At 57.3% G+C, this 115343-nt stretch carries 109 protein-coding genes, 1 pseudogene and 1 riboswitch (1 of these 111 running past the window's edge); of the genes and pseudogenes, 65 read left to right on the top strand and 45 right to left on the bottom strand.

The genetic code is table 11. From position 1 onward, the window contains the following. Positions 1 to 259 (bottom strand): helix-turn-helix domain-containing protein (locus JN12_RS10095; RefSeq protein WP_170241892.1); only part of this gene is annotated, 259 nt, incomplete at its 3' end. Between the two features lie 185 nt (positions 260 to 444). Between JN12_RS10095 and JN12_RS10100 the strand changes: the two genes are divergently transcribed. The 17 genes from JN12_RS10100 to JN12_RS10180 all read left to right on the top strand — a co-directional run bounded on the left by JN12_RS10100 (position 445) and on the right by JN12_RS10180 (position 20943). Then, positions 445 to 1635 (top strand): glycosyltransferase, encoded by a 1191-nt coding sequence (locus JN12_RS10100; RefSeq protein WP_145022073.1) that lies wholly within the window; start codon positions 445 to 447, stop codon positions 1633 to 1635. After that, the gene (locus JN12_RS10105; protein WP_145022075.1) at positions 1626 to 2987 is read left to right on the top strand and encodes a lipopolysaccharide biosynthesis protein; all 1362 of its coding nucleotides are present in this window, start codon (positions 1626 to 1628) and stop codon (positions 2985 to 2987) included. Before JN12_RS10100 ends, JN12_RS10105 begins: the two co-directional genes overlap by 10 nt. A gap of 2 nt (positions 2988 to 2989) precedes the next feature. Continuing rightward, complete coding sequence (locus JN12_RS10110) at positions 2990 to 4423, top strand: O-antigen ligase family protein (protein WP_145022078.1); 1434 nt, start codon at positions 2990 to 2992, stop codon at positions 4421 to 4423. Between the two features lie 56 nt (positions 4424 to 4479). Next, positions 4480 to 6441 (top strand): NHL repeat-containing protein, encoded by a 1962-nt coding sequence (locus JN12_RS10115; protein ID WP_145022080.1) that lies wholly within the window; start codon positions 4480 to 4482, stop codon positions 6439 to 6441. 4 nt (positions 6442 to 6445) lie between these two features. Then, positions 6446 to 7393 (top strand): glycosyltransferase, encoded by a 948-nt coding sequence (locus JN12_RS10120; RefSeq protein ID WP_170241893.1) that lies wholly within the window; start codon positions 6446 to 6448, stop codon positions 7391 to 7393. A gap of 242 nt (positions 7394 to 7635) precedes the next feature. Further along, on the top strand, positions 7636 to 8391 hold the full coding sequence (locus JN12_RS10125) for a WecB/TagA/CpsF family glycosyltransferase (RefSeq protein WP_145022084.1): 756 nt from the start codon (positions 7636 to 7638) through the stop codon (positions 8389 to 8391). 120 nt (positions 8392 to 8511) lie between these two features. Then, complete coding sequence (wecB, locus tag JN12_RS10130) at positions 8512 to 9591, top strand: non-hydrolyzing UDP-N-acetylglucosamine 2-epimerase (protein ID WP_145022087.1); 1080 nt, start codon at positions 8512 to 8514, stop codon at positions 9589 to 9591. 35 nt (positions 9592 to 9626) lie between these two features. After that, complete coding sequence (locus JN12_RS10135; RefSeq protein WP_145022089.1) at positions 9627 to 9998, top strand: hypothetical protein; 372 nt, start codon at positions 9627 to 9629, stop codon at positions 9996 to 9998. Between the two features lie 186 nt (positions 9999 to 10184). Beyond that, a complete protein-coding gene (xrtD, locus tag JN12_RS10140; RefSeq protein ID WP_145022091.1) occupies positions 10185 to 11789 on the top strand; it encodes a VPLPA-CTERM-specific exosortase XrtD in 1605 nt (534 codons plus the stop codon). Continuing rightward, positions 11786 to 13414, top strand: coding sequence for an MraY family glycosyltransferase (locus JN12_RS10145; RefSeq protein WP_145022093.1), 1629 nt, complete (start codon positions 11786 to 11788; stop codon positions 13412 to 13414). Before xrtD ends, JN12_RS10145 begins: the two co-directional genes overlap by 4 nt. 30 nt (positions 13415 to 13444) lie before the next feature. Further along, complete coding sequence (locus tag JN12_RS10150; RefSeq protein WP_145022095.1) at positions 13445 to 15430, top strand: tetratricopeptide repeat protein; 1986 nt, start codon at positions 13445 to 13447, stop codon at positions 15428 to 15430. A 185-nt stretch (positions 15431 to 15615) separates the two neighbouring features. Next, positions 15616 to 16434 carry a polysaccharide biosynthesis/export family protein gene (locus JN12_RS10155; RefSeq protein ID WP_145022097.1) on the top strand — a complete coding sequence of 273 codons (819 nt, stop codon included), beginning with the start codon at positions 15616 to 15618 and terminating at the stop codon, positions 16432 to 16434. A 10-nt stretch (positions 16435 to 16444) separates the two neighbouring features. Continuing rightward, the gene (locus tag JN12_RS10160) at positions 16445 to 17695 is read left to right on the top strand and encodes an outer membrane beta-barrel protein (protein ID WP_170241894.1); all 1251 of its coding nucleotides are present in this window, start codon (positions 16445 to 16447) and stop codon (positions 17693 to 17695) included. Positions 17696 to 17704: 9 nt separating this feature from the next. After that, complete coding sequence (locus JN12_RS10165) at positions 17705 to 19267, top strand: Wzz/FepE/Etk N-terminal domain-containing protein (protein WP_145022101.1); 1563 nt, start codon at positions 17705 to 17707, stop codon at positions 19265 to 19267. A 48-nt stretch (positions 19268 to 19315) separates the two neighbouring features. Continuing rightward, positions 19316 to 20182: an AAA family ATPase gene (locus JN12_RS10170; protein WP_145022103.1), complete on the top strand. Its 867-nt coding sequence runs from the start codon at positions 19316 to 19318 to the stop codon at positions 20180 to 20182. Between the two features lie 235 nt (positions 20183 to 20417). Next, the gene (locus tag JN12_RS10175; RefSeq protein WP_145022106.1) at positions 20418 to 20600 is read left to right on the top strand and encodes a hypothetical protein; all 183 of its coding nucleotides are present in this window, start codon (positions 20418 to 20420) and stop codon (positions 20598 to 20600) included. A gap of 49 nt (positions 20601 to 20649) precedes the next feature. Beyond that, entirely contained in the window at positions 20650 to 20943 is a 294-nt protein-coding gene (locus JN12_RS10180; RefSeq protein ID WP_145022108.1) for a hypothetical protein, read from the top strand. A 129-nt stretch (positions 20944 to 21072) separates the two neighbouring features. Here the strand turns inward: JN12_RS10180 and JN12_RS10185 are convergent, their stop codons facing one another. The 6 genes from JN12_RS10185 to JN12_RS10205 form a co-directional block, all read right to left on the bottom strand. Beyond that, a complete protein-coding gene (locus JN12_RS10185; protein WP_145022110.1) occupies positions 21073 to 23274 on the bottom strand; it encodes a S8 family serine peptidase in 2202 nt (733 codons plus the stop codon). A gap of 231 nt (positions 23275 to 23505) precedes the next feature. Beyond that, positions 23506 to 25368 (bottom strand): GGDEF domain-containing protein, encoded by a 1863-nt coding sequence (locus JN12_RS10190; protein WP_170241895.1) that lies wholly within the window; start codon positions 25366 to 25368, stop codon positions 23506 to 23508. Positions 25369 to 25372: 4 nt separating this feature from the next. Beyond that, entirely contained in the window at positions 25373 to 25528 is a 156-nt protein-coding gene (locus tag JN12_RS20475) for a hypothetical protein (protein ID WP_170241896.1), read from the bottom strand. Continuing rightward, positions 25525 to 25848 carry an STAS domain-containing protein gene (locus JN12_RS10195; RefSeq protein ID WP_145022114.1) on the bottom strand — a complete coding sequence of 108 codons (324 nt, stop codon included), beginning with the start codon at positions 25846 to 25848 and terminating at the stop codon, positions 25525 to 25527. Before JN12_RS10195 ends, JN12_RS20475 begins: the two co-directional genes overlap by 4 nt. A 67-nt stretch (positions 25849 to 25915) precedes the next feature. Continuing rightward, complete coding sequence (locus JN12_RS10200; RefSeq protein ID WP_145022117.1) at positions 25916 to 26854, bottom strand: ATP-binding protein; 939 nt, start codon at positions 26852 to 26854, stop codon at positions 25916 to 25918. Continuing rightward, a complete protein-coding gene (locus tag JN12_RS10205; protein ID WP_145022119.1) occupies positions 26851 to 28080 on the bottom strand; it encodes a PP2C family protein-serine/threonine phosphatase in 1230 nt (409 codons plus the stop codon). Before JN12_RS10205 ends, JN12_RS10200 begins: the two co-directional genes overlap by 4 nt. 212 nt (positions 28081 to 28292) lie before the next feature. On the opposite strand from JN12_RS10205, the gene JN12_RS10210 reads away from it, so the two are divergent. Beyond that, the gene (locus JN12_RS10210; RefSeq protein ID WP_145022121.1) at positions 28293 to 28808 is read left to right on the top strand and encodes an OmpH family outer membrane protein; all 516 of its coding nucleotides are present in this window, start codon (positions 28293 to 28295) and stop codon (positions 28806 to 28808) included. 14 nt (positions 28809 to 28822) lie between these two features. On the opposite strand, the gene JN12_RS10215 is transcribed toward JN12_RS10210, so the two are convergent. Further along, positions 28823 to 29779 (bottom strand): transposase, encoded by a 957-nt coding sequence (locus tag JN12_RS10215; protein ID WP_246125830.1) that lies wholly within the window; start codon positions 29777 to 29779, stop codon positions 28823 to 28825. Positions 29780 to 29899: 120 nt separating this feature from the next. On the opposite strand from JN12_RS10215, the gene JN12_RS10220 reads away from it, so the two are divergent. The 3 genes from JN12_RS10220 to JN12_RS10230 all read left to right on the top strand — a co-directional run bounded on the left by JN12_RS10220 (position 29900) and on the right by JN12_RS10230 (position 31898). Beyond that, positions 29900 to 30034 (top strand): OmpH family outer membrane protein, encoded by a 135-nt coding sequence (locus JN12_RS10220; protein WP_145022127.1) that lies wholly within the window; start codon positions 29900 to 29902, stop codon positions 30032 to 30034. Positions 30035 to 30456: 422 nt separating this feature from the next. Then, positions 30457 to 30696, top strand: a complete 240-nt coding sequence (locus tag JN12_RS10225) for a helix-turn-helix domain-containing protein (RefSeq protein WP_145022130.1) — start codon at positions 30457 to 30459, stop codon at positions 30694 to 30696. Further along, a complete protein-coding gene (locus tag JN12_RS10230) occupies positions 30693 to 31898 on the top strand; it encodes a type II toxin-antitoxin system HipA family toxin (RefSeq protein WP_145022132.1) in 1206 nt (401 codons plus the stop codon). The genes JN12_RS10225 and JN12_RS10230 overlap by 4 nt, the downstream gene beginning before the upstream one ends. A 217-nt stretch (positions 31899 to 32115) precedes the next feature. Here JN12_RS10230 and JN12_RS21205 read toward each other — a convergent pair whose 3' ends face one another. The 13 genes from JN12_RS21205 to JN12_RS10300 all read right to left on the bottom strand — a co-directional run bounded on the left by JN12_RS21205 (position 32116) and on the right by JN12_RS10300 (position 43502). Continuing rightward, entirely contained in the window at positions 32116 to 32232 is a 117-nt protein-coding gene (locus JN12_RS21205) for a transposase (RefSeq protein ID WP_407925383.1), read from the bottom strand. 461 nt (positions 32233 to 32693) lie between these two features. Continuing rightward, a complete protein-coding gene (locus JN12_RS10245) occupies positions 32694 to 34256 on the bottom strand; it encodes a sulfate adenylyltransferase subunit 1 (protein WP_145022135.1) in 1563 nt (520 codons plus the stop codon). 12 nt (positions 34257 to 34268) lie between these two features. After that, positions 34269 to 35375 (bottom strand): tRNA 2-thiouridine(34) synthase MnmA, encoded by a 1107-nt coding sequence (mnmA, locus tag JN12_RS10250; protein WP_145022138.1) that lies wholly within the window; start codon positions 35373 to 35375, stop codon positions 34269 to 34271. 62 nt (positions 35376 to 35437) lie between these two features. Then, positions 35438 to 36241, bottom strand: a complete 804-nt coding sequence (gene cysD, locus JN12_RS10255; RefSeq protein WP_145022141.1) for a sulfate adenylyltransferase subunit CysD — start codon at positions 36239 to 36241, stop codon at positions 35438 to 35440. Between the two features lie 66 nt (positions 36242 to 36307). Beyond that, positions 36308 to 37003 (bottom strand): phosphoadenylyl-sulfate reductase, encoded by a 696-nt coding sequence (locus tag JN12_RS10260; protein ID WP_145022144.1) that lies wholly within the window; start codon positions 37001 to 37003, stop codon positions 36308 to 36310. Between the two features lie 43 nt (positions 37004 to 37046). After that, positions 37047 to 38447 carry a DASS family sodium-coupled anion symporter gene (locus JN12_RS10265; RefSeq protein ID WP_145022414.1) on the bottom strand — a complete coding sequence of 467 codons (1401 nt, stop codon included), beginning with the start codon at positions 38445 to 38447 and terminating at the stop codon, positions 37047 to 37049. Positions 38448 to 38537: 90 nt separating this feature from the next. Then, positions 38538 to 39344, bottom strand: coding sequence for a hypothetical protein (locus tag JN12_RS10270; protein ID WP_145022147.1), 807 nt, complete (start codon positions 39342 to 39344; stop codon positions 38538 to 38540). 11 nt (positions 39345 to 39355) lie between these two features. Further along, positions 39356 to 39583: a sulfurtransferase TusA family protein gene (locus tag JN12_RS10275; RefSeq protein ID WP_145022150.1), complete on the bottom strand. Its 228-nt coding sequence runs from the start codon at positions 39581 to 39583 to the stop codon at positions 39356 to 39358. 47 nt (positions 39584 to 39630) lie between these two features. Further along, positions 39631 to 40581, bottom strand: a complete 951-nt coding sequence (locus JN12_RS10280) for a 4Fe-4S dicluster domain-containing protein (protein ID WP_145022153.1) — start codon at positions 40579 to 40581, stop codon at positions 39631 to 39633. A gap of 23 nt (positions 40582 to 40604) precedes the next feature. Continuing rightward, positions 40605 to 41000: a M67 family metallopeptidase gene (locus JN12_RS10285; protein WP_145022156.1), complete on the bottom strand. Its 396-nt coding sequence runs from the start codon at positions 40998 to 41000 to the stop codon at positions 40605 to 40607. After that, complete coding sequence (locus tag JN12_RS10290) at positions 41001 to 41810, bottom strand: HesA/MoeB/ThiF family protein (RefSeq protein ID WP_145022159.1); 810 nt, start codon at positions 41808 to 41810, stop codon at positions 41001 to 41003. It lies immediately after the preceding gene. Further along, entirely contained in the window at positions 41811 to 42026 is a 216-nt protein-coding gene (gene thiS, locus JN12_RS10295; RefSeq protein WP_145022162.1) for a sulfur carrier protein ThiS, read from the bottom strand. 222 nt (positions 42027 to 42248) lie between these two features. After that, positions 42249 to 43502 (bottom strand): O-acetylhomoserine aminocarboxypropyltransferase/cysteine synthase family protein, encoded by a 1254-nt coding sequence (locus tag JN12_RS10300; protein WP_145022165.1) that lies wholly within the window; start codon positions 43500 to 43502, stop codon positions 42249 to 42251. A gap of 381 nt (positions 43503 to 43883) precedes the next feature. Between JN12_RS10300 and JN12_RS10305 the strand changes: the two genes are divergently transcribed. From JN12_RS10305 to JN12_RS10375, 15 genes are all read left to right on the top strand, one after another. After that, positions 43884 to 44312: a heavy-metal-associated domain-containing protein gene (locus tag JN12_RS10305; RefSeq protein ID WP_145022168.1), complete on the top strand. Its 429-nt coding sequence runs from the start codon at positions 43884 to 43886 to the stop codon at positions 44310 to 44312. A gap of 14 nt (positions 44313 to 44326) precedes the next feature. After that, positions 44327 to 44800 (top strand): DUF2318 domain-containing protein, encoded by a 474-nt coding sequence (locus JN12_RS10310; protein WP_145022171.1) that lies wholly within the window; start codon positions 44327 to 44329, stop codon positions 44798 to 44800. A gap of 15 nt (positions 44801 to 44815) precedes the next feature. After that, positions 44816 to 45976: an ABC transporter permease gene (locus JN12_RS10315; protein WP_145022174.1), complete on the top strand. Its 1161-nt coding sequence runs from the start codon at positions 44816 to 44818 to the stop codon at positions 45974 to 45976. A gap of 12 nt (positions 45977 to 45988) precedes the next feature. Continuing rightward, positions 45989 to 46660, top strand: a complete 672-nt coding sequence (locus JN12_RS10320; protein ID WP_145022177.1) for an ABC transporter ATP-binding protein — start codon at positions 45989 to 45991, stop codon at positions 46658 to 46660. A gap of 84 nt (positions 46661 to 46744) precedes the next feature. Further along, positions 46745 to 47149, top strand: coding sequence for a flagellar basal body rod protein FlgC (flgC, locus tag JN12_RS10325; RefSeq protein WP_145022180.1), 405 nt, complete (start codon positions 46745 to 46747; stop codon positions 47147 to 47149). Positions 47150 to 47320: 171 nt separating this feature from the next. Beyond that, positions 47321 to 47674, top strand: coding sequence for a PilZ domain-containing protein (locus JN12_RS10330; RefSeq protein WP_145022183.1), 354 nt, complete (start codon positions 47321 to 47323; stop codon positions 47672 to 47674). A 140-nt stretch (positions 47675 to 47814) separates the two neighbouring features. Next, positions 47815 to 48906 carry a sensor histidine kinase gene (locus JN12_RS10335; RefSeq protein ID WP_145022186.1) on the top strand — a complete coding sequence of 364 codons (1092 nt, stop codon included), beginning with the start codon at positions 47815 to 47817 and terminating at the stop codon, positions 48904 to 48906. Between the two features lie 116 nt (positions 48907 to 49022). Further along, a complete protein-coding gene (locus JN12_RS10340) occupies positions 49023 to 50393 on the top strand; it encodes a sigma-54-dependent transcriptional regulator (protein WP_145022189.1) in 1371 nt (456 codons plus the stop codon). Between the two features lie 151 nt (positions 50394 to 50544). Beyond that, positions 50545 to 51924 (top strand): TolC family protein, encoded by a 1380-nt coding sequence (locus JN12_RS10345; RefSeq protein WP_145022193.1) that lies wholly within the window; start codon positions 50545 to 50547, stop codon positions 51922 to 51924. A 24-nt stretch (positions 51925 to 51948) separates the two neighbouring features. Continuing rightward, a complete protein-coding gene (locus JN12_RS10350; protein WP_145022196.1) occupies positions 51949 to 53373 on the top strand; it encodes an efflux RND transporter periplasmic adaptor subunit in 1425 nt (474 codons plus the stop codon). A 38-nt stretch (positions 53374 to 53411) separates the two neighbouring features. Next, positions 53412 to 56549 (top strand): efflux RND transporter permease subunit, encoded by a 3138-nt coding sequence (locus JN12_RS10355; RefSeq protein WP_145022199.1) that lies wholly within the window; start codon positions 53412 to 53414, stop codon positions 56547 to 56549. 330 nt (positions 56550 to 56879) lie between these two features. After that, on the top strand, positions 56880 to 57341 hold the full coding sequence (locus JN12_RS10360) for a hypothetical protein (protein ID WP_145022202.1): 462 nt from the start codon (positions 56880 to 56882) through the stop codon (positions 57339 to 57341). Positions 57342 to 57359: 18 nt separating this feature from the next. Then, complete coding sequence (locus JN12_RS10365) at positions 57360 to 57665, top strand: hypothetical protein (RefSeq protein WP_145022205.1); 306 nt, start codon at positions 57360 to 57362, stop codon at positions 57663 to 57665. 166 nt (positions 57666 to 57831) lie between these two features. After that, on the top strand, positions 57832 to 58599 hold the full coding sequence (locus tag JN12_RS10370; protein WP_246125832.1) for a GerMN domain-containing protein: 768 nt from the start codon (positions 57832 to 57834) through the stop codon (positions 58597 to 58599). Between the two features lie 22 nt (positions 58600 to 58621). Further along, on the top strand, positions 58622 to 59059 hold the full coding sequence (locus JN12_RS10375; RefSeq protein ID WP_145022210.1) for a cytochrome c: 438 nt from the start codon (positions 58622 to 58624) through the stop codon (positions 59057 to 59059). A 1-nt stretch (position 59060) separates the two neighbouring features. Here JN12_RS10375 and JN12_RS10380 read toward each other — a convergent pair whose 3' ends face one another. The 13 genes from JN12_RS10380 to JN12_RS10440 all read right to left on the bottom strand — a co-directional run bounded on the left by JN12_RS10380 (position 59061) and on the right by JN12_RS10440 (position 71987). Then, positions 59061 to 59285 carry a MoaD/ThiS family protein gene (locus JN12_RS10380; protein WP_145022213.1) on the bottom strand — a complete coding sequence of 75 codons (225 nt, stop codon included), beginning with the start codon at positions 59283 to 59285 and terminating at the stop codon, positions 59061 to 59063. Beyond that, on the bottom strand, positions 59282 to 59944 hold the full coding sequence (locus JN12_RS10385) for a hypothetical protein (protein WP_145022216.1): 663 nt from the start codon (positions 59942 to 59944) through the stop codon (positions 59282 to 59284). The genes JN12_RS10380 and JN12_RS10385 overlap by 4 nt, the downstream gene beginning before the upstream one ends. A 55-nt stretch (positions 59945 to 59999) precedes the next feature. Further along, a complete protein-coding gene (locus tag JN12_RS10390; protein ID WP_145022219.1) occupies positions 60000 to 61736 on the bottom strand; it encodes an aldehyde ferredoxin oxidoreductase C-terminal domain-containing protein in 1737 nt (578 codons plus the stop codon). 20 nt (positions 61737 to 61756) lie between these two features. After that, a riboswitch (molybdenum cofactor riboswitch) is annotated at positions 61757 to 61873 on the bottom strand. A gap of 17 nt (positions 61874 to 61890) precedes the next feature. Continuing rightward, entirely contained in the window at positions 61891 to 63324 is a 1434-nt protein-coding gene (gene mftF, locus JN12_RS10395; protein WP_145022222.1) for a mycofactocin biosynthesis glycosyltransferase MftF, read from the bottom strand. Then, positions 63321 to 64220 carry an electron transfer flavoprotein subunit beta/FixA family protein gene (locus JN12_RS10400; RefSeq protein WP_145022224.1) on the bottom strand — a complete coding sequence of 300 codons (900 nt, stop codon included), beginning with the start codon at positions 64218 to 64220 and terminating at the stop codon, positions 63321 to 63323. Before JN12_RS10400 ends, mftF begins: the two co-directional genes overlap by 4 nt. Before the next feature lie 106 nt (positions 64221 to 64326). Next, entirely contained in the window at positions 64327 to 64605 is a 279-nt protein-coding gene (locus JN12_RS10405; RefSeq protein WP_145022227.1) for a ferredoxin family protein, read from the bottom strand. Continuing rightward, positions 64602 to 65897: an FAD-dependent oxidoreductase gene (locus tag JN12_RS10410; RefSeq protein ID WP_145022230.1), complete on the bottom strand. Its 1296-nt coding sequence runs from the start codon at positions 65895 to 65897 to the stop codon at positions 64602 to 64604. The genes JN12_RS10405 and JN12_RS10410 overlap by 4 nt, the downstream gene beginning before the upstream one ends. Beyond that, complete coding sequence (locus tag JN12_RS10415; RefSeq protein ID WP_145022233.1) at positions 65894 to 66898, bottom strand: electron transfer flavoprotein subunit alpha/FixB family protein; 1005 nt, start codon at positions 66896 to 66898, stop codon at positions 65894 to 65896. Before JN12_RS10415 ends, JN12_RS10410 begins: the two co-directional genes overlap by 4 nt. Beyond that, complete coding sequence (locus JN12_RS10420) at positions 66898 to 68859, bottom strand: mycofactocin system FadH/OYE family oxidoreductase 2 (RefSeq protein ID WP_145022236.1); 1962 nt, start codon at positions 68857 to 68859, stop codon at positions 66898 to 66900. Before JN12_RS10420 ends, JN12_RS10415 begins: the two co-directional genes overlap by 1 nt. Positions 68860 to 68961: 102 nt before the next feature. Next, positions 68962 to 70005, bottom strand: coding sequence for a mycofactocin radical SAM maturase (mftC, locus tag JN12_RS10425; protein WP_145022239.1), 1044 nt, complete (start codon positions 70003 to 70005; stop codon positions 68962 to 68964). Continuing rightward, positions 69986 to 70249: a mycofactocin biosynthesis chaperone MftB gene (mftB, locus tag JN12_RS10430; protein WP_145022242.1), complete on the bottom strand. Its 264-nt coding sequence runs from the start codon at positions 70247 to 70249 to the stop codon at positions 69986 to 69988. Before mftB ends, mftC begins: the two co-directional genes overlap by 20 nt. Position 70250: 1 nt before the next feature. Beyond that, positions 70251 to 70358, bottom strand: a complete 108-nt coding sequence (gene mftA, locus JN12_RS10435) for a variant-type mycofactocin precursor (RefSeq protein ID WP_145022245.1) — start codon at positions 70356 to 70358, stop codon at positions 70251 to 70253. A gap of 414 nt (positions 70359 to 70772) precedes the next feature. Continuing rightward, on the bottom strand, positions 70773 to 71987 hold the full coding sequence (locus JN12_RS10440) for an iron-containing alcohol dehydrogenase (protein ID WP_170241897.1): 1215 nt from the start codon (positions 71985 to 71987) through the stop codon (positions 70773 to 70775). A 239-nt stretch (positions 71988 to 72226) separates the two neighbouring features. Here JN12_RS10440 and JN12_RS10445 point away from each other — a divergent pair, with 239 nt between their 5' ends. After that, the gene (locus tag JN12_RS10445; protein WP_145022251.1) at positions 72227 to 73180 is read left to right on the top strand and encodes a LysR family transcriptional regulator; all 954 of its coding nucleotides are present in this window, start codon (positions 72227 to 72229) and stop codon (positions 73178 to 73180) included. A gap of 49 nt (positions 73181 to 73229) precedes the next feature. Here JN12_RS10445 and JN12_RS10450 read toward each other — a convergent pair whose 3' ends face one another. From JN12_RS10450 to JN12_RS10485, 8 genes are all read right to left on the bottom strand, one after another. Next, entirely contained in the window at positions 73230 to 75131 is a 1902-nt protein-coding gene (locus tag JN12_RS10450) for a PAS domain-containing sensor histidine kinase (RefSeq protein ID WP_246125833.1), read from the bottom strand. 10 nt (positions 75132 to 75141) lie between these two features. Next, positions 75142 to 76584 (bottom strand): VWA domain-containing protein, encoded by a 1443-nt coding sequence (locus JN12_RS10455; RefSeq protein WP_145022257.1) that lies wholly within the window; start codon positions 76582 to 76584, stop codon positions 75142 to 75144. A gap of 2 nt (positions 76585 to 76586) precedes the next feature. Next, positions 76587 to 77489 carry an AAA family ATPase gene (locus JN12_RS10460; protein WP_145022260.1) on the bottom strand — a complete coding sequence of 301 codons (903 nt, stop codon included), beginning with the start codon at positions 77487 to 77489 and terminating at the stop codon, positions 76587 to 76589. 103 nt (positions 77490 to 77592) lie between these two features. Continuing rightward, on the bottom strand, positions 77593 to 78798 hold the full coding sequence (locus JN12_RS10465) for an iron-containing alcohol dehydrogenase family protein (protein ID WP_145022263.1): 1206 nt from the start codon (positions 78796 to 78798) through the stop codon (positions 77593 to 77595). Positions 78799 to 79264: 466 nt separating this feature from the next. Continuing rightward, positions 79265 to 80365 (bottom strand): radical SAM/SPASM domain-containing protein, encoded by a 1101-nt coding sequence (locus tag JN12_RS10470; protein WP_145022266.1) that lies wholly within the window; start codon positions 80363 to 80365, stop codon positions 79265 to 79267. A 231-nt stretch (positions 80366 to 80596) separates the two neighbouring features. Further along, positions 80597 to 81979: a sigma-54-dependent transcriptional regulator gene (locus JN12_RS10475; RefSeq protein ID WP_145022269.1), complete on the bottom strand. Its 1383-nt coding sequence runs from the start codon at positions 81977 to 81979 to the stop codon at positions 80597 to 80599. Further along, positions 81970 to 83181 carry a two-component system sensor histidine kinase NtrB gene (locus JN12_RS10480; protein ID WP_145022272.1) on the bottom strand — a complete coding sequence of 404 codons (1212 nt, stop codon included), beginning with the start codon at positions 83179 to 83181 and terminating at the stop codon, positions 81970 to 81972. The genes JN12_RS10475 and JN12_RS10480 overlap by 10 nt, the downstream gene beginning before the upstream one ends. After that, positions 83181 to 84353 carry an iron-containing alcohol dehydrogenase gene (locus tag JN12_RS10485; protein WP_145022275.1) on the bottom strand — a complete coding sequence of 391 codons (1173 nt, stop codon included), beginning with the start codon at positions 84351 to 84353 and terminating at the stop codon, positions 83181 to 83183. Before JN12_RS10485 ends, JN12_RS10480 begins: the two co-directional genes overlap by 1 nt. 700 nt (positions 84354 to 85053) lie before the next feature. On the opposite strand from JN12_RS10485, the gene JN12_RS10490 reads away from it, so the two are divergent. The 5 genes from JN12_RS10490 (at position 85054) to JN12_RS10510 (ending at position 88559) form a co-directional block, all read left to right on the top strand. After that, positions 85054 to 86295 carry a porin family protein gene (locus tag JN12_RS10490; protein ID WP_145022278.1) on the top strand — a complete coding sequence of 414 codons (1242 nt, stop codon included), beginning with the start codon at positions 85054 to 85056 and terminating at the stop codon, positions 86293 to 86295. A 59-nt stretch (positions 86296 to 86354) separates the two neighbouring features. After that, a complete protein-coding gene (locus JN12_RS10495) occupies positions 86355 to 86627 on the top strand; it encodes a DUF4242 domain-containing protein (RefSeq protein ID WP_145022281.1) in 273 nt (90 codons plus the stop codon). Positions 86628 to 86706: 79 nt separating this feature from the next. After that, positions 86707 to 87237 (top strand): hypothetical protein, encoded by a 531-nt coding sequence (locus JN12_RS10500; protein WP_145022284.1) that lies wholly within the window; start codon positions 86707 to 86709, stop codon positions 87235 to 87237. Between the two features lie 45 nt (positions 87238 to 87282). After that, positions 87283 to 87564 (top strand): hypothetical protein, encoded by a 282-nt coding sequence (locus JN12_RS10505; protein WP_145022287.1) that lies wholly within the window; start codon positions 87283 to 87285, stop codon positions 87562 to 87564. A gap of 125 nt (positions 87565 to 87689) precedes the next feature. Beyond that, positions 87690 to 88559, top strand: a complete 870-nt coding sequence (locus JN12_RS10510) for an SHOCT domain-containing protein (RefSeq protein ID WP_145022290.1) — start codon at positions 87690 to 87692, stop codon at positions 88557 to 88559. Positions 88560 to 88650: 91 nt separating this feature from the next. On the opposite strand, the gene JN12_RS10515 is transcribed toward JN12_RS10510, so the two are convergent. Further along, complete coding sequence (locus tag JN12_RS10515; protein ID WP_145022293.1) at positions 88651 to 90591, bottom strand: sigma-54-dependent Fis family transcriptional regulator; 1941 nt, start codon at positions 90589 to 90591, stop codon at positions 88651 to 88653. A 371-nt stretch (positions 90592 to 90962) separates the two neighbouring features. On the opposite strand from JN12_RS10515, the gene JN12_RS10520 reads away from it, so the two are divergent. The 17 genes from JN12_RS10520 to ftsX all read left to right on the top strand — a co-directional run bounded on the left by JN12_RS10520 (position 90963) and on the right by ftsX (position 108929). Next, on the top strand, positions 90963 to 92438 hold the full coding sequence (locus tag JN12_RS10520) for an aldehyde dehydrogenase family protein (protein WP_145022296.1): 1476 nt from the start codon (positions 90963 to 90965) through the stop codon (positions 92436 to 92438). A 240-nt stretch (positions 92439 to 92678) separates the two neighbouring features. Then, a complete protein-coding gene (locus JN12_RS10525) occupies positions 92679 to 92900 on the top strand; it encodes a ribbon-helix-helix domain-containing protein (protein WP_246125834.1) in 222 nt (73 codons plus the stop codon). Between the two features lie 2 nt (positions 92901 to 92902). Continuing rightward, entirely contained in the window at positions 92903 to 94219 is a 1317-nt protein-coding gene (locus JN12_RS10530; protein WP_246125835.1) for a radical SAM/SPASM family putative metalloenzyme maturase, read from the top strand. Between the two features lie 110 nt (positions 94220 to 94329). After that, the gene (locus JN12_RS10535; protein WP_145022302.1) at positions 94330 to 95061 is read left to right on the top strand and encodes a polyprenol monophosphomannose synthase; all 732 of its coding nucleotides are present in this window, start codon (positions 94330 to 94332) and stop codon (positions 95059 to 95061) included. 183 nt (positions 95062 to 95244) lie between these two features. Continuing rightward, positions 95245 to 96288, top strand: coding sequence for a 6-bladed beta-propeller (locus JN12_RS10540; RefSeq protein ID WP_145022305.1), 1044 nt, complete (start codon positions 95245 to 95247; stop codon positions 96286 to 96288). Positions 96289 to 97035: 747 nt separating this feature from the next. Beyond that, positions 97036 to 98124 (top strand): cytochrome c3 family protein, encoded by a 1089-nt coding sequence (locus JN12_RS10545; protein ID WP_145022308.1) that lies wholly within the window; start codon positions 97036 to 97038, stop codon positions 98122 to 98124. Between the two features lie 118 nt (positions 98125 to 98242). After that, a complete protein-coding gene (locus tag JN12_RS10550; RefSeq protein ID WP_145022311.1) occupies positions 98243 to 99451 on the top strand; it encodes a type II secretion system F family protein in 1209 nt (402 codons plus the stop codon). Between the two features lie 4 nt (positions 99452 to 99455). Further along, the gene (locus tag JN12_RS10555; RefSeq protein WP_145022314.1) at positions 99456 to 101183 is read left to right on the top strand and encodes a GspE/PulE family protein; all 1728 of its coding nucleotides are present in this window, start codon (positions 99456 to 99458) and stop codon (positions 101181 to 101183) included. 6 nt (positions 101184 to 101189) lie between these two features. Next, a complete protein-coding gene (pilM, locus tag JN12_RS10560) occupies positions 101190 to 102110 on the top strand; it encodes a type IV pilus biogenesis protein PilM (RefSeq protein WP_145022317.1) in 921 nt (306 codons plus the stop codon). Further along, a complete protein-coding gene (locus JN12_RS10565; RefSeq protein WP_145022320.1) occupies positions 102110 to 102646 on the top strand; it encodes a PilN domain-containing protein in 537 nt (178 codons plus the stop codon). Before pilM ends, JN12_RS10565 begins: the two co-directional genes overlap by 1 nt. Then, positions 102647 to 103198, top strand: a complete 552-nt coding sequence (gene pilO, locus JN12_RS10570; RefSeq protein ID WP_145022323.1) for a type 4a pilus biogenesis protein PilO — start codon at positions 102647 to 102649, stop codon at positions 103196 to 103198. It abuts the gene before it with no gap. Further along, the gene (locus tag JN12_RS10575; protein ID WP_145022326.1) at positions 103195 to 103803 is read left to right on the top strand and encodes a hypothetical protein; all 609 of its coding nucleotides are present in this window, start codon (positions 103195 to 103197) and stop codon (positions 103801 to 103803) included. The genes pilO and JN12_RS10575 overlap by 4 nt, the downstream gene beginning before the upstream one ends. Positions 103804 to 103877: 74 nt before the next feature. Further along, a complete protein-coding gene (locus JN12_RS10580) occupies positions 103878 to 106379 on the top strand; it encodes a cohesin domain-containing protein (protein ID WP_145022329.1) in 2502 nt (833 codons plus the stop codon). 17 nt (positions 106380 to 106396) lie between these two features. Next, positions 106397 to 106897, top strand: a complete 501-nt coding sequence (locus JN12_RS10585) for a type II secretion system protein (RefSeq protein ID WP_145022417.1) — start codon at positions 106397 to 106399, stop codon at positions 106895 to 106897. Further along, complete coding sequence (locus JN12_RS10590; RefSeq protein ID WP_246125836.1) at positions 106898 to 107320, top strand: type IV pilin protein; 423 nt, start codon at positions 106898 to 106900, stop codon at positions 107318 to 107320. 9 nt (positions 107321 to 107329) lie between these two features. After that, on the top strand, positions 107330 to 107998 hold the full coding sequence (gene ftsE, locus JN12_RS10595) for a cell division ATP-binding protein FtsE (RefSeq protein WP_145022333.1): 669 nt from the start codon (positions 107330 to 107332) through the stop codon (positions 107996 to 107998). Continuing rightward, on the top strand, positions 107970 to 108929 hold the full coding sequence (gene ftsX / locus JN12_RS10600) for a permease-like cell division protein FtsX (RefSeq protein WP_342795411.1): 960 nt from the start codon (positions 107970 to 107972) through the stop codon (positions 108927 to 108929). Before ftsE ends, ftsX begins: the two co-directional genes overlap by 29 nt. Here ftsX and JN12_RS20795 read toward each other — a convergent pair. After that, positions 108926 to 109249 (bottom strand): hypothetical protein, encoded by a 324-nt coding sequence (locus tag JN12_RS20795; RefSeq protein WP_246125837.1) that lies wholly within the window; start codon positions 109247 to 109249, stop codon positions 108926 to 108928. The genes ftsX and JN12_RS20795 overlap by 4 nt on opposite strands. A gap of 45 nt (positions 109250 to 109294) precedes the next feature. Between JN12_RS20795 and JN12_RS10605 the strand changes: the two genes are divergently transcribed. From JN12_RS10605 to JN12_RS20805, 5 genes and pseudogenes are all read left to right on the top strand, one after another. Continuing rightward, on the top strand, positions 109295 to 110116 hold the full coding sequence (locus tag JN12_RS10605; RefSeq protein ID WP_246125838.1) for a murein hydrolase activator EnvC family protein: 822 nt from the start codon (positions 109295 to 109297) through the stop codon (positions 110114 to 110116). A 47-nt stretch (positions 110117 to 110163) separates the two neighbouring features. Continuing rightward, positions 110164 to 111504 carry a S41 family peptidase gene (locus tag JN12_RS10610; protein WP_145022338.1) on the top strand — a complete coding sequence of 447 codons (1341 nt, stop codon included), beginning with the start codon at positions 110164 to 110166 and terminating at the stop codon, positions 111502 to 111504. A 181-nt stretch (positions 111505 to 111685) separates the two neighbouring features. Further along, positions 111686 to 112024 (top strand): annotated as a pseudogene (locus JN12_RS21210) (cohesin domain-containing protein); the annotation flags it as partial. 82 nt (positions 112025 to 112106) lie between these two features. Then, on the top strand, positions 112107 to 112304 hold the full coding sequence (locus JN12_RS20800; RefSeq protein ID WP_246125839.1) for a hypothetical protein: 198 nt from the start codon (positions 112107 to 112109) through the stop codon (positions 112302 to 112304). Positions 112305 to 112327: 23 nt separating this feature from the next. Then, positions 112328 to 113176 carry a hypothetical protein gene (locus JN12_RS20805; RefSeq protein WP_246125840.1) on the top strand — a complete coding sequence of 283 codons (849 nt, stop codon included), beginning with the start codon at positions 112328 to 112330 and terminating at the stop codon, positions 113174 to 113176. A gap of 74 nt (positions 113177 to 113250) precedes the next feature. Here JN12_RS20805 and yhbY read toward each other — a convergent pair whose 3' ends face one another. After that, positions 113251 to 113553: a ribosome assembly RNA-binding protein YhbY gene (yhbY, locus tag JN12_RS10620; protein ID WP_145022344.1), complete on the bottom strand. Its 303-nt coding sequence runs from the start codon at positions 113551 to 113553 to the stop codon at positions 113251 to 113253. 181 nt (positions 113554 to 113734) lie between these two features. Here yhbY and lepA point away from each other — a divergent pair, with 181 nt between their 5' ends. Then, on the top strand, positions 113735 to 115343 hold the 5' portion of the coding sequence (gene lepA / locus JN12_RS10625; protein WP_145022347.1) for a translation elongation factor 4. 194 nt of this gene lie beyond the right edge of the window; 1609 of the gene's 1803 nt are visible here — the first part of the coding sequence; the start codon lies at positions 113735 to 113737; its stop codon lies beyond the right edge, outside the window.

Consider the following 115343-nt stretch of genomic DNA (forward strand, 5'->3'; position numbering starts at 1 on the left):
CCCGCTGTTTCCGCTCAAGTGCAGCTTCGAGGCCATCTTCTACAAAACGCTTCTTCAGGTGTTCAATTGTCCGACTACTCACACCAAGTGCCTCTGCAGTATCAGCAACACTCCAGCCTGGACCATTATCACCGGCATCAGAAAGCAACAAGGCACGGGCGTGGACAAACCGCCTTGCGTGGGTCTTTCCACGCTTGGTTAAGGCTTCAAGATCTTTACGCTCCTGCTCGGTAAGTGTTACTCGGTATCTTGGCGACATGGTGGCCTCCTTGAATGAGTTACGCCAGTATGCCATATACCGCAATTAAACGAAATATTAAATGTTAAGTGGTACTAGCGTCGCGTCACATTTGATCTGTCGTCAGTAAAAACGGTTGAAGTGAAAATATGGCATTTTCAATGCCCTGTTAAACAAATCGATGCACGCGATCATAGGGCTAAACAGTGACCAAAAAAATCAATCTTGTCTTCATGGGAGGATTCACCTATCCCCGCGGCATGGCAGGAACAAAGCGCATCCAGAATATCATCGGCGCACTGAAACAATATCCCGGCATAACGGCCCGCGTCATTCTGCAGCGCCAGTCAAGTGAACTCAACATCCTCTCGGGTGTGCACGAGGGCACCCCCTATGAGACGGTCATGGGGGATCTCCTCCGGGCCAAAATGGTGGCGGCGCTGCCACTGCTTTATTGCCGGACCATTGCCGCATTGAAAAGGGCATACAGGCCGGAACAGAGGAACGTGATCTATTTTTACGGGCCGTTGTTTCTCGAGAGCGTCGTACCTTTGAGCTATGCGCAACGACTCGGCTACAAGATCGTTTTTGATGTCAATGAGGACCACGGTCTGGCAAAGGCTGTTTCCCGCTCTTTCCTCCAATACGTGAGGAGCACCATTGCGAGCCGGATTTCATCCCGGATCAAAGAGCTATCCGCGGGGATCGTCGTCATCAGTTCGTATCTGGAAGAGAAGTGCAGGCTGCTTACGCAGGGAAGGGTGCCGATTCACTACATGCCCATTTCTGTGGACCTGGAGCGTTTTCCCGTGAAACCGGGCAGGATGAATCCAACCGTATCGCTTTTGTATGCGGGCAGCTTTGGCAGGAAGGACGGAGTCCCGATACTGCTCGACGCATTCGACAGACTGGCAGGGGACTATGGGGATGTTCGCCTGATGCTTACCGGCCGGGGGGACAGCGAGGCAATGAAAGAATTTCTGGCCCGCGTGGAGATATCTCCGCACAAGGACCGGATAGAGTACAAAGGGTATCTGGACGAGAAGGAGTATTATTCCCTGCTGAATGAAGCTGACATACCGTGCATGACCCGGGTGGACCTTGCGTTTGCAAACGCCGGTTTTCCGTTCAAGCTGGGTGAGTTCCTTGCAACCGGCAAGCCTGTCATTGCGTCCCGGGTTTCCGACGTCGACAGGTTCCTTGTGCACGGAGAGAACGCGATGCTTGTCCAGGCCGGTTCCAGTACTGACGTATGCGAGGCGGTGGAGTTCCTGATCAACAATCCGGACACCGCAGCGGCCATAGGCGCCCGGGGGCGTAAGGTGGCCGAGTCGTTTTTCGACTGTAACCGGCAGGGAAAGGCGCTACTCGCCTTTTTTGAGATCGTATGCTCATGAGAGTCGATCAGGCGGTCGCACCTTCTCCGACGTCAGGAACCGGTTCGGTTTTCAAAAACAAGTTCACAGCTATTCGTGCGCGGCTGTCCAATAGTCGCCAGACAATCCGGTCTGTTATAGCTCTTCTCAGCAGCAATATCGCATCTTCGGTGCTCACCGCCATAGGCGGCCTGCTGGTTGCCCGTTTCATCGGACCCGAGGAAAACGGGGCATTTCGAGCCTTTACCATTCCGTTGACATATCTGATATTTCTGCACCTTGGCACATGGGACGGTCTCTGGCGCCAGATCCCGTATTACGCCGGCAAAGAGATGCCGGAGGAGGTGGACCGGCTTGCCTCCGCGGCCGGGGCATTCAATCTTTTTCTGTCGGTTGCCGGCACCGGCGGCTTTGTCTGCTGCGCCCTCTACAGCCTTGTTCGCCATGACCTTTACGGTGTGTTCGGCTGGCTCTCCCAGGCCTTTTTTTGCTGGGGCGTTTTTTATGGCGGCTTCCTCACCTCCACCTACCGCACCCTGCATCATTTTGTGACCCTGGCGCGAATTCAGATGGCCCAGACCGTGCTGACCTTTGGCATGGTCTTCCTATTGCCGTTCCTGGGATTCTACGGCCTCTGTGCGCGGGTGGCCGTGCCGTCATCCCTGGCGGTCTGGCTGTACCACCGGAACCGGCCGCTCAAGCTAGCCTATCGCTTCGATACCAAGGTCCTGCGGGAGCTTATCAAAATAGGTCTGCCGTTCAGTTTCTGGGGGAACCTCTATACATCTGTCTGGGCTGCAACGGAGAGTGCCCTGGTGCTCTCGTTCGCGGGGGTATCCGCTCTGGGGCTCTTTTCGGTCGCAACCGTCATGGGGGGGGCGGTGAACTCCCTTCCCATGGCCATATGGCAGGTTCTGACGCCACGTGTTGTCACCAATCTTGCGCGGGATGGCAGCGTGCGTAACGCCAACGCACGGATCATCTGGGTGACCGCTGGGCTCACCGGATTCATGATCCTGCTTGCGTGTGCAGGCTCATTCCTGGTGGAACTGTTCGTTACCCATTTCATTCCGAAATATGTTGCCGGTATTCCGGCAATGAAGGTGTGCCTCTGGGGTCCGGTTCTCCAGGCAGCATTTCTGCCGATCAATACCCTTTTTGCCACCGGCAGGCCGTGGCTGTATGGCCGCAGCGTTATTGCCGGCATTATTGTTTTTCCTCTGGCGACCTATCTGCTGTTGCCCGTGACCGGAGGGCTTCTGGCGGTCGCAATAGGGTCTCTGCTCGGCCGTGTTGCCAGAACCATTGCCGCGTATGTAGATCTTGTTGTATTGACGAGGCGTGAACAGGATACGGCAAGGGACTGTGCTTGACCATGAATGATGATTTAAATACTTCTTACGATGAACCGATTGCCGATTTCCGGGAGGTTGGGGGAAGAACGTCTGTCATTGCGATTTTCCTGGGGATGGCGCTCATTGCCGCAGCCATCCTTATTGGTAAAAAGTATGCGTTCTTTGTTCCGTTTCTGGCCTTCTCGATTGTTATGACGCTGCTCTGGAATAAGGCTCCCCGCCCCTGGATTTTCCTTGTCTCGATATCGGCGGCAACTCCCATAGCCATAGCCAAGCAGCAGTTCTCCTGCAATCTCATATATGCTCTCTGGCTTGCAGTTTTCAACATGAGGTATCTGACCAAGCTGCCAAAGTGGCTTTATATACTGGTAAGCCTGGCACTGTTCGGTTTTTTTGCCAGCTCCATCAACTGGATTGGTGACAAATTCCTGGGGAGCATACTGCGACAGGGAGCATTTGCGTACAATTTCCTTCTCGCCCCTTTCATACTGTTACCGCTGATCTACTTCAGAATGGAGAAGAGCAGAGACTATGCCGCGAACCTTCAAGGCCTGCTCTTCTGCCTGATTGTCCCGTCGACACTGATACTGCTTTCGGCAAAATTGTTCGGAACCGTGACCAATGAGTGGGAAGCCGCGCAGCACGCTAGCAGCCTTTCGGAAGGCTTCCTTCAATACCGGCTTGGCAAGGTGGTTGTGAACTTCCTGAGAACTGAAGTCGGCTTCATCCTGGCAGCCCTGATCTGTGCGTCAACCGCGGTTACAGTCTCACCGGTCAGGAGCCTGTACAGGGTGGTCGCCGGAGCGTGTCTGGCCTTGAACGTGTTTCTCCTTCTCAGCACCGGCAGTTTCGGGAGCGGTTTTGCATGCCTTTTCGGTCTGGCCGCCATATTTTACGCTCTGTCCCGAACGATCAACGTAACTAAAGCGATCGTAGCGGTGGCCGTCATCTGCTCCATGCTGTTGCTGACATACGGACTGTCGCCCCCGAGCGTCAAGGAGTACCTGGAAAAACGGTACGAGCATCGTGTCGTCAACAAGGATACGGACAGGCTCGGGCTATGGGAGCGCGCCATTGAGTATTACGTTGAACAGCCCCTGGGGGTCGGTTTCACCTTCACGGTGGGGGACAGTGTAAAAACTGTCATTCATAACGACTACCTGGCCTATACGGTGAGTTACAGTGTCATGGGGGGGCTGGCCTATACCTTACTCGTTGCGGGCTTGCTGGTTTCATTCTTTCAAAGACGAAAGAACATGATCGATGACCCCTCTGCGCTTGCCGTATACCTTGCCGGGCTCGGTGTTATTGTTGCTGCCGCACTCAATTCCATTACCGATCACATGGCAGAAAACAGATGGTATTTCAATCTGATATGGTCTGTGATCTGGTACAGTTACTTTTGCAGCCGCGCCGCGCAGAGAGAGAAAGTCCAGGACGGGGTAGAATGCTAAGCAGTTTCTCAAGTACTACCTCAAAGTTGCTGACCGTGAAAAAAAACGGGGTAAGGGTGAAAGCTACCCCCATTGTATTTTGTGCCGTGCTGCTGTTCCTGTCCGCTGTCGGGTTTGGAGGAGCGGAGAGCAAGACAAACAGGTTTTCCGACCATGGGGTGGCTGTCCCGGTAAGTACGGCCCGCGGAGTAGCCGCGACGGTTGACGGCGCCGGGCGGAACGTTGTCGTTGCCTGGCTTTACGATCACCGGGGCGGATACGCGCTCCTGATGATTGACGCAAAAACCGGCAGGACCGAGCAGTTCCCTCTCCCCTTTCCGGCAGACGGAGACGGACCTTTTGCCTCGCTCCTGTCGAGCCGCAACAGATTCTATACGCAGTTCAACGGCCATTTCGTGGAGTTTGACGTCAACAAACGTGCTTTCACGTTCTGGCGCAAGACGGCCACCAAAACGGCCATGAGTATGACGGAGGACGATAAAGGGGTTATCTGGTCGGCCACCCATCCCCAAGCCGGCATTGTTGCCTACAATCCTGCGACCGGGCAGTTGAAGGACTATGGACAGGTGTACAAACAGAACTGGGAACAATACCCACGCTCTATAGCCGCTGACGATAAGGGGTGGATCTATCTCGCCCTGGGGTTCACCGCCAGTCAGATAGTCGCGTTCAACCCCTCCACAGGGGTGGCGTTGCCGAAACTTCCCGAAGGGGAGCGCAAGCGGGGGATGGCCTATCTGTATCGGGATATGGATGGCAAGGTATACGGAAAAGCCCTGGAGCAGGAGCCGACGGCATGGGATGTTGAGCAGAAATCCTTCAGAAAGGCTTTGGGGCAGGATAAAGCCGGCGGCTGGTACGCGCTGTACAACGGAGCGTGCGTCAAAACCGGAGCGCACGAGCAGGTTCGACCAAAAGAGGAGATTACCGGCAACCAGAATCTGTTCCATCGCTCCTTTCCCGATGGCCGTCGACTTGCTGAGCTCGATCTTACCGAACGCCGGCTCGCCATCGATGATCCACGTAGGAAGGGGTACAGTCAGAAGCTCCGCTTCGATTATTCCAGTGACGGCGCCAACATCATGACCGTGTCGGTCACCCCCGGTGGGGCCATCTATGGCGCAACGACCTTTCCCACGCAGTTCTTCAGCTATGATCCAGGCAGTTCCAGACGGGAGCGCAGGGCATGCTACGGACAATGGAATACCGTCGTGTCGCAAGGGGATAAGGTTTTTGTCGGGGGGTATCCGGGAGGATTCCTTCTGGAATGGGACCCGTCGCGCCCCTGGCAACCGGATAAGAACAGGAGCGGATGGAATCCTCAGTACCTGTGCGCCGGCACGCCAATCGTCAACCGCCCCAGCACGCTCCTGGCCCTTCCCGACGGCAAAACAATCGTTATGGCCGGTACGCCGGACTATGGGGTGACGGGGGGAGGGCTCGTATTCTGGGACAGTGGGAAACGTGAGATGCAACTGCTCAGAGATCGGGACATAATCCCCGATCAATCCACCAACAGCCTGTTGGTCCTGCCCGGGAACAAACTGTTGGGGGGGACGACCATTGCGGCCGGGACCGGCGGTGAAAAAAAGGCGCGAGCGCCGGAACTGTACCTGATGGACATCACAACAAGAAAACTGCTCTGGCGCCAGGCTGTAATTCCGAGCCTCCAGGAATTCACCGACCTTTGCCAGGGCCCACAAGGATTGGTGTACGGGATGATGAACAGGGGGACATTCTTCGTCTTCGATCCGGCAAGCCGGAAACTTATCAGCCAGGAGACGTCGCGGTTCGGCCTCACGACCTGGCACCAGGGGCCGCGGGTTTTCGTTCCCGGTCCGAACCAGCAGGTGTACGTCCTCTTCACAAAGGGGATAGCCCGCATCGACCCCAAGAGCCATAAGATGAACTGGCTTGCAGATTCTCCCGTTCCCATTACTGCTGGGGGTATCTATCGCGACGGCCGGATCTATTTCGCGGGTGGTGATTCTCATCTTTACAGCTACAGGGTGGAGTAAGGCTTTGAAAGTTCTGGTGGTAACCAATCTCTATCCACGCGATGACAGACCGTCCTGGGGCACCTTTGTCAAGGAGCAGGTCGAGTCGTTGCGCACGTGCTGTCCCGAGTTAACCGTCGATGTCTTCGTTGTCGAAGGTTACAGGTCAAGACTGGAGTACGTGCGGTCAATGCTCCGCCTGCCCGGGATCATTAAAAGGGGTCGATACGACATCGTCCATGCCCATTACGGCCTCACCCTGCTCGCGTTGATCTTTGTCACTGTCCCGGTTGTGGTCACATTTCACGGGTCAGACCTGCTGGTGAGCCCCGCGAAGCATCTTTCCAAACTGCTTGCCCGCAAGGCGTCACGATGCATCGTGGTGGCCCGGAGGCTCAGGGATGAACTCGGTTACGGAGACGTGATCCCCTGCGGGATAGGTGTCGAAAGTTTCGCGATCCCTCCCGATCATGCTGGAGCCGTGAATCGGCGGCCGACCGGATGTCTCAGGATACTATTCCCGGCAAATCCTGCAGTGAAGGTGAAGGACTACGGCTTGTTTCAGGCTGTCTGCCAGGAGCTGGAAGGGAGGGGAACCCGGGTGGAGCGGGTCCATCTCATGAACGTCAACCGGGCGGACGTGCCAAAGGTTTTCTGGAATTGCGACCTTATGCTTCTGACGTCTCTCTCCGAGGGTTCTCCAACTGTCATTAAGGAGGCCATAGCAGCCAAGCTCCCGTTTGTTTCCGTGGACGTCGGTGACGTGAAGGAGTGGGCAGGATTGGTGGCGTTCGGCGTGGTGGCGCCGGACAGGGACCCGAAGACCATCGCGGACGCGGTGAGTGCTCTGCTGACCCGAATCAATGACCGGCCATCATTGGATAACAGTAACTGCCTTGAGGCTATCGACATGGCGAAGATAGCCGGCCGGACCAGGCGCATATATGATGAGATTCTAACGAAACGGTTATGAATGACAAATGGTACTTTTTCTCCCTGTCCAGGTTCTGAAACAGATGATGTGATGAATCATGGAATTTTTACCAAACTGTTTTCCCCTCTCCATGCAGACGTAACATTCAGCGGCTATACTCGCTGACAAGTAGATAGGTGGGCATTCCGCTGACCTGATGCTTCAGGGACCAGGGCACCCGATCCGTCACCAAAGGCACTCCTTTGTCCGGCTCGGGCCTTTTTGTTTCTAGGAGGCAGGTAATGTCGCAACCAAAGAATCGTCTCAATATCCTGAATGTCTGGGTGGACCCGGTTGACATGGCCGGAGCACTGGAACGGATCGAGCGTTTTGTCGAGGAGGGGGACCGGCCCCACAGCGTTTTCGCGGTCAATCCGGAAAAGAACTTCTCGGTCCCCCGCGACCCCCGGCTGCATCAGACCTTCAAGCAGGCGGACCTGCTGATCCCGGACGGGATCGGCGTGGTGATGGCCGCCCGGATTCTGCATCGCGCCCGTCTGTCGCGGGTCCCCGGCGTCGAACTGATGGACCGGATCTGCCGGCTCTCTGCCGGGAAAGGGTACCGGGTATTCATCTACGGGGCAAAGGAGGAGGTCAGCAGCAAGGCCGCGGCAATCCTGCAACAGCGTTACCCCTCACTGAAGATCGTTGGCCGGGCCAACGGCTTTGTGACGCCGGACGAAATACCCTCTCTCATCGAGCGGATCAATGCGTCTGGTGCCCAGATCCTGTTCCTGGCGCTCGGTTCGCCGCGGCAGGAAAACTGGTTCGTGGAAAATGCGGCCCGGCTCTCCACCGTCAGGGTCTGTCAGGGGATCGGCGGCACCCTCGACACCATCGCCGGGACCGTCAAGCGCGCCCCCGAGCGCTGGTGCCGGCTGAACCTCGAATGGCTCTACCGGCTTATCTCCGAGCCGAAACGGATCGGGCGGCAGAAGGTGCTCCCGATCTTTGCCTACCGGGTATTTCGCAGAAAGCTGTCCATGGTGTTTGTCTGAGATAACCGATTTCACCAAATAGTTTCCCTCCCGTAACGCAACCACAAAACTTCCCTGCTACCATCGGCCGGCCTGGAAATTATTCAGGCCGGTTTTCATCATCCATCAACAGAGGAACCAATGAGAGTCCTGCTTGTCGCCGGTGCGCGACCCAATTTCATGAAAATCTCCCCCATCTTCCGTGCCGCACGGCAACACGACAGCGTCGAATGCCAGATTGTGCATACCGGACAGCACTACGACTACCAGATGTCCCAGACCTTTTTCGACGAACTGGAGATACCGGCGCCCGCCTTCTTCCTCGATGCCGGATCGGGCTCCCATGCCGTTCAGACTGCGCGGATCATGATGGCCTTCGAGGAAGCCTGCATTGCGGCAAAGCCGGATGTCGTCATGGTGGTGGGGGACGTGAACTCCACCCTGGCCTGTAGCGTGGTCGCCAAGAAGCTGAACATCCAGGTCGCCCATGTGGAGGCGGGGCTGCGGAGCTTCGACCTGACCATGCCCGAAGAGATCAACCGGATGGTGACCGACGCCATCAGCGACTGGTTCTTCGTTACCGAGGAAAGCGGGGCCGTCAATCTGCTGCGGGAGGGAAAGGCACCGGAGCGGATCCACCGGGTGGGGCATGTGATGATCGATAACCTTTTGTATCAGGCGAGGCGGCTCGCCTCTCTCGATCTTCAGTCGTTTCCCACCCGAGCGATGCGGGAGGGTGCCGGCTCCTACTTGTTTGCGACGCTCCACCGTCCTTCAAACGTGGACTGTCGGGAAACCTTTGCCGGAATTGTTGCGGCCTTCAACGAACTGGCCAGTGAGCGCACCATATTCTTTCCGGTGCATCCGCGCACCAGAAAGATGCTTGAATCCTTTGACCTCACCCTGGATGAACGGGTCGTACTGCTCCCCCCCCTTGGCTTCCTGGAATCCCTCTCTCTCTGGAAGGATGCCGAGGCGGTCCTGACCGACAGCGGAGGCCTGCAGGAGGAAACGACCGCCCTCGGTGTGCCGTGTGTCACGATCAGGGACAATACCGAACGGCCGATTACCGCCCAGCTCGGGACGAATGTGCTCGCCGGCACCAGTCCGGAAGGTATCCTGGCTGCATATCGGCAAAGCCTCGCACGGCTGCCGGAGGCGGTTGTGCCGCCGCTTTGGGACGGCCATGCCGCAGATCGCATCTGGTCTATTCTTACCTGACGTCAGCAACACCACCATGAAAGGATCTCGATATCATGAGCAACACCCCCACTTCCGTTGCATTCAAGTATGTCTTCCGGTACGACTACAACCCCGTTTATGTGAATGGCGCCCATGGCGGCGTTTCGCCCCGCGGTGACCTGGTGGTCAATTTTTACCTGGAACGCCAGCCGCTCCCCAACGAGCTGACCCACGGCATCAATCCTGACGGCGGCATCGGCAATGTGGTGGCCGTAGACCCTGAAGACCTCAACACCAGCATTGTCCGCTTTGTTTCCAATGGGGTGGTCCTCAATTACCAGAATGCAAGGGACATCCACCAGTGGCTCGGCGACAAGATCGCAGAGATGGAGCGGATGGCCCAGGCCAGGTCGGAGGCTGCCGGGCAGGGCAGTCCGGCACACTGATGAAGAACAAGAGTAGCCAAACCTTTACCTGCCTGTAACACGGAATCAATACTCTGTCGGTATACTCCGCCTTGTTTTCGCTGGTCTTTTTGCAAAATGTGACCGTCAATCATCCCGCAGAGGCTTCGTTCTCCGCTCTGGCGAAACGTAGACTTCTGCGGGTACCCTCTCGACCGGAACCCATCTATGAAAACAGTTCAGGAGACCGTTGCGCCGAACCCGGTAATGTTTATCAGGCCGGCAAGCTGGCTAAAGGGTCTTGTCTTCGGCACGCTCCTCGTTGTCCTCTACTATTCGGCCCTCGACTGGCTGGTGACAAACGACTGGCCCAGGGAGGATTACAGCTCCTGCGCCCTCATCCCCTTCGTGGTCCTCTATCTGATCTGGGAGAAACGCCAGCAGCTGGCGGCGCTGCCGTCGATCTCTTCGTGGATGGGAGGCATCCCGCTCGGGTGCGGTCTGCTCCTCTTCTGGCTCGGGGAACTGGCCGGCGAGTTCTTCACCCTCTATCTCTCCCTCTGGCTGGTGCTGGTCGGCCTCTGCTGGCTGCAGCTGGGGTGGCGTAAGCTGAAGGTCATCGCCTTTCCGGTCGGGTTTTCCCTGGCCACGTTTCCCCTCCCCATCTTCGTCAATACGCAGATGTCTCTCAAGCTCAAGCTCCTCTCATCCCATCTCGGCGTGGCCATTCTCCAACTCTGGGGAATGTCGGCCTTCCGCGAAGGGAACGTCATCGATCTTGGGTTCACGAAGCTGCAGGTGGTGGATGCCTGCAGCGGCATCCGCTACCTGGTCCCGCTCATTGCCATGGCCGTCCTGCTCGCCTATTATTATCGGGCAGCGGCCTGGAAGCGCCTGGTGGTGATCCTGTCCGCGATCCCGATTTCAGTGATCACTAACGGGCTCCGGATCGCGTCGGTTGGCATTCTTTACCCGATCTTCGGGGCACAGGTGGCCGAGGGGTTCTTCCACGATTTCTCCGGTTGGTTCATTTTCATGTTCAGTCTTGGGCTGCTGCTGGGCGAAATCTGGCTTTTGAAGAGAATTTTCCCGGAGCGGGTCTCGGCCGTTGCTGCTAACGAGCCCAGCCAGGCGACGAACGAACGGGTCACGGCCCCGCTTTCCGAGTCCCGCTCTTCGCTTTTTTTCACCCGCCACTTCCTGGCGGCACTGCTCTGCCTTACCGTGACCGTTGCGGCGGCCAAGGGGGTAGATTTCCGCGAAAAGACCCCCATCAACCGGCCACTCGCCGAATTCCCGGTCGAGATCGGCGAGTGGCGGGGAACACGGACCGCCATGGAGCCGCATTACCGTAATGCCCTGAAGTTCAGCGACTATGCGATCATCGATTACCGTGACCCACGGGGAAGGGAGATCAACTTCTATACGGCCTACTATGCCAGCCAGACCAAGGGTGGGTCGGTGCATACCCCAGCCACCTGCCTTCCCGGCAGCGGCTGGGACTTCCAGGAATCAGGGGTGGTCCCCGTGGCTCTGAACGGCACCTTTTCGCTTCCGGTGAGCCGGGCCTTTATGGAGAAGGATGGCCAGCGGCAGCTCACCTACTACTGGTTTCCACAGCGGGGACGGGTGCTGAACGACCTGTTCAGCCTCAAGCTCTACGCCTTTTGGGATGCGCTCACCCGTCAGCGGACCGACGGTTCCCTGGTGCGGATCATTACGCCGGTCAACGCCACGGAACGGGTGGAGGATGCCGAGGCACGGATGCAGTCGTTCGTCAGGCTCGTGGTGCCGCAGCTCGATGCATTTCTTCCCGGGAAGGTCTCCCGATGATCTTTCTGTCAACCCTGCTCCTTGCAGTTCTGATCACCATAGCCACGACCCCGCTCCTCTCCGCGCTGGCGATCCGGTACAACGCGGTGGATCTTCCCGGTGAGCGCAAGGTCCACACCAGGCCCATTCCCCGCATCGGCGGCATCGCCATGGCCTTCGGAGCGTTCGTGCCGCTCCTGTTCTGGAACTGTGCCGACCGTTTCGTCATTTCCTACCTGAGTGGCGCAGCAGTGCTGGTCTTTTTCGGTCTGCTGGACGACCTGCGGGACCTGTCTCCCAAGATCAAGTTTCTCGGACAGATCGTTGCTGCACTGATCGTCATCCTGGCCGGGGGGGTCGAGATCCGCTCTCTCGGCACCTTGCTGCCCGACGCCTGGCAGCTTCCCGCTCTGCTTTCCATTCCACTGACGCTCGTGGCGATCGTCGGCGCAACCAATGCGATCAACCTGGCCGACGGCCTGGACGGCCTTGCCGGCGGCATCTGCCTGCTGGTCTTTGCCGGCATCGGCTATCTCTCCTACGTGGAAGGGAGTCAGGTCATCGGTCTCATCTCCCTGGCCCTGGCCGGGGTGATCTTCGGTTTCCTCCGCTTCAATACCCATCCGGCCTCCATCTTCATGGGGGACGCCGGAAGCCAGTTCCTGGGGTACTCGGCTGCCACCCTGGCCATAGCCCTGACCCAGGGGCAGACAACACTGAGCCCGGTGCTCCCGTTGCTGCTCCTGGGGGTGCCGATCCTGGACACCCTGACCGTGATGGTGACCCGCATCGCCCAGGGACGGTCCCCGTTCTCCGCGGACAAGAACCATTTCCACCACCATCTGCTCCGGCTCGGCCTCCATCATTCGGAGTCCGTGGTGGTCATCTACGTCCTGCAGACCCTGCTGGTCGTTACCGCGATCCTCTTGCGTTACCATTACGACTGGCTGCTCCTGACCGGCTACCTCTGCTTTTCCGCCATCGTGCTGATGGTCTTTCACCGTGCCCGCCAGGCCGATTGGCGGCCGCGGCGGTTCGATTTCTTCGATATCAGGATTGCCGGCCGGCTGAGGATGCTGAAGCGGGAAGGACACCTCATCAAGGGCTCGTTCCCGCTCTTTGAGTTCGGCATCCCTCTGCTCCTGCTGTTCACCTCCTGGAGCGCCATCAGGGTGCCGCTGTATGTCTCGCTGGCAGCAACGGGGCTGGCGCTTCTGGTTATGCTGACCTGGCTGTTCTGGAAGGTGCGGCTTGAAGCCGTGCTCCGCATGACCCTGTACCTGCTGATCCCCTTTGCCATCTACCTGAGCGACCATCAACACGTCCAGTGGCTGGAGGGGCCGGGACGCGCGGTCTACAACATGTCGTTCGGCGTCTTTGCCGTGCTCATCATCATCATTTCCAAGTTTTCCCGGCGGAAAAACGGGTTCAGAAGCTCGCCCATGGACTTCCTCATCCTGATTCTCGCCGTGGCTGTCCCCAACATGCCGGATCAGATGCTACAGGAGTACCGGATCGGCCTGATCGCGGCAAAGATCATCATGCTCTATTTCAGCTATGAAGTCATGCTGGCGGAGTTGCGCGGCCGGTTCGGCAGGATAGCGGCAACCACCGTGGTCTCGCTCGTGGTTCTGGCGTGTCGCTGACAAAAGCAATAAACGATAAGGAGAGATTGCATGCGGAATAGAATTGCCCGATTGGGCCTGGTGCTGTTGGTAACCGTGTCGCTGGTGGCATGCAGCGGACCTGAAGCCAAGAAGGCCAAATTCCTTGCCAAGGGGAAGAGCCTGTATGAAAAGGGTGAGTACACCAAGGCCAGGCTCGAGTTCAAGAATGCCGTGCAGATCGACCCCAAGTATGCGGATGCCTACCGGATGCTCGGCTACGTCGCGCTCAAGGAAGGAGATCTCAAGGGGGCGTACGCCAGTTTCGGCAAGGCGGCGGAACTGAACCCGGCCGATCTCGAAGCCCATTATCAGATCGGGAAGATCCTCCTCGGCGCGGGATATCCTGACAAGGCGCTTGAAAAGGCAGAGTTGATCCTGAAGAAGGACCAGGGTCACGTTGATGGGCAGTTGCTGAAAGGGGCGGTCTATGTGTCACGAAAGGAACATACCAAGGCTATCCCCTTTCTGGAGGGGCTGATCGCCAAAGGTATACAGAAGCCCGATGCCTTTCAGTTGCTGGCTTCCAGCTATCTGTTGAATAAAGACCTGAAAAGCGCCGAGGCAACCCTTACCAAGGGAGTGGCGGCCAACCCGAAATCGGCCGGTTGCCTCCTCTCGCTGGCGGAATTAAAGGCGAACATTGGCAAGATTGACGAGGCGGTTACCCTGGTAAAACAGCTCATCGCCCTGGAACCGGCCGAGGCGCGTCACACCATCACCCTGGCGAACCTCTACTGGGGGGCGAAACAGGAGGCGAAAGCCATTGAAACCGTCAAGGCCTATGTTGCCGCCGCACCGCAGGATGAAGAACGGCGTTTACAGGCAGCCGGCTTTTACCTTGCCAGGAACAAGCCGGCGGAGGTCGAGCAACTGCTCAAAGAGGGGGCCGGCCAGATTCCGAAGAGTTTCAAGATCCGTTTCGCCCTGAGTGAGCTGTATGCCAACCAGAACAAGCCCGATCAGGCGATTGAGGTGCTGAAGCAGATCCTGGCAGCGGAAAAGGAGTTCACCAAGCCGGATCTCATCACCACCAGGAGCACCCTGGCGAAGATCTACCTGGTGCGGCGCGATCTGGTCACTGCCACGAAGTACGTGGATGAGGTGATCAAAGAAAGTCCCAAGAATGTAGAGGCACACTTCACCAAGGGCGAGATTCACATGCTCAAGGGGGAAGGGGCCAATGCCGTCACCGAATTCAGGAGTGTGCTCGCTGAAAACGAAAAATCCATCCAGGCCCATGTCCGGCTGGCCGAGGCCCATCTCCTCAACAAGGAGCCGGCACTGGCCCTGGACGGACTGAAGACGGCCCTCAAGGAGACGCCCGATGCCCGCGACCTGCAACGGGCCATTGCCAGGGTATATCTGTCGCAGAAGGATCTGACGTCGGCCGAGGAGACATTGACCAGGATACTGGCAAAGAATCCGGCAGATCTGGAAGTCCTGTCCGATCTGGGTGACGTTTACCTGCGGAGCGGTGACCTGAAAAAGGCCGAGACCCGTTTTGGCGAACTGAAGCGAAAGGCGCCCCAGTTGCCGATCGGTTACGTGAAATTCAGCGAGCTGTACATCGCCCAGGGAAAGATGGACAAGGCCGAGGCGGAGCTGGAGCAGGCCTACAGGCGGAATCCCGAGTCCTGGCGTGTGGCCAACGACCTGGCATACCTGTTGTGCGAAAAGTCGCGGTCGGCCAAGGAGCTGGACCGGGCAGAGTCGCTTGCAAAGAAGGCCCAACTGCTGAAACCCGAGGGGTTGACCGTCTCCGACACCCTGGGATGGATCTACTACAAAAAAGGCGACTTCAAGCAGGCGATGGAGCTGATCGGCAAGGTGCAGGCGAGCGCACCGAAAAATCCGGTGATCAACTTCCATCTCGGCATGGTGCGGTACAAGGCCGGTGATCGCGCCAAGGCAAAGGAAAGTCTGACCCTGGCTCTGGCCGGGAAAGAACCGTTTCCCGGCAGGGATGAAGCCGAACGCACCCTGAAGAGTTTGTAACACGTGTGAAGGTTACGACACGTCTTTTTGCTTCTGTGCCAGTCAGGAAACGGCCGACTACCGATTCTATTTCCCCGGTAATGAAATATTAAGCCAACTGCCACCGGAATGTAACATTCCGCTGGTATGATGCGTAGTTGTCCGGCCCGTAACAGGGCCTTAACCTAAATCAGCAGGTGAAAGTTATGTTCAGCAAAGGTTTCCAGACCGTTCTTATCCTGGCCCTGGCACTGTTTACGGCAGCCGGGACGTACCACGATGCCGCGTTGGCCAAGGACAAGCCGGTTGTCGAGGCGGAAGAAAACGGGCAAGCAGTCGAGCAGAACGTCGATCAGGCCGCTGCCGACAACGCCTCGCCGGAAGTGGAGGCACCCGCTCCCGCAGCAAAAGAGGAGATTGAAACTGCTCCCGCAGCGCGGAAGGGGACGTTGTTCTGGGACAAGGTCCTGTCAGTCGTTGGTCTTCACGATGAAAAACCGTTCAAACCTGATCTGGTGGGAGGCGCACCATCAGGACCTGACCAGGACTACGTCATCGGTCCGGGTGACCAGCTCGGCATTACGGTCTGGCGGGACGATACACTGACCAAGACCGTTCTGGTCCTGCCCGACGGCAAGATTCAGTTTCCGCTGATCGGGGAGATAGTTGCTGCGGGCAAGACCGTTGCCAAGCTGAAGAAGGAACTGGAAGAAAAACTGACCGGTTACGTGGTGGATGCCGGTTTGACGGTGGAGGTCAGGCAGTCGAACAGTCTGTTCGTGTACCTGATCGGCAAGATCAACACTCCCGGGCGGCAGATGCTCCTGGCGAACACCAATGTCCTGCAGGCATTGGCCATGGCCGGCGGCCTCAATCCTTTTGCGGACAAGGACGACATCAGGATCTTTCGTCAGGAAGAGGGCAAGACCTTGATCTTTCCGTTCAGATATACACTGGTGTCGGCGGGAAGTAACCTTGAGGAGAATATCTGGCTCAAACGGGGCGACGTGATCGTTGTTCCGTAACGAAATGCCAATGATATCCTCCAGAAACGCAAACAGCCCAAGGGACGGCTCTGCCTCAGGTGGTAGTGCCGTCAGGTTGCTGGTGATTGCCGGCATCGTGCATCTGGCAGCGGGGCTGGCAGTTGCCAGGGCCGACGAGATCAAGGTGACGCCTGCGGTAACTGCCAGTGAAGAGTTCAATGATAACATCCTCTTCTCCACCATTGCCAGAAAGAGCGATGTTGTCACAACGCTTTCGCCGTCGCTGGAGCTGGCCGATAACTCGGCACGGCACAACCTGAGCATTCTTGGCGGCATCAACTGGTTGACGTATGCGAAGATGGCCAATCTCGACTCCGTCGATTACCAGTACCGCGGCCAGGCAGGATACCGGCTTTCACCGCTGACCGCTTTCAGCGCATCGGGGGCCTATGTCAGGAATTCCCGGCCGGATTCGATCAACCAGCTGACCATGCTTTCGTCCAGTTCCGGGAAAGACAGCTACAATTATGCGTTCAGCGCCAACCGGAAATTGGACGAGCTGACCAGCGCAACGATGTCCTATTCCTATGCCAGCGAAACGTATGACAATCCCGCTCTTTTGGGGAACAAGGTGCACACCGCCGGCATGGCGGTCAACAGGAACTTCGGGAATCTGCTTACCGGGGCGGCCAGTGCCGGTTACAGCCGAAATATCTATCGCGATTCGCAGAGCGACGACTACTCGCTCGGCATCGGCTCCAGCTGGCAGCAGAGCGAACATTTCTCCTGGAACGCCTCGGTCGGGGGGAGATTCACCCATTCATCATTCCTGGTGCTGCAACAGGCGACGTCAACGACAACCGAGGCGACCAACGACAACTGGGGGGTTACGGGCCTCCTCTCCCTTGCCTATACGGGAGAGAAAAACCGTGCGACGCTCTCCTTTGTCCGGGACTTTACGGCTGCCTCCGGCCAGATCGGGGCCACGGAGCGGACCCAGGTGGGACTCACGCTGGGAAGACAGTTCCTGGAGAAGTTTGCGGGCCAGGCAGCTATTACTTACACCATCAACAGTTCGCCGGGCGGCCAGTTTTCGGCCCAAGGGGCTGAAGACAAGGCGATTCGTTGCAGCGCAGACCTGGATTACGAGATATCCCGGCATTTCAGCATGGGACTGCGCTACGCCTTTTATCGGATCGACTACAGTCCGAGCAACCAGAGCGCGGTGCAAAACATGGTGCTGATGCAGGCCAATTGGAAATACCCGGTTGACAGGTTCGCATTCATAGAAAACAAGTGAGGCCGATTCATGGAGCAGGAAATCAAGAATTTTCAGGACATCGTCACCATCGTCAAGCGACGGAAGTTGAGTCTCGCGGTCCCTCTGCTGGCTGTCTTTCTGCTGGCCGTTTTGATCGTGGCCCTCTTGCCGCCGAAATACCGCTCATCCTCCACGATCCTGATCGAGGAGCAGGAGGTGCCGCGTGAGTATGTTTCGGCCAACATCACCACCTTTGCGGACCAGCGGCTGCAGTCCATCAATCAGCAGATCATGGGGTCGACCAGGCTGCTGGAGATCATCAACCGTTTCAACCTCTATGCTGACCTGAAGGCGACCAAGACAACGGAAGAGATTATTGCCAAGTTGCGCAAGGACATCAAGTTCAATACCATCAGCGCCGATGTCATCGACCCCCGAACCGGTCGGCCCGCCCAGGCCACCATCGCCTTCACCGTTTCCTACGAAGGGAAAAATCCTACCGTGGTCCAGCAGGTGGCAAACGAGCTGGCTTCGCTTTATCTGGGCGAGAATATCAAGGTCCGGGAAAAGCAGTCCCTTGGCACCACGCGCTTCATGGAAGAGGAGATGAAGAGCGTTCAGGCGGAACTGGCCAAGGTCGATGGCCGGATTGCCGAATACAAGCAACGTAACCTGAATACCCTTCCGGAGCTCTCGCAACTGAACCTGCAGATGTTTGACAACGTTGACCGGGATCTCAGGCAGCAGAATGAACAGCTGCGCGCACTGCGTGAGAAGGAGAGCTACCTGCAGTCGCAGATAAGTGTCATTCCCACCGATGCCGCCAATCAGGACAAGACCAGGCTGAACGAACTGCGGATACGGCTGGTGGACCTGAAGAGCCGTTTTTCCGATAAGCACCCCGACGTCATCAAGACCAAGGCCGAACTGGCCGAACTCTCCAAACAGCTGCGCTCTGCCGGTCGGGACGTCCCGGAGGCCAAGCCGGACAACCCTTCGTATATCAATCTCGATTCCCAGTTGGCCGGTACCCGTTCGGATATAGAGTCGGTCCGGCGCCAGATCGCTGATTTGACCCAAAAACGGGACAACTACCGCCGACGGATCGAGTCGAGTCCGCGGGTCGAGGAGGGGTACAAGACCCTGGTGGTGGAGCGGAGCAACCTGCAGGCCAAGTATGAAGATCTGACCAAGAAGTTCATGGAATCCCGCGTTGCCCATGGCCTGGAAAAGGAGCAGATGGGCGAGCGCTTCACGCTGATCGACGCGGCCCGGCTGCCGGAAAAACCGATCAGCCCGAATGTCCCGGCAATCCTCCTGATCGGCCTGGTGCTCGGCATCGGCTCGGGTATCGGGGTGGCCGCGCTAAAGGAAAACGGCGATCATGCCGTCTATTCGCTCGACTCTCTGGCCAAGGCGACCAGGTTGCCGGTACTCGGCGCCATTCCCGAGATCGTTACTCCCGACGACCTTGCCAAATGCAAGGCGCGACGACGCCTTGCATTAGTAGGAGCCACCGTCTCCAGCGTGCTTATGATCGGGCTCTTTCACTTTCTGGTCATGGATTTGAACGTTTTCTTGGCCAAGGTGTTGCGCCGTCTGGCCATCTGACGCTATCAAAAACTTGACCTGCCAGTCTTACGCGGAGGATTTTTGCATATGGCAAACATTGAGCGATTGTCGCAATTGAGGAAGAAGATTCAGAAAAATCCAGTTGCGGTACCCGACGAGCAGTCCCTTGATGAGACGCTGGTCGCAACCGAAAGTACATGCGTACCGTCGGTCGAGCAGGAGGAGCAGCCTGCTGTCGATCGGGAGAAGCTGGGATGGTTTTCGCCCAAATATTCCGTTTCACGGTCCGTCACCCTTTCTCCTGAGGTGGTTACGGCCAACCGGGGGGTGGTCTTTGCCGGTGAAGGGATGACCCTCGATGCCTATAAGATCCTGCGTACCCAGATTCTCCAGAGGATTCAGCAGGACGGCGGCAATTCACTCATGGTGACCAGTGCCGTCCAGGGCGAGGGGAAGACGACGACGGCAATCAACCTGGCGTTTGTGCTGGCCAAGGAGTTCCAGCAGACGGTTCTCCTCGTCGACTGCGATCTGCAACAGCAGCAGATCCACAAGCGTCTGGGCTACAGCAGCGATCGGGGGCTGATCGATTACCTCCTGGACGACCGGCCGGTCACGGAGTTGATCACCTGGCCGGGGATCGAAAAGATCACGATCATCTCGGGAGGGAGAACCATCAAGGAGAGCAGCGAACTGCTCGGTTCCCCACGTATGAAGGAGCTGATCGAGGATATGAAGGCCAGGTATCCCGGGCGGTTCGTCATCTTCGACGTGCAGCCGATCACCACCGGTGCCGATGCCCTGGTGTTCGCCCCGCTGGTCGACCATGTGCTCATGGTGGTGGCCGAGGGGAAAACGTCGATACAGGATGTCAAGCGGGCGGCGGGGATGCTCCCAGACGACAAGCTGCTCGGGCTCCTGTTGAACAGGCACGGAGTGGGAAAGGTGGGATAACCTTTCCATTGCCTGACGTTGCAGTCAAAGCCCACATCGGTCAACTGATGTGGGCTTTTTGGCATGTAAATTTATGGAACTTTTACCTCTCTGTAGCTTGATCTTCATAATCTGGAGTTACAATGTCCCCGAAATGAGATGTTAGTCGCAGGCGTAATGTGTTACCGCGCTTTTCCTGAAAGTTTTTTGTCCGACCTGTTGTTCTGAGTGCGGAGTGACCAACGAGGAGGAAGAGATGACCTGTCCAAAATGCAAGGCGCGCATCGGCATCTTCAAGCAGGAGTTGACGGTGGACACCGGTCCTGCCTTTGGCATCAACTGTTTCATCTGCGGATACTGGGTCCATCAGGGGGTTCATCTGAACCAACTGCCGATAAGGCCGGAAACGAAACCCCTGATACCACGGCGAGCTGCCTAGATTTACCATCACATCGAACGGTGCTGAAGAGAGTATGATTCTTGATCAGATGTTGACCATACTTGTGTCGGATTGGCGAAATAGAGAAAAGAGTTCCCATGAAACGATTCCCCTGGCTGACGTTGTGCGCCTACTCGGTAGCGATTGGCAAGGGATAACCGATAAAACCGCAACGGTTGAGATTGTTGACCTGATACACAACTTCCTGGCCGATACCGGAAGACTGCGTGAGGCGACAAAAACGGCACACCAGTTTGAGACCAGGGAAGAACTGCTGCTGGAGGCCACCCTGATGGGGGTGATACAGGATTGGAAAGCTGCCGGTTGTTCCCGTTACGGGTGATGTTCCGGCGAATCCACAGCTGCTATTGAAAACCTCTGGATAGACGTGTTGAAAAGCGAAGATTTGACCATCAATTCAAGACGTCCAGCATTTTGCACAATAATTCTACACAACCACTGGGTGACATTGTCAGGCAGTACCGATTTCCCCTCTCCGTAACCCAATTCCCATCAATATGGCAAAACCGGCAAGGATTCCCCATACGGACAACGCCGGTACTGCCGGGCTGCCGGCAGCCAGGACGGTGACCGTCACGCTGGCGCTGTTGTTCGTTGCCACAGGGTCAGGCGTATCGGCTGCCGCATTTGCCGTAAAGGTGAGAGACCCGGCCGCTCCAGGGCTGATGGCAATCTGGACACTGCTGCTTGCGTTGGCGGCCAGCGTTCCCATTGAGCACGAAACCTTGCCGGTGGAGACGGTGCAGCCGGGTGTGGCGGAAACAAAGCTGGACCCGGCCGGGATCGGGGCCGATATCAACAGGTTGACGGCTGCGGAAGGGCCGGCGTTGCTGACGGTGACACTGTAGGTCAGGGTGCTGCCGGCTACCGGTGCGCTCTTGTCGACGGTCATGGCAACGGCGAGATCGGCCTGCAGCGCCAGGTTCCAGTTGAGCGTGATGCTTCCGGCAGCTCCGTTGAAGCCGTCGACCGCAATGAGGTAGTCGTTGCCCGCCAGGGCCGTGAAGGTGAGACCACTGGTGTTGCCGGGGCTGCCGTCGTTGTCGTTGGCGGCAATCTGGGTCAGACCGGTGACGATGGTCCCGGTGTACACCGCGAGGAGCGTGTCGAAGCCGCTGCCATGGGTATTGAATGATCCCTTTCCGGAGGTCGACGGAGTCCAATGCCACCAGACCGACCTGCCGCCGGCATTGCCGGCGTGAAGCGGTTCACCTTGCTCTTTGGTGGCATTAAGGTTCGTGGCAACGACTTGACCGGCGTCGCCGGATAAGAGGGCGCGATTGGCAAACATGTCGTTGAACGGCGGACCGATGGCTGCCAGCAGGTTGAGACGCGGCTTGGTGATGCCGTTGCGGTTGTCCGTGACGGATATCCCGCTGGAGGTGAGTCGGGCGACGGTCTGGTCCAGCGTCTCCCCGGGGAAGGCAGCACGCACTACGGCAACCGCTCCGGCCACGTGTGGAGAGGCCTGAGAGGTTCCGGCCATCTGGATGCCCGCTGCCGTGATAAAGGCGCCCGGCGCAAGCATGGTCAGAAAAGATGCACTGTTGGAAAAGCAGGGGATCATGTCCGGGCCGGAGGAACTGTCGGTGCAGTTAGCGCTCCAGGTGTACGGGCCCCCCCAATTGGCATCGTAGACCGCTCCCACCGAGACCACGCCGGGGGTGCAGGCCGGGCTGCCCATGCCGGCAGTAAATCCCGAGTTCCCGGACGATGCCACCGGTATGATGCCGGCAGCCATGGCGTTGTTGATGGGGGTGACGAATGGGTTGGTGCCTTTGTTGCCGCAGGCCGAACTGTTGTTCGAGCCGTCGCCAAGACTCATATTGATGGCGGCAATGCCGAAGGCTGCTTTGTTTTGTATGGCCCAGTCGATACCGGCGATGACCCAGCTGGTTGATGAAGCACCGGCGGAGAAGGCGTTTATCGCCGCTATCCGTGTGCCCGTGGCAACGCCGGCAACGATGCCGGCCACGTTGGTACCGTGACCCGTAGGATCGGTATTCAGGGTGACGCCGTTACCGGTGACATCGACAGAGGCTGCCACGCGACAGCTGGCTGGGACACCCGGGGCGGTGCATGAGCCGAAGGCGGGCAGCGTATAATTGATGCCGGTGTCGATGACGGCCACGGTGGTGTTGCTGCCGGTCATCCCGATACCGGCGACAGCCGGTTGGTTGATGAACGGCAGGCTGTAGGTCAGGTGAGGGTAGATGGACCTGTTTGCGTACACGGCCGTGACTTCCGGCTTGGCAAGGAATGCCTCAAGGGTGGCCTTTGAGCGGAATCGCTTCACTGCCATTGGCAGGTGTGCGTACTCCTCGACGGTTTCACCGTCGCCGGGTACCATGCCGGCCTCGACCTGCTGTTTGATCTGCCGGTAGCGACCGGCCTTGAAGGCGAGAAGGGCCTCGTCGTCGTAGTGAATCCCGGTCTGACTGCGGCGTTGCTGCGCTTCCCGTTCGATATCGTCGTCATCGAAGAGGACAATGACGTCCAGGGTAACGCCTGCCGCCAATTGCCCTGCAATCTCTGCCGGTACCTTCTTGTACGCGGTTTCGGCATGACTGTTGATTGGCCATGCCAGCGTGACGGCTATCAGCAATGGCACCGTCAGCGCTTGTCTTTTCCCGCCGAATACTGACTGGATCATGATCCCTCCCGGAAAACCGTTGAACCCGCACGCAGATGAGCCTACGGCTGGTCTGCACGGGCTTTCCGGGTCCACGGTAAGGGGCGGCAAAGTACCCTCTGCTGTTGTATGCAGATGCGTCGAACGTTGGGCAGAGTCTACACCATGACCGTTGCCGTCATGTTACGGTATGCTGAAGATTTGAAAAAATCATGTCGGGATGGCCTGTGGTTGCTCCTGCCAAAGGCTGTTTCAACGCAACCTGCGCTGGTCGCGGCAGATTGAAGAGCCGGTCTGCCTTTTTGCGGCTCTCTTGACCTCGCAGGCAATGGAGGCAAGCTGGGGGTAGGAATCAATGTTGCAGACCTCGGTGCTGACTATGGCGATCGACAGAGAGAGGAGCGGGAACCACTCGATCTGCCCGCGCCGGTTCGGGGCGAGGAAGTGGCCAGCCGCGTGGTCGTCGGGGCCGTGGAGAGCAGGAATGAGAGCGGAAAAATCGGCGATGATCTGTTCGGCGACCGTCAGTGAGTTTGCCGGCCTGGTGATAACGATGAAGTCGTCGCCTCCGATATGGCCGGCGAAGTTGAACGGGTTCCGGTGGAGTGCCAGGGTACCGGAGATGATCCCTGCCAGGGCGCTGATGACATTGTCCCCCTTTTCGAAGCTGTAATGGTCGTTGAATGGTTTGAAGTGGTCGATGTCGATGTAGAGGACATCGAAGAGCATGTTCTGGGCGAGGCGCCGGTTGATCTCCCGCTGGATGGCGTTGTTACCCGGCAGTCCCGACAGTGGATTGAAATCCTTTGCCAGGAGCACGTTCTGTTCGGTCAGGGCATCAAGCAGCAGATTGATGGCGATTATTCCCCGATAGCGGCCATTCTTAAGCACAACCAGGTTGGCGGTATGGGCGATGTCGGATTTGGTGTTGATCTTTTTGGATGCCTCCTCGATGGTGCAGTTTGCCTCGAAGAGCAGGATGTTCTGTTCCATCACCTCGCCGATCCGCTTCTTGGAGTTCATTGAGAATCCGTAGCCGTGGGAACCGATGATATGGTTTTCGAGGAATCTGCTGCGGTTGAGGATGCCCACAACCCGCTCCTCCTCCACAACCGGTAGTGACATGAGTCCCGGTTGGTCCAGAAATCTGCGGAAGGCGGTGACAACCTGGTCGCCGGCTCGTACCGGCTCGACATGCGCGACGATATCGCCGATAAAGAGACGCTCGCCTTGGGATACGACAAGGTTTACCTCCGGTCCGGAAAGGCTGGCCAAAGCGGTTGCCGGCGAATCGTTCAGAGATGGGGCGGGCCTGCCGAGCAGGAATCCCTGGACGAGGTCGATCCCCATGTTGCTGACGACCGCAAGTTCTTCGCGGCGTTCGATCCCTTCGGCTACGATCTTGATTCCGATCCGATTGCAGGCGGTGGCGATGGCCTCCACCAGGTTGGCATGGATGAGCGATCGGTCGATATTCGCGATGAAGTGCCGGTCGATCTTCACGAAATCGGGTTCGACCGTTGACAGCATCTTCAGCCCGGCATAACCGGCGCCAAAATCATCGACGGCAATCTTGAACCCCTGCCGCCGGTAGTTGTCCAGCGAACTCCGGAAGAGGGCATAGTTGGAAATCACGCTCTCCTCGGTTATCTCCAGGATGACCCGTTCACTGGAGACCCCCATCCCTCTTATCAGTTCCGTAAAGATCCGGCAGGGGAAGGCCGGATCCATGAAGGTTTCAGGGCAGATATTGATGAACAGATGCCAGTTGTGATCGAGGAACCGGGTTTCGGCCAGGCAGCAAAGGGCGGTCTCCAGGCAGAGTTTGTCCAGAGCGTTCAGGCAACCCGTGGTGTTGGCCGTCCTGAACAGCTCGCCGATGTCCAAAAATGGTGAGGGACCTTTTTGTCTGGCCAGGGCTTCGTAGCCGAAGACCGCCCCGCCTTTTGCGGCATAGATGGGTTGAAAGTGAGAGGTCAGCCGCTTGTTCCGGATCAGCTCATCGAGTGCGCTCAGTACGGCCAGGTCGGGATTTGTACCGCTGTCGGTGTTCCATGCCTCTGGGCCTGTGGCGTTTGTTTCGAATCCCCATCTCGCGCGCAATTGATTGGCCATCTGTTCAGATTTCATCCCCATCGAGGAGCCGCGCCAACTGCTCACCGTAAATCTGAACATTGGCTTCCCGATAGGAGTCCCGTATCGCCCGGAATTTGCCGATCTGGTGGTCCAGTCGCGTGAAGTTCAGCAGGGATATTTCGTAGCCGAACAGTTTCATGCCGGGTCCTTTTCATCCTGGCTTGCCAGGAGAAACACCCCGGTCATTTTGAACAGCATGACATTGACAGGGGTGAGGGCCTTAATGCGGATCTCCGCCCCACGCTCGTCCCGAATCTGCTTGAAGCAACGGAGTAGCAGGGCGATCCCCATGGAGTTGATCCGTCCGACGTTTTGAAAATTGCATTTGACCAACGATGACGAGACCTTGCCCGGAAGCTCGCCGAGCAGCACGTCGGCCTTTGCGTCAATGATGCCGGAAAAAGTGAAGTCATCGTGCCCGGGAAAACTTCTGTGAACGACGTTGAACATGTTGCTCATGGCTGTACTCCTGTGAAGCGGTATCTATCGCTTGCGGGAAAGGGGTAAAGCGACTGTTTGCACCGCCTCAGGTGAGAGAAAGATTGAGTCGGCAGGGTGGTTGGATGAAGAAGTGAAACCCCTTTGGCAGGTCGGTAACCAGGGATGCCGACCGTCTGAGCTGTCCGCCGATTACGGTTTCCAGTCCGGGCCTGATATTCACGTGGAAATGATCCAGAAACCGCCAGATGATGAACAGCCCCCTACCGTGCGGTTGGTCGAGCGGTACCGTGCCATCCTGATGCTGGGCCAGGAAAGCCAGGGCATCTTCCGGGAAGAAACTGCCCTGGCGGTCGACGACCTGCAGTGCCAGGGATTCGCCGTCGAAACCGGCCCTGAGGGTGATATCCGTCTCCTGCCGCTCACCCTTGGGTTCCGTATCAGAGACGAGGAAGGCATTCTCCAGCATCTCGTCAGCCAGCAGCACCGCCCGTTGGCGAAGCAGATCCAGGTCCTCGGCCTGACCGGCAAGCAGGGCCTCGATACGTTTCAGTGCCGCCTCTTTTTTGTAAGGGGAGACGTTGGCAACTTCAATGACCTGGGTGGCCGGTTTCAGGTAGGATGCCAGTTCCCATGGTTTCCTGCTGAGTAGTGTGCAAAGTGCTCTAAAAGCCTGGTCAGGTTCCCGTGCCGGGTCGGTGACGGCTAGGTGTCTGACCCTGTCATTCATGAGCGGTCGAACCGGGAGTTGGTGTTCATGCGCCGAGGCCATAACAACCACATCCAGATCCGGCATCACAAGTCGCAGTTCCCTGACCAGATCGACGGCAGGTGATGGGTAGATCTTGCCGGAGACCAGGGCCAGAACCGGCTGGGGGGAGAGGGTTGCCAGAGAGCGCAGCCCGGTGTGAATTCCCTTGCCGATCATGAGGTTTATCCGCGCAGGGAGAGCTTTCAGGAGCTGAGACCAGGTTGCATGGTCAGCCTGATCGTGAAAGAGTGCCAGAATTGCCGGTGTTGAGTTCATGAATTCCCTCCTGTGCTGGTTTTTTCTGTTTCGGCAGGAACACTCACACGGCGGGCAACCACCATGGTGACGTCGTCCTCGAACCGTTCCCGGCCGGAGTAGTTGCGGATGCCGGCCAAGACGCCGTCAACCATCTCCCGTGGCGGATGCTGCATCAGGCTGAGGATGCATCCTTCCAGCCTGTCGTAACCGAACTCCTCTTCACCATTGCCGCACTCGCTGATCCCGTCGCTGTAGCAGATGAAGGTATCACCCGGTTCAAAGCATACCGTGCATTCCTGGTAGATTCCGCCGGCATCGAACCCCAGCGGAAAACCGATCGCATCCTGGAGCATTTCCAGACTGTTGCCACGTTGCCGATGCAGGTAGGGGAAATTGTGACCCGCATTGGCAAAGCGGATATGTCCCCGGTCGCAGTCGATGATTGCGACCAGACAGGTCATCAGGAGACTTTGCCGGGCAGCGGCAAGGATCGCTTCGTTCATGGCGGCAAGCAATTTTCCCGGCGTTGTCACCCCCTGGCCGATAAGGGTGTTCAGGCTCGCCTTTGCCGCGGTGGTGACCATTCCCGCCTGGACGCCATGGCCGCTCACATCGGCAATAACCAACCCGAGGCGGTGACTGTCGACGACAAAATAGTCGTAATAGTCGCCACCCACTTCCGTCGAATTGACCAGTGCCGCAGCCAGTTCGACACCGGGAAAACCGAAATCGGCAGGGGGGAGCAGCGCGTGCTGGATGCAGGCCGCTTTTGCCACCTCCTCCCTGATGCGGGAACTCAATTCTTCCAGCCTGGTCAAGAGGCGCATCTGGTCATGGGAAATGCTCATCATCAGGTCTGATACCGTCACGATGCCGAGACACCCACTCTCTTCGATTACCGGGAAACAGTCCGTTTCCAGGGCCGGGTCAACCTCCAGCAGGAGTGTCAGGGCCTGGTGAATATCCACCTGCGCGCCCATGCTGAATGGTTTTTCTTCCAATAGTTCGCGGATCGGGAGTCGGTTGAACAGCTCCAGTGCATAAGGGCGACTCAGGGAACGGAAAAAATGGGTCTTCCGGACGAGACCGATCAGGTGATCGTTCTCCATTACCGGAAGCGCCATGAGCCCCTGGTCCCGGTTGAAAAGGAGGACCACCTCCTGTACCAGAAGGTTCGGGCCGGTAACCGATGCCGGTCGCATGATGTCGATGAGTCTCGGCGTTTCTTGGATAGTCGGTCCCATGGCGTAGCCTCTCACGTTCGTTAATGAGTATCGACAATGGATGTTTCGCTGATGTTGCGGTTGGGCAAATTCTGGGTGAAAAATCTCACGGGGCGGGAGCGGACACGAAATATTGACATAATCGTAACTTGCCCAGCCATGGGGAATTGGCTTAGGATCCGACAATGCTGCTGCAAGCAGCACTTCACTTCAGAATGCGTTAGGAGATTGAAATGATGAATAGATTCATTAGTGCACTGATTTTCTTGTCTGTCGTGACTGCAGGTCAGGCACAGGCCTCGACACCGCTGAAGATAGGCGTTGTCGATCTCCAGCGTGCCGTGTCGGAAAGCAAGGAAGGAATCGCCGCCCGTGCCGACCTCTTGAAAAAGACGGAACAGTTCAATGCAGAGTTGAAGGTCCTGTTGGCCGACTTCGAAAAGATGCGAGCAGAGTTTGACAAGGACTCTGCCAAGTTGTCTGCTGACGAGCGAGCCGAGAAGGAAAAGCTCCTGCAGAAAAAGGGGCGCGAGTTCCAGAGCCGTCAGCGGGAGGCCCAGGAAGAACTGAAGCAGATCGAGGCAGACTACCTGAAAAAACTGCTCGCCAGACTCGGCACTCTCATGACCAAGCTTGGGAGCGAAGGCAACTACTCCGTGGTCCTGGATCGTGCTGCCGGTGTTTACTACTTTGGCAAGGAGGTTGACGTTACCGCGCAACTGGTGCAGCGGGCTGACGATGAGTTGTAGGGCCTAAGGGGACGTTACTGCTTTAACGCTCTCAGCCACCACTCCTTGCACTCTTCTCGCGACGCAAACAGCTCCTCGCCACGCCTCGCCGCACGGCTCACCGACGAGCTTCCCATACCAAGAATGGTTCCGACTTGTGCGCCGGAATAACCAAGTTCCCTGACAGCCAGATAACAGAACAACTCACGTGCTTCCGAGTTCCGATTCCGACGGCCACGTCGGACCATAGCCGTTACCGGTACTAAGCAATAGTCACTAATCATTGCCTGCAAAGAGGAAAGGTCGATAGTACGGGACAGCTTGCCGCTCAGTCTCGGCTCCTCCCGTAAAGACGTCACGAATTCGCTGTCACCCAAAATACGCTCGTCATAATCACCAATGGTAGTTGCTGTACTTTCCAGCAGTTGGCTGCGCCGCAAACCGCCGCCAGTCAATTCTGGTCGTTTCCCCATTGCAGCGCCATCTGCCACAAACTGCAGGTAGGCCTGTCGGGCACCCTTGACCCTTTTGCCAAACAGCTCCAACACTTCATCGATTGCTTGACCGGCCAGAACCTTGCCCCCCAGCAATACCCCATGACCACTCCACGGATAAACGGCCAACTCGTCAAGGTCCTTCACCAGACCGGCTCGCAATGGGTTTAGATGAATATAGCGGATCAATTCTAGCAAGTACGGTTCTTCTTCACAGACAATAGACTTGTAACGATTCTGGAACAGATGTCCACTGCGGAAGTGACGCCGGTTGAATGTTACGGCATAACCGGTCAGCAGACTCCGCATGAATCGCGAAAGATCAGCATGATTGCAGCGAAGCAACAAATGGAAATGATTGGGGATAAGTGCCCAGGCAAAGCAGTCGGTGCCGGTTTTCACCAGCAGGCTACTCAAGCGCTCTACAAAGCGACTTCGATCATCATCGTCCAGAAAAATATCGGAGCGTTCAATCCCCCTGACGATGACGTGCTGCAAAAGGCCCGGGATGTCGATTCGAGCTTGTCGTGGCATGGAGGCAAAGTAGCAAAAAAAGTTTCATAAAGCAATAAAGCAGCTACGTCCCCCAAGCCCGCACTTGCCAGACTCGGCACTCTCATGACCAAGCTTGGGAGCGAAGGCAACTACTCCGTGGTCCTGGATCGTGCTGCCGGTGTTTACTACTTTGGCAAGGAGGTTGACGTTACCGCGCAACTGGTGCAGCGGGCTGACGAGGAGTTGGGCAGGCACTAGTGGCCTACGGGGACGGCCTAAGGGGACGTTGCTGCTTTACTGCTACAAATTCTACAGATTCTGAGCGTATCGGCTTTTGAAAAAAACTGAACTAAACCAGCTACTTACGTTTTGTGATTACGAAAGCAAAATTACTCAAAAACCTAACCAGTTTAATTTGTTCTAAAATTATTCCGGACACTAATGGTGCTGAGCAGCAATTTGAACAATTACCCTCTTTGGCCCCACATTTTCTCCCACTTGCATCTGTTGTATCCGTTATTGTTTCCGTTATCAGAATAATGCTTTTAAAAAAAACAACAAGATAGCAACGGTATTGTTGGGGCGATGAAGTACATGGCGTAAACTGTCACGAGCAAACTGTTTTGTATATAATGCAAATTATTGTTGAAGGGATAAATTGTTTCGTATAGAATGCAATTATGCTATTCGAGATCGGTGAAAAGATACGCAATGAACGCAAGCGCCGGAAGATCTCCCAGGAAAAGATGGCAAATGACCTGGAGATGAGCCGCACAACGATCAGCCAGATCGAATCGGGAACGGTCCAGGAGATCGGTGTCCGCAAGTTGATCAGAATGCTGGAATACCTCGATCTTGAACTCAGGGTGAGACCGGCAGGTGTGCCGCCGACTTTAGATGAATTGAGGGATGAGAAATGAGTGCCCAGCCACTGGCTGTATGGGCTGCTGATTTTCGGGCTGGTCTCCTGGATCGGACTCCGGACGACCGCCACCAGTATGTGTTTGCGTATGATCAATCTGTAGCGTCACCGGATGTCCAGGTGTCGCTTACCATGCCGGTACGCCTGGAGAGCTGGTTGAGCCGTGATCTCCACCCGATATTCCAGATGAACCTTCCGGAAGGTGCCTTGCTTGAGGCTATCCGTCGTGCCATTGCCAAGCTCGCCGGTGAAGACGATTTGACCATTCTTCGCGTTACCGGCGGCAACCAGATCGGTCGCAACCGCTTTTCCCTGCCAGGGGACAGTGCTCCCGGCGTTGTGGAAACTACTGAATCGCTGGATGACTTGTTGTCATACCCGGACACTGAGGAGCTGTTTCATGATCTGGTTGCGAAGTATGCCCTCCGTTCCGGCGTCTCCGGCGTACAGCCGAAGGTCATGCTGGATGCGACCGAACGGGGAACCGCCGCCGTTGGCGGGTATATCGTGAAATCCTGGAGAGCCGATTATCCGCAACTGGCGGCAAATGAGTTCTTTTGTATGACCGTTGCCAAGCGAGCCGGTCTGCCGGTGCCGGAATTCCATCTTTCCGGGAATGGCGGGCTGTTCGTGATGAAACGGTTCGATCTGGACGCCGAAGGATATTCTCAGGGCTTTGAGGATATGTGCTCCCTGCAGGCCCTTGGCACCACCCAGAAATACGGCAGCACCTACGAACGGGTGGCGCGAACCATCAAGGATTACGTATCAGGAGAGTTCCTGCAAGCTGCCCGCGAGCAATTTTTCGCATCGCTTGTACTTTCCTGCATGATTAGAAATGGCGATGCCCATCTGAAGAATTTTGGTGTGCTGTATGAGCGGCCCGGCCAACCGGTCCGTCTGGCGCCGGTGTATGATATGGTGACCACGGTGGCGTACATCCCCAAGGATGTTCCTGCGCTCTCCCTGACAGGTACCAAGAAGTGGTGGCCGCGAAAGGTTCTTGAGAAATTTGCGGTATCACATCTGGCACTGCCGGTAGGGAAGATCGGGCAGATCTTTGAAGAGATTGCGGATGGAGTTAACGATACGCAGGTTATGGTGTCTGCATATGTGGAGGAGCACCCGGAGTTTCATGACGTGGGAAGCCGGATGCTGGCCGCCTGGAATGAAGGCGTGAAGGCTACCTTGTCAGCTTGACTTCATCACCATGAAGTGAAAAGACTTTTCTTTGAGCATTAATCTCCAGCTCCAGTACCATGGTGCGCACGGTATCGGCTCGCGAACTTCGCCGATCATTTGCTTACAAGATTCGTCCATGCATACCACCGGATAATCGGGATTATACGGCAGGGGATAGATCTCCAGAACATCCTCCATCGCAGCTACAAATTAGGTTTGTACGAAATATTATGTGTTACGTGGTACTGGTGACCTCTTCTGGCCGTTTAAACCGCTGTGGACGGAAAAGTTCCAGGGCAAAGGTGGTGGCAACAACCGTCCCGACGCCGGGTACTGACTGCAAACATGCCATGCTCGCTGCCAGTTCTTCTGACTTTGCCAGCGGAGTTCAACCCTGCGCAGCTCTTCCTGGTCAAACGTCAGCTCGCGCAGGTAACTTTCCAGCGTCAAGTGTGCAGCCGGATCTACGGGCAGGGCACGGAGGATGGCGTCAACTCCATTTTGCCAATGCCCCAGTTCCTTTGACTCATCGATACCGAGGAAAAGGATAAGCCCTTTGATCCGCTGCTTGCAGCGCCTGACGCATCGCCCAGCATATGACGGCGGCGCAGCAGAGCCCGTCGTGCTTCTTCTTGGAGCGAGGGAATGGCAATGGATTTGAGCATCCCCTCACCTCTCTCGTAGGTCGGTTCATTGCTTATACACCAGCCTCAAAAATCGGCACCACTTCACCCGGCAGATGAAGAAAGGAACGGCCCCACCCGGAGAAGGGGAGGGGCCGCGTTTGATGGGAAGAACTGTAACTGCTGCCGGCTACAGGCTGCCGTTCAGATCCGCTGCCGAAAGCGTCGTCGGGGTCGGACTCCTGAAGAGGATCAGGTTGACCCGGTCCTTGTTGCGGCTGAAGGTGAAATTCAGGTGGTGCTCGTAGGCCATGAGGGCCACCGGCTCGATCTGCCCCGGATCGCGCAGCTTGAACAGGACCCGGTTTCCCTGGCCAAGGTACTCCAGAAAGGTGACGGAAACGTCGAATTCGATGTTTCCCCGTTCGCCGGTCAGGTCGACGAAGCTCCCCTCGTCGCCGATGATGAAGGTATCGTTGAGGCTGATCCGCTGCGAGGCCGTACCGGTGCCGTCGGCAAAGCTGCGGATGATGCCGCCGCCGCCGATCTGGGTGCCGTCCTCGATGACGAAACGCCCCAGACGGACGTTCTCGCTGTACAGGTCGGCGCCGATCTCGTACTTCAGCGAGAGAAGGACGTTGCCGACCTCGGTGGCCATGAGTTCGGGGGCGTGACGCTCGGTGACCTCCAGGGTCGACGAGTCGAGCCGCTCCTCGATAGCCAGCACGGTGGCCTGAACCTCTGCCGTGGCCAGCTTGAGGGTATAGGTTTTGCCGGCCTTGAACGGCTGGTCCGCCAGCCAGAAGATGCTGGCCCTGAGCTCCTTCGTCCTGACCGGAGCATTGCGGCGGTGGGCGATGACCTCGCCTCGCTCGACAAACAGCTCGTCCTCGGTGGTGACGCCGATGCAGGCCCCGGCACCGGCCGCTGCCAGATCGGGCTGCTGCCACTGCTCAACGCTCTTGATCCGGGTGATCTTGCCCGAGGGGAGGAAGATTACCTCGTCCCCCTTGCGTATCTCTCCGGTCTCCACCCGGCCGGCGTAGATCCTTTTGCCGTCCCACTTGTACACGTCCTGCACCGGCAGCCTTAAGGGGAGGGTGGTGTCGCCGCGCACGTTCTGGAAGGTGTCCAGCGCCTCCAGGACGGTCGGGCCGGTGTACCACGGGGTCCCGCCGTGGCGCGCTGCCATGTTCTCCCCTTCGCGGGCCGAGATCGGGATGACGTAGGAGGGGATGATGTCCACCGAGTGGAGGAAAGCGCGGATATCGTTCTCCACTTCCCGGAAGACTTTCTGGTCGTAGCCGACCATGTCCAGCTTGTTGATGGTCACCACCACCTGGCGGATACCGAGCAGCGACAGGACGTAGGCGTGGCGCTTGGTCTGCTCCCGCACCCCTTCCACGCCGTCCACCAGCAGGATGGCGGCATCGGCCGACGAGGCGCCGGTGATCATGTTCTTCAGGAACTGCTTGTGGCCCGGGGCATCGATGATGACGTAGGAGCGCTGTTCGGTCTTGAAGAAGGTGGACGCAGTATCGATGGTGATGTTCTGGTCCCTCTCCTCCTCCAGGGCGTCCATCAGGTAGGCGAATTCGAATTCCCTCCCTTGGGCGCGGCAGGTGGCCTCGATCTCCAGGTAGCGGCTCTCCGGGATGCTCCCGGTGTCGAAGAACAGCCGGCCGATGAGGGTCGATTTGCCGTGGTCCACATGGCCGACAATGACTATTTTCAGCGTTTCAGAGTTCTGCATCCGTTATCTCCCTTAGTTTTCCGTTCCTGACTCGATCAAGCCGCCACCCAGTACCGTATCGTTGTCGTAGAAGACCACCGACTGGCCGGGGGTCACCGACTTCACCGGTTCCGGAAAGTCGACCTGTACCCGATCGTTGTCCAGCACCCTCACCGTGCAGGGAACCGGTTCCTGGCGGTAGCGGATCTTGCACGTTGCCGCGAATTCCGCTGCAGGTGGCGGCTGTTGCCAGTTGACGCTGCCGGCGGTCAGCAAGTCGCTGTACAGTTCTTCCTCGAAGCCGACCGTGACCGTGCCGCTGGCCGGGTCGGTAGCCAGCACGTACAGCGGCCGGGGGGCGGCGATGCCGAGCCCGCGACGCTGGCCGATGGTGTACCGGTGAGTGCCGCTGTGTCGGCCGAGGACTTTTCCCTGGCGATCAACGATGGTGCCGGAAAGGTGGGCGGTCTCGCTCCGTTTCTCGATGAACGCCACGTAATCGTTGTTATCGACGAAACAGATCTCCTGGCTTTCGGCCTTCTTCGCCACCGGCAGCTGGTACTCGTCGGCAATCTTCCGCACCTCCGGCTTGGTGAGGGTTCCGAGCGGGAAGATGGCTGCCTGCAGCACCTCCTGGGAGAGGCGGTAGAGGAAGTAGGACTGGTCCTTTTTCCGGTCATCGGCCTTTTTCAGCCGCATGAGCCCGTCATCGCCGCACTCCAGGCGGACATAGTGGCCGGTGGCCAGGTAGTCGGCGCCCAATTCGCGCGCCTTGTCCAGGAGGATGCCGAACTTGATCCGCTCGTTGCAGACGATGCAGGGGTTGGGGGTGAGACCGTGCAGATACTCGGCCACGAACCGGTCCACTACCTCGCTCCTGAACAGTTCCTCCAGGTCCAGGACATGAAAGTCGATCCCGAGCCGGGCCGCGACCCGGGCCGCATCCATGGCGTCCTCCAGGGTGCAGCAGGGGCGAAACTCCTCCTCGGCGGCCGCCTCCTGGCGCCCCTTGTCCCAGAGCTGCATGGTGACGCCGATGACGTCGTGCCCCTGTGACTTCAGAAGCGCTGCAGTGACCGAGGAGTCGACCCCGCCGCTCATGGCGACGACTATTTTTTTGGGTGCGCTTGTTTGTGTCATAAATTCATCGTAGGGGCGATCCTTGTGATCGCCCGAGAGGCGGGCAAACACAAGGTTTGCCCCTACATGTACCCTTTTGCCCTCAGCTTCTGCATGGCATACGCATTCTCCTGATCCTGGGCGCGGCCGGCCCGTTCCGGGACCTTGATGATCTTCAGCTCCTCGATGATCTCATCCACCGTCACTGCCGTGGAATCGATCGGTTTGGTGCAGGGCATGCAGCCCAGGCTGCGGAACCGCTTGCCGTCCTTGGCGAAGTAGAGGGGGCAGATCTCGAAACCTTCCCGCTTGATGTATTCCCAGATGTTCAGCTCGGTCCAGTGGAGGATTGGGTGGACCCGGATGTGGGTGCCCGGCGCAAAAGTCGTGTTGAACTGGTCCCACAGCTCGGGTGGCTGGTCCTTGTAGGCCCATTCGAAGTTCTTGTCCCTGGGGGAAAAGACCCGCTCCTTGGCCCGGCTCCCTTCTTCGTCGCGGCGGATGCCGAGGAATAGGCCGTGGAAGTCGTTCTTTTCTATGACCTGGGTCAGCCCCTCGGTCTTCAGCTTTTCGCAGCAGACGAGCCGTCCCTGTTCCGGCCCCATGCCGCAGGCGATTGCCTCTTCATTGCGGCCGACGATCAGGTCGGCACCCCATTCCTTGGCCATCCGGTCCCGGTATTCGATCATCTCCGGGTACTTGTAGGTGGTGTCGATATGCACCAGGGGGAAGGGGAGCTTGCCGAAAAAGGCCTTCCGCGCCAGGTGGATCATGGTGGTCGAGTCCTTGCCGATGGAGTAGAGCATGGCAAGGTTTTCGAACTTGCGGTATGCCTCACGGAAGATGTAGATCGACTGGGCTTCCAGTTCGTCGAGATGGTCGTACATATGGATTCTCCTTCGTCGAATCGGTGAGGAGTGAGGTGTGAGCTCTTCACTCCTCACTTCGCCGCGTTAGCGACGGTGCAGGCCGCATTCCTTTTGTTCCGGATTCTCCCACCACCACCGGCCGGCCCTGGGGTGTTCGCCGGGGGCAACCGGGCGGGTACAGGGGGCACAGCCGATGGAGGGATACCCCTGGGCGTGGAGCCGGTTGGTGGGTACCCTGTGCTGTGTAGCATACTCCCAGACCTGTTCCGTTGTCCACTCCAGGAGCGGGTTGATCTTGAGGATGCCACCGTTTGCCGTGTCGATCTCGATGGGGGGCAGGCCGGTTCTCGTCACGCTCTGGTCCCGGCGCTGCCCGGTAATCCACCCCGCCAACCCCTTCAGCGCCCGACCGAGCGGCTCCACCTTGCGGATGTGGCAGCATTCGTGGCGGTTGTCCAGCGACTCGCGGAAGGAGTACGGCCCCTTCTTGCGCAGGAGCTCCTCCACTGCCTCGTGGCGCGGGAAGAACCATTCGACCCGGAGCCGGTACCGCTCGGCGAGGGCATCGGCAACCTCGTAGGTTTCCTCGTTGAGCCGACCGGTGTCCAGGGCGAAGATGCCGAAGGAGAGCCCGGCCTTTGATGCCATGTCGATGATCACCATGTCTTCCACGGAAAAGGAGCAGGCGAGTTTTACCGGACCATTGGCGGCCTCGATGCCGAGGCGGAGGATCTCCCGGGGGGTCGCGGTTGATGGTATTTCTGGAAGAGTTGCTGTCATGTCAGGACCTTTCCATCTTTCTTGCAGTACGTATGTTTCAGTGTCAGATCTTCAGCCCGAGGAGCGGCCAGACGAACAGCACCGAGCCGAGGAACAAGAGCCACGAGATGACCATGATGATGCTGCCGGCGACGATGATGTCCCTGCTCTTCAGGTAGCCGGAGGCGTACGATATGGCCGTTGCCGGGGTCCCCATGGGGAGGCAGTAGGCAAGTCCTGCCGGTAGCGCGATGGCGAGGGTCATCACCTTCGGGTCCAACCCCGTTGCCTTGCAAAGTCCCATGCCGATCGGCATGAGGATCGCCACCACCGCTGCATGGCTGATGCACTCGGTGAGGACCATGGAGACGAGGGAGATGACCCCGATGGCCACCAAGGGGGAGTGGGAGAAGAACCCCATCCCCTTCTTCACGATCCAGATTGCGGCGCCGGTCTTCTCCAGGGCGCTCGCCAGGGCGATGGAGCCGCCGTACATCAGCACGATACCCCAGTTCACGTACTCCTCGATCTTTTCCCAGGTAACGACCCGGAAGGTGAACAGCTCAGCTGCCCCGAGAATGGCGATGGCTGCCAGGCCAGCTTTCTCTCCCAGGAGTATCCAGCAGACAATGGTCGCCACCATCACCGCTGCCGTCACCATCTCGTCGTACCCCATTTTGCCCGTCTCGATCCTTTTCCGGTTCAGGAACCTCAACCCCTCGTCCACGCTCGCCACATCGGGGGGGAAGAACCGCACCAGGAGCAGGAAGCCGATGAAGAGGAGCGGAATGACGATCATGCAGGCGGCAAAGGTCCACTCCAGGAACCCGAAGGTGAGGCCGGTGTTTTCCTTGAGCATGCCGGCGGCCAGCGGAGCCCGTGCCCCGCCGAGGAAGGTGGCGATTCCGCCGATGATGCACCCCCACGCGATGGACATGAAGAGGAGCTTGCCGTAGCTGCTCGTTCCCTTTTCCAGCCTGAGGGAGGAGGCGATCTCCGCCACCACCGGGAACATCATGGCTGCCACCGCATGTTCGCTCATGACGAACGACAGGAGCGCCGACAGGAGGAAGACCGTGGCCGCGAGCCGCGTCGGCGTACTGCCGAACCGCGCCAGCATGGCCCTGGCAAGCCGGGCCGAAATGCCGGTGCCGGTCATGGCCGCGGCCAGGATGAAGGCGCCGAGGATGAAGAAAACTGCCTCGTTGCCGAACATGGCGTAGGTCTTCTTGGCATCCATGATCCCGAGAAGCGGCAGCATCACCATGGAGAGGAGGGCGGTCACCGCGATGGGAAGCAGCCCTGACACCCAGAGGAAGATCGTTGCGCCGAACAGGACCAGCGCCTGGTACCCCGACCGGGACAGCCCTTCCGGCGGCGTGAGATGGAACAGTACTGCGCAGAGCAGGACCAGCCCGATCAGTACCTGGTATCTCACCGTCCGGTCCAGGACAATGAGCCACATGGGACGGTTGTCGATCTTCAATGGCTTGTCAAAGAGCCGGGCAGGTGCCGTTTCTGCCGCGTCGGTATGCTGACGTTCACGTTTCACTGGTCAGAGTCCCGACGATTCGAACGATTCCTCGATCTGCCTGACCCTGAGCGAGCGGCGCAGGTCCGATGCCGCCAGCAACTGCCGGTCGTACAGGCGATCGATGAACCCTTTGAGCATACCGCCGTGACGGGCGGGCTCCAGGGGGGTCGAGAGATCCAGAAGCGGTAAGAGCGGTTTCGTCACCATCCGCTGTTTCCGCCATACCTTGGCCAGGTGCAGAAAGATCCCCTCCAGTTCGTCAATGCCATAGTGCGAGCCACGCTGTGACAGCGTCACCAGGGGGACGATACCCCGGCCGGCAAGGAAATCGATGCCGCTGACGGTGGAGCAGGGGGGCTCGTCACCGGCAATGAGGGTCGAGGCCACGCCCCAGTGGGGGAAGATCTGCAGCGCCCCGGCCAGGGAAGCGAGCCGCGCCTCCCGTCCAGTTCCCCGCTCCCGGGAGAGAGCCGTGTCTGCTACGACGAGCGGGATGTCAATGATATCCACCCCGGCCGCATAGGCCCGTTCCAGGAGATGGAGCGGGACCGGCCCGTCGAACCGGCCGACGACATGGACGCTGAAATTCTTCTTGATCAGCCGGGTCAGTTCTTCGCCCAGGTGGAAACTGTCCACGCTGTCGAACTGCACGCAGAAGAGCTCGGCCGACCGCTGGACGCAGCTGTCGAAAATGGTCTCCAGCGTCTGGTGTGCCGGGAGTTCTCCTCCGACGAAAAAGACATTCTTCTCGCGGCGGAGCTCGGAGAGTGCGCCATACCGGAACGGTACGCAAAGCAGTTGCTGGAGTTTGTTCCGTTCGACGACCATGGTCCGCCTTGTTATTCTCCGACCTTCTCGATCAGGAGGAGGTAATGTCCCGCATCGTCCTGCTTGAGGCCGAGGAGCTTGTGCCCATCGCCCTTCAGGCTTCGCGGCACGTTCTTCACGGGTTCGCCGTCGTCAATGAGGAACTCGACCTGTTCCCCTTCATCGATCATCTCCAGGGCCAGTTTGGCCTTCACAAAATTCGTCGGACAGGCAATGCCGCGCAGGTCTATGGATTTCATGTTTATCCTCTTGGGCAGGGACTATTCAGGGAATGCCCCTGCGGAATTCATCGTTTTCCCACCTGGGTCGGAATGACTGCCGGTGGAATCGTTTCCTTTACCACGTGGTCCGGGAACTTCGACCGGAGCCGCTCGACCAGCGACTGGGACCCCTCCTTGAGGATGATATCGCCGATCCTGATCCGTCCCAGTCCTTCCGCCTTCTCCCCGTACCAGGCGAGCAGTTCGTGGACGAACTCCACGACTTGCTCCTCCGGGAGGAATTCCGCATACAGGGTGCCGATCAGGGGCCGGCGGCCCCACTTCCCGCCGATCCGTACAGTGTACCCTTTTCTGGCGGTTTTCCACGCCTCGGTGGGGCAGACCTTGACGCAGTCGCCGCAGTAGAGGCAACTGTCGGCCGAAAACAGAGGCTTGCCGTCCCCACCCATGGTGATGGCCCCTTCGGTGCACGATTTGGCGCAGAGGCCGCAGCTGATGCATTCGTCTTGTTGCAGTTCCGGCCAGATCGCACCCTGGAAGCCGACATCGTTGGTGGCAGACTTGGGACAGTCGAACGGGCAGCCGGCAAAGCCGACCTTGAACTTATGGTGGCCGGTGACGGTGCCGAACAGCTTCTCGTCCACTTCCAGTGCCGAGCGCTGGGTGTCGACCAGGCCATTGGGGTTGTACTCGCAGCCGCCGCAGGCGGTCGGTACCCTGACTCTGGCGCCGCACGAGGCAACCTTCTGCTCCTTCTCGCCCAACTCATCCACAACCGCGTCGAAGTCCCTGAAATTGATGTTGATCAGTTCGATCGATTGGCGAACCGAGAGGTGCACGAACCCCTTGCCGTACTTGTCAGCAACGGCGGCGATCCTTTTCAGCCGTTCCACCGACATCCGGCCGCCGGGGACGCGCAGCCGTACCGTGAACAGGTCCTTGCCCCGCTCCTTGATGAATCCGCCTGCCTTGAGGTTTTTCAGGTCGATCTGTGTTGTGTTTTTCTGTTCCGACACGGCTTGATTCTCCTCGTTCATGACTATATCAGTGAAATTTCTTCCGGCTCCACCACACCGTCAGTGATCCTGAACGACTTCAGGACCGGCTCCGGCCCCGCGAGGGAAACGATGACGTGGGAGATGTCCGGGGTCAGGGCCAGGCGGATATCCTCGGCCGATGGCCGGGCAGGGGAAGCCGGGTGCGAGTGGTAGACCGCCACCATTTCCAGCTTGCTGGCGCGGAGCTCCTTGATGACCCGGAACTGTTCCTTCGGATCCAGAGTGAAATGCTCGCTGCTGGCATCAATGTTGGTCATGGGAAAATGGCCGCTCACCTCGCCATCCAGCCCACCCAGGATACCGCAGACCTCAAGGGGAAAACCTTCCCGGGCATGGCCGATCAGGGCATCGTATATGGCGCGTGGCAGCTTCAGCATTCAGTGCTCCAGGTCACAGACGTTCACGGCATTCACTTCGTCCCTCAGTTCGGTGATGGTCGGGTTCTCCCCGCAGATGGGACATTTCTGGTTCTTCTTGATGGCGATCTCCCTGAACCGCATTCTGAGGGCGTTGTAGGTCAAGAGGCGGCCGGTCAGCAGTTCGCCGGCGCCGAGCAGGAACTTGATCGCCTCGGTGGCCTGGATAGTGCCCATCACGCCGGGGAGGACGCCGATGACCCCGGCCCGGGAGCAGGTGGGAATGACCTCCTGGGGGGGCGGTTCCGGGAAGATGCAGCGGTAGCAGGCAGACTCGCCCGGCACCACGGTCATGGTCTGGCCGTCGAACTGGAGGATGCCGCCGTGGGAATACGGCTTGTTGGCCAGGACACAGGCGTCGTTGATCAGGAACTTGGCCGCGAAGTTGTCGGTGCCGTCGATGACGAAGTCGTAATCCGTTACGATGTCGGCAATGTTGTCGGCCGTGACCCAGGCCTGATAGGGCTTGACCGTGACATCCGGGTTCATCGCTTCCATCTTCTCCTTGGCGGACAGCACCTTGGGCTTCCCCACGTCAGGGGTGAAGTGGATGACCTGACGCTGCAGGTTGGAGAGGTCCACTTCGTCGGCATCGGCGAGGCCGATGGTGCCGACTCCGGCCGCTGCCAGGTAGAGGGCGATGGGGGAACCGAGGCCACCGGCCCCGATCACCAGGACCCGGCCGTCGAGAAGCTTCTTCTGACCCTTGCCACCGACCTCCTTGAGGAGGATGTGGCGCGAGTAACGGTTGATCTGCTCTTCGGTGAACATTTATGCCGCCCCTCCGCCCATGAAGTAGAGAAATTCAACCGCGTCGCCGCTCTTCACGGTTGCACCGTCGAAGTCGGCCCGGTCGAGGATCTCGCCGTTCAGTTCCACGGTCACGTATTCCCGCTGGGAGACCTGGAGGGTTTCCAGCAGGTTGGTTACCGACAGGGTCTCCTGGTCCGCGATGCTGGTCTGTTTGCCATTAACTGTGAGTTGCATGGTGTATGCTCCTGTTAGTGGATGTGTGATTCGTGAGGACCAACCACCTCGTTACGCTTCGAGTGCCTCTCTCACCGCCGCTGTACGGCTCATTGCGCGCCGGTCCATCAACTCGCCCTGGCGGGCTCAAACACGATGGACCTGCTGTGCTTCATTTCGCCTACAGCGGCTGGTGCTCAGGCTCAGTCGCTCCACGAGGCGGTCGGCCCTCACGGATACGGGCTATAGTTCGGCGAGTGCCTCGCTAAAGTCTTCGATGATGTCGCCGCTCTCTTCGATCCCCACCGACACCCGGATCATCTCCTCGGTCACCCCCATCAGCGCCTTCACCTCCGGGGTATAGTCGCAGCAGATGGTGCTGGCGGGATGGATGACCAGCGTCTTGGTATCCCCGATGTTGGCCAGATTCTTTGCCAGTTGCAGGCTGTTGATCAGGCGGAACGCGCTCTCCCTGTTTGACAGGCCGAAGGTGAGGATGCCGCCGAACCGGCTGCCGAACTGCCGCGCCGCGACCTCGTGAAAGGGGGAGTCCGTAAGGCCGGGATAGTTTACCCAGCGCACCTTAGGGTTACCGGCCAGGAACTGGGCCAGCTTCAGGGCGTTACAGCAGTGGCGTTCCATCCTCAGGGCCAGGGTTTCGAGCCCTTCGGCGAACAGGAACGAATTCATCGGCGCCGCGCAGGCCCCGAAATCCTTGTGGATCAGCTTGCGACTGCGGGCGGTAAAGGCCAAGTTCCGGTATTTCTTGTAAAACGACGCGAAGTGCGGAAATTTGTCGCTCTGCCAGTCGAAGGTGCCGCAATCGACGATGGCGCCGCCGATGGAGTTGGCGGTACCGTTGATATATTTGCTGGTGGAGTGGATGATGATGTCCGCTCCCAGTTCCTTCATCCGTGCCAGATACGGGGTGGAGATGGTGGCATCGACCACCAGCGGGATACCGTGTTTGCGGGCAATGCCTGCTATGGCCGCCACATCCGGTACGTCCATCTTGGGATTGCCGATGGTTTCGATGAAGATCAGACGTGTCGCCCCGTTGATGGCCCCGCTGAGCGCTGTCAGATCGGTCGGGTCGACGAAGCGGGTGGTCACCCCGTAGTTGGACAACGTGTCCCGGAAAAGGGAAAAGGTACCACCAAATACGGACGATGAGGAGAGAATTTCGTCACCGCTCCGGACAATGGTCATGATGGCGGTGGTGATGGCAGCCATGCCCGAGGCGGTCACAATGGTGGCGATTCCGTCCTCGATGACCGTAAGCCTCCGTTCGAGGCTTTCCGTGGTGGGGTTGCCGATGCGGGTATATACCTGGCCGATCGCTCTCCCGCGGAAGATGTCTTCCAGCGCTTCCGCCGTTTCGTGGGCGAATGCCGTCGCCTGGACGATCGGTACCTTGGTGGCACCGGCCGGGCCGGGGGTCGTGCCGCCGTGGACGAGCAGGGTGTCGAATTTGAGTCGCCTGGCTGTCTCTTGCATATACTCTCCCTGTTCAGTAGAGATTTAACCGTTACACGGTTTCTTCGCACAGCCCGCACTGGCACAGCATAAAGTCTAATCTGCATAACAATGCTGTTGGTTGAAAAATAGATAAACTCATCAAGTTTGTCAAGAAATAAAATTAAGATAAAAGCAGTGTATTAGTAGGTAATATACATCTGCGTCGCAAATTGCTGTTCTCGGTAACCGGGTGTAGAATATTCTCTGCCTGAACGGAATATTCTGTACTTGATTGAACCGTTCCTGCCATTCATTTGGCCTGCCCAGGCTATAGATGGTGTGATATCGGTGTGTTATGGTCGTGGCCGGGTTTGGCACGAGACTTGAACAAGTTGATGCTGTCATAGAGGGAGGTTTGTCATGCGCGTAAAAAATATCATTACCACTCTGCTTCTCGTAGCGGTCGTTACCTTGCTGACAGTTCTCGCCTTTCGCGTCAGGGTCGGCGCTACGGCCGATTCCGTAGCTGTTCTGAGGACGAGCGGTATGACCTGCGGCAGTTGCTCCACCAAGATCTCAAAAGCCCTTGAGTCTCTGAAGGGGGTCGCGGTCACCGAGGTGGACGTGGATGGTGGTTGGGTCATTGTTGGCTACGATACGAAGACGGTCAGGCCGGAAGCCTTGGCCGAGAAGGTCAGCACTACCGGTTTCGGCAGTAACCTGTATACTGTCGTGACCCCGGAGCAGTTCAAGCAGATAACCGGTAGGGATATTGGGCAGAATGCCATAGTGTCATCGGGATGCTGTGGCAAAAAAGGCGGCGGTTGCGGCGGGAACAAGCAAAACTGATAGAGGAGACGGAAATGGCATCGAACAATTCAAAACAGATCAGGTGGGGGGGGATCGTCATTGTGGCACTGTTGGTCGGGGTAACCAGCGTGTTCGCCTTTAGCTTCCCCGGCATGGGCAAGTATCAGAAGGCCAAGGTAGTCAACGGCGTGGTGACCATCCCGGTGGCAAAGGTTTCGGACGGAGCGGCACACTTCTACCGGTTTGCGGATGGGGGTAAGGATATCGGGTTCTTTCTCATCAAGGGGTCGGATGGAGCCCTTCACACTGCCTTCGACTCTTGCGATGTCTGCTTCAGGGAGAAGAAAGGATATGTCCAGCAGGGAGATTTCATGGTCTGCAAGAACTGCGGTAAGAGTTTTGCCACAACCAGGATAGGTCCCCATGCCGTCGGTGGTTGTAACCCCTCATACCTTGCCAGTTCCACAGAGGGTGGTAACGTCGTCATCAAGGCAACCGATCTGCAGGCCGGGGCCAAATACTTCTAGAACGGGATCGACACCATGAAGTTGCACACCATATCCATTAACAACCTGAAGCGGCGCAAGGCAAAGATGGCGTTTCTGACCATCGGCCTGATGGTCGGCATCGCCACCATCGTTACCCTGGTGACCCTCACCGCTTCCATGTCCAGCGATATTGAACGCAAGATGGACGAGTTCGGCGCCAACATCCTCATTACCCCCCAGAGCAACGGTCTGTCCATGAACTACGGCGGCATCAGTCTGGGCGGGGTGACCTTTGACCAGCGTGAGATCCGGGAAGAGGATCTGGCCAGTATCAAGACCATCAAGAACAGCAGGAACATCTCGGCCATTGCGCCAAAAGTACTGGGTGGCATCCGGATCGGCAGCCATGACGTGCTGCTGGTCGGGGTCAACTTTGACAGCGAACTGAAGATGAAGCAGTGGTGGAAGATCTTCGGCGATGCACCCAAGGGTGACAACGAGGTATTGCTGGGCAGCGATGCGTCAAAGGTGCTCAATGCCAGTTCAGGTGACAGCATCACGATAAAGGGCGAGCCCTTCAAAGTGGCCGGCATCCTGGACCAGACCGGCTCCCAGGACGATTCGCTGGTCTTTGCCCCGCTGCGAAAGGCGCAGAAACTGCTCGGCAAGGAAGGCAAAATCACCTTGGTAGAGGTGGCGGCGCTGTGCTCCGGCTGCCCCATCGGCGACATGGTCACCCAGATTGCGGAGAAGCTTCCCGATGCCAAGGTGTCGGCCATCCAGCAGGTGGTGGAAGGACGACTCAAGGCCCTGGACCAGTTCAAGCGCTTTTCCTATGCCATGGCCGGCGTGGTGGTCTTCATCGGTTCCCTGATCGTTTTCGTCACCATGATGGGGAGCGTCAACGAGCGCACCACGGAGATCGGTGTCTTCCGGGCCATCGGTTTCAGGAAGAGCCACATCATGCGGATCATCCTGCTGGAAGCAGCCCTGGTAAGCCTGCTGGCCGGATTCCTGGGGTATGCCGCCGGCATGGGGGGCGCCAAGCTGGCCTTGCCGTTCATGGCGGAAAGCAAGACTGCCCACCTGGTCTGGGACACGACCGTGGCCTTCGGATCGATCGGTCTGGCCCTGACGTTGGGTCTCCTGGCGAGCCTCTATCCGGCGCTCCATGCCAGCAAGATGGACCCGACCGAAGCCCTGCGGGCTTTATAACACGAGGACACCATGGCGCTCATTGAGATCAAAAACGTGAAGAAACACTACACCAGCGGTGATGATGTGGTAGAAGCATTGCGCGGCGTGGACATCAGCATAAAGGCAGGTGAATTCATCACCATCATGGGACAGTCCGGTTCCGGCAAGAGCACCCTGCTGTCCGTCCTGGGCGGGATGAACCACCCCTCTGTGGGGGATGTCGAGATGGCCGGCGAAAAAGTGTACCAGCTCTCCAGTGAGAAACTGGCCGACTTCCGGGCACAGAATCTGGGTTTTGTCTTCCAGTCCTTCCACCTCATTCCGTATCTGACCGCCATCGAAAACGTCATGCTGCCGCTGGCCATCGTCAAGATGAGCACCTCGGCAAAAAAGAGTGCTGCACGTTCGGCCCTGGAGCGGGTTGGTCTCGGCGCCAAACTTGAACGGTTGCCCAACCAGCTCTCCGGCGGCGAACAGGAACGTGTGGCCATTGCCCGGGCCATCGTCAACAATCCCCACATCCTCCTGGCTGACGAGCCGACCGGTAATCTGGATTCCAGGACCAGCGAAGAGGTCATGGCACTGTTCCGGGAACTGAACGATGCCGGCCAGACCGTGGTCATGGTGACGCACAACCAGGAAAACGGTGCCTACTCCGACAGAACCATTACCCTGAAGGACGGCATGGTGGTGAATGCCTAGTCGTGGCGACATATCAGGTAAGGATAAACCGGGAAACCTTACAGCCGAATAGTGTCCAATTCTGAACAGATCAGGAGGTATTAAATGGATGCAATGGACATTAGCGCTTCAGCCCTGACAGCGGAACGAACACGGATGAACCAGATTTCGTCGAACCTTGCCAACGCAAACTCCACCAGGACTGCCGAAGGCGGACCGTACCGGCGCAAGGATGCGGTCTTTGCCACCATGCTGGATGAAGCCAACGCCAGGAAGAGCGGCGGGGTCGAGGTCGTAGCGGTCATTGAGGACCAGTCTGCTCCACGGCTCCAGTACGACCCCGGGCATCCCGACGCGGGACCTGACGGTTATGTAGCCTATCCGAATGTTAATGTTGTTGAGGAAATGGCCGACATGATCTCCGCAACCAGAACGTATGAAGCGAACGTTACCGCCATGAAGGCGGGGATGGATATGCAGATGAAAACCCTGACGATTGGTTCAAAATAAACATCGCAACATTCCAACAGGAAAGGAAATGTCAATGTCTCAAATTTGTCAGTGGCAAAGTAGAACTTATGCAACCCGGTGACCCGGCAGGACCGGTAGAGATTGTTTCAACTGTTGACCAGTCCGAAGTCTAATCGCCCGGCATACAAACTACGTGGAGGCTATTGACCAATGGAAAAACGAAATTTTACCAGGGTCAAGCTGAACGCTGACGTCTCACTCGAATGCGATGGCTCCAGCCTCTCCGGTGAGGTAGATGATATCAGCCTCAAGGGGATGTACGTAAGGACATCGATGCTGGTCCCCTTGAGCAAACCTGTGCGTGTGACAGTGACTGACTACCCTTACGCCGACATAGGCTTGGATGCCCGGGTCATACGACTGGGTGGGAATGGTGTCGGACTGGAAATACATAAGATGACGGTGGAATCTTTTGTCAGGCTTCGCGACCTGATCATGCATCAAGCCGCCGACCCCGATGTGGTGATGAACGAGGTGTACAAGTTAGTGAGCTGTATAGTCTAGAACAATCAGCATCGGCAATGGCTGTGACTGCGATCCTCTTGCAATAATATATATTTTAAATTCGCCGGCACTTGCTTCATATACCTGCTTCTCGTGGAAGGGTATTCAGCTAGTCCATTCCGGAATGCAACGAAGGAATCATGGAAAAAACCTCGATAACCAGACCACTCATTCTGATTTTATTCATTGTTGGCATCAGCTTTCTCCACTATCTCACCCCGCTCCATCTCCATTACCTGCACGACATCTTTCAACGCTGCTACTACCTGCCCATTATCCTGGCTGCACTCTGGTTCGGCTTTCGCGGCGGCTTGCTCTGCTCGATCATTGTCAGCATCGTCTATGCCCCTCACATCCTGTTCCAGTGGGGCGGACACCTGACCGTGGAGATGGAGAAGTACCTGGAGATAGTTCTGTACAACATCGTCGGCGGCGTGACCGGTCTGCTGTCACAACGGGAGCGGGAGCGGACCGTGGAACTGCAGAAGACCGCCCGTGGGCTGGAAGAGTCATACCATAAGCTCCAGCAGCAGTCGGAACGGATCATAGCCGTAGAAGAACAGCTGCGCCGGGCTGAAAAACTGTCTACCCTGGGGGAGATGGCGGCGGTGCTGGCCCATGAGATCAGAAACCCTTTGGGCTCCATCCGTGGCACAGCAGAGATACTGAAGGACGATTACCAACCCGGCGATCCCAAGCTCGAATTTATCGATATCCAGATCAGGGAGACCGAGCGCCTGAACCGGGTGGTGGAGGATTTCCTCCGCATGGCCAAGCCGCAGCCGTCGGAGATGACCCGCTGCTCCCTGGTTGAAGAGCTTGAAACCGTGGTGACGCTGGTTTCACGGGATGCCCAGGATCGGGGCGTCGCACTGCACCTGGAGCCATTTCCGGGCGAGGCGCTCGTCAGGGCAAACGGCGAAAAGCTGCGCCAGGCGTTTCTCAATATTGTCATCAACGCCCTCCAGGCGACCCCTGCACGCGGCAGTGTGGCGATCGCACTCCGGAAGGCGGACTCGGGCTTTGAGATCAGCTTCAGCGACAGCGGTAGCGGTATAGACGCCGAAGCTCAGGCAAAGATCTTCGAGCCTTTTTTTACCACCAAGCCGGATGGGACCGGCCTTGGGTTGGTCATTACCAAGAAGATCATCGAGGGGCATGGCGGTACCTTGACTGTGGAGAGCGAAACCGGGAAGGGGACGATGGTCACGGTACGACTGCCGGGGCAATAGACCCGGCAGGCTGCAGCGTAAAGCTGGTTACCTCGCTTCAGTACAGGCACCTCAAAGCCACGTTCGTGGCAGACATCGTCCCTATTGCACGTGAGCTGTTACCTTAAAGGAGCACCATGAAACCGAAAATTCTGGTCATTGACGACGATGCATCGCTACGGAGGGTGCTTGAATACAACCTTCAGGAAGAGGGGTACGACGTTTCCACCGCCGAATCAGGCGAGGCCGGTTTACGCCTCTTCGCCGAGGAGAGGCCGTCGCTGGTTATCACCGACATGAAGATGTCCGGCATGGACGGCATGCAGGTGCTGAAGTCGGTCAAGGAGCAGTCACCCGAGACCCTGGTCATCATTATCACCGCCTTCGGTGCAGTCGATATGGCCGTGGAGGCGATGAAGCTGGGCGCCTACGACTACATCACCAAGCCTTTCAACCGCGAGGCGTTGCGTCTCACGGTACGCAAGGCGCTCCAGTTCACCGGGCTCAGCGAAGAGAACCGGCGCCTGAAAGATGAGCTGGCCGACCGGAGCGATTTCCAGACTATCATCGGCAATTCGTCGCAGATGGAAAAGGTGTTCGGGATCGTCCGCAAGGTTGCGGACACCGAGGCATCGGTGCTGATCACCGGCGAGTCCGGTACCGGCAAGGAGTTGGTAGCCAGGTCGATTCACGCCGCCAGTGCGCGCCGGGATGCGCCGTTCATTGCCATCAACTGTGCTGCTATTCCTCGCGACCTCCTGGAGAGCGAGCTGTTCGGGCACGTGAAGGGAGCGTTCACCGGTGCAATACGGGACAAGACCGGCAAGTTCCAGCTGGCGGACGGTGGCACCCTGTTCCTCGACGAGGTGGGCGATCTGCCGTTAGAGCTCCAGCCAAAGCTTCTCCGGGCGCTGCAGGAAAAGGAGGTCGAGCCGGTGGGGGGGACGAGGGTCCAGAAACTGGATGTCCGCGTCGTGTCGGCCACCAACCTGGATATAGACCGGGCGATCGGGGAAGGTACCTTTCGGGAAGACCTGTATTACCGTCTGTCGGTCATCCCAATCCATCTCCCTCCTCTCCGTGAGAGGCGCGGCGACATCCCGCTGCTGATCAGGTACTTCTGCGCCAAGCACAACGGCGGGAAGGTTGTCTTCGACAAGGATGCGTTGGATGCGATGGTCAGGTATGCATGGCCCGGCAACGTCCGTGAACTGGAGAATACGGTGGAGAGGCTGCTCATCATGCGCAGCGGGGATACGATAACCGTTGGCGAACTGCCTGACAAGGTCCTTGCTGGGAATGTGCAGCAACAGCCCGGCGCTGCCATCGTCAGGCTCCCCGACGAGGGGTATTCGCTGGAGCAGTTGGAGCGGGAGGTCGTCGTTGACGCCCTGGAGCGTAACGGCTGGAACCAGGCAGCCGCTGCCCGGTTTCTGCGGATTCCCCGCCACACCCTCATTTACCGGCTGGAAAAATTCGGGATTTCTCTCCCAGATAAGAAGGGATGATGGGGAAAATACTCCTCCCGGCGCAGAATATTCTGCAGGTAAAAGCTGGCTTTCACTATGCTTTCAGAAAAAATCTTGTAAACTCAGATAGATATATTGGTGGCACACCCTGTGAATACGTAGACTCAATTTAATTGATACAGAGGTTATAATGAAAACGCGCATCGGTCTGTTCACAATTCTCTCGGTCATCACCTTTACTGCGACCTTCGCCTTTGCAGCAGAAAGCAGCACTCCGCCTGAAAACCTTTCCAGCCTCATACAAACGGCCGTCGCCAATAATCCGGAATTGAAGTCTTCCCAGTCCAAGTGGCAGATGTTTGCCAACAAGGTGAAGCAGGCATCGGCCCTGGAAGACCCGATGTTCATGTTCAAGCTTCAAAACATGCTGGCCCGTGAGCCTTTGGTGTTCAACAAGGATCCCCAGTCCGCCAAGGTGATCGGCATCTCCCAGCAGATTCCCTTCTGGGGAAAGCGGGCCATCAAGGAGGAAGTCGCCCAGTACGAGGCTGAGTCCTATAAGTGGGCCATTGAGGAACGGAAGCTGGAACTGGCCCGAATGGTCAAGGAGACTTATTATCAGCTCTACGCCGTGGACAAGGCGCTTGAGATTATCGACAAAAACCTGAGGATACTCTCTGACTTTGTGACTATTGCCGAGTCAAAGTACTCCGTCGGTCAGGGGGTGCAGCAGGATATCTACAAGGCCGGACTGGAAAAGTCCAAGATGCTCGACATGCAGATTACCCTCCGGCAGCAGCGCAGGAGCCTGGAAGCCAACCTCAACTACCTACTCTATCGTCCCGGAGACACGCCGGTCGGTCCCATCGCCGATTTCACCCTGCCGCAGCTTACGCTTTCTGCCGACCAACTGAAGGAAACCGCCTTTGAGAAGCGCCCGCAGATGAAAAGCTTCGCCTTGCTGGTCAGCAAGGGGCAGGCATCCCGCCGGCTGGCGGAGAAGGAATTCTATCCCGACTTCAACCTTTCCTTCGAGTACATGTTCAAAGAGGCGGTTTCGACCGAAATGGTGAGTGATCCAGGCTACAACATGTTTACCCTTGGCGTGACCTTCAACCTTCCGTTCCAGCAGAAACGGCGTCGGGCAATGGTGGCCGAATCTGTGTCCGAGACCGGCATGGCAACGGAAGAACTGAACGCCCTGAAGAATACGATCACCTTTACCATCAACGATACCCTTGCCCAGATGGAGCGACGCCAGAAGTTGGTGGAACTGTACAAAGGCGGCATCATCCCCCAGGCGGAGCAGTCGCTGGAGTCGGCGGTCATCAGCTACCGGGTGAACAAGGTGGATTTTCTGACCCTTCTCGACAGCAGGATCAACCTGTTCAACTACGAGCGGGAACTATACGAATCGCAGGCTGAGTACATGATGAAGCTGGCCCAACTGGAAGCGGCCGTCGGCAGTGAGTTGTCGGAGCCGCAGTCAGTCCGGAGTTCGAGGCCGATTGCCGTGCCGGTAGCAGCACCGTCTGCGCCGCCCGCCACTGACTATTCTCAACACAATTAACATTCACAATATCGAGGTACGACCATGTCACTGAGCAAGAAAATCGCAATTCCCCTGGTGGTAATCATCCTGGCAGCGGCAGCTGGCGGGGGGTGGTACGTGTGGAAGCAGAAGAGCGGCGCAACGGCGACGGGAAAGGATGCCAAGGCAACTGCGGGCAAACAGCTCTACACCTGCTCCATGCATCCGTTCATCATCAAGGACAAACCCGGCACCTGCCCGATCTGCGGCATGGAACTGATCAAGAAGATCGAAGGCGCAGCGGACGGCGGTGCCCAGACCGCGGAGCAGAAGAAGCAGGCCGAGATGCTCGGCCATGTTTCCCTGTCGCCGACCCAGCGCGTCATGGCAAATGTGGCCACGGTCGAGGCCACGCAACAGGCCCTCAACAAAGAGATCAACGCCGTCGGCATCGTCCAGTTCGACCAGTCGCGGCAGGCCAAGGTCACCGCCTGGATCGCCGGCCGGATCGACAAGCTGCACGTTAACACGGTCGGTGCATTTGTCAGCAAGGAAAGGCCGGTGGCCGAGGTCTACTCGCCCGACCTGGTGGCGACCCAGCAGGAATACCTGCTGGCCATCAAAAGCCGTGACCAGCTGAAGAACTCACCGATCGTTTCCATCTCCCAGAATGGCGACGGTCTGGTGGCATCGGCCAAGCAGCGTTTGATGCTGTTCGGGGTAAAGGAGAGCCAGATTCTTGAGCTGGAAAAGGCCGGCAAGCCGAATATCCGCCTCCCCATCTACACGCCGCTCTCCGGCGTGGTCATCGAGAAGATGATGCAGCAGGGTCAGTACGTCAATACGGGAGATGTGCTTTTCAATATTGCCGATCTCTCCACGGTCTGGGTTGAGGTTGAAGTCTACGAGAACGAATTCCCCAACATCCATATCGGTCAAAAGGTGGAGATCCGTTCCCAGTCGTTTCCCGGCAAACCTTTCACCGGTCGGATCGCTTTCATCTATCCGTTCCTCGACCCCAAGACCAGGACCGTCAAGGCCAGGGTGGAGATGCCCAACCCTGGCATGAAGCTCAAACCCGACATGTTCGTCAACGCCATCATCAAGGTGCCGCTCGGCTTGGCCATCGTCGTGCCCGTTACCGCACTGATTGATACCGGCAAGCGCCAGGTGGTCTGGGTGGAGAGTTCGCCCGGCATGTTCGAGCCGCGTGATGTCCGGGTCGGCCAGCAGACAGACGACAAGGTCCAGATCCTGTCCGGTCTCAGGCCCGGCGACAAGGTGGCGGTGTCCGGCGGTTACCTGATTGACTCGGAGTCGCAGCTCAAGGGTGGCGGTGGTGGCCATGAAAACATGCCCGGCATGAAGATGGATGACAAAAAGCCCGCAGCGCCAGGACAGGGTGGCCACGAGGGACATGGAGTGCCGCCGGCACAGCAGCAGCCGGCAAAGAAGGGGACGTTGAAGATGGATGACATGAAGATGTAATGACTACTACCTAACGATCTCCGACAAGGATTGCTGCCATGATTGAAAAACTTATTGAATATTCCGCCCGCAACCGGGTCATTATCCTGATGATCTTCGGGTTGATCATCGCCTGGGGGGGCTGGTCGGTCTACAAGACCCCGGTGGATGCGATTCCCGACCTCTCCGACAACCAGGTGATCGTCTTCACCGACTACGCCGGCCGCTCACCACAGGTGGTGGAGGATCAGGTCACCTATCCCCTGGCGGTGAACCTCCAGGGTCTCCCCCAGGTCCGTGCCGTGCGGGCCTCCAGCGCCTTCGGCTTCTCCATGATCTACGTCATCTTCGAGGACAAGGCAGACATCTACTGGGCCAGGACCCGGGTACTGGAGCGGCTCAACTACGCCGCCTCTCTGCTCCCGCCGGGCGTGGTTCCCACCCTCGGTCCGGACGGCACCGGCGTTGGCCATGTCTTCTGGTACACCATCGAGGGTAAAGGATACGACCTCGAGCAGCTGAGGACACTCCAGGACTGGTTCGTCCGCTACCAGTTGAACACCGTCCAGGGCGTTGCCGAGGTGGCCTCCATCGGTGGTCTGGTGCGGGAATACCAGATCGACCTGGACCCTAACAAGCTGTTTGCCTACAACATCAAGGTCGGCAAGGTCATGGAGGCGGTCAAGGCGTCCAACAAGGATGTGGGGGGCAAACTGATCGAGCAGGCTGATGCCGAGTACCTTATCCGCGGCCGCGGCTACGTGAAATCCAAGGCCGACCTGGAGAATATCGTAGTCGGTGCCGACATGCGCGGCACCCCCATCTACCTCAAGAACCTGGGAACCGTGCAGATGGGGGGCGCCATCCGGCGCGGCCTTTTGGAGATGAACGGCGAAGGCGAGGCGGTCGGCGGCATTGTGGTCATGCGCTACGGCGAGAATGCCCACGACGTCATTCACCGGGTCAAGCTGAAGATCAAGGAACTGGAAAAAGGTCTCCCGCCCGGGGTAAAGATCATGGTCTCCTATGACCGCTCCGACCTGATCATGCGGGCAGTGGATACCCTGAAACATAACTTGCTGGAGGAATCGGTCATCGTCTCGCTGGTCATCCTGATCTTTCTGCTGCACTTCCAAAGTGCCCTGGTGATCGTGCTGACCCTGCCGATCTCGGTGCTGATCGCCTTCATTACCATGAAACTGATGGGGGTCACCTCCAATATCATGTCGCTCGGCGGTATCGCGATTGCGATAGGTGTTCTCGTGGATGCCGGGGTCATCATGGTGGAGAACTGCTACCGTCACCTGTCCGAAATGCCGCCTGAAGAGCGCGCCGGCAAACGTTTGGAAGTCGTCATCGCCTCGGCCAAGCAGGTGGGCCGGGCCATCTTCTTCTCGCTGGCGATCATCGTGCTCTCCTTTGTCCCGGTTTTCCTGCTGGAGGGACAGGAAGGGAAGATGTTCCATCCGCTGGCCTTCACCAAGACCTTCTCCATGATGGGGTCGGCCATGATCGCCATCACGCTGGTGCCGGTGTTGATGTACTACTTCATGCGGGGCAAGATGCCTCCGGAGAGCGCCAACCCGGTCTCGACCTTCTTCATAAAATTGTATTCGCCGGTCATCCGCTGGGTGCTGGTCTGGAAAAAGACCACCATCGCCCTCAATGTCGTGGCGTTGGCCATTGCTATCCCCCTGTTCATGAGTCTTGGCTCCGAGTTCATGCCCCCCCTGGATGAGGGATCGCTCCTCTATATGCCGGTCACACTCCCCAACGTCTCCATTACCGAGGCCAAACGCTTGATCCAGGTGCAGGACAGAATCATAAAAAGTGTGCCCGAGGTGGAGCATGTCCTGGGCAAGGTGGGTAGGGCCGAGACCTCCACCGACCCGGCGCCTGTCTCGATGTTCGAGAGCATCATCATCCTCAAGCCCAAGGATACATGGCGACCCGGCATCAAAAAGGCCGACATCGTCGCCGAGCTTGACGCCAAACTACGGCAGATCGGCGTGCGCAACGGCTGGACCCAGCCGATCATCAACCGGATCAACATGCTCTCCACTGGAGTGCGAACTGACTTGGGGGTCAAGATCTTCGGTAACGATCTGAATGTGCTCAAGGATCTGGCGGTACAGGCCGAGGCAATCCTCAAGCCGATCAACGGCGCAGCCGACGTCGTGGCCGAGAGGGTCACCGGTGGCAACTACATCGACATCGACATCGACCGGGAGGCCGCCGCCCGCTACGGCGTCAGCGTCGGAGATATCCAGGATGTCATCGAAACTGCCCTCGGTGGGGAGTTTCTCACGAAGTCGGTTGAGGGGAGAAACCGCTTCCCGATCCGTGTCCGCTACCTGCGCGACTACCGCGACAACATCCCGGCGATCCGCCGTATCCTCGTCTCGGGCATGGAAGGCGCACAGGTGCCGCTATCGCTCGTGACGAAACTGAAGATCTCCACCGACGCTCCGGAGATCAACAGCGAGGGGGGACTCTTACGTTCGCTGGTCTTTCTCAACGTCCGTGGCCGCGACATGGGGGGCTTCGTCACCGAGGCCAAGCAGGTGCTGGAGAAGAACCTGAAGCTCCCTCCTGGTTATTATGTCACCTGGTCGGGACAATGGGAGAACCAGATCCGCGCCAAGGCCCGCTTGCAGGTACTGATACCGCTCGGAATGGTGATCATCTTCATCCTCCTCTACTTCACCTTCCACTCGGCACTGGAGGCGAGCATGGTCATGCTCTCGGTCCCCTTCGCTCTGGTGGGGGGGGTCTTCCTGGTCTCGGTCCTCGGCTATAACATGTCGGTGGCGGTCTGGGTCGGTTTCATCGCCCTCTACGGCATTGCCGTGGAGACCGGGGTGGTAATGGTCATTTACCTGCACGAGGCGTTGGACAAGAAGCTGATCAATGGTCCCTGCACCGAGCAGGACATCTACGACGCCACCTTCGAGGGGGCCGTGCTCCGCCTGCGGCCCAAGCTGATGACCGTGGCCGTGGCGCTCCTGGGTCTGGTGCCGATCATGTGGTCGACCGGTACCGGCGCCGACGTGATGAAGCCGATCGCCGCGCCGATGATCGGCGGGATGATCTCCTCGGCAGTGCATGTGCTGATCATGACCCCGGTGATCTTCGTGCTGATGAAAAAGAGGGAGTTGCGTAAGGGAACACTGAAGTACAGCGGGATGAAGCACTGACGCTGCCAAACGAAAGGAGTTTGCATGAAGAGGGTATCATTACTATTGAGTACGCTACTAATCGCAGCACTGTTATCCGGCTGTGCCGGGCTGGATAACTCTATCGACAATTCTGACCAATATGGCGGGGGCAGCCACGGTGGTCATTCACACCATTAAGCGAAAAGTGATCGTTGGAGAATATACTGCGCCCCATGTTGAATATTCTCTATGCTGCCAACTTGCAATATTCAAAAAAGACAGCAATACTAATGTGTTACCCATTGGCATGGCAAGTGCTATAATTAGAGTGTCTAGGCAACATAAACTGATCTAAGGAGAGTCTGAAACATGAAAAAACTCGTACTGTTGTTTGCGGCAATTCTGGCGTTAGCGGCACCGGCAGCATTTGCGATGGACCATGGTTCCATGAAAATGGAACACGGCGGCCATCAGGGAGATGTGGCCCATGAGGAAGTGGTTGACGGGGTTAAGGCAACCTTCAAGGTCATGAGCATGAAAGAGCATATGAAGGCGATGGATATGGAGATGCCGAAGGAGATGAAAGAGACCCACCATATCGCGGTCGAGTTCAAGGATGCCAAGACCGGCAAGGCCCTGACCGAAGGCGAGGTGAAAGTCAAGATTCAGAACCCGGACAAGACCGACCAGACCAAAGACCTGATGGGGATGCAGGGGCATTTCGGTGCCGATTTCGATCTTTCCAAGAAGGGTAAGTATGGCGTGATGAGTAGATTCCAGTTGAAGGACGGCAAGGTGCGCAGCGCCAAATTCTGGTACACGGTAAAATAAGATATCCAGGGGGAAACAATGAAAAAGCGACTGGTAATTCTCATCGCAATGTCGCTCTTCGCGGTAGCGGCGCCAGCGTTGGCTGAAGAAGGTCACAATCATGGTTCGTCTCATCAGGCCATGGATGAACAATGTACCAAGGAGTGCGAAATGCTCCTGAAAAACTGTGCTCAGGAAGTAGACAGTATTCAAGACCGGATTAAAAAGCTGCAAGTCGAGATCAATGATAAAGGTGCAAACGCCTATACCCGGGAAGAACTTGAGAAACTTAATGCGCGGTTGAAAGAGTCCAATGATCTGTTGAGATCTCTTCAGCACCGCTAATCGGACAGACATGGGGGGCAGTTCAGCGGATTGAACTGCCCCCGAATTGCGTCTGGAGCATCTAATGAAAAACATCGTAGCGTTAATATTGTTAAGTTTGGTAGTTGATATTTCCGCCGGCTGCACGAATAAAGATGCATCAACTCAGCCGTCGCAGCCGGGCAGAGTGATCGCGACGTCTGCCTACGAGAAATATTTCGGGGGTGCGCCGCCGGTTGACAAGGGGACTGCATATGCTTTTGTCATTTACTTTCCTTCTTCCGGGGCGCCCGGCAAGGTAGTGCCGTTTCCGTTCTTCACCTTTGACGAAGCAAGCAGCATGAAGGTAGCCGCCGAGCGTTTGCTTGGCGGGATGGATGTCGGCAGCTATCAGGGAGAGTTCATACAGTATCCCAAAGGGAGTCGAATCCTGGGGATCAATAATGATCAGGGAACGGTAACGGTAAATCTCAGTAAAGAGTTTCTTGCCATTACAGACAAGCCGACCGCAGCGTCGGCTGTGAGTGCCCTGTTATTAACGGTACGCCAGTTCACGGCAGCCAAGGATGTTCGGCTCCAGGTAGAGGGCAAGGATGATCCCTTGAACGCCCTGGGAAAGAATGCTGATGACAATGCGGTACAACAGCCGGGGCCACCGAGACTTCTGAGCGTTACTGCCATGCGGGACAAGGGGGCTAAAGAGATTGACGACGTGAACGCCTTTTTCGACCGGCCGGTGGACGTCAAGGAGTTGAAACTGCTCTCCAAGGATGGGCAGCAGCTTGCCGGTGTCCTGTATCACTCGGTCTTTGACATGGCTGGCGTGCTTAGGCCGAAAGACCCATCACAGTTCAAGGAGCGGATGCCGATCAAGGTGCGCTGGAAGGTGATCGACAAACTGGGCAGGCAGGCTGAGGAAGATACTGTCTGGCTCCTGGAAGTGAAGGAACATTGATCAGGAAAACAGCGGGGGGATAATGAATAACTGGAAGATAACAAGCGTAATCTGTCTTGTGTTGGGATCGCTGACCATTAATTCAGTGGCGTTTGCCCACGGGACAGAGAAGCATGGCAAAACAGCAACGGCCGACGTTCAGATGAAGATACTGCATGACATGATGCCGATGTTTTCCGTGGCATCAGCCAAACTTGAAGCTGCCCTGGAGAAAGGCGCTGCGGCCGAAGCGGAGGTGGAGGCAGGAAAGATTATTGCTGCGGTTCCGGATCTGAAAAAATCGAAACCGCACAAGAATGCCAAACAACGGAAGATGTTTGTGGAGCAGGCAATCAGCCTGGGCACCGCGACAACTACGACCGTAACTCTGGCGAAAAGCGGTGATTTTGCAGGAGCAAAGGCCGCTTACAAGAAGATTGAGAAAGCATGTGCGACTTGCCATGCCAAGTTCCGTGATTGACTTATCCTCCGCCCAGCAACGGAAAGAGTGCCAGGGTGTCGTTATCTGCTAGCTGGTGATCGAGTTTGACGTGTCGGCTGTTCACCAGCATGATCCCGAGCTCCTGCTCGGGCAGACCCAACTCTTCGACCACCCGGCCCACCGTGGTCCCGTCCGGGTACGCGCGCTCCTCTATGACGAAGCGGCCGGTCCGAAAAGATGCGAACAGTTTGACAATGACCTTCATGGCTGCTCCTTGAACTGCACGGTCAGGCTGACCATGCCACAGGCGGGGAGGCCTGTGCCGGCCTGTGCCGGCCTCGTACCGATGGGGGTGTCGTTTAGCAGGATCTCGCTGCACGTCTCCCAGAACTGTGTACTCCTGTCCCGCAGAAACGCGTTTAGCAGCGGTGCCGGGAGCATGATGCCGCGTTGGAGAAAGTCTGGTCCAAGTTCGGAGAGGAGGAGATTGAAGAGCTTGATGCGGACCGTCCCGTAGCCACTCGTGGTGTTAGAGTCCCCGGTCTGGTAGGTTATGGCGCCCCTCATCGCGGCGTAGTAACCACCGCGCCGCATGGTTGCCCCGACCAGCCCGGGCATGGCTGCGGAGAGGGCGACCGTGGAACCATCCGTGACAATGGTGCTCTCCAGGTTGTCGATCGCTTTGCCGTTGAGGAAAAGAGTGGTGATCCGCTCGGTCACGTACTCCCGGCTGAGGCCGAGCTGGTCACAGAGGAGTTCCCGCAGACTGCTGCCGACGCGGGCGGCAAGGGTGAACCCCTGCTGGAGGATGATGAAGAATTCGCCGAGCTGCTCACGAGGAACGGTCAGGGTAAGATGCGTCAGGGGAGGGCTGTTGCCGGACACGGACCCCTCACTGATACCGCTGGTTGATTGATCCGGCATGACTTGGTCTCCAGATTCCCGGAGGGGCGGATGTCGCCCCTCCGGGAGATAATAACTACCAGTTGAACACCTCGTCAAGCTCTTCGTCCTTCATCATGAAGGTCTGGTTGTGCGGCGCGACCGGCTCATTGTAGAAGAAGCGCGGCAACCGGTCATGCTCCTTGGTGAACCCTGCCCGCTTGTTGAAGTCCCGCTCGGCCGAGAGGACCTTTTTCCCCAGGGCCACCACGTCGTCGCCGGTCATCTCTATGCCGTAGAAGGAGCCGAGCATGTCCAGGAGCGCCTGGAAGGTCTCGGGTTGGTCCATGATGGCAAAGGCGATGAAGAGGCACATGCCGGTGGAGTCGATGGCGGCGGTGGCGATCTGCAGGTTCCGGGACAGCTCGATCTGCCCCTCGGTCTTCAGCGGGTCCACGTCGCCCCCGACCTTGAGGATGTTGGTGGCGATGGCGTAGCCGGCGGTGTGGTCGGCCCCTTGGGTGGTGGTGGCGTAGGTGACGCCGATCCCCTGGACGGCCCGTGGGTCGTAGGCCGGCAGGGCCTGGTCCTTTACGACCGGTACCCGCTCCACGGCGAAGACCTTGCCGGTAATGGCGGCACCGCAGCCGAGCACCCGGCCGAGCGGGGTCCCCTTGCCGACCTCATCCATCAGCCGGATCGCCCCTGCCTTGTCGCCGAATTCGATGATCCCGGCATCCATGGCCACACCGATGGTGACCCCCATCTCGATGGTGTCGACGCCGATGTTGTCATCCATGAAGTCGAGCCGGGCGATGGTGTCCAGGTCATCGATGCCGCAGTGGCCGCCGTGGGACCAGACCGTCTCGTACTCCGGCTGCTTGGTCAGGTAGTGGCCGTCCTTGTCGTTGTAGATCCCCGAACACTGGATGACGCAGCCGCGGTGACAGCCGTGGGTGGCGGTGCCGCCCCGCTTCACCTCCAGCTCGGCCTGGGCCTCGCCGCTGATGTTGGCGGAACCGGCGAACTGGCCGGTCTTGAAGTTGTAGGTCGGGTAGCCGCCGGCCTCGTTGAGGACGTTGGTCAGGACGTTGGTGCCGTAGGCCGGCAGCCCTTCGCCGGTGACCGGGTGCTTGCGCAGCCCCTCGACGAACTTGCGGTTGGCGTCCCGGTACTTGTCCGGGTCCTTTGGCGCCCGCATCTTCATGCCGGCGTCATCGAGGATGATCGCCTTCACCCGTTTGGCACCCATCACCGCCCCGACGCCACCACGGCCGCAGTGGCGGGTCGGCCGCAGTTCCGGGTCGGTGCAGGCGATGGAGGCGGCCAGGAGCTTCCGCTCGCCGGCAGTGCCGATGGTGATGTAGGCGACCTTGTCGCCGTATTCGCCACGCAGCTTCTCCACCAGGGGATAGTTGTCCAGCAGCTTCAGGCTGTTGTCGACGATAACCTGGATGCCGTCCTTGTTGATGATGATCTTGTAGAGGTCGTCGCCTGCCGGCTTCCCTTCGAGGATGACGGCGGCATAGCCGATCCGTGCCAGCACCTGGGCAGCCTGGCCGCCGGCGTTGGACTCCTTGATGGTGCCGGTCAGGGGGCTCTTGCACCCCACCGACAGCCGGCCGGTCATGGAGCCGGTGGTGCCGGAGAGCATCCCCGGCGCAAAGACCAGCTTGTTCTCTGCCCCCAGCGGGTGGGCAAGCGGGTGCACTTCTTTCGCGATGAAGATCGAGGTCAGTGCCCTGCCGCCCAGGCCGGCGTACTCGCCGACCTCTTCCACTGTTACCGTGGGGCCACCTGCAGCCCCCATGTCGATGCGTGCGATCTTGTCCATACTGTTCTCCTTCCCTTTCCTTTGGTGGTGTGAATTCTCCTTTTCAAAGGGAGGCCGTGCCGTTTCCGGCAAGACCCATAGGCCTGACGCCATGGGAGCGTTCCTGTAGGCGGGCAGGCTCGGAGTAAGTCGATTTTTCAGCAGGTTGGTACGCCTATGCCGATACCTCCATCTGCCGCAGCAATTCGACCCGGTAGCTGGCGAACGTTCTGCGGCTCAGGCACCCCCAGAAAACACCGGTGCCATAAGCTATCTGTTCCAGGAAATAGATGACGGCAAAGCGCACGAACGGCAGGTTAGGCTTTTTGACCGCGTGATCGACCTTGGCCGCGCATGTAAAGACAATGATCGGCACTACCCATAATGGTGGAGAGAGGAGGGCGCCGATTATAAGAGGAAGAGAGTAGTACCTTGTCAGGTGGTAGGATAAATAATATATCAGGCTGCCGAGTGCCCGCAGCCGTCCGGCCAGCAGGGCAGGCAGACCGATCGGCAGCCGGCGGCGGGCAAAGCGGAGCCTGACCAGGATGGCGTCGACAACCAGGACGCCGGCGGCGATCGGCAGCGAGAGCCAGCCCGTGAACGGCGCCATGATGCAGAGCGCCAGCAGGAGCGCCAAGAGGGGTGGGATGACCATCTTCTTGTGCCGGTGCGGGTGGCGACGCTGGAGCAGCCCCTCGGAGGTGCCGTAGTCGAACCGCCGGGACATGAAGGAGCGGACAGTGCTGCGGTGTTCATGCAGTATCCGGCCGGCCGGGAGGTAGGCGATGGTCCACCCCTGGTCCCGCAGGCGCCAGGTGAGGTCCACATCTTCCCCCACCTGCATGGTGTCCTCGAAGCCGCCCACGCCCAGAAAGAGGGTGCGCCGCACCAGCAGGTTGCAGCTGGGGAGGTAGAAGGTATCGTCCCCTGCGTTTCCGATCCTCTCCCGCGAACCGAGGGAAAGACTGGACATGACCGCCTCGTAGCGGTCCACGCTGGAGCTGGTGCACATGCCGTCCACCTGTCCGCCCACTGCGGCCATCTGCGCATCGTCGAAGACCGGGAGCAGCTCGGCCAGCCACCCGGTGGAGGCGGTGCAGTCCGAGTCGATGAACGCCAGGATCTCGCCGGTAGCGGCCCGGGCGCCGACGTTGCGGGCCGCTGCCGGACCCCGTCCCGTCCCCCCGGAGGGGACGACCAGCGCGCCCGATTCCCGCGCAACGCTGGCGGAAAGATCTATACTGCCGTCGTCCACCACGATGACCTGGAGCCTTTCCTGCGGATAGTCGAGGGCGGCGAGGGAGGCCAGGCAGCGCCGAAGCTCTTCCGCCCGGTCCTTCACCGGAATGACGACGCTGACAAAGGGATACGAAGCCGCCTGTTGTGCAACGTCCCGCACCCGTTCCACGAACCCCTTGGCAGTCAGCTGCTCAAGGACATCCGCTTCGCCGGCGGTGACGGCGGTCAATGCGCCGTCCATCCCCCGCCTGATCAGCGTTGCCAGCGCGGGGTTGAGGCGCAGGGTGCAGAGCGGCGTCCTGGCCACGAGGAAACTCTCCCCGTTTTGCTCCAGCAACTCCACATGCTGCGCCAGGCGGTAGCTCATGCGGCACTCCTTCCTTCCGGGGCAATGACCTCTTCGCCCAGAATCCGCCAGAGTTCGGCCGCCGTGTCAGCTGCCGAAAGGTTCCGCACCTTTCCTTCGCGGGCCTTGATACCGCCGGAGAGGAGCGAGATGATCCGCTCGAAGGCCGGGAGGTTCGCATCCGGGGTAACCACCCGGACCGGGTCCGGACGGGGGGTGCCGAATTCCGCCACGTTCAGATAGGCCCCGGTGGCGCCGACCTCCCAGAAGGGGAGCCCCAGGTCCGGCAGCTCCCACTCCTCGATGGGGGCGAGCAGGGACTTGACCACCTCCTTGATGGAGGGGTAGCGGGGCGCCCGTCCTTCATCGAAGAGAACGGTACAGGGGACGGGGGCAGCGACCGTTTGTCTGGCACCCCGGTCCGATTTGCGGAGCGCCTCCACCCCATTCTGGCGCAGGGTGAGCGAGACAGCGGCCGAGATGCAGGGTGAGCCGCTGACGGCGGCTGCCAGGGCCGGCGCCGGGTCGTCCCCCCGGTCGGACAGCCGGTTGCCGGTAAAGACCAGGGTAGGGGAGAGGGTGCCGATGATCCTGGCCAATATCCGGGCATCGGTGACGGCATCTCCACCTTCCAGGCCGTGATCCCAGAAGCGGATCGCCCGGTCGGCTCCCATGGAGAGGGCGAGCCGGAGCGTATCGTCGAGCCGCTCAGGGCCGATGGTGAGGACGGTCACCGTTGCCCCGAGGCTGTCCCTGAGCTGCAGGGCCTCTTCCAGGGCCACCAGATCGGCCGGGTTCGGCACACGCCGTAGGCCCCGGTCGCTGATCCCGGCACCGCGGGAGGTGACACTGGCCGGCGGGCGCGGGTCACAGGTTTCGCGGATGAGGACGAGGATGTTGAGGTTGTTGAATGGCATGGGTATTTTCCTTTGCCCTATTATGGTTTTCGTAGGGGCGATCCTTGTGATCGCCCGCTTCTTGACCAGGGCGAATACAAGATTCGCCCCTACACCATCTTGCGTTTTACGTCATCCGGTACGCGACCCCGAACCCTCCCCGTGGATAGCGCCAGCGGGTGAAGGCGTTTTTGTGGCAGACTACGTAGCAGGTGCCGCATTCGAGACAGCCGTCGTGGACGAAGGTCATCTTCTGCTCTTCCCCGGACCAGGTGTAGCAGCGGGCCGGGCAGCAGTTGGTGCAGCTGCGGTTGTCGCAACTTGTGCAGACCGTGGCGTCGAGGACAATGTGCGGCTCCCGGTCGATGGTGAAACTGGTGAAGTCGAATATCTCGTCTATGTTCATAGGGATCTCCAGGCGCTGAAGGCATCGGCCATGAGATTCCCCAGCCCGACCTTCTCCTTGGCCGACTTGAGGAACAGTTTGGTCAGGTTTTCCTTAGGGGCCCCTTCGATACGGTAGATGTATTCCATGAAGCTGGTCATCAGTTCCGGATATTCGTTGTAGATCCGGTCGTTGTGCAGCATGTGCGGCGCCTTGCGGTAGAGCTTCAGGTCCTTGATGACGTAACTGTCATTCATCAGCCGCCGGTAGACCTCAAGCCCTTTGCGGCTCACGTCGCCCGCCTCAACGGCGGCAACCACCGCCTTGCCGGCCAGCACGCCGGACTGGGAGGCGAGGTTGATCCCCTCCAGGTTGAGGCCGGTGGCGTTGCAGAGTGCTGCGGCGTCGCCGGCCACCAGGATGCCGTCCCCCACCAGCTCGGGGATCATGTCGTAGCCACCTTCCGGGATGACGTGGGCCGAATACTCCAGAAGCCGCCCCCCCCTGACCATCTTGGCCACCTGGGGCTGTTCCAGGAACTCGTTGAGCAGATCGTACGGTGTCTTGTTGCTGGTCTTGAGGCTCGCCAGGTGGAAGACCAGACCGACCGATACTGAGTCGTAGTTGGTGTAGAGGAAGCCGCCCCCCCGGACGCCGCCGGTGCAGCCGACGAATTCGTTGGCAAACCCCTGGTCGCGGACCAGGCCGAACCGCTCGTCGATCAGCTCACGGGGCATGTCGATGAGGGCCTTTACCCCCACTGCCATCTGGCCCGGGTCGAAGACAGGCTGGCGGAGTCCGGCCTTTTTCGCAATGAACGAGAGGACGCCGTCGGCGGCCACCACCACTGGGGCCGAGATCTCCCCACGGTCGAGAATGGAAACGCCGGCCACCCGGTCGTTCTTCCATACCAGATCGTCTACCGTGGCGCGGTTGATCAGGGTGACGCCGGCCTTGACCGCCTCTTCCGCCAGCCAGCGGTCGAAGCGGGGGCGGAAGATGGTATAGCCGTTGAAAGGGGGCCTGTCGAAACTCCCGGCCTCAATGATCGTGTTGAAGCTGGAGTCGCCGGTCATGAAGGTGACACCCTTCTTGACGATGTGCCGCTCCAGCGGCGCCCGCTCCCAGAAATCGGGGAAGATCTCCTCCAGGGAGGGGAGCCGGTGCAGTACCCCGCCGAACATGTTCTTCTCGCCCGGGAAGGTTCCTCTTTCCACCAGGGCCACGTCCAGCCCGGCCCTTGCCATGGTCAGCGCGGCCGAGGAACCGGCCGGCCCGGCGCCGACCACTATTGCCTGATATGTCCTGTTCATGCAGCACCTCCGACGGCCGCCCTGGCCCGCTCCAGGAGGAGCGGCAGTACCTCTGCCAGGTCGGCCACGAACCCTTCGTCACAATTGGGAAAGATGGGGGCCTTGGGATCGCTGTTCACCGACACGATCCGTTTGGAATCCTTGATCCCCCCCACGTGGTGCATGGAGCCGGAGATGCCGAGCGCAAGGTAGAACCTGGGGGTAACGGTCCGGCCGGTCTGGCCGACCATCCGTTCGAAACCGGTCCACCCCATGTCGAAGACCGGCCTGGTCACGCCGAAGGAGACGTTCAGGAGCCGACAGAGCTCCTTCAACTGGTCGAAGACCGCGGGGTTGCACCCCTTGCCCGCGCTGAAGATCACCTCTGCCTCGGTCAGGTCGACGGTCTGGGGGTCGGGGGGGATGCGGTGGATGATGGTTGCCGCAGCCCCTGCCGGTTGTTCCTGCGGCTGCCAGTCGGACACCACCGGGATGGTGGGGCGGACCGACGGCAGGAGAACCTGGCTTAAATTACGGGTCGGCACGGTGATGACCAGCGGGCGGGAGCCGTCCCAGACCCTGGTCTCCGCGACCCTGCTTCCCAGCGCCTGGCGGGAGAGGTGAATCCCGCCGTCCGCCTGGCGGGCAGTGGTCACTTCGGTAAGTAGGGCGGCGTCCAGGGTGGCGGCAACGACCGGCGCCAGGCTGGCCCCCAGGTCGTTGTGGGGCAGCACCAGGAGGGTCGCCGAACGGTCTGCTGTCAGCCGGGCAAGGCTCCTTCCCAGGAGGGCAGGACTGTCCAGCAGCCGTTCCCCGCCAACCAGCCGGGTGACGGCCGGTGCACCATAGGCGCCGAACCCGGTCAGGGCTTCACCTGCGGGGGCAATGGGCGTCACCGCCCCCCAGGCCATATCGAGGAAGCCGGCCAGACGCGCCCCGTAGGAGAGGAGCCCCCGCCCGGTCTCGTCGAGCTCGCCGCCGGTCAGGTCGACGAACACGAGGATTGTTCCGGAGCCGGCCATCAGATTTCCCTCCCGGTCTTATGCCCTTCCCAGATGGCCATATCAACCTTGCGAGGGGCCACGCTGTCGCCAATCCGGTAGAGCTCCTTCACCTTCCCCTTCAGGCTCAGGTAGAGCGCGTCGTCCACCTGCTGTCCCATGGCCAGCACCAGGGAGTCGTACGGTCCCCACTCGTCCCAGACATTGGAATAGACGTTGAACCCTTTGACCGTCTTGGCGCCGGCCTCGCCCCCGACCTCGATCACGGCGATATCCGGCGTGAAGGTGACCCCCTTCTGCAAGAGCCGCTGGCGTGACGTGTAGAGGTCCTGGGTCGGTCCCAGTTCGGCGCAGATGAACAGGCTGGAGGTGATCATGTCGACCTGCTTCCCCTGGTCGGCCAGGAACTCGGCCGTGGCGGTGGCCCGCTGGTGGCCGTCGTAGTCGATCAGGCAGACCTTCTGGCCCAGTTCCGCCTCGCCGTTCAGGACCTGCACGACATTGAAGATGGCCGGACCGTCGGCCCCCCCGACGGGATGTTTCTTGGGGACGCTGCCGGTGGCGACGATCACCACGTCCGGCTTATCCGCCAATACCTGCTCGGTAGAGACCTCGGTGCCCAGCTTGACGGTCACGCCGGCCTTGTCCACCTGTGGCTTTTCGTTCCTGATGATGACCCCGAACTCGTCGCGCCCCGTCCCCTTCATGGCGGTCAGGACCTGTCCACCCAGGGTCTCGTTCCGCTCAAACAGGGTCACCTTGTGGCCGCGGCGGCCGGCCATCTTGGCGGCCCACATCCCGGCCGGACCGCCGCCGACGACGGTCACCTTTTTCTGCACCTTCGCCTTTTCCAGGGTTCCTTCGCCCCACTCCTTCTCCCGTCCCACGGCCGGGTTCTGCACGCACCCCAAGAGCTTGTTCATCCCGATCCGGCCGATGCACCCCTGGTTGCAGGCGATGCAGTAGCGGATGTCGTCCATCCTTCCCTCCAGCGCCTTCTTGGGGAGGAACGGGTCGCAGATGAGCCCCCGGCACATGCCGATCATGTCGGCCTGGCCGGCGGCCAGTACCTTCTCGGCCATGACCGGGTCGTTGATCCGGCCGGTGCAGAAGACCGGCAGCTTGATCTTTTCCCGGATCCCGGCGGCCAGCGGGATGGTGTAGCCGAGCGGGGTGTGCATGGAGCCTTCCACCAGGTAGAGGTTGTAGAAGGTGGCGATGGAGAGGTCCATGAAGTCGATGAGGCCGCTCGCCTCGAACAGGGCGCAGATCTCCTGGACCTGGGCCAGGTCCAGGCCGCCCGGGATCATCTCGTCGGCGCACATCCTGATGCCGATGGTGAAGTCGTTCCCCGCCGCCTTCCTCACCGCTGAGATGAACTTGAGCGGCGCCCGCATCCGGTTTTCCAGGCTGCCGCCGAACTCGTCCTGGCGGAAGTTGGTGAGCGGCGACAGGAACTGGCGTGCCAGGCTGGAATGGCCGAACTGCAGCTCTATGCCGTCGAAGCCACCCTCACGGACATGGATGGTGGATCTGGCGAAGTAACGGGTCACCTCCTCGATGTCCTCCGGCTCCATCTCCTTCGGGGTCTCCCTAAAGAGGACGTCGGGCATGGGGGAGGGCGCCCAGACCGGCAGCCTGGAGATGGAACCGTCACCCTGCTGGCCGTTGTGGTTCAACTGGGCGAAGATCTTGGCATCGTACTGGTGGACGTAGTCGGTGATCTTCTTGAACCCCGGAATCGTCTCCGCGTGGTAGACGTCAATCAGCTTCTCGTAGGACATGTCTGTCGGGTGGACGCTCATCTCCTCGGTAATGATGAGGCCGGCCCCCCCTTTTGCCCGCTCGCCCCAGTAGTACATCTGCCGCTCGCTCGGGAGGTTATTCACCGCAAGGTTGGTCAGGTGCGGCTGGAAGGAGATGCGGTTCTTTACCTCCACCGAACCCAGCTTGATGGGGGAGAACAGGTACGGGAACATCATGGTGTAGGCTCCTCAATGGATGTTGATTTGTCTGTCGTAGGGGCGATCCTTGTGATCGCCCGTAACCCCGGGCGAATACGAGATTCGCCCCTACAATAATTATCAGGCCGCTGCCGCCGTCTTGTTCGCGTCGGCGATGGAGGTCACGCAGCGCTCAAGGCATTCGGGATCGCCGCCGTTAATGTCGTTTTTCAGGTGCCAGGCAACGGCCGGACAGCCGCCGTGGCACTGGTCGAACCGCTGGCACTCCTCGCAGGAGTGGATCCTTAAGGAGCGGAAGGACTCGTAGATCTCCGAGCTGTCCCAGATCTCCTGGAAACTGTTTTCACGCAGGGAGCCTGCCAGGAACCGGTCGGTCTGAAGAAAGGCACAGGGATACATGTTGCCGGTTGGGCCGACGCAGCAGGTGAGCTTGGCCGCGCCGCAGAGGTTCAGGCCGAGTCCCTGGCGTTCCTGGGAGGTGAGGGAAAAGAAGCTGTCCCCGGTCCGCACGTCGCCGCTTTTGGCCAGCCAGTCTGAGAACTCCAGGAGTTGGGCCGGCGCGGGGCGCAACTCTTCCCAGTTGTCCGCCCCGCGTCCGGAGGGACGAAAGCGGCTGACCCGCAGGGATACGCCGAGGGAATGGGCCAGTTCATACATGGCCGGGATCTGGCTGGCGTTCTGCTTCGTGAGCACGGTATTGATGCTGGTCGGGATGGAGCTTGCGGCCAGGAGCTTGATCGCCTCGACGGCCCTGGTGAAGACGCCGTTGCCACGGATCGCGTCGCAGGTTTCCGGGGTGGCCCCGTCCATGCTGACCTGGATGGCTACCAGCCGGCTTGAGGCCAGACGGGCGACCCGCTCGCGTTCAAGCAGGGTCCCGTTGGTGGAGATGCAGGTCATGATCCCATGGCTGTGACAGGCGGCCAGGATCTCTTCAAAGTCGGGGCGGAGAAACGGCTCGCCGCCGCCGAAATTGATCTGGAAGACCCCTGCCCGGTGTACCTGCTCCACCAGGTCCAGGGCCTCGGCTGTGGAGAGCTCGCCAACGGCGGGCTCTCCAGAAGCCGAAAGGCAGTGGGTGCAGCGGAGGTTGCAGGCCAGCGATACTTCCCATGTCAGATTTACCGGGGAGCGAAGCCCCATCTCAACATATCGATTGCTCACGGAGAAACCCCTTTTCCAGTAGTTGTGCAACGAACTTCTGTAATGCCTTCTTCTGGTTCTCCGTCAGCCCCTCGGGGAACTCGTCCCTGCCCCGGACGGTACCGTAGAACTCTGCGGGAAGAAGGCTGCCGGTCTCGGCGAAAAGAAGGCGCGGTCCCCTGTTGTCGTAAAACAGGAGACCGAACCCTTCCTGCCGCACGCGACAGGCGGGGTGCAGCCGTATGCCTGCGCCCGCCGCCGCCATCCTAGTACACCCCGCAGATGCCGTCGATTGCGAGCTCTTCGACCCGGATCTCCTCCAGGATGCGGGGCTCCTCAGTGCACGTCTCGATTGTCTGGTTTTCTGTTTCCATGTTTTTCTCCTTTTGTGGGTTGATTTCCGCATTCGTGATGATGCGTTCTCTTGCTTTCACCATTTGCAACGCTGGTGCCAATCAGTAAAACAATGATTTATGCTTTTAATACTCACTGGTTAGCAGCGCACATGTTGATAAGAATTTAGGACGGTGTGGAGAAATAGGACATTCTTGAAAAAGTAAGCGTGTCCGTGTAATAGGTTGATTGTTGACAATTTCCCCAAGGTGTAATTTCGCCACACTTTTTAAACCCTTGTTTTGTCAATTTGTATACCCGGTTGCAAAAAACCTCGGAGCCTCTCTCATCGAAAAGAGGTCTCCGAGGTTTTCTCACGTCCGTTCGTGTGTAGTATGTCGTTCCCGGCTATCCCCGCCGACGGCTACAGGAGCTGATCTTCACAGCACAACTCTCTACATGCAGGAACGCATGATCGTCCGGATATGTTCATGGCTCATGTCCCGCGGATTTGCCTCCATGGACAGGTCGTTACTTGCCCATTTGACCGTATGCTCTATGTCGGCTTCGGTGAAGTTGTACTCCCTGAGAGAAACCGCCGGAATGCCGACATCGTTTCTCAGCCGCTCGATCTCTTCCAGGGTCTTGTCCGTGGCATGAACCGGATTCATATACCGTACGTCCAACCCCATGGCCTCGCCGATCTCCTTGAACCGCTCCGGACAGGCTATGGCGTTGAACCGCTCCACCGGGAGCATCATGAGGGCATTGGCATGGCCGTGGTGGAGCCCTTTGATGACGGATACCATGTGCGCCAGACCGTGCACCATCCCCATCCCGCCACCCATGTTGTACGACATGGAGGCAATAAACTGCGCCCAGATCAGGTTCTCGATGGCCGTATCGTTTTTGGGGTTTGCATACCCCTGGCGGAGGTTCTCACTGAGCAGCTTGATGGCCCGCAGGCTGGTCCCGTGGGAAACAGGGAGGTTCAGCCGGCCGACAAACGGTTCCATGGCGTGGCAAAATGCATCCATGCCCGTCCAGGCGACAAGCTGCGGCGGCTGGAGCCGCATGAAGGCCGGCTCGCTGATGCCGACGCTCGGGGCAACGCCGGGCACCACGAGGATCAGCTTGTAGACCAGTTCTTCGTCGTTGATGATGGCAAAGGCCGTGCAATCGGCACCGGTGCCTGTTGTGGTATTGATGGCAACGTGGGGGATGTTGACCGGTTTATAGGTGGGAATTCTCGTGGTGTAATGGGGGTTGAGTACGGCTGCAAAGTCTCGCAGTTTCGTGTCGCTACCGTTGTTCGTCACCATGATCCGGATTGCTTTTCCCGCGTCATGGGAGCTGCCGCCACCGACCGTGACGATCCCGTCGCAGCCGGCAGCGAGATATGCCCCGGTTCCTGCGGCAACTTCCTGGTCTTTCGGGTTGGAGGTAACACCGGTAAAAACGGTAACGGTCACGCCGGCCTTTTTCAGTACCCCCTCGACCTCCTCGATAATCCCTGTGCCTTTCAGTCCCGTCGTTACCAGCAGGGCATGCTTGATACCATACATCTGGCATTCCTGGCCCGCCATTCTGTGAGCGCCCCAGCCGACGATCCCTCTGGCATGCTGATGTACGTAGAGAAGCGGGAATTCTTTTCGTTCCATGCTGACCATGTCTGTTTCCTCCCAAGGTTGTCGTTGGTAAATTTTAAAACGATGTCTCATGATAGCAATAATAATTGCATATCAATAATGCATAAGTTATATACTGACTATGCATGATGTGTATTGCTTGTGATAATATACTGATATGTAAGATGTAATATTGATGCTCTGGATTGAGTGGTGGCGGTTTGTCGAGAAAACGCTGTCACTAAAGCGGCTGGTGGGTGCCGTGCGTAGAAGAGGGTTGCATGGCAAAGAAATCTCATTCCATTGTCAGTGAATTGCGCTCCATGGACCTGAACCTGCTTGTGGCACTACGTGCACTGCTCGACGAACGCAACGTCTCACGAGCCGCAGAGAAGTCCGGACTGAGCCAGCCGGGAATGAGCAGGGCGCTGCAACGCCTGCGATCCATGTTTAACGATCCATTGCTGGTCAAATCGGAGCAGGGCGGCTATGAGCCGACTCCCCGAGCGGAGGCCATAGACTTCGCACTACGGCAGGTTCTCTTTGACATCCAGAACATCATTGCCCCGCCAACCTTTGACCCGGCATTGGCAAAAGGGGATTTCCGCATTCTTGCCCTGGATTACGAGCTGGTCGTTCTGTTGCCGAAAATTGTGTCGAGAGTTCGCAACGAGGCGCCTGGGCTCAACGTCTGGACGATAGCGCCAAAGATGATGAATACGCAGGAAGGAATTGATTTCTCGCCATTGATAAAGGGAGATATCCATTTAATATTGTCGGCATTTACGTATACCCACTCCGGCATCTACAGACAAAAGCTGATGGAGGAAACCAATGTCTGCATCAGCTCCGTCAACCACCCGGATGCAGGGAGTCACCCTTTCCCTCTGGAAAAACTCGTAAGTCTTGATCATTTATGGGTCGATATCATCGGTCCCGATCCCGGAGCCATCGACGAGACACTTGCCATGTGCGGTCTGTCGCGAGAGATCAAGCTATCAGTCCCCAGTTTTCTCCTGGCGGGATATACCGTGGCCACTACCGACTTGATCGCTATCATGCCGAGGCGAGTCATGCAGCCATTTGAGGACGCAGGCTTGATTTCAATCATGGAGCCACCCATTGAGCTCCCAGTATTCACCATTTACCAGTATTGGCATGAGCGTTACAATAAAGACCCCCTGCATGTCTGGTTTCGTAAGCTAGTCCTGGACGTTGCACGGACTTTCAATTGATTATTCCCTTACCGCTGCGGGTTATTCCGGTAATAATCTTAATGGAACCTTAGTACGAGTCGCTGGCTGGCAACAGCACCGTGAACAGGGAGCCCTTGCCCAGTGAGCTTTCCACCCGGATCTCTCCGCCGTGGCGCTTGACGATGTCGTAGGTCAGGGCCAGGCCGAGGCCGATTCCCTTGCCCACCTCCTTGGTGGTGAAGAACGGGTCCCAGATCCGGTCGATGGTGTCCTGGGCGATGCCGCAGCCGGTGTCGTCGATCCTTATGGCGACCATGGCGTCATCGGTAAGGGTCGTCGTCACCGTCACCCGACCTTTGTCGGTGATGGCCTGGTGAGCGTTGACCAGCAGATTCATGCATACCTGGCGCAGTCCTGACGGATCGCCCATAACCCGCGGAAGATCTGCCTGCAGGTCGGTGGCTACGTCGATCCGGCGATAGACCGGGTGGTGCCGCAAGAGGGCGAGGATCTCCCTGAGGACCTCGTTCATGTCCACCAGGGAAACAGTGCCGTCCGACTTCCTGCCGAAGCTGAGCAGATGGTCGATGATCCCCTTGCAGCGGTACGACTCCCTGACGATCACCTCCAGGTAATGGGGAAAAACGTCCAGCCGATTGTCGCTCTTCAGGGCCGGTTCGTCGCGGAAGCGGCGCAGCAGCGCCTCTGCGCAGCCGGCCACCGAGGTGAGCGGGTTGTTGATCTCGTGGGCGATGCCCGTGGCCAGCACACCGATGCTGGACATCTTCTCGGTCTGGATCAGGTGCATCTCCTGCAACCGTTTCCGGGAAACATCACGGAAAAAGAGCAGTGCCCGGTTATTCCCTCCCAGGGCATCCCTGATGGGGGTGGCGGTGATGTCCACATACTGGGTCCGGTGGCCGTCACGCAACGAGACATGGGAGGTCTCGACCCGTTCCCCCCTGATCGCCCGTTCCACCGGGCAGTCGTGTGACACGGCAGGCGATTCCGGATGGAAGAGTTCCCGGCAGGACCTGCCGGACCGGATTTCCCTTGGGTAGAGCTGCGGGCCGATGAGGTTGTGGTGTTGGACCCGGCCGTCGTGGTCGTACACCACGATGCCGTCGCTGATGGAGTCGAAGATCGCCTGCAGTTCGTTGGTCTTGTTCCGCAGGTCGACTTCGGCCTGCTTGCGTTCGGTGATGTCCTGGGTCGTGCCGTAGAGCCGTACCACCTTGCCGGCACTGTTCACCGCCGGCTCGACGATGGTATAGACCCACCGGGAGGTTCCGTCGTCGAACTGCAGGCGGTGCTCGATCTCGTAGCTCGTGCCGTGCTCGACACCCATCTGCAGGTTCCGCACGACCGCTTCCATATCCTCCGGGTGGACCACGCCGGCGAATGCCTCCTGGGTTGTCTCCTCACGGCTGAGCCTCATGATGCGCAACAGTTCGTCCGAGGCGTTCACCTCGCCGCTGGCCGGATCGAAGCTCCAGGACCCCACATGGGTCATGGACTGGGCCTTGGCCAGGTTGTATTCGCTCTCCGACAACGCCTGGTCGGCCTTCTTCTTTTCGGTGATATCCACCAGTACGGCCAGGCATTCCTCGCCCGTTGCGGTGACCATGGCCTCGATCCGCACGTAGAGCGGCCGGTTGTCGCGCTGCGAGAGCCGCAGCCTGCAGGTCTCCTTGCCATGGGAACTAAAAACCGTGCGCAGGTAGGTGCTGAAGACGAAGCAATCCTCGTCGGCGACGAAAGATTCGAAACGTTGGCCGATAAGGTCGCTCTGGACGATTCCCAGCAGCCGCTCGCCAAAAAGATTCACCGACTGGATGGCCCCCTCGCGGTCGAAGGTGAAGTACCCCACTGGTGCGAAGTCATACAAGAGGGCGTACTTGTTGCGCGATGCCTCCAGTTCTTCGCGGGAGCGGCGCAGTTCCTCGATGTTCGTACCCGGTTCCACCTGAACGTCACGTTGAAGTTTCACAGCTCGATCCTTAGCGCCGCGTCTCATATTTGATGCCGAAGCGTTCCCGCCAGGCAGGGCTGCTCGGGTTGTTCTGCATCCAGAACGTGCGGTCTTTGGCCGCCTCGGCCTGGCCGTAGTAATTCCGGTAGTCTTTCGATTCTTCCTCCCGCTCCCTCTGCAGGTGGTCCCGGCGTTTTCTCGGAGCATGATCCGTATAGATGCTGCGGAAGAGGTCTTCCAGAATCAGGCTCAGCTCGTCGACATTCTTCACCTGCTCCACCTTGTCACAGTAAGCCCCGTACTGTTCGATCAGGCAGTCGCCCCTGGTCCAGGTTTCACGGTCCTCCGGAGTCAGCCACAGCAGATAGCCCGCTTTCTCCCTGATCTCGTCCATGACCCAGTCATTGGCTTCGTTGTAGTTGTTGCGCGCATCTCCCAGGAAAATGATCGTCGGGTTGCCCCGCATGCTTTCCAGGTGTCTTCTCTTGAAGTTGACCAGTACCTTGCCGTAATCGCTGTTCTCGTCCATATCCACAATCGCGCCCGAGTCGATGATCTCCAGCAGGCAATTTACCGGCATGTTCGTGAGCAGGTCGGTGATTTCAGCCAACTCCTGGTTGAAGATAAAGCTGCGTACGTCCATCAGCCTGTTGTGCAGGGTGTGGAGGAGGAGCAGCATGAAGCGCGAGGCGTAGCTTACCGAAAAACTGACGTCACAAAGCACCACCAGCCGCGGCCTGACCTTTTTCTTGCGCCGTAGCGACACCAGGAACGGCACCATGTCGTTCCGGTAGTTTTTCTGGAGCGTCCGGATGACGTGCAGTTTCCCCCGGTTCTGTTCTTCCTTTACCCGCCGCACATCCTTGCGGATACGGATCAGCATGCGGGATACGACTTCATGCATGTCGGCGATCTCTTCGGGCGTGAAGGCGGGATTGCTCTCCGTGCCCCAGCTCTTGCTGAAGGCGGCCGAGGGGAGGTTCAGCAGGTTGAATTCTGACGGTTTGGGGGCCTTGTTCTTGCCTTTGTACCCCTTCATCCGCACCTGAATTTCCGGACCGTCCGCATCCTCTTCCATCTCTCTCAGCCAGTCGAGATTTTGCAAATCTTCGGCCGTAAGCTCCCGGGCGCCGGAGAGCATGCGGGGCTTCTCCTCCTCCCGCTTTTCCAGCATCTCGGCGGTAAACTCCTCACCCTCGACGATATGGAAATAGGCGCCCATCAGGTCTTCCGGGTTGATAAAAAAGGGGTTTTCCGGCTGATAGCCGAAAAACGAGTCAAAGATATCATTGAACCCGGGAAAGTCGTTGGCATTCTTCACCAGGGTCAGCTGGAGCAGCGCCCGAACCCCCTCCCTTCCTTCAACACCGCCCAGTGACAGCGCATTGACCGCATCGAGGCACTCCCCGGGTGACACCCTTATCCCTGCTTCCCGCAGGGCATGAACAAAGCGGGTGACAACCGTTTCCATGGCTACCTCAATTCCTGAGCGGCAAGTTCTCTTACCATCTGCAGGTCAGCCTGGTGTTTGGCAATCACTCCAACGGTGTTGTCAAGCAGTTCCCTGGTGAGTTTCGCGGCATTCAGTATGGTCAGGACGTTGGCCCAGTCAAGGGTTTCGGAGACACTGGGCGGCTTGCGCATATTCAATTCTCGGGCCTTGCGCAGAAAGGAGACCATCTGCAGGGCCAGATCTTCACAGATTGCCGGAAAGCGGGTCCGGACAATGGCAACCTCGCGCTCCAGTTCGGGATAGCCTATGTAGAGATAGAGGCAGCGACGGCGGAGTGCATCGGAAATCATACGGGTGCCGTTGCTGGTAAGGATTGCCAGCGGTTTATGAACCGCTTCAATGACCCCCAGTTCGGGAACGGAGACCTGGAAATCACTCAGGCACTCCAGAAGCAGCGCCTCGAACTCATCACCGGAACGGTCGATCTCGTCGATCAAAAGGAGCGAGCGCTTTTCCGAAAGGAAACTGCGCAGGATCGGCCGCTGCACGAGAAAGTTTCGGGAAAAAAACAGGCTTTCCTCCGCAGCAAGTCGCTCGACAGCCTCACGCAGGTCGGCCGAAACGGAGAGGTAGCTGTCAAGCTGGGTCCGCAGGAGTTGGGTGTACAGGAGCTGTTTGCCGTATTCCCAGTCGTAGAGCGCTTTCCCCTCGTCGATTCCTTCATAGCACTGCAGCCGAACCAGAGGGAAATCCATGGCCGTGGCGAGGGTCTTGGCCAGCCCGGTCTTGCCCACGCCGGGAGGCCCTTCGATCAGGATCGGCTTCTCCATCCGGAGAGCCAGGAAGACGGCGGTGGCAATGGCGTCATCGGCAATGTACCCGCCTGAACGGAGTACGATCTTTACCTCTTGTTCGGTGATCATTGCGAAACCTCGTGAGGGGTGAGGCGTGAGGGGTGAGGAGCCAATAATGAAAAAGTGAGGAGTGAGGAGATGTTTCCCCTCACTCCTCACTCTTCACTGATTCTTACATGCAGCCTTTGAATACGGCGCGCATTTCGTGGAAGCCCACATCCTTCGGGTTCCCTTCGGAGCAGATGTCGGCGGCGGCAAACTTGGACAGGCCGTCCAGGTCTTTTTCCTGCAGACCGAGGTCTGCAAAGCGCTGGGTGATGAACAGCTCGTCCTTGAGCTCCTGGATGGCGTCGATGAACTTCTCGCCGGCCTTGTAGTCGGACAGCCCGGCAACATCGATATCGGCTGCTTTAGCCATCATCTTGAAGCGCTCGGGGCAGGCCGGCAGGTTGTAGCGGCAGACGTCCACGAGGGCGATGGCGTTGCAGAGGCCGTGCGGAGCATCGTACAGACCCCCCATGGCGTGTGCCATACTGTGAACGATGCCGAGACCGGCGCTGTTGAAGCTGTAGGCAGCGGCCATTTCAGCCCAGACCATCTGCTCGACGGCCCTGTCGTTGTTGCGGTTTGCGGCGGACTGACGCAGGTTCTGGAATATTTCGGTGATGGCCCAGAGGCCCGGACCGTAAGCGGACTGCACGCAGAGACGGGAAGCGATGGCTTCAACGGCGTGGGTCAGGGCGTCCATGCCGGTGTAGGCAACCAGTTCCTGGGTCATGCACTGATGGATCAGTGGGTCGTTGACGGACTTGCTCGGCGTACAGTTGGGATCGAAGAGAGCCATTTTGTACATCTTCTCGGTGTGGTTGATGATCGAGAAGCAGGAGACTTCCGAACCGGTGCCCGAGGTGGTGTTGATGGCCAGATGGGGGATCTTGTTCTTCTTGGTAGCCTTGAAGGCGCCTTCGAAGGTGCGCACGTCCTGGCCGTCGTGGCTGTAGACCAGTTTGATGGCCTTGCCGCAGTCGTGGGAGCTGCCGCCGCCCAGGGTGATCATGCCGTCGAACTTGCCGGAGGCGAGGGCCTTGGCGCCTTCCATGACTTCGTGATCTTTCGGGTTCGGGGTAGCCTTGTCGAAAACTTCGGAGGCCACACCGGCGTGCTTGAGAACACCCTGGATAGCCTCGACGATCCCGGTACCGCGCAAACCGGTGGTGACGATCAGAGCATTATTGATACCAAGGGCCTTGGCGTCATTGCCAACCATGGTATGGGCACCCCAGCCGATATTCACGGAAGGATAGGCGTGCTGCATCTTGATCGGGTACTCAGTCCTCTGCTGGGTAAGGGTCCGCTTTACATCTCTGAAATGTGGCATCTGTACTTCCTCCTTTGGGTGGTGTGTGCTCATTTTTTGTGGTGCTGCAGTGATTGCGCTGATTGTGATGTGTCCCTGCGTTCATGAGACTCTTTGCTGAGTCGTGTCACCTCCTTGATAACCTGGTTTTATGATTATTCCTGTTTTCAGGAAGCATGCTCTGCTGGTGCCGTTTGATGCGTTGTGCTGTCCTTGTATTTCCTGTATTAGCAACTCTGGTGCCATGTTTAAACAATGGTTTGAAAACAAGCAGTTGTGGGTATTTTGCATGTTTTGTGCGAGGAGAAGGAAAGGGTGGTTAGGGGAATAAGGAAACAGTTTTTTATTGAACTGCCACTGTCGGGGCGTGGAAATTATCCCCACCGGGGAATTTTGCCGCGATACGGGTCTTGAGAGAGGAGGGTGGACCAGAATTGATCAGTAACGTGGGGGGGATATCTGTTGATCAGCGGATCAACAACGTGGCTCAGTTGCCTTTGCCCGATCGTTTTCGTTGGGAGATGGTTTTTCGCGCCTGGCAGCGGTCGTCCGGCGCTCGGAGATCCCCGCAGCTACCCCATGCCCGTCCCATACAGCCGCCACCACAGGCTTGTCGTTCGGGGCAATCCAGGCATCCTGCCAGCGTATCGGGTCTCTGGCTGCTCGTCCGGCGCAGGGAGGACCAGAGGGGTGCACCTTCCGTGAAGGCGGCAGTCAGCCCCTTTTCGAAAACCCCTGATACGGAGAACTGGGGAATATGGCAGAGGAGACAGGGAAAGAGCCTGCCGTCTGGGGTCAGGTAGGGGTTCTCGACGAATGTGCAACATTCGGTGCGGGGAGTTGCTTTGCGCCATTCCAGGGCGGCTACGGTGCCGATCCGATCATAAAGCTCGCGAAAAACCGGGTCGTTGTCGTAACGGTCCAGCAGTTCCAGAAACTGGGCAGGATCGGGTGGCGTGACAGCGGCTGAGTCTTCGGCGCGGCCGCAACGGACAAGCGTGCCGGAGGTGACACTGCTGATCGACATATCGTCGGCCAGTTTCAGCAGGGCCGGGAGTTCTGCCAGGTTGTGGCGCATTTCGGTGAAGAAGATGGCGAGGCGCGGTCCCAATCCTCCGGCAACGAGCCGGCGAATCCCCTCCAGTGCGGCCTTGTGGGAACCGCTGCCCCGCACCAGGTCGTGGGCTGGTGCCGTAGCGCCATCCAGGCTAACCTGGATGGCAAGTCCCGGAAAGTCCAGGGCACGGAGTGACGACACGTCTTTGTCGGTTAAGAGCATGGCATTGGTCTGTAACGAGATGCTGCGGAAGCCGGTCGAGCGTGCCAGCCCGACCAGCCCCAGCCAGCCGGGATGGCAGAGCGGTTCGCCGCCGGTCAAGCGGATGCCTGTGCCGGCAACTGTGGCAAATTCGGTGATCAACCGGCGGAGCAACGGTTCGGGTGCGTGACCGGTCGCTGTGGCCGTGCCCGCATCGACCCAGCAGTGACGACAGGCGATGTTGCAACTGCCGGTGATGGAGAGGGTGAGGGTTTTGGGTGGACACAACCCTTCCCGGCGGAGCATGTCGGGGATGTCGATCGGGGTCATCCTGTATGTCGCTTTCTTGCAGCACCGCCGACGCCGGACGAGCCGGGGGGATCATCCGTAACTCCACGGGCATCACGGTGGCCGGATGGGTAAAAACGCCACACTTTGGGGCGGACCGGTGCCGTTGGCCGGGGAGGTCGGTGTGGTAAAACGCCACATTGTGGAAAAAATACCCAATAATTCTGTGCCACCAGCTGTTATCGCTCACTTGGCCGTACCGCGGAGGGTGCATCACGCCTCCAGACCGTACCGCTCCAGCTTGGTGTAGAGAGTCTTTCTATCGATCTCCAGCAGTTTGGCAGCCCGGCTCTTGTTCCGGTCGACCATCTCCAGCACCCTTTGGATGTGGTCCCGTTCCACGACCCAGAGCGGCTGCGAAACGGTCACCGACGTTGTCGTCCCGTTGCTCGTTGCGATGGGCGGGAATGTTTTGGGCGGCGCAAACGGCAGCAGGTCGGCAGTTATGACCGGTTCCGTGGCCAGGATGCAGGCACGGCGAATGGTGTTGCGCAGTTCCCGGACATTGCCCGGCCACTGGTAGGCCCGCAAGGACGCCATCGCTTCTTCGGTGACCTCCCAGTGCCGGGAGTCGTTCTCGCACCCGATCTTGATAAAATACCAAGTGAGGGGAATGATATCATCCGGCCGTTCGCGAAGTGGCGGGATGGTGATCGGAAGCAGGTTCATCCGGTGGAAAAGGTCTTCGCGGAATTCTCCTCTGTTCACGCACTCCATCAGGTTCTTGTTGGAAGCAAAGACAAAGCGGACGTTGACGTGGATGTCGTGGTTCCCACCCAGCCGGCGGAAGGTGCCGGTTTCCAGGATGCGGAGCAGCTTGACCTGGACGTCCAGCGGCATTTCCGAGACCTCGTCCATGAACAGCGTGCCGGTATCCGCCAGTTCAAAGAGCCCGGCGCGTCCCTTGCTGGCGCTGGTGAAGGCGCCCTGCATATGGCCGAAGAGCTCGCTTTCCGCGGTGTTGACGTTCAGCCTGCCGCAGTTTACCGTGACGAAAGGCTTGTTGATGCGCCTGCTGGCATCGTGTACGGCCCGGGCGATCAACTCCTTGCCGGTGCCGCTCTCGCCGAAGATAAGGACATGCTCGTCGGTCGGCCCCCAGCGCTGCACGGTTTCCAGTACCTTCTGGATCACCTGGCTCTTGCCGACGACCTGGTGGTTTTCGAACCGGTTGATCTCCAGTTTCAGGTTGATGTTTTCGAGTCGCAGACGATTCTTGTCGATGGCCTTGTCGATGACGATCTCCAGTTCGTCGAGCTTGATCGGCTTGGTCAGGTAGTCGTAGGCGCCCTGCTTGATGCATTCCACGGCCGTTTCAATGGTGCCGTGACCGGTGAACATGATGATTTCCGGGATGGCTGACTCGATGCGCATATGCTTGAGTACTTCAACCCCGTCCATGCCGGGCATCCGCACGTCCAGCAGCACCACATTGAAATTCTCCTCCGTATACTTGGCCAGCCCCTCTTCGCCGCTCGCGGCAGCCGTCACCTTGTAGCCGCTTCTCGTGAGCTCCATCTGCAACAGTTCCCGAAGCGGGTTTTCATCCTCGACGACGAGTACTTTGGCATCCCTGCGTTCTTCCATTACTGACATATGGGCAACCTCACGGTAAATCTTGCTCCCTGGTTTTGCTGGCTTTCCACGCTGATTTCCCCGCCGTGCCGCTTGACGATGTTATAGGTGACGGCAAGCCCGAGACCGAGCCCCTGACCGACCTCTTTGGTGGTGAAGAAGGGGTCCCAGATCTGGTCGATGGCATCCTTGGGAATGCCGCAACCACTGTCCCGTATCTGGATGGCAACGGTCTTTTCGTCAAGCAGTTTTGTCGTTATCTCCACGACACCGGGACCCTGTATCGCCTGGTGGGCATTGATCAGGAGGTTCATGCAGACCTGGCGCAATCCGGCCGGGTCGAAGGCTACCTGTGGCAGTTCATCCTGCAGGTCGGTCGCGATCTCGATCCTGTCGTAACGGGACTTGTGGCGGATCAGTTCCAGCACCTCCCTGAGCACTTCGTTGATGTCCACCTTGCCGCTTGAGCCGTCCGATTTCCTGCTGAAGCTGAGCAGGCAGTCGATGATCCCTTTGCAGCGGTATGCCTCGCGGATGATGACCTCCAGGTATTTGGGGAATTCATCCAGCCTGGCGTCCGTTTTCATCGACGGCTCGTCGCGGAAACGTCGCATGAGCGCCTCTGCGTAGCCTGCCACCGAGGTGAGCGGGTTGTTGATTTCGTGGGCCACGCCGGCAGCCAACAGGCCGATGCTCGACATCTTTTCCGCCTGCAGCAGGTGCAGTTCCTGGAGCCGTTTTTCGGTCACGTCACGAAAAAAGATCAGGGCGCGGTGCCGCTCTCCCTGCGGGTCTTCAATGGGGGTGGCCGTTGCGTCGACATACCGGGTCTTCTGCCCTTCCTTGGCAATGACCATGGAGGTTTCCACCCGTTCGCCGAGCAGGGCTCGTTCGACGGGACAGTGCTGCGACACTTCCTGTTCCGGATGGAAGAGTTCCCGGCACGACCTTCCGGAGAGTGTCTCCTGGGGGAAAAGGGTGGGGCAGATGTGGTTCCGGTGCTGGACCAGACCGTGGTGGTCGTAGATGACGACCCCGTCACTGATGGAGTCGAAGACCGCCTGCAATTCATTGGACTTGCTGCGCAGGCCGATATTGGCGGCCTCGAGTTCCTGGATCTTCTGTTTGACCTCGGCATAGAAGCCGATCTTGGAGCTCTCCAGCCCCAGGATCCGCTCCAGGTTCTCCTCATTGATAAGGGTGCGCCGGGCTACCTCGGTCATCAGTATGCCCTCTCCAGAATCCTCAGCAGATCGTCGGCATCTGCCTCCCGGGGCGACGTCACGATGCAGACGTCGTTCAGGGCGCGTCTGGCGAGTTCGGGCAGGTCCTTTTTCACGACGCCGATACTCCTGAGGCTGCGGGGGGCGCCACTGGCGTCCAATAGGGATTCCAGGGTCTCCTGCACCTTCTCGCCGGCCCCCTTGATATCGCCGTTTGCCCGGTGGCCGAGCCCCCATGCCAGTTCCGGCAGCTTATCCGATACCACCGGGATATCGTAGCGGATCACCTCGGGAAGCAGGATCGCATTGATGCTGCCGTGATTGGCGTCGTACATTCCGCCGATGGGGTGGGCCAGGGCATGGACGATCCCGAGCAGCGAGTTGGAAAAGGCCATGCCGGCATGCAGACTCGCCCGTGCCAGGTTTTCCAGGTCATCGGGGGTCCGTTCGCGCACGGCAGTGACCAGGCTCCCGGTTAAGAGCCGCAACGCCTTGATGGCATGGACGTCAGTGAGGGTGGTGGAGGCAACGGAGAAGAACGCCTCCATGGCATGGCTGAGGGCGTCGGTGGCGGTGGTACAGACAAACTCCTCGGGGAGGGTGAAAAGGGTGTCCGGGTCAGTGAGGCTGATATCCGGTGCCACGCAACGGCTCATGATGGTCAACTTGCACCGCCGCTGCGAGTCGTTGATGATGGCGAACTGGGAAACGTCCGAGCCGGTGCCGCAGGTTGTCGGGCAGAGCACCAGGGGCGGGAGGGGGCGGCTGATCTTGTCCGACCCCTCAAAATCCCGGATCTGGCCGCCGTTGGCCGCCAGAATGGCGATCGCCTTGGCTGCGTCCATGGAACTGCCGCCGCCGAGGCCGACAATGACATCGCACCCGTGGCGCAGGTATTCCCTGGTCCCCTCCTCAACCTCGAAATCCTTCGGATTCGTGGTTATGTTGTCGTAATAGATGAATTCCAGCCCGGCTTCCAGCAGGCTCCGCATGGCCTTGTCCACCCATCCGGCATGAAATAGCCCCTTGTCGCTTACCAGGAATACCTTGTGTCCCCCCAGGCGGCGGGCACATGAGCCCACATGCCTGAGAAGCCCTCTGCCGAAAATGATTTCAGGCACCTCAAACTTGCAGTGCTGCAGGAAGCCGCTGTCGTTGGAACTGTGATTCATTCACTCACCTTTTAGTGATATGATTAAATTAATTTGAATTATCAATGTGTTAAGTGGTTCGTGGTTACCTGAAATACTATAGCAATGCCCGTGCCAACAAGTCAAACGAAGTTTTAAGGCTATCATCGTTTCTGACTTGAAAGGAAAGGAATCTTCATGCGCAAGGGATAATCAGTCTAACATGAGTTATTTCTTAAAAAGGGTTGTGAATATTCTCTACGCTGTGGAACTACTCCCCATACGCCATACAGTGGCTTCAGTAGCCGTTTTACACGTTTTGTGACGTTTTGCCACAGATCGGCGATTGAATGCGGTTGGGATAGCCTGATTGGTAACTAATTGAAAACAAAATACAAAACCATTGTTTTATTTCTGGCACCATGGTTGCACATGGCAATGGTGATTGTGCTGGTAACGATGGAGTCCTCCCGGATGAGGCTTGGAAGGGAAACCCTTGGAATAAGGCTGTCGCAGGGGAGCAACTAGGTGTCTGGCCGTGCCGTTGTTGACAAACCGCACGTCTGGGCTTGCTGCCACAGGTGAAAACCATATTTGGGAATGAACTGCGGCAGGGCAGGGCACCGATTCAATGCTGTAATGCCATGCCAAGATTTGCTTCTTGGCACCAGGAACATCACGATTCTTGTCGTAGCCCACGGACGGTCTTGGCAGATACATACATCAGGTAAAGGAGGTTCTCATGAAAAGAAGTAATCTGTATGGTGCGATTGCGGCCATGATGTTGGTCACCGGAGTTGGTACGGCGAATGCGGCGTTTGTCGTTGGCGGTGAGAACGGCTGGCAGCTCAGCACTGACGGTATCGTCGATGTCTTTTCCGTCTATCAGACGACCAGTCCGAAGCCTGCGGCTGCCAGGTTTACAACATTTCTCAACAGTACGGCGGATCAGTACCAGAACTTCGGGGTCAAGGTAGGGTTGCTGCCGTCGGTGATCGCCTTCAACGTCAAAGCCCCCACCGTTAACGGTGTGGAATCGTCGGTCCGGGTAGGTATCTATCCGAGTATCCAGAACAAGAACCAGGATATGAGGTTTGAGACCAGCCCCAACATCGACTTCCGGGAATTTTTCTATACCGCGAAAGGTAAGTATGGGGAGCTGCTTGCCGGCCGCGCCCTGAACCTCTACCAGGGGAAGAACATCCTGACCGATATGACGCTCCTCACGGCAGGCGTTGTACCGGCCCCCGGTACGACCACTACTCTCGGCCATATCGGCTACGGCTATCTCTACACCAACTTCGGCCCGCAGATCCGCTATACCACCCCTGATCTCAACGGCGTCAAGGTCGCCCTCAGCGTCAATGAGCCGTACAAGATCAGCTCCGATACCGCCAAGACCAACAGTCCGCGCATCGAGACGGAAATCTCCTACGCCACGGTCCTGGGCGGTGGCACAAGCCTACAGGCTTGGGCGTCCGGCCTCTACCAGAGCGCAACCCGTAAAGCAGGTGTAGCGCGTCCCGGTGAGGATAACCAGTCGATCGGCGGCGCTGCAGGCGCCAGCGTAGGCTTCGGCGGTATCGATCTGCTGGCCTCCGGCTATGTGGGCGAAGGTCTCGGTATGATCAGCGCACAGGATGGCGATGCGTTCGGCTCATCCTCGACGGATGCCGCCGGCAAGGAGCGGACTCACTTCGGTTTCCTGGCCCAGGCGACCTACAAACCGACCGCTGATATCAAACTCGGGCTCAACTACGGCCAGAACCGTCAGGTGGCGAGCGACGACGACAAGGTCAAGCTCGGCGGGGTAGGCTTCAGCGTCCCTATGTTCAAGCAGGAAGCAGCCTCGTTCATAGCCGTTTACAACTTCAACAAGTTCACCCAGTTTGTCGCCGAATACAGCTACGCCCAGAATACCTGGCAGGACAGCCAGACCCAGCACTCCAACAGCTTTGCCATCGGCACGATGTTCTACTGGTAGTCGGTCCGTATCCGGGGGCACAGAGCTGTGCTTCCCGGGCAACGAAAGGAGATGCAGCCATGCCAAAATATGTCATCGAACGTGAAATCCCGGGCGCGGGCAATATTCCTCCCCGGGACCTTCAGGCCATTTCCCAGAAATCCTGCAGTGTCCTCAGCGGGCTCGGACCACAGATTCAATGGGTGCAGAGTTATGTTACCGACGACAAGATCTATTGCATCTACATCGCTCCCAACAAGGAAATGGTTCTCGAACACGCAAAGCAGGGCGGGTTTCCAGCCAACAGCGTGGCCGAAGTGAAGTGCATGATCGATCCGACCACTGCCGAATAAACCGGGCACCCAACCCTCTCCCCGTAGCCGCCAGCGACGTCGGACCGGAGAGCGCATACAGAAAGGTAAGGAGAACGATATGACTTTAGCTCTACTCGTATTGATCAGCATTATGTGGATTCCGGTCGGCATGTTTTTCCTGGGATACGGGGAAGCAAAAAGCACCGGTTTTGTCAGCGCAGTTGTCGGTATACTGGTTGTCATCGGCGCGACTCTTCAGGCAGCAGTATTTACCGATCCCTTCACCGCCGGGCTGCTGTTCGTGTTCGGGGTCCTGTATCTGCAGACTGGCCATGCCCTTTTGACCGGCGTGACAGACCTGCGCACCGTCGGGAACGGTGCCCTGCTGGTTGGCATCGTCTGTGCCGTGTACGCGTTTTTCTTTGCCACCGGTGGCGGTCTGAAGCCCGACGGGAAGACGATTATCGGCGCAGCCCCCTATCTGGCATTCATGAACGTTACGTTCGTCGTTATCTGTTTTACCGTTACCGGCGTGACGTATGGCAAGATCAACCCCAAGGTTGCAGCAGTGATGTTCATTGTTCTCACCTTTACCTGTCTTCTGACCCCGGCATTTTCTCTGATGGGATACGGAAAACTTCCTTTTTAGGGTAGGATAGATACTATACAACGAACGAGCATAAAGGAGGGACGCATGAAAAAGAGTGCCGTAATTCTCATAGCCGCATTCCTGCTGTCATCAGCAGGGTCTGTCATCGCCCAGCAGACCAATGAGGAAAAGGTCATCTGCGAGCTTGCAGCCAAGAATTGCCTGAACAAGGTTGAGATCATCCAGAAGAGGGTCAACAAGATCAACGCAGAGATAAAGAAGGGCTCCAAGACCTATTCCGCTGAAGAGCTGAAAAAGCTCGAACAGAAGCTGCAGGAGACAAAAGAGCTTCTGGACAAGCTTGAGGGCACGGCGCCGAAGAAGTAACACCGGTGGACGAGCTTCATCCGGTGATGTAAGCTTGGGGTCAGGTCGCAGTTCTGATGCATATCATGATCTGCGATCTGACCCTTTGGTGTTTCGTTCACTCCTCGCTTCGATGGAGGTATCACATGAATAGTGCCATTCCCGGCGTGCCGCGGCTGATTGCCAACAGACTCCCGATACTGCTGATTGTTGTCATGATGGGTATCTGCGGTTGCGCGCACCAGCCGACGATCGCGTCCGCTCCTGCAACATATCTCTGGCAGTCGGGTGACCAGTTCGTCGCCCTGGTGCCGACGGAACAGTCACCCGGCAGTGTGCCGAGCGACCACCCGGTATCGCTCGGCCAGGACAGGTTGAGGGGAGCGCTGGCTTCGCTTGAGTGGCAGGATTCGGCTGACGTCAAGCCGGTCCAGCTTCTTACCGATTACGAACTGTCGATCCTGGCAGAGCAGATAACGGTTGGCCTTGCCAAGGCAGCACCCGGTGAAGAACTGGTCTTCGCCCTGATCGGCAATCACCCGGCTTTCATGGGACTTGCCAAACGACCCCAGGTGACCACGGGGCGCGTATTCTATTCACAGGGGAGAGTAAATCTGATCCTGGGAATGGTGCACGAGGAGTTGGGCAAGAACGATGACCGCCGGCTGCAGCCATTCGTTCCCGGGTCGCGGGGAGCACCGGCAGGGTTTGCCGGGCAGGTAACGGTACTGCCGGAGGTAGGAGAAAAGCGCAGAGCCGACTGGCTGATTATTAATCCGGCTGCGGTGATCCCTTTGCCGAAGCAACTGCCGAGTCTCGGCACAGTTCCTACGCCGGCAATTGATGCCGTTCCGGTTGCCGGCCCCGAGCGGGGAACCCCCCAGCAGCCGGGCCGGACCGATAAAGGGAAGCGCATCGAAGAGCGGCTGATCCTCCTGAACGATCTAAAGGAGAAGGGGCTGATCACGGAGCAGGAATATCGCACAAAACGGCAGGAGATCCTTGGGGATATTTAGAGCTTGTGCACGGTCCTACGCGGCAGTTATTTACGAATAAGCTCTTAGAACATGAAGGTACGTTCGCTGCAATTCGAGTCAGTTGTCGGGCTCAGCAAAGGGGATGTTCCCGCAATCTGCGATACAGGGTATTCCGGCTGACTCCCAGCCTGCGGGCAGTGGCCGATATGTTGCCGTCATGCTCATCGAGCGTCTTCCTGATGACCATGATCTCCAACCGATCGAGAGTTACAGGCGCGGCAAGCAGCGAGGAGCCGGCATCTGCGCCAGCCTCTGCCGATGACGGAAAGGTTTCCCGGTACTGTTCGAGGAAGTCTTCCGAGAGGTGCTCGGCGGTGATCTCACGGTCGTCGCCAAGGAGTGCGACGGCTGTGCGCAGGATGCTGTGGAGTTGGCGGATGTTTCCCGGCCACGGGTGCCTGTCAAAGATGGCACGTACCTCCTCGCTGATCCGTATGCTCCGGCCGGGGCCTCCAATTTCCCCGGCAATGGCGCGGGCCAGATTCAGGCGGTCTTCCCTGTTTCGCAGGGAGGGAAGGGAAACCAGCAGTCCGTTGAGCCGATAATACAAGTCTTCACGAAAGCGTCCCGCGGCGACTTCTTCCCGCAGTTTTCGGTTCGTAGCGCAGATGACGGCGATATCCACCGGAAGCGATTCACTCCCGCCCAAGGGAGTTACTTCCCGCTGCTGCAGCACCCGTAGCAGGCGCGCCTGGAGGGCCAGCGGCATATCGCCGATCTCATCCAGAAACAACGTGCCGCCGTCAGCCTGCCGTATTCTCCCGAGCTGCCCTTTCCGTTTGGCGCCGGTAAAAGCCCCTTCCTGATAACCGAAGAGCTCCGCTTCTATCAACCCTTCCGGTATTGCAGCGCAGTTCAGGGCCACAAAACTGCCGCTCCTGCGCGGTCCGCTATTGTGCATGGCCCGTGCAAAGAGTTCCTTGCCAGTTCCGGATTCCCCCTCCAGCAAAACCGGTATGGCATGTCCCAGCACCTTGTGCACCTTTTCAATGGCCCTTCGCATCATCGAATCGCCGAGGTCGAGGGTCTCCAGCGTCAACTCCGCAGAGGATGGACCAGCAACCTTCATGTTTACCGTTCTCTCCCGGGCACCTGAAAGGGGGGCTCTCCATCTCCCGAATATATGCGTATCGTTGCACGTGCAGAGCGGCAGAACCTGCCCTTCACGGGAAATCACCGAGTGAAACGGCATATCGAACAGTTCCGCAAAGTCAACCTCTCTGTAGTTATACCGATCCAGCCCCAGGTGGAGAAGCGCGCTGCGGTTGGCAGCCTTGAGCTTCCCTCTACTGGTAAATACCGCTATTGCCTCGTACAGACTCCCTATGAATTCAGGCCGTCTGTGAAAATAAAATACTACATCCTCCTCAAATCCCGATGCAAACATCTGATTCTCTATCTGCTGCGCCGAAATCTGAACCAATGCCATTGTGTGCTGCTGGTAAGAGCGGTAATCTCCGGAAACATCCAGAATGCCCAGGATGGTGCCGTAAGGGTCAAAAACAGGAGAGGCCGAGCACGATAGAAAACTGTTAACCGCCGCGAAGTGTTCCCCACTGTTGACCCGGACGGGAAGCTGTTCGACCAGGGCAGTACCGATGGCATTGGTGCCGCGGAACTCTTCCGACCAGACCCCTCCGGGCTGCAGGGAAACTCTGCGCGCACGATCGATGAAATCGACGTCGCCAAGGGAATCAAGAATCACTCCTGATTTGTCAGCGAGAATGACTATGCTGGACGTATCCTGGATCTGCTCGTACAGGTTTTCCATGACCGGCCGTGAATGTTCCAGAAAGAGCCGGTTCCGAAAGGTGAGATGATCCAGCTCCTGCCGGGACAGAATCGGCTGCTCGATCTGTGCCATCTCCGCATCGATCCCATTGGCAATGGAGCGCTGCCAGGAACGGACGATGGTTTCGGGTACCAACCCGGTGGGGAGCACCCCTCTGGAAAAGAATTCAGAGCGCGCCCGGTTTATTTTGACTTTACTGACCAGAGGATATTTTTGCATGACAACCACCGAAATTGATATTTTAGAAAAAAGTTTTATAAAACAATAACTGCGCCAACAGCCAGAACTGCTCCATAATTTCACAGTTGCCATGTTAACAGATGTGCCATTTTGAAACAACTTACTTCCAATGAAGTCGATAAAAATTGATGAAATCGTTCCTTCTTCCCTCGGCGAGATATATAGGATATCCTGATAACCTGTTGCCGAAGTTGCATTTTTCAGTTTACTTACCGGCATGTGATCAAACGTAGTTCTAAGTATGGCATGCTCTCTGCTATAGCTGATTCCAACGACTTGGTATCTCATTAAGTACCGGTCTCCCTGCTGGCCAGACAGGTGATCTCCAGAAATTCAGAAAGGAAACGGAAATGAAAAAACCGATGGATGACAGTTATAGGCTCTATATCAATGGGAAGTGGGTGGATGCCAGCACTGGCAAGACTACCGATACCTACTGCCCGGCAACCGGCGAGCTGCTCGCCACCTGCGCCGATGCAAGCAGGGAAGATGTGGACATGGCCGTCAAGGCTGCCTGGAAGGCATGGGACAGCTGGAAAAAAATCGGGCCGCAACAGCGCTCGGCCATGTTGTTGAAGATTGCCGACCTGATTGACGCCAATGCGGAAAAACTTGCCTTGGTGGAAACCATGGATAACGGCAAGCCGATCAGGGAGACCATGGCAGTGGATGTCCCTCTTGCCTCCGATCATTTCCGCTATTTTGCCGGCGCCATAAGGACTGAGGAAGGGCAGGCGGTAATGATCGACGACAACACCATGAGCATCGTCCTGCGTGAACCCCTCGGCGTGGTGGGACAGATTATCCCCTGGAACTTCCCGCTGCTCATGGCTGCGTGGAAGATCGCGCCGGTGCTGGCCGCCGGAGACTGCACCGTGATAAAACCTTCATCGACAACCCCTCTGAGTCTTCTGGAACTGGCCAAGCTGCTCGATCAGGTACTCCCCCCGGGGGTGGTGAACGTCATAACCGGTCGCGGCTCAGGTGCCGGTAATTACATGCTGGAACATCCGGACTTCCGCAAGTTGGCCTTCACCGGCTCCACCGATATCGGCTACCAGATCGCCGAAGCAGCAGCCAAGAAGCTCATCCCCGCCACATTGGAGCTGGGAGGAAAGTCGGCCAATATCTATTTCCCGGATTGTCCCTGGGAAAAAGCCATAGAAGGCTTGCAGATAGGAATTCTCTTCAATCAGGGGCAGGTCTGCTGCGCCGGTTCCCGCGTCTTTGTCCATGAAGATATCCATGATCGCTTTGTTGCCGATGCCGTGAAGGCGTTCAACAAGGTCAAAGTCGGTATCCCCTGGGAAAGGGATACCGTTATGGGTACCCAGGTTGACGAAGGCCAACTCAAACAGATTCTCGAATATGTGGAAATCGGCAGAAATGAAGGCGCAACGGTGGCGTGCGGCGGCGTCAGGGTAACCGAAAACGGCCTGGACAAAGGCGCATTCATGAGGCCAACCCTGTTGACCAATGTCACCAACAAAATGAGGGTTGCCCAGGAAGAGATCTTCGGGCCGGTAGCGGTCGTGATCAAGTTCAAGACCGAGGAGGAGGTCATCGCAATGGCCAACGATAATGAGTTCGGTCTTGGCGGGGCGGTCTGGACCAAAGACATCAATCGCGCCCTCCGGGTTGCCCGTGGTGTGGAGACCGGGAGGATGTGGATAAACAACTATAACAACCTGCCGGCACACGCCCCCTTTGGCGGCTACAAGAAGTCCGGCATTGGCCGCGAAACCCATAAGGTGATTCTCGACCATTACTCCCAGATGAAGAACATCTTCATCAGCATGAGCGAAGAGAAAGTCGGCTTGTATTGACCGCTCTAAGTCACTGGCCGATTCCCCCTCCCCCGTAGTGGGGAGGGGGAATCATGAAACGGGCGTGGTGTAGCGCATCCAGACCTGCATCCCTATCGCGGGTTGCCGCCATCACCTGTTGGTGAGGCAATTTGCGGCAGTTGTGGAACAACTCCCCAATCCCTTCTCCGCTTCCCCCATTAGGCGACGCAGAGAAATGTTGTGTATATAGATCTGTTGGATATAATGGGGGAACCGGATATGGCACGCAACAAAGCGAAAAAGAAGAGTTACGTCATTTCCATGCGTATCTCCGATGAAGAGCGGCAGCTGCTGGAAGAGGTCATGAAGCATCAGCATATAAGTAGGATTTCCGACCTGGTGCGTCAGGGGATCGAATTGGTCAAGAAGACGCCGTCATCCGACCTGATTGGGATCGTGAATTCCGATCAGGTGTCCCGGATATCCAATCAATTTTGGTGACAATGGATCATATGGATGTGAAGCATAAAGCGTTACAGGAGTTCCCGCGGAAGCTCTTCGTTGAGGTCACCACCCGCTGCAACCTCAGCTGCTTCATGTGCGTAAAGCAGAACCAGGAGGGACTGATCGAAGACGGTGACCTCTCACCGGCACTTTTCCAGCGGCTTGAGCCACTCTTTCCCCAGTTGGAAGCGCTTATCCTGAACGGTATCGGCGAACCGCTTCTGCACCCGCACCTTGAGGAGTTCATCCGGCAAGCGAAGGCGCAGATGCCCGCAAACGGGTGGGTGGGGTTTCAATCCAACGGCCTGCTCATGACCAACCTGCGGGCACTTTCGCTGGTTGATGCCGGCCTCGACCGGATATGTCTCTCCATTGATGCTCTAACACCGGAAAAATTTCGCCAGATGCGCGAAGGAGGGGAGGTGGAAGGGGTTGAGCGGGCCATTGCCGCTCTCAATGCCGCAAAGAAGCGATGTAACCGGCCGGAGGTGAGGGTAGGAGTGGAGTTCGTCGCCATGCGGGGCAATCTGCGGGAACTACCTGCAACCCTGCGCTGGGCGGCACAGAAGGGGGCAGCTTTCGCCATCGTTACCCACGTCCTTCCCTACGACGCCGATCATGTCGATGAGACAGCCTTCGGGAGCTGCACCGACAAGGCCCTTGCCCTGTTTCAGGAGTGGCAGGAGCGGGCCGGTCGGGAGAATATCGATCTTGGCCGCTATTTTGAGGTGCGCTGGCGGAAATACGCGAGAGAGCCGGGAGAGCAGGCCGTCGTGGAGATGGTTGAATCGATGAAAAGGGAGGCGCAACGGCAGGGTATCTTTCTTGACCTGAAGAAGCTCCTCCTGGTAGATTTCGGGATGATTGAAGAGACAGCCGGGGTCTTTGACGAGGTGCGTGAGGTTGCCCGGGAAACCGGTCTCGACGTCAGACTGCCGGAGATCACCCTCCGTGAACAGCGGAGTTGCAGCTTTGTGGAAGACGGGAGCGCTTTCGTCTCCTGGCAGGGGGACGTATCGCCCTGTTACTTCCTCTGGCACCGCTACCAGTGCTATGCCAGCGGCTGGCACCAGTCGGTGAAGCCGAAGGTGTTCGGCAACCTGGCCGATCAGGGGCCATTGGCGATCTGGAACAGCCCTGAATTTCGCACCTTCCGCAGCAGTGTGCTGGCCTACGACTATCCCTCCTGCGTCAGCTGCGCTCTGGCCCCTTGCGACTACGTGCAGACCGAGAAGTTCGAGCAGGACTGCCATATCGGGAATGTGCCGTGCGGCGCCTGTCTCTGGTGCATGGGGGTGTTCCAGTGTCTCCGTTAGTGTGTAAAGGTTGTGCTTAATACCGCACCCCTTTCCCTTGACTTGTTTTGCTTGGTTCGTTTAATCTGCTATTGGCTCAACTTAATACCGCTGCACATTGGATACCCTCTTTGAAAGCTTTGGTGGTTATTCCTACCTATAATGAGCGTGGGAATATTGAAAAGATTATCCCCCAAATCCTCGCCCAGGATGAAGGCATCCATATTTTGGTGGTGGATGACAATTCGCCGGATGGGACCGGTGAAATAGCCGATCGTTTGGCCTCTGTCAACGAACGAATCCATGTATTGCACAGAAGCGGCAAACTTGGACTCGGGTCTGCCTACCGGGATGGCTTTCGCTATGCCTTGGAACAGGGTGCCGGCAACATTATCGAGATGGACGCCGATTTCTCCCACGATCCGGCAATGCTGCCGGTTTTCCTCGAAAAAATACAATCTGTCGACATGGTTGTGGGATCACGCTACCTGAATGGGGTGAGTGTGGTGAATTGGCCGTTACGCCGGTTGATGCTGAGCTATTTCGCCAGTGTGTACACCAGAATCATTACCGGGCTCAAGCTTTCCGATTGCACCAGCGGCTTCAAATGTTTTCGCAGGGAGGTACTTCAGGCAATCGACCTGACGAAAATCCGTTCCGATGGCTACTCGTTTCAGATCGAGATGAACTATCGCTGCCATGAGAAAGGTTTCAGGATCGGTGAGGTGCCGATTATCTTTATCGATCGCCACGCCGGGACATCCAAGATGTCGCGGCAGATTGTCCTTGAAGCAGTTGTCATGGTGTGGAAACTTAAGATCGGGTCAATTCTACGCAAGCTTACCGGGAGGGGCGTTCAGTGATAAATGAAGGATGGGGGCTGGTAAGTCAGCTTGGGCTGTGGGGATGGATCGGGTGCACAATCGGCCTGATTCTGAGCTCATTCCCACGACGGGAGTTGTTTGTAACGGCAAAGGCCAGGCTTTGGGGGACAGGCGTTGTGCTCCTCTTTGCCACATGGGTGCTTGGGATGATCAAGGCGTAACATGGTTACTGCTATGCGTTCCATGTTTTTTCTGTCGCTTGCCTTTCTTCTGCTCGCCGGCTGTGCGTCACCGCGTGGGGATTCCCTTTTGCTGGTGGATAATTCGTTGAACATGGTCTGGCCACCCCCCCCGGAGACACCACGCATAAAACTCCTGCGAATAATTTCAGGTCCCGAAGATGTCATTCCACAAAGTACCGCCATGCAGCGTCTTTTTGAGTACGTGACCGGAGAAAAGCGAGGAGGGGCTCCTTTCGTTACCCCGGCGGGGCTGGTTGCAGACGGTGAGGGCATCATCTATGTTGTTGATACCTTAGGCAAAGGTGTCCATAAATATGATCTGATCAACCGGGAAGTTTTATTTTTTACTACGGTAGGAACAGAGCCATTTGTCAGCCCAGTTGCGGTTGCGCTGGACGGGGCCGGTGTATTGTACGTGGTCGATTCCGTCACGGCTAAGGTTTACAAACTTGACAAGTTCGGTGAGTATCTTGGTGAAATGGCAAAAGATGAGCAGCGTTTCCAAAGACCAACCGGCATAACTGTTACGCATGAAGGCGTTAAGTATGTCGTTGATGCCTTGGCACGGAAAGTGTTAGTCTTTGACAAGTCAGACACTTTTTTGCGGGCGTTCCCGGATAATCCTGCAGATAACCTGTTGATCAGGCCGACAAATGTGACGGTTGATGCTGATGGCACGGTATATGTTACCGACGCCTTTGATTTTTCAGTAAAAGTATTCAGCCCCGACGGCACGTTCTTGCATCGGATCGGGGAGGTTGGTGACGCACCTGGTTATTTTGCCCGCCCCAAGGGGGTCGCGGTGGATACAGACCGGCATCTATACGTGGTGGATGGTAACTTCGATAATTTCCAGATTTTTGACAATAGGGGGGGGACCTTATTGTATGTTGGTGAAACTGGCAGCAACCCCGGTCAGTTCATGCTGCCGAACGGGATTTTCATAGACACGAAAGACAGGATCTATGTATCTGATTCGTACAATCGCAGGATTCAGATTTTTCAGTACCTCAAGGAGAGATAAGGTGGTGAGCGTTCTTTCGCTGCTTTTCACACTTCTGTTTTGTGCTGTTCCTGTGTCGCTCCATGCAGTAGGCCCCAAGATTTCGCAGATCGGCAACAAGCACAATCTGGCATCGTGGAATACCGCCGTGACCTATCGTGCAGTAGTGAACCCAAATGATCCCAGTCAACGGCATACACAGATATGTGTCTTTTGTCATACGCCGCACCACGCCTCAGGTAGTGCCGTGCTCTGGAACCGAAGTGACCCTACTCGCACGTTCGGTCACTTTTCCTCGCCTACCCTGGTGATCGACAACCCTGATGTCAGGACATCAAAAAGCATGTATGGTGAGCCTAATGGTTCATCTCGACTCTGCCTTAGCTGTCACGACGGACAGACTGCTTTGGGGGTTGTATTCAACGGCGCCGCCATCGCTTTCCCGGCAGGGTTGAGTACTCTTCCGTATATGCGTTATTCCTCGCACCACCCGGTTTCGTTTGTCTACGACACCTCTGTACTGGCAGCGATCACGCTCAAAAAACCGCTTGAGGGATATCGGCTCCCGACGGATTCTCCGTCGGCTTCGTTTGTCAAACTTGACCAGCAAAAGAGGCTACAGTGTGTATCGTGCCATGATCCCCATCAGGACCAATCGGTTACGCCAAGTGTAGTCAGTCCGTTCTGGGTGGGTCCTGACCACGATACGGTCTGCAAGGCCTGTCATAATGTCCAGACGTTACCCGTCCTTCCCCCTTGAGGAGAGCAATGAATCTGAAAACACTGTCAGTGGCATTTCTCATCCTTATTGCCCTTATTTCGTTCAGTGGACACGCAATGGCACAGGCCCATATTGACAAGCGAAACCTGCCGTTAGGCTGTGCAACGTGCCACTTTAAATCGAATTTGAAGAGCGGCGGTGGCGCTGCGGTGTGTATTACCTGTCATGGCGATCCACGGCGCCTTTATTCACCACAGAAAAATATGCCCAAAGGGTTCGCTCCGGCAGGCATGCGGCTCAAAAACATCGAAGCCGAGTTTGCCAAGACCTACCGCCATCCGGTATTCGATCTTCCCGGCCGGCACAGAAGCAATGAGGTGTTGCCCGAGACCGATCCGAAGATGCTGCGCCATGCCGAATGCGTGGACTGTCATCATCCCCACATGGTTGGGAAAAACAGCAAGTTTGCCGGAATTCGTCGGAGAGCCTCTGGTTCTCAGTCTACTGATATTATGCATGAATACGAACTCTGCTATCGATGCCACGCAGAAAGCGCCAATCTTCCCGGTCGCTATACGAACAAGAAAGCCGAATTAACGACAACAAACCCCTCGTTTCATCCGGTTGAGGGCGAAGGAAGGAACCTGGCCGTGGTCAGCCTTGTCAGGCCTTATCGAGAAAAGAAAGCCGCCCAGGAAGATATCTCCACCTTCAGCTGTAGCGCCTGTCATGGGAGCGATGATCCGAGCGGTCCCAAGGGCCCCCATGGCTCGCGTTATGAGCACATTCTTGTGGATAATTACTATTCAAAAGACAATCAGCCCGAGTCTCCCTTTGCCTACGCGCTTTGTTACCGTTGCCACAACCGGTCGAGCATTCTTGCTAATGAAAGTTTTCGTTACCATTCCCTGCATATACTGGGAACGGGCCGCCTGAACACCGGCGGCACGTCCTGCCATACGTGCCATTCTGCTCATGGCAGCCAGGAGTACCGATACCTGATAAAATTCAATCCTGAAATAGTGACCCTCAATTCAAAGGGATTGCTGAAATTTGTTGAAAAGGGGTCATATAAATTCAGTGGTGAGTGCTATCTTTCCTGTCATGGGGTTGATCATAACCCAAAATCTTACTGAGATAGCCGGGTCATAATTGTTCAATATCCGCAAAACCGCGCCAGCACTTAAACCACAGGCCTTTGCCCGTGGTTTTTGTGTTTGATTTTCAGGGTAAGTGTGGTAGAAGAAATACGATATGGCCTTGTATGTATGTAAAATCGGAAGCGCGGATGGGAAGATCCTCGAACGTGAGTTCGAAGCGCTGAATCTGGAGAGCCTCCGTGAAACCCTTTCCGAACAAGGCTTCCATGTTTTTGATGTTCGCAGAAAGTCGTTTCAGTTTCTTTGGAAAAAGAGTGGTACCCGTCGCCGGGTGGATAACAAAGAACTGCTGACGTTCAACCAGGAACTCCTGGTCCTGATAAAATCCGGTCTGCCGATCATTCATGTGCTGGATACCATCCTGGAACGGGTAGAGAAAAGCAATCTTGCCGAAATCCTCAAGAACGTCAGGGAGGAGATAAAGGGAGGTAGCGCCCTGTCCGAAGCCTTCGAACGGTATCCCGGTGCTTTTTCTCAACTTTACGTGGCGTCCATTCGGGCAGGGGAGAGGACCGGTGACCTCCCCCAGACCATTCGCCGCTTCATACTGTTTCTGAAAAAGACGGAAATGTTTAAAAAGAAGGTCATCTCCGCCCTTTTTTACCCGGCCATCCTCCTTACAGCCGCCTTTCTCGCTGTCACCATGCTTCTGGTCTATGTCGTTCCGACCTTCAGTCAGGTTTACGCTGATGCGGGATCTGAGCTGCCGCTGCCGACGCAGATGCTTATCGCTTTCACCTCGGCGCTGAAAAAGCTCTTTCCGTTCCTTGTCCTCGGAGCAGTGCTGGCAACGTATCTGCTGCGTGGCTGGGTTCGGACGCCACAAGGGCGTTTTGCCGTTGACCGTCTAAAACTGCGTATTCCGTTACTTGGCGATATTTTTCAAAAATACTCGGTTGTCAGTTTTACCCGTACCTTTGCAACGGTTCTGGAAAGCGGTATACCAATTGTCGAGTCATTAAAGATGTCGGTGGGGACACTCAATAATCGCGTCCTCGAAAGGAAGCTCCTTGACGCTGTCGGCAGGGTCGAGGAGGGAACCAGTCTGGCTGTCGCTATCGATGGGGTAAAGCTTTTTCCGCCACTGGCCCTTCGTATGCTCGGGGTGGGGGAGGCAACCGGTTCCCTGGAGGAAATGCTGGGCGGGATTTCCGATTATTTTGAAGAGGAGATCGACCAGCGCCTACAGGTACTCAGCACAGCAATCGAGCCCGCCATCATGATCATTATGGGACTCATCATCGGTGTAATCATCATTACCATGTACTTGCCCATTTTCAAGATCGGAGAAGCCGTCAGGTAACGCTATGGACTTTTTACGACCCTATACCAGAAAACGGCTTGGCGATATCATGGTTGATCGGGGAGATCTGAACCCGGAACAGTTGGATTATATCAAGGAAAAGCTTAAGACAACCAATCAGCGTTTTGGTGAAATCTGCCTGAGCGAAGGGTTGATATCCGAAGATATCCTGTACCGCTCTCTGGCCGAACAGTTTGGTGTGGAATATATCGACCTGTCCGGTTTTAAGCCGGATGAAGCCCTGCTTGGCCAGTTCCCGGCCGATGTTTTCTATCGTTATCATTTCGTCCCCATCGAAGAAAAGGGGGTGGCCCTGGTTATTGCCATCGCAGACCCCACCGATGTCCTCAAACTTGATGAACTGGAACTTCTTTTGGATCGCCCCCTTATCACCAAGCTGGCGCCGGCATCCCATATCGCCCATCTTCTGAAGAAGGGGGAAGGGACGAGCCGGGTCTTGAAGGAGGTCTCCGAGGATTTTCTGCTGCAGTTGGTCACCGAGACCGACAAAGGCGAAGAGGTTCTGTCGGTTGAAAACATTTCGGCTGATACCAGTCCGATTATCAAACTTCTGAATTCCACCATCATCGATGCCCTGACGCGGCGTGCCAGTGATATCCATATCGAAACCGCCCATGAGGGTGTCATCATCAAATACCGGATCGACGGCGTCCTTTACAAAGCAACGGAACCGATCGATGGCCATTTCCAGGGACCGATCATTTCTCGTCTCAAAGTCATGAGTGAACTGGATATCTCTGAACGCCGCATCCCGCAGGATGGGCGTTTCAAGGTCCGTATCAGCAATAAATCCATTGATTTCCGTGTTTCCATCATGCCGAGCGCCTTCGGTGAGGACGCGGTTATCCGGATACTTGACAAGGAGAGTATTGCCAACAACATTAAAGGGTTGACTCTTGAGTCGCTGGGGATGTCGGAACGGGAGATGAGACGATTTCGCAAGATGGTGCGCGAACCGTATGGCATGGTGCTGGTCACCGGCCCAACCGGTTCGGGAAAGACAACCACCCTTTATGCTGCCCTGAGCGAGATTCATACCGGTGAAGAAAAAATCATCACCATCGAAGACCCGGTGGAGTACCTCCTGAAAGGAATTGTCCAGATTCCGGTGAATGAGAAAAAAGGGCTCACGTTTGCCCGCGGCCTTCGCTCCATTCTTCGTCACGACCCCGACAAGATCATGGTCGGTGAGATACGTGACCCGGAAACTGCTCAGATTGCGGTTCAGTCGGCGCTGACCGGCCACTTGGTATTCACAACGGTTCATGCCAACAATGCTTTCGATGTTCTGGGCCGTTTCATTCATATGGGAATAGACCCCTACAACTTTGTCTCCTGTCTGAACTGTGTCATGGCGCAACGGTTGGTCAGAAAGATCTGCCAGAAATGCCGCTATCCGGTGACGTATTCGGATGACGTCCTTAGGGAGTCCGGCATTGACCCCAACGAGTGTCGAGAGGTTACGTTTTACGATTCCAAGGGATGTGACGACTGTAACGGTACCGGCTACCGGGGGCGTTCGGCCATTGTGGAGCTTCTGGATCTGAACGACGAACTTCGCGAGTTGATTATCGCTAAGGCCGCGACGACAATCCTCAAGAAATCGGCTCGCGAGTCAGGGACGGTATTTCTGCGTGAGTCAGCCATGGAAAAGGTTTTCGCCGGCGAAACTACCCTCCGTGAGATCAACCGGGTAACCTTTGTGGAGTAATCGGGAATGTTTTTGAAGACCAAGGCTATTGGCCTTGAAATAGCCCATGAGGGTGCAACCATAGCTTTGGCTGGAAAGAGGCGGGGTCTCCCCGTGCTGGAGCGGTGCGAGTCGGTATCCTTCCCGGCCGGGACTCTCAGGCTATCCCTCAAGGAACCGAACATCATCGACCGTCCTTTTATGGTCGGTCAGTTGCGGGAACTTCATGCACGGCTTCTTACCAATCAGAAGCAGGTTTCACTCTCGTTGCCCGATGCAGCGGGAAGAGTAATGCTCCTTGACCTGGAAACCCGCCTCAAGAGCAAGGAGGAAGGGGCGGATCTCATCAGGTGGAAATTGAAAAAAAACCTGCCCATTGATATCAGTGAAATCCACCTGGACTACCAAATACTCAGGGAGCGGGAGTCCGGAGAGCTTTCGGCCCTGGTCGCCCTTGTCAGTCGGAGTGTAATCACGCAATATGAAGAAATTGTAAGCGAAGTCGGACTCGAGCCGATCCGTATCGATTTCACCACCTTTAACTTGGTACGGCTTTTTCTTAGAATGGTGGGGCAGGAAAATACGGCTGTTATTCTTTGGTATAAAGGAGTTATCAGTATTCTCATTTTCCATGACGGGGTTCTTGAGTTCTTCAGGGCTAAGGAAATTTTCGAAGGAAGCTTTGAAACCAACCGGGTCTTCCGTGAATTGAACAGTTCGTTCCTGGTCTACAGAGACAAGGTGTCAGGACAAAAGCTTCAAAGGGTTCTGTTTTACAGCCCTCCCTGGGATCGAGAGGCATTACAGACGCTCCTGACCGATGTGACCGGTGTGACTCCCTATCAGATCGATCTTGGCCGTTGCGTCGGACAGTCGGAGAGTCCTGCATCGGAATCGATGCTCTACTCATCTCTGGCAGCGGTAGGCGCCGCCGCGAGGATTTTCTGATGAAATTACAGATAAACCTCGCGACCAGGCAGTATATTAATCTGCGCCCTTTCGATGCCGGGATTCTGGTCACTGGTGTGCTGCTGTTGGTGGTACTGACACTCAACGTGTACGATCTTGCAACAGCCGCCGGTGAGAGCAGGCGTCTGAGCCAGGAACTGGCTGGCATTGCGTTGAAGGGTAAATCAGCCCACCCACCGGTGACCGATAAGGATTGGCAGCGTCTCCAGGCAGACATTGCCGGGGCCAATGCAATCATCCGTAAAAAGGCTTTTAACTGGCTTGTTTTTCTGGACGACATGGAAACGGTTCTTCCCGACGGTGTGACCATAGTCAGTCTTGAACCAAAGGCCGGGACCGGAGAACTGAAACTGTCAGGGTCGGCACTATCCTTCGGCGGTATCAGTGCATTACTGGCCAACATGGAGAATTCCAGGCAGTTTGCCGATGTATATCTTCTGTCGCAGGCGGAACAGAAGTTCGGACAGACCCAAAAAGGGACAGTCTTTACCCTTACCTGCAAGGTGCAGCTGTAAATGACTCGTAAACAGGTATTAGACATAGCCAGGCAGCGCCGGATTCCGTTGGCAGCCATTGTCCTTCTGCTTGTTGCGAACGTTCTCGCCTATGGCTATCTGACCGCCTATCAACAGCCCGAACTCGACAGAATTCGGGGAGAATGGTTTGCCAAGCGGCGGATGGCTGTCGGAGAGAAGGACCAGAGTCGTCCCGCACTTTACGCCCAAGGTGTCAGGGAGCTGGAGGAATGGCGTGCGCGGGTCATGGTCAAGAAAGATTTCGCTCCGTTTCTTTCCCGGCTGTTTTCTTCAGCCAGCAGGCGCAATCTCCAGCTTGCCGGTATTACCTACAAGCCAGCGGTGGAGAGTGGCAAGTCCATGACGTCCTACGCGATCGGATTTTCCGTCAAAGGTAAATATGGTGAGATCAAGTCCTTTCTTTCCGATCTCCTGGCGATGCGCGAAATGGTGGTGGTGGATGGAATTGACTTGAGCAACTCCAAGTCTACCGAAGAGCAGGTTGAACTGAGAATGCAACTGACCGCTTATTTCAGACTGGAGCGGCCATGAACCGGCAGAGGCTCCTTCTGGTTCTTCTCCTGTCATTCGCCGTGTCGGTGATATACAGTTATTCCAAATATCCCCGGCAAAAGACCGTAGATAAGCTGACGTTCACACCGGGAAAAGTGTCCCGGCCGGCTCCCGCAAAAGCCGACAACAAGATCGATGACAGCCGGATTCTGCTGGCACTTCTTGATGAAAGGCGTGCCGTCGGGGTGAGTTACCGGAAGAATCTTTTCCGTCCCCTTTTCCGGGACGAGACGCGGATTGTTCCGTTCCCGCCACCCCCTCCAAAACCTTTGCCGTCTCTTCCGCCACCGCCGCCACCTGCTGCTGCGACAGTGGCTCCTCCCGCAGCAGCGGAGCCAACGCCGGTTCAACGGGATATGGCGCGGTTCACTTTTCTCGGTTTTATGAAAAAAGATGGTAAGAAAACCATTTTTCTCTCCAGCAATAAGGAGATATTTGTCGTTAAAAAGGGTGACAGAATAACCGGCAAGTACGAAGTAGCCAATGTCACCGATGATCTGTTGACTATTAACGCCCTTGGTGACGGTGGCCAGATAATTATTCCTTTGATTGAAAACAAACCGCTGTCAGCACCCAGAAAATAAGACTGGCTGAGATTGAAGTGCCTTTGACCGTGAAACAGAGAACTGCCCTCAGCTCGGGTAAGGAGAGATACGCGATGCCGTTGTACAGAACTGGAATACTTGCGTTTGCCTTGATGGGGCTGATTGCCGGTTGTGCTGCCGGGCGGACCGCCATCGGGAAGGGCGAGATGCTGGAGCGGCAGGGGCGGCTTGACGAGGCGGTTCTGAAGTACGCCGAAGCGGCTGCGGCCAACCCGAATCAAGGTGAGTACCGGCTCCGTTTTCTGAAGGCGAGCGTCGATGCTGCACGGGCCCACGCCAAGAAGGGTGATGAGTTTCTTGAACAGAAGAACTTCGACGAAGCAATTCGTGAGTATCAGAGCGCCGTGGCTCTTGATCCGTCTTTTGATAAGGCAAAACAGCAGAGCGATCTGCTGATAAAGCTGCGGAACGCCCAGGTCATTTTCCTTGAGGGTGTGAGCCTGGAAAAGGACAATAAGCCGCGTGAAGCGCTCCGCGCCTATCAGAAGGCCATCAGCATCGATTCCGGGCATAACGGTGCCAAGGAGGGGATCGAGCGTCTGCTGAAAACGCGCAAGACCAAGCTGGATGGCTACGAGCTCAATCTAAAGTCCACGAAGCCGATCACGCTTAAGTTCAAGGACGCCAAGATCAAGGAGGTTTTTAATATCATCACCCAGCTTTCGGGTATCAATTTCGTCTTCGACGAAGGGGTGAAGGATAATAACGTCACCATCTATCTTGAAAACGCAACGTTTCAGCAGGCCCTGGATATCATCACCGGGATCAACAAGCTCGGCAAGAAGGCGCTCAATGAGGGCACGGTTATCGTGTTCCCCAAAAGTCCCGATAAAATCAAGCAGTATGAGGAACTCTTTGTCCAGACCTTCTACCTGAACAAACTCGACGCCAAGAAGGCGGTGAACCTGATCAGGACCATGCTCCAGGTGAAAAAGATCTACGTGAACGAAGAGATGAATGCCCTGGTGATCCGTGATACCCCTGACGTGCTCGATGTGGCGCGGAAGATTCTCGAAGCCAACGATGTTCCGGATGCCGAGGTGCTCCTGGAGGTAGAGGTCATCGAAATAGCAAAGAAAAATGCGGACAATTTCGGATTGGTACTCAGCCGTTATGCGGTCTCGGCAGCTGCTTCGGCGTCCGGTTCCGGCGCTCTTCTGTCCGATGTCCTGGCGCAGCCAACGGCGACCACTACGACAACGACATCCACAACAGGAACTGCTGCTTCCGCTTCAACGGGTGTTTCAAATCTTCTGAACCTGTTCCGCTGGCGAGGTTATGACGGTTTCATTACTGTTCCCAACGCCACCTTCAATTTCGGTAAGACCATTGGTAATGGCGAAACCCTTTCCAACCCGAAAATCAGGGTGAAGAACCGGGAGAAGTCGAAATTCAACGTCGGTACGCGGGTACCTATTACCACAACGTCAACCAACGGCACGGTCGGTGGGATCAACGTCAACGTCCAGTACGTAGATGTCGGTGTCAAGTTGAGTGCCGAGCCGACCATCCAGCTCAACAACGAGGTCAACATCAAGTTGAGTCTTGAGGTCAGTTCCATTCTCTCCAAGGATAAAGTGGGCGACGGTAACACCACCGTCGTCACCATCGGTACCCGTAACCTGGACACTGTTCTTTCCCTCAAGGATGGCGAAACCAGTATCATCGGCGGTTTGATGCAGGACATCAAGAGTAAGAGCAATCAGAAGATCTCTTTACTCGGGGATATCCCGGTGCTCGGTTCGCTCTTTTCCAGCCATGACACGTCCAACGACAAGACCGAACTGATACTGGCCATTACCCCGCGGATCGTCAGGGGGATAACGGTGCCTGAAGCTGATGTCGCCGCCTTCTGGTCCGGCATGGAGGATGATCCGTCGATCGCCAAGCCCTATGGCTCTTTTACCCAGGAGCCTGAATTTGCCGCGACACCGCAGCCGACTGCTGCCCCATCTCCGAAACCGGTACCACCGCAAACCCAGCCGGCTGCACCTGCGCCTTTTCAGCCCGTTCTCGAACCGCAGCAGAAGGTTCCTGCGCAACCGGGGACAATACCGGTAACTGCTGTTCCGGCCGCACCTATGCCGGCTGCACAGACACCAGTTCCCCCGCTTGCACCACCACCGGTCCGGCAGCCGGCTGAGCGGATATCCCTGAATATCGGTGCGCCGGCTTCGGTGAAGGCTGGGGAGCAGTTCATGGCAGAGATAAAGATTAGTGATGCAAAATCGCTTTTGAACGCACCATTCGTTCTCGTCTACGATCCGGCCTTTCTGGAGTTCCAGGCAGCCGCGGAAGGGGATTTTCTGAACAAGGACGGCAAACCGACAACCTTTAAGTCGACTGTTGACAAGAACACCGGTCAGGTTACGATAACTTCTGCCCGCCAGCCTGGCGATGGCGGTATTGGCGGTGCAGGGACATTACTGACGGCCAGTTTCAAGGCGAAGAGCAAAGGCCCGGCCAGCCTTGGGTTCATGTCGGTAAAGTTTACCGATGCCGGAGGCAAGATCATCGAGACCATACCGTACAACACCGTCATAGAAATAAAGTAGCCGGTCATTGCTGGATGATGAAACTCCTTATCAGAAACCGGCGTGGCATTAGCCTGATAGAGCTGATCGTTACCTTGACGATCCTCTCGATACTGGCTGCCCTTGTTCTGCCATCGGCCCAGTTGACTGCCAAGCGGACCAAGGAGATCGAGCTGAGGCGAAACCTGCGCACTATTCGGACTGCACTTGACGAATTCAAGAAGAACTATGACAAAGCGATTGATGAGAAAAAGATCATTCCATCCATGAACAAGATGCCAAATGGTTATCCTGAGGACCTGAAACTGCTGGTAGATGGCTATGATTTCGGTGGGCTGGTGAACTATAAGAAAAAGTTCCTGAGACGCATTCCCGTCGACCCTTTCAGCCCCACAATCAAAGGGGAAGAACCCAAATGGGGGCTCAGATCCTCTGTCGACGAGCCGGGCAACACGACCTGGGGGGGGGAAGACGTATTCGATGTCTACTCTCTCAGTGAAGAAACGGCCATTGACGGCAGCAAGTACAAGGAGTGGTGATTGGATCGCTTTCGATGTATCTTAGGGCGCAGGGCTGCCCGCAACCGTGGTTACACGATAATCGAGCTCCTGATCGTCATGTCGATCATCGGTATACTTGCTTCCATCGCTGTCCCGAATTATCAGTGGGGGCTCATCAAGGCCCGTGAGGCGGTCCTGAGGGAGAACCTCTACTCTTTCCGTTCCACTATCGATCAGTTTTACGCCGACCAGGGTAAATTCCCCGATTCGATTCAAGAACTGAAGGATAAGAAATACCTGCGTGACATTCCAAAGGATCCCTTTACCAAAAGCAGGGACACCTGGGTAACCGTTTCACCTCCGGCATCAACCGACGGCGGAGAGATCAAGGGGTCGGTATATGACGTTCACAGCCAATCTAACCTGATTGGTAGCGACGGTACTCCCTATAATGAATGGTGACAGTTTTCCATGATTGAGCTTCACGGTGTGCATCTGCGCTACCAGCAGGAGAGTGTGGCGTTAAAGGGCGTTTCACTCAAGATCCCCAAAGGGGATTTTGTCTTTTTGACCGGACCATCGGGGGCAGGAAAGACTACCCTGCTGAAACTGCTGTATGGTGCCGTACTGCCAACTCAGGGGCAGATTGTCGTCGACGGTCAGAACATTGCCCGATTCAGCCGTTCGCAGCTTCCCTATTACCGGCGCACTCTGGGAGTGGTGTTCCAGGATTTCAAACTCCTCCCAAACCGTACCGTCATGGAGAATGTGGCGGTGACCCTGGAGGTCCTGGGATGGAGCAAGAGCGATATCGGCAAAAAAGTTTATCATACCCTCAAGCAACTTGGGGTGGAGGACAAGCTGAATGTCTGCCCCTCACGCCTTTCCGGCGGGGAACAGCAGCGGGTAGCCCTGGCCAGGGCACTGGTGAACGATCCCAAGATCCTTCTGGCCGACGAGCCGACGGGTAACCTGGACGATGCCAACAAGGAGCAGATCCTGCAAATTTTTAAAGATGCCAATATCCGGGGGACGACAGTGGTGATTGCTTCCCACGACCAGCGTCTCATGAACCTGGTGCCGGCACGGTTTGTCAGACTTGAAGGGGGATGTGTCAAAGACGATGGTGTCAAAGCATAACAAACATGTCAAGCGCCCCAAGCACTCCCGTGAAGGGTTTTGGGGGCGGCTTATCTATTTTTGGGGAAAGACTTTTGTCAGTATCCGGCAAAACCTGTTGCTCCACTCCCTTGCTACCGGGACTATTACCCTGGCGCTCCTGATCATTGCCCTGTTCCTGCTTGTGTACGTGAACGTGGAGAAAACGGCGGATGATTGGAGCACCAAGGTCGAGGTGACGGTCTACTTTGAACGGGAGCCGGTGCCGCTACAGCTTGCCGCCATCAAAAAATCGATCATGGATATACCCGGGGCGGCAAAGGTGACGTACGTCGGCAAGGATGAGGCTGCGAAACGGTTTCGAGCACGCCTGAAAGGTCAGGAGTCGCTTCTTGAAGGAGTGGCGGCGGACCTGTTGCCCGCATCTCTGGAAATTGGCCTGAAGCGCGAGTATCGTCTGGATGAGGCGATCCAGGGATTTGTCGGGCGTTTGCGGAAAATACCCGGTATCGGCGAGATTCAGTATGGCGATGACTGGGTGAGAAAGTTCAATGCCTTCATGACGTTTCTGCGGCTTGTCGGCCTGCTCCTCGGCGGCTTCCTGCTGCTGGCCGTCTCCTTTATCGTTTCGAATACCATCAAGTTGACCATCTTTGCCCGACGGGACGAACTGGAGATACTGAGTCTGGTCGGAGCTACCCGCTTTTTCATCAAGGCGCCGTTTCTGCTCGAAGGCATTGTTCAGGGGGTGACAGCCGCGCTCCTGGCAATGCTGCTCCTTGGCGGGATCTACCTCGCCTTTCTCCATAATGCCGAGAATTTTCTGGCACTTAGCCCGGCTACCGGCATCACCTTCCTTCCGCCCGAGTACCTGGCAGGTTTGCTTGCTCTCGGGATCATCATCGGCTTCATGGGCAGTCTGGTGTCTCTGAAGCGCTTCATTACCCTCTAGACATGCGATCCTTGTTCTTTATCCTGCTTTTGCTGACCTGTTTTCATGGCATTGCCGAAGCCGCTGATATTCAGCATGAACTCCAGGGCGTAAACCGGGAAATTCGGGAAAAGCGCCAGTTGTTGCGGAAAACCAGAAAGGAAGAACGCCAGGTTAGCAATGACCTGGTAAAGATAGACCGGACGTTGCAGGAGAAGGAACAGAACCTGAAAGCCCTTAGTCGGGAGTTGAAGCAGGCAGAGGTTCAGGTTGAGCGGACCCAGCAGGAAATTGAAACAGCCAGGCACGAGGCTCAAAAAAAACGCGACCAGATACGGCAACGGCTTGTATCCCTTTATAAGGCGGGTGAATTGGGGAGTGTCAGAATGTTCTTCTCTTCCGGAACCCTGCCACAATTGGTTGAAAATCAACGCTACATGAAGGTGGTGCTGGAACACGATAAAGTGCTGTTTGCCGAGTATAATGCCAAGATCGATAAGCTCCGGTCGTTAAAGCTGAACCTGGAACAGGATGCGGCCCGTAAGGAGAAGATAAAGGGCGCAGTCAATGCCAAGAAACAGGAGATAGAGACCGAAAAACAAAAAAAGACCGTCTATCTTTCCCAGGTTCGTCAGGACCAGCAGACCTACCTGGCATCATTGAAAGAGCTCCAGGCCAATGCCAAGCGGCTGCAGACCATGGTTGAAAGGCTTGAAGCGCGCAGTAGAAAAAGCTATACTGCCAGAAATGAAAAAAAGCCTTCCCGGCTGGATCCCGGCAAGGATCTGCCGCCAGTTGCGGATAAGGGATTTGCATCGCAGCGTGGCAGGCTGCCGGTCCCGGTCAGGGGGCAGGTTGTCGGCACCTACGGCAGGCACAAGCATCCCGAATTCAACTCATACACTATCAGTAATGGTATCTCTATCAGCGCGCCGGCCGGCACTGAAATCCGATCCGTGTATGATGGTCAGGTCATATTCGCCAGTGCCTTCAAAGGCTACGGAAATATGGTGATCATAGACCATGGGGGGGGATATTTTTCCTTGTATGCCCATAGCTCGAAGATCCTGAAGGGTGTCGGCACAAAGGTCTCCGGTAACGAGGCCGTAGCGCTGGTGGGGGATACGGATTCATCCAAAGGGCCGCTGCTCTATTTCGAAATTCGCTATCAGGGAAAACCGATTGATCCGTCTCCCTGGTTAAGATAGCTACGATATATTCACATAAACACAGAAAAGGATATTGGGGAGGTACGATGCAGAACAATGTAAACCGCAGGAAGCTGATCATTCTCGGGGTGCTTCTGACGTTGGTGACCCTTGGCGTAGGGATCGGCATCCAGCGCAAGTGTGCGGCCCAGGGTGGCAACGACTACGAATCGATTGAGCTCTTTACCGATGTTCTCTCCATTGTAAAGAAAAGCTATGTCGAAGAAGTAGACACCAAGAAGCTCATCTACGGGGCGATAAACGGCATGCTTGCCTCCCTCGATCCGCACAGTTCGTTCATGCCGCCGGAAACCTACAAAGAGATGAAGATCGAGACCAAGGGTACCTTCGGCGGTCTCGGTATCGAAATCTCCATAAAGGACGGGATACTTACGGTAATCTCCCCCATCGAGGATACGCCGGCGTTCAAAGCCGGGATCAAGGCGGGTGATCAGATACTGAAGATCGATGACAAGTTCACCAAGGACCTGAGCATCATGGATGCCGTGAAGCGGATGCGTGGCACCAAGGGGACCAAGGTCACCCTGACCATCATGCGGGAAGGATTTGACAAGCCCAAAGACTTTCCGCTGACAAGGGACATCATTCAGGTGAAGAGTGTCAAGTTCAAGACGCTCGATGACGGCTATGCCTATGTCCGGATCGCCCAATTCCAGGAAAAGACCGATGATGATCTGGAAAAGGCGCTGAAAACCCTTAGTGATGAAAATGGCGGCAAGCTTCGTGGTCTCGTTCTTGATCTGCGCAACGATCCGGGCGGGCTGCTGGACCAGGCGGTACGGGTGGCCGAACATTTCGTCGAGGAAGGGAAGATGATTGTCTACACCGAGGGGCGGGAGAAGGATGCCAAGATGAAGTTCGTTTCCCGCGGTGGAAATAAGCAGGATACCTATCCGATTGTCGTATTGATCAACGGCGGCAGCGCCAGCGCTTCCGAGATCGTTGCCGGTGCCTTGCAGGATCACAAGCGCGCAGTGATCATGGGGACGCAGAGTTTCGGCAAGGGGTCGGTACAGACCATCATTCCGCTTGCCGACAATTCCGGGCTCCGCCTGACCACGGCCCGTTATTTCACTCCCAGTGGCCGCTCCATCCAGGCGAAAGGAATTGCTCCAGACATAACCGTTGAGCGCATGGAGCTTTCGTCGGCCGAAAAGAAAGATTCGATGCACCTGCGGGAGAAGGACCTGGAGAATCATTTCGAGGATGACAAGAGCAAGCAGGAGCCTGCACAGGAGAAGAAATCGGAGAAACTGCCGGCCTACAAGACAGACGAGCAGATAAAGACCGATTATCAGGTGTTGCGGGCTCTCGACCTGCTGAAGGGGTGGGATATTTTGAAGAAGGTCATGAATAACGCCGGCTGAGCTGGCTCGTGCCACATAGTTGCAATTAAGTTCAGCGCTGTCGGCCCCTGTGGACCGGCAGCGCTGTTTTGTTAGGCATGGATGCTGCATAAAAGGCTTAAACCAAGTAGTTAATAGGGAGACAACAATGCACGGTAAAGCTAGTGGTATTATTAGGACCATGTTGCTGCCATTAATGCTTATGTTTTTGTTCGCTGCACCCGTTTTAGCTGCCCCGTCCGCAACGATCCGTTACACGGGGGATGGCGTCTTTACCATCTATGGTAACGATCTGGTAAATGCCGGTGGCTTTGATATCAAGGTGCGCTATGACGGTACTGTCTTGACAAATCCTCGTGTCGACAAGGGTGAATTACTTGCCTCGGCATTTTGGGTACCGAATACGTCGCAGCCAGGGCAAGTGAATATTGCTGCCGCGCTGGCCCAGGGGGCTGTCAAAAAAGAAGGGGTGCTTGCAACCATCACGTTTACGGTGAAGGGATCGTTGCAGGGAGTTATTAAGGGGTTTGATTACAACATTGCGCTCATTGATAACCCTGGTGATTCAAGTAATATAAGCACCACTGGGAGCACTCCGGGTAGTACTGCAGGTGGGACAGGCAGTGCCACAGGCGCACCAGCTGGAACAGGCGCACCAACTGGAACAGGCGCACCAACTGGAACAGGCGCACCAGGTGGAACAGGCGCACCAGGTGGAACAGGTGGAACAGGTGGAACAGGTGGAACAGGTGGAACAGGTGGAACAGGTGGAACGAACGTCTTTGCATCTACAGGAGCCACAATCAGTGTCGGTAGCATAGCTCTGCCAACGGACCAGTTTGCCGTGGCTGAGAAGAAAGAGGATGCGCAGACCATCTACACCGATCTTCGCAAGGACCTGGCCGGCAAGGCAAAAGAGGGAGAAGAGAAGGCCAAGGAAGAGGCAGCAGACGACAAGGCGCCAGAGAAATACGTGTCGTACAAGGGGGCATTGCCGCTATTTAAAAAGTTTACCGGCGAGAAGACTCCGACAGCGCTCATGCTGCTCTTTGCCGATCAGGCAGTTGCCGGTTTCAAGCAGGACCCGCCGATTCTTCTTACCGACGGCAAGGCGAAAGTGAAGCTGTCAGTAGGTGCGAAGCTATTGGGCAAAGAGAACCCGTCCTTTGCCGTATCATCCGCCAAAATACTTTCCCTTGCCCCGGAAGAGGATGGATCATGGACGCTGGTGGTGCAACCGAAGAAAGATGCGGTGGATTCTGTTCTTTCCATCTCTTCCGGTGCCGGTGGGGCGGATATTTCGTTGCTGGTTGCCCCGATTATCGATCCTAACCTTACGAAATCCGGGAAGCTTTCCGAGGCCGACTTCGCTCTGTTTCTCAAGGAGACTGGTACGCCAAAGGCACCGAAATTCGACCTGAACGGTGACGGTAAGCGTGACTACCTGGATGATTACATCTTTACGGCCAACTACCTGGTAAAGATGAAGATCAAGCCTGAATCCCTGAAGCCGAAAGAGACGCCGAAACCGAAAGAGACCGATCAGAAATCCAAGACCAAGGAATCCGGGAAAAAACCGGGAAAAGGGGAAGAGAAGGGAATGCCGGAACCTCCTGCGGTCAAGGAGATAAAGCCGGCCGAAACGAAACCGGCACAGCCTGAGAAAAAGGAGACTCCTAAGGAACAGAAATAATGCGGCTGTTGCGATGACGTCACAGATAAAAAGCCTTTCAGACCAGATACTGAAAGGCTTTTTACATTCCGGTGTTATCTCCCCTTGCTGGCGGGAAGTTCCAGTTTCGGGGTATCCCCTTGCCTGTAGAGGAGCAGAGTTCTTCCCAGGACTTGGGCCACGTCGGCACTGCAGGCCGCGGCCAGGTTGTCGGCAACTTCATGGCGATCCATGGCACAGTTCTCCAGTACCTTCACCTTGATCAGCTCGTGCGCTGCCAGGGACTCGGCGGTCTCTTTTATCAGGGCTTCGCCCACTTCACCTTTCCCCACCATGATCACCGGATTCAGGTTGTGGCCCAGCGCCCGAAGGAATCGTTTCTGTTTTCCAGTCAGCATTGCTTCTCTCTTTCCTGTTAAAATCGTACAAAGATTGTGAGGGTAACGCATCAACCGGAACGAGTTCAAGACAATTCTGGCACAACAGAAGATTCCATCCCCGCTTTCTGCTTTACAAACCAGCGCGATGTAGGCTATTCTTCACCGGTTGTACCACCCTCACCATTTCACGGCAGGATCAATGCAGCAGAACCGTATCCGCAATTTCTCCATCATCGCCCACATAGATCATGGCAAGTCGACTCTGGCCGATCGACTTCTGGAGTACACCGGCGCCCTTTCCGACCGGGAGAAGCAGGATCAGTTCCTGGACAAGATGGACCTGGAGCGGGAACGTGGCATCACCATAAAAGCCCAGACCGTACGACTCAACTACCAGGCTGACGACGGTAACGTCTATATCCTCAACCTGATCGATACCCCCGGTCACGTGGACTTTACCTATGAGGTTTCCCGGTCGCTGGCCGCCTGTGAAGGTGGGCTCCTGGTCGTGGACGCCTCGCAAGGGGTGGAGGCCCAGACCCTGGCCAACGTTTACTTGGCCCTGGACAACAACCTGGAGGTCTTCCCGGTCCTGAACAAGATCGACCTGCCGGCTGCCGAGCCGGAGCGGGTGATCCACGAGATCGAGGAGATCATCGGCATCGATGCCCACGATGCCGTACTGGCCAGTGCCAAGGAGGGGATCGGCACCCACGAGATCCTCGAAGAGATCGTCAAGAAGATTCCCGCCCCTGTTGGCGACCGCGAGGCGCCGCTCAAGGCGCTCCTGTTCGATTCGTGGTATGACCAGTACCAGGGGGTGATCATTCTGGTGAGGATCTACGACGGGGTGCTCAAGAAGGGCGACAAGATCCAGCTCATGTCCACCAATAGGGCCTATGAGGCGCTGAAGGTGGGGGTGTTCGCCCCGGTCATGGTCGAGGTGCCGCAGCTTGCTGCCGGCGAGGTCGGTTTCATCATTGCCGGCATCAAGGACGTGGCCGATGCCAAGGTCGGGGACACGGTAACCCTGTTCCACCGCCAATGTGCGGCACCACTGAGCGGTTTCAAAGAGGTCAAGCCGATGGTCTTTTCCGGCCTGTACCCCATCGACACCTCCCAGTACGAGCAGTTGCGCGACGCCCTGGCCAAGTTGAAACTGAACGATTCATCCTTCTCCTACGAGCCGGAGACCTCGGTCGCCCTTGGCTTTGGTTTTCGGTGCGGATTCCTCGGCCTGTTGCATATGGAGATCATTCAGGAGCGGCTGGAACGCGAGTTCGGCCTGGACCTGATTACCACCGCCCCGACGGTCGTGTACCGCGTCCATCGGGTGACCGGCGAAGTGATCACCATCGAGAGCGCCAATCAACTCCCTGAACTGCAGCACGTCGAGTACCTGGAGGAGCCGTTCATCCTGGCCCATATCCATGTGCCGAACGAGTTCGTTGGGGGGGTGCTCGCCCTGTGCGAAGACAAGCGTGGGGTGCAGCGGGAGATCAAGTATCTCACGCCTACCCGGGTCATGATCATCTATGAACTGCCCCTGAACGAGATCGTCCTTGATTTCTACGACCGCCTGAAGTCCATCACCAAAGGATACGCCTCCCTGGATTACGAGCATCTGGACTATCGCCGCAGCGAACTGGTGCGGATGAATGTCATGATCAACGGCGAGGTGGTGGATGCCCTTTCGCTCATCATCCACAAGGACAAGGCGTATTTCAGGGGCCGTGACCTGGTGTCCAAGATGAAGGAGTTGATCCCCCGGCAGATGTTCGAGGTGGCGATTCAGGCGGCCATCGGCA

Source organism: Geobacter argillaceus, assembly GCF_007830735.1.
Lineage (GTDB): Bacteria > Desulfobacterota > Desulfuromonadia > Geobacterales > DSM-12255 > Geomobilibacter > Geomobilibacter argillaceus.

Coding starts and splice junctions, on each gene's coding strand:
- JN12_RS10105 (WP_145022075.1), top strand. CDS start 1,626: ATGCTCATGAGAGTCGATCAGGCGGTCGCACCTTCTCCGACGTCAGGA.
- JN12_RS10110 (WP_145022078.1), top strand. CDS start 2,990: ATGAATGATGATTTAAATACTTCTTACGATGAACCGATTGCCGATTTC.
- JN12_RS10125 (WP_145022084.1), top strand. CDS start 7,636: ATGTCGCAACCAAAGAATCGTCTCAATATCCTGAATGTCTGGGTGGAC.
- wecB (WP_145022087.1), top strand. CDS start 8,512: ATGAGAGTCCTGCTTGTCGCCGGTGCGCGACCCAATTTCATGAAAATC.
- JN12_RS10135 (WP_145022089.1), top strand. CDS start 9,627: ATGAGCAACACCCCCACTTCCGTTGCATTCAAGTATGTCTTCCGGTAC.
- xrtD (WP_145022091.1), top strand. CDS start 10,185: ATGAAAACAGTTCAGGAGACCGTTGCGCCGAACCCGGTAATGTTTATC.
- JN12_RS10145 (WP_145022093.1), top strand. CDS start 11,786: ATGATCTTTCTGTCAACCCTGCTCCTTGCAGTTCTGATCACCATAGCC.
- JN12_RS10150 (WP_145022095.1), top strand. CDS start 13,445: ATGCGGAATAGAATTGCCCGATTGGGCCTGGTGCTGTTGGTAACCGTG.
- JN12_RS10155 (WP_145022097.1), top strand. CDS start 15,616: ATGTTCAGCAAAGGTTTCCAGACCGTTCTTATCCTGGCCCTGGCACTG.
- JN12_RS10160 (WP_170241894.1), top strand. CDS start 16,445: ATGATATCCTCCAGAAACGCAAACAGCCCAAGGGACGGCTCTGCCTCA.
- JN12_RS10165 (WP_145022101.1), top strand. CDS start 17,705: ATGGAGCAGGAAATCAAGAATTTTCAGGACATCGTCACCATCGTCAAG.
- JN12_RS10170 (WP_145022103.1), top strand. CDS start 19,316: ATGGCAAACATTGAGCGATTGTCGCAATTGAGGAAGAAGATTCAGAAA.
- JN12_RS10175 (WP_145022106.1), top strand. CDS start 20,418: ATGACCTGTCCAAAATGCAAGGCGCGCATCGGCATCTTCAAGCAGGAG.
- JN12_RS10180 (WP_145022108.1), top strand. CDS start 20,650: ATGTTGACCATACTTGTGTCGGATTGGCGAAATAGAGAAAAGAGTTCC.
- JN12_RS10185 (WP_145022110.1), bottom strand. CDS start 23,274: ATGATCCAGTCAGTATTCGGCGGGAAAAGACAAGCGCTGACGGTGCCA.
- JN12_RS10190 (WP_170241895.1), bottom strand. CDS start 25,368: ATGGCCAATCAATTGCGCGCGAGATGGGGATTCGAAACAAACGCCACA.
- JN12_RS20475 (WP_170241896.1), bottom strand. CDS start 25,528: ATGAAACTGTTCGGCTACGAAATATCCCTGCTGAACTTCACGCGACTG.
- JN12_RS10195 (WP_145022114.1), bottom strand. CDS start 25,848: ATGAGCAACATGTTCAACGTCGTTCACAGAAGTTTTCCCGGGCACGAT.
- JN12_RS10200 (WP_145022117.1), bottom strand. CDS start 26,854: ATGAACTCAACACCGGCAATTCTGGCACTCTTTCACGATCAGGCTGAC.
- JN12_RS10205 (WP_145022119.1), bottom strand. CDS start 28,080: ATGGGACCGACTATCCAAGAAACGCCGAGACTCATCGACATCATGCGA.
- JN12_RS10210 (WP_145022121.1), top strand. CDS start 28,293: ATGATGAATAGATTCATTAGTGCACTGATTTTCTTGTCTGTCGTGACT.
- JN12_RS10220 (WP_145022127.1), top strand. CDS start 29,900: ATGACCAAGCTTGGGAGCGAAGGCAACTACTCCGTGGTCCTGGATCGT.
- JN12_RS10225 (WP_145022130.1), top strand. CDS start 30,457: ATGCTATTCGAGATCGGTGAAAAGATACGCAATGAACGCAAGCGCCGG.
- JN12_RS10230 (WP_145022132.1), top strand. CDS start 30,693: ATGAGTGCCCAGCCACTGGCTGTATGGGCTGCTGATTTTCGGGCTGGT.
- JN12_RS21205 (WP_407925383.1), bottom strand. CDS start 32,232: ATGGCATGTTTGCAGTCAGTACCCGGCGTCGGGACGGTTGTTGCCACC.
- JN12_RS10245 (WP_145022135.1), bottom strand. CDS start 34,256: ATGCAGAACTCTGAAACGCTGAAAATAGTCATTGTCGGCCATGTGGAC.
- mnmA (WP_145022138.1), bottom strand. CDS start 35,375: ATGACACAAACAAGCGCACCCAAAAAAATAGTCGTCGCCATGAGCGGC.
- cysD (WP_145022141.1), bottom strand. CDS start 36,241: ATGTACGACCATCTCGACGAACTGGAAGCCCAGTCGATCTACATCTTC.
- JN12_RS10260 (WP_145022144.1), bottom strand. CDS start 37,003: ATGACAGCAACTCTTCCAGAAATACCATCAACCGCGACCCCCCGGGAG.
- JN12_RS10265 (WP_145022414.1), bottom strand. CDS start 38,447: ATGTGGCTCATTGTCCTGGACCGGACGGTGAGATACCAGGTACTGATC.
- JN12_RS10270 (WP_145022147.1), bottom strand. CDS start 39,344: ATGGTCGTCGAACGGAACAAACTCCAGCAACTGCTTTGCGTACCGTTC.
- JN12_RS10275 (WP_145022150.1), bottom strand. CDS start 39,583: ATGAAATCCATAGACCTGCGCGGCATTGCCTGTCCGACGAATTTTGTG.
- JN12_RS10285 (WP_145022156.1), bottom strand. CDS start 41,000: ATGCTGAAGCTGCCACGCGCCATATACGATGCCCTGATCGGCCATGCC.
- JN12_RS10290 (WP_145022159.1), bottom strand. CDS start 41,810: ATGTTCACCGAAGAGCAGATCAACCGTTACTCGCGCCACATCCTCCTC.
- thiS (WP_145022162.1), bottom strand. CDS start 42,026: ATGCAACTCACAGTTAATGGCAAACAGACCAGCATCGCGGACCAGGAG.
- JN12_RS10300 (WP_145022165.1), bottom strand. CDS start 43,502: ATGCAAGAGACAGCCAGGCGACTCAAATTCGACACCCTGCTCGTCCAC.
- JN12_RS10305 (WP_145022168.1), top strand. CDS start 43,884: ATGCGCGTAAAAAATATCATTACCACTCTGCTTCTCGTAGCGGTCGTT.
- JN12_RS10310 (WP_145022171.1), top strand. CDS start 44,327: ATGGCATCGAACAATTCAAAACAGATCAGGTGGGGGGGGATCGTCATT.
- JN12_RS10315 (WP_145022174.1), top strand. CDS start 44,816: ATGAAGTTGCACACCATATCCATTAACAACCTGAAGCGGCGCAAGGCA.
- JN12_RS10320 (WP_145022177.1), top strand. CDS start 45,989: ATGGCGCTCATTGAGATCAAAAACGTGAAGAAACACTACACCAGCGGT.
- flgC (WP_145022180.1), top strand. CDS start 46,745: ATGGATGCAATGGACATTAGCGCTTCAGCCCTGACAGCGGAACGAACA.
- JN12_RS10330 (WP_145022183.1), top strand. CDS start 47,321: ATGGAAAAACGAAATTTTACCAGGGTCAAGCTGAACGCTGACGTCTCA.
- JN12_RS10335 (WP_145022186.1), top strand. CDS start 47,815: ATGGAAAAAACCTCGATAACCAGACCACTCATTCTGATTTTATTCATT.
- JN12_RS10340 (WP_145022189.1), top strand. CDS start 49,023: ATGAAACCGAAAATTCTGGTCATTGACGACGATGCATCGCTACGGAGG.
- JN12_RS10345 (WP_145022193.1), top strand. CDS start 50,545: ATGAAAACGCGCATCGGTCTGTTCACAATTCTCTCGGTCATCACCTTT.
- JN12_RS10350 (WP_145022196.1), top strand. CDS start 51,949: ATGTCACTGAGCAAGAAAATCGCAATTCCCCTGGTGGTAATCATCCTG.
- JN12_RS10355 (WP_145022199.1), top strand. CDS start 53,412: ATGATTGAAAAACTTATTGAATATTCCGCCCGCAACCGGGTCATTATC.
- JN12_RS10360 (WP_145022202.1), top strand. CDS start 56,880: ATGAAAAAACTCGTACTGTTGTTTGCGGCAATTCTGGCGTTAGCGGCA.
- JN12_RS10365 (WP_145022205.1), top strand. CDS start 57,360: ATGAAAAAGCGACTGGTAATTCTCATCGCAATGTCGCTCTTCGCGGTA.
- JN12_RS10375 (WP_145022210.1), top strand. CDS start 58,622: ATGAATAACTGGAAGATAACAAGCGTAATCTGTCTTGTGTTGGGATCG.
- JN12_RS10380 (WP_145022213.1), bottom strand. CDS start 59,285: ATGAAGGTCATTGTCAAACTGTTCGCATCTTTTCGGACCGGCCGCTTC.
- JN12_RS10385 (WP_145022216.1), bottom strand. CDS start 59,944: ATGCCGGATCAATCAACCAGCGGTATCAGTGAGGGGTCCGTGTCCGGC.
- JN12_RS10390 (WP_145022219.1), bottom strand. CDS start 61,736: ATGGACAAGATCGCACGCATCGACATGGGGGCTGCAGGTGGCCCCACG.
- mftF (WP_145022222.1), bottom strand. CDS start 63,324: ATGAGCTACCGCCTGGCGCAGCATGTGGAGTTGCTGGAGCAAAACGGG.
- JN12_RS10400 (WP_145022224.1), bottom strand. CDS start 64,220: ATGCCATTCAACAACCTCAACATCCTCGTCCTCATCCGCGAAACCTGT.
- JN12_RS10405 (WP_145022227.1), bottom strand. CDS start 64,605: ATGAACATAGACGAGATATTCGACTTCACCAGTTTCACCATCGACCGG.
- JN12_RS10410 (WP_145022230.1), bottom strand. CDS start 65,897: ATGAACAGGACATATCAGGCAATAGTGGTCGGCGCCGGGCCGGCCGGT.
- JN12_RS10415 (WP_145022233.1), bottom strand. CDS start 66,898: ATGGCCGGCTCCGGAACAATCCTCGTGTTCGTCGACCTGACCGGCGGC.
- JN12_RS10420 (WP_145022236.1), bottom strand. CDS start 68,859: ATGATGTTCCCGTACCTGTTCTCCCCCATCAAGCTGGGTTCGGTGGAG.
- mftB (WP_145022242.1), bottom strand. CDS start 70,249: ATGGCGGCGGCGGGCGCAGGCATACGGCTGCACCCCGCCTGTCGCGTG.
- mftA (WP_145022245.1), bottom strand. CDS start 70,358: ATGGAAACAGAAAACCAGACAATCGAGACGTGCACTGAGGAGCCCCGC.
- JN12_RS10440 (WP_170241897.1), bottom strand. CDS start 71,987: ATGGTCAGCATGGAACGAAAAGAATTCCCGCTTCTCTACGTACATCAG.
- JN12_RS10445 (WP_145022251.1), top strand. CDS start 72,227: ATGGCAAAGAAATCTCATTCCATTGTCAGTGAATTGCGCTCCATGGAC.
- JN12_RS10455 (WP_145022257.1), bottom strand. CDS start 76,584: ATGGAAACGGTTGTCACCCGCTTTGTTCATGCCCTGCGGGAAGCAGGG.
- JN12_RS10460 (WP_145022260.1), bottom strand. CDS start 77,489: ATGATCACCGAACAAGAGGTAAAGATCGTACTCCGTTCAGGCGGGTAC.
- JN12_RS10465 (WP_145022263.1), bottom strand. CDS start 78,798: ATGCCACATTTCAGAGATGTAAAGCGGACCCTTACCCAGCAGAGGACT.
- JN12_RS10470 (WP_145022266.1), bottom strand. CDS start 80,365: ATGACCCCGATCGACATCCCCGACATGCTCCGCCGGGAAGGGTTGTGT.
- JN12_RS10475 (WP_145022269.1), bottom strand. CDS start 81,979: ATGTCAGTAATGGAAGAACGCAGGGATGCCAAAGTACTCGTCGTCGAG.
- JN12_RS10480 (WP_145022272.1), bottom strand. CDS start 83,181: ATGACCGAGGTAGCCCGGCGCACCCTTATCAATGAGGAGAACCTGGAG.
- JN12_RS10485 (WP_145022275.1), bottom strand. CDS start 84,353: ATGAATCACAGTTCCAACGACAGCGGCTTCCTGCAGCACTGCAAGTTT.
- JN12_RS10490 (WP_145022278.1), top strand. CDS start 85,054: ATGAAAAGAAGTAATCTGTATGGTGCGATTGCGGCCATGATGTTGGTC.
- JN12_RS10495 (WP_145022281.1), top strand. CDS start 86,355: ATGCCAAAATATGTCATCGAACGTGAAATCCCGGGCGCGGGCAATATT.
- JN12_RS10500 (WP_145022284.1), top strand. CDS start 86,707: ATGACTTTAGCTCTACTCGTATTGATCAGCATTATGTGGATTCCGGTC.
- JN12_RS10505 (WP_145022287.1), top strand. CDS start 87,283: ATGAAAAAGAGTGCCGTAATTCTCATAGCCGCATTCCTGCTGTCATCA.
- JN12_RS10510 (WP_145022290.1), top strand. CDS start 87,690: ATGAATAGTGCCATTCCCGGCGTGCCGCGGCTGATTGCCAACAGACTC.
- JN12_RS10515 (WP_145022293.1), bottom strand. CDS start 90,591: ATGCAAAAATATCCTCTGGTCAGTAAAGTCAAAATAAACCGGGCGCGC.
- JN12_RS10520 (WP_145022296.1), top strand. CDS start 90,963: ATGAAAAAACCGATGGATGACAGTTATAGGCTCTATATCAATGGGAAG.
- JN12_RS10525 (WP_246125834.1), top strand. CDS start 92,679: ATGGCACGCAACAAAGCGAAAAAGAAGAGTTACGTCATTTCCATGCGT.
- JN12_RS10530 (WP_246125835.1), top strand. CDS start 92,903: ATGGATCATATGGATGTGAAGCATAAAGCGTTACAGGAGTTCCCGCGG.
- JN12_RS10540 (WP_145022305.1), top strand. CDS start 95,245: ATGGTTACTGCTATGCGTTCCATGTTTTTTCTGTCGCTTGCCTTTCTT.
- JN12_RS10545 (WP_145022308.1), top strand. CDS start 97,036: ATGAATCTGAAAACACTGTCAGTGGCATTTCTCATCCTTATTGCCCTT.
- JN12_RS10550 (WP_145022311.1), top strand. CDS start 98,243: ATGGCCTTGTATGTATGTAAAATCGGAAGCGCGGATGGGAAGATCCTC.
- JN12_RS10555 (WP_145022314.1), top strand. CDS start 99,456: ATGGACTTTTTACGACCCTATACCAGAAAACGGCTTGGCGATATCATG.
- pilM (WP_145022317.1), top strand. CDS start 101,190: ATGTTTTTGAAGACCAAGGCTATTGGCCTTGAAATAGCCCATGAGGGT.
- JN12_RS10565 (WP_145022320.1), top strand. CDS start 102,110: ATGAAATTACAGATAAACCTCGCGACCAGGCAGTATATTAATCTGCGC.
- pilO (WP_145022323.1), top strand. CDS start 102,647: ATGACTCGTAAACAGGTATTAGACATAGCCAGGCAGCGCCGGATTCCG.
- JN12_RS10575 (WP_145022326.1), top strand. CDS start 103,195: ATGAACCGGCAGAGGCTCCTTCTGGTTCTTCTCCTGTCATTCGCCGTG.
- JN12_RS10580 (WP_145022329.1), top strand. CDS start 103,878: ATGCCGTTGTACAGAACTGGAATACTTGCGTTTGCCTTGATGGGGCTG.
- JN12_RS10585 (WP_145022417.1), top strand. CDS start 106,397: ATGAAACTCCTTATCAGAAACCGGCGTGGCATTAGCCTGATAGAGCTG.
- ftsE (WP_145022333.1), top strand. CDS start 107,330: ATGATTGAGCTTCACGGTGTGCATCTGCGCTACCAGCAGGAGAGTGTG.
- JN12_RS10605 (WP_246125838.1), top strand. CDS start 109,295: ATGTTCTTCTCTTCCGGAACCCTGCCACAATTGGTTGAAAATCAACGC.
- JN12_RS10610 (WP_145022338.1), top strand. CDS start 110,164: ATGCAGAACAATGTAAACCGCAGGAAGCTGATCATTCTCGGGGTGCTT.
- yhbY (WP_145022344.1), bottom strand. CDS start 113,553: ATGCTGACTGGAAAACAGAAACGATTCCTTCGGGCGCTGGGCCACAAC.